This is a genomic window from Stieleria mannarensis (genome assembly GCF_014154935.1).
Lineage (GTDB): Bacteria > Planctomycetota > Planctomycetia > Pirellulales > Pirellulaceae > Stieleria > Stieleria mannarensis.
Window position 1 is genome coordinate 1 of record NZ_JACEHH010000011.1, and the last position, 115343, is coordinate 115343.

Annotated in this window: 51 protein-coding genes (1 of these 51 running past the window's edge); 34 read left to right on the forward strand and 17 right to left on the reverse strand. The window is 59.9% G+C overall.

The genetic code is table 11. The features are described from left to right. The first annotated feature begins 614 nt into the window (after positions 1 to 614). The 5 genes from H1B37_RS09500 to H1B37_RS09530 all read left to right on the forward strand — a co-directional run bounded on the left by H1B37_RS09500 (position 615) and on the right by H1B37_RS09530 (position 10463). On the forward strand, positions 615 to 3032 hold the full coding sequence (locus tag H1B37_RS09500) for a serine/threonine-protein kinase (RefSeq protein WP_182866413.1): 2418 nt from the start codon (positions 615 to 617) through the stop codon (positions 3030 to 3032). Position 3033: 1 nt separating this feature from the next. Beyond that, positions 3034 to 3768 (forward strand): hypothetical protein, encoded by a 735-nt coding sequence (locus H1B37_RS09505; protein WP_182866414.1) that lies wholly within the window; start codon positions 3034 to 3036, stop codon positions 3766 to 3768. 10 nt (positions 3769 to 3778) lie between these two features. Further along, positions 3779 to 4339, forward strand: coding sequence for an ECF-type sigma factor (locus tag H1B37_RS09510; RefSeq protein WP_182866499.1), 561 nt, complete (start codon positions 3779 to 3781; stop codon positions 4337 to 4339). Between the two features lie 1307 nt (positions 4340 to 5646). After that, entirely contained in the window at positions 5647 to 9039 is a 3393-nt protein-coding gene (locus H1B37_RS33720) for a sulfatase-like hydrolase/transferase (protein WP_286177571.1), read from the forward strand. Continuing rightward, positions 9036 to 10463 (forward strand): sulfatase family protein, encoded by a 1428-nt coding sequence (locus tag H1B37_RS09530; protein ID WP_182866416.1) that lies wholly within the window; start codon positions 9036 to 9038, stop codon positions 10461 to 10463. Before H1B37_RS33720 ends, H1B37_RS09530 begins: the two co-directional genes overlap by 4 nt. Before the next feature lie 516 nt (positions 10464 to 10979). Here the strand turns inward: H1B37_RS09530 and H1B37_RS09535 are convergent. Beyond that, positions 10980 to 40265 carry a right-handed parallel beta-helix repeat-containing protein gene (locus H1B37_RS09535; protein WP_182866417.1) on the reverse strand — a complete coding sequence of 9762 codons (29286 nt, stop codon included), beginning with the start codon at positions 40263 to 40265 and terminating at the stop codon, positions 10980 to 10982. A 435-nt stretch (positions 40266 to 40700) separates the two neighbouring features. Between H1B37_RS09535 and H1B37_RS09540 the strand changes: the two genes are divergently transcribed. The 9 genes from H1B37_RS09540 to pstB all read left to right on the forward strand — a co-directional run bounded on the left by H1B37_RS09540 (position 40701) and on the right by pstB (position 53431). Beyond that, complete coding sequence (locus H1B37_RS09540) at positions 40701 to 42947, forward strand: DUF1549 domain-containing protein (RefSeq protein ID WP_182866418.1); 2247 nt, start codon at positions 40701 to 40703, stop codon at positions 42945 to 42947. Between the two features lie 105 nt (positions 42948 to 43052). Continuing rightward, positions 43053 to 45125 (forward strand): PPC domain-containing protein, encoded by a 2073-nt coding sequence (locus H1B37_RS09545; protein WP_182866419.1) that lies wholly within the window; start codon positions 43053 to 43055, stop codon positions 45123 to 45125. Between the two features lie 41 nt (positions 45126 to 45166). Continuing rightward, the gene (locus H1B37_RS09550) at positions 45167 to 46573 is read left to right on the forward strand and encodes a DUF1501 domain-containing protein (RefSeq protein WP_286177572.1); all 1407 of its coding nucleotides are present in this window, start codon (positions 45167 to 45169) and stop codon (positions 46571 to 46573) included. A 136-nt stretch (positions 46574 to 46709) separates the two neighbouring features. Continuing rightward, positions 46710 to 48020: a Gfo/Idh/MocA family protein gene (locus H1B37_RS09555; RefSeq protein WP_286177573.1), complete on the forward strand. Its 1311-nt coding sequence runs from the start codon at positions 46710 to 46712 to the stop codon at positions 48018 to 48020. 44 nt (positions 48021 to 48064) lie between these two features. After that, positions 48065 to 49144 carry a Gfo/Idh/MocA family protein gene (locus tag H1B37_RS09560; protein WP_182866420.1) on the forward strand — a complete coding sequence of 360 codons (1080 nt, stop codon included), beginning with the start codon at positions 48065 to 48067 and terminating at the stop codon, positions 49142 to 49144. A gap of 395 nt (positions 49145 to 49539) precedes the next feature. Next, entirely contained in the window at positions 49540 to 50592 is a 1053-nt protein-coding gene (gene pstS, locus H1B37_RS09565) for a phosphate ABC transporter substrate-binding protein PstS (RefSeq protein ID WP_182866421.1), read from the forward strand. A gap of 48 nt (positions 50593 to 50640) precedes the next feature. Next, positions 50641 to 51672, forward strand: a complete 1032-nt coding sequence (gene pstC / locus H1B37_RS09570; protein WP_182866422.1) for a phosphate ABC transporter permease subunit PstC — start codon at positions 50641 to 50643, stop codon at positions 51670 to 51672. Further along, positions 51672 to 52613: a phosphate ABC transporter permease PstA gene (pstA, locus tag H1B37_RS09575; protein ID WP_182866423.1), complete on the forward strand. Its 942-nt coding sequence runs from the start codon at positions 51672 to 51674 to the stop codon at positions 52611 to 52613. Before pstC ends, pstA begins: the two co-directional genes overlap by 1 nt. An 11-nt stretch (positions 52614 to 52624) precedes the next feature. Next, positions 52625 to 53431: a phosphate ABC transporter ATP-binding protein PstB gene (pstB, locus tag H1B37_RS09580; protein WP_182866424.1), complete on the forward strand. Its 807-nt coding sequence runs from the start codon at positions 52625 to 52627 to the stop codon at positions 53429 to 53431. 52 nt (positions 53432 to 53483) lie between these two features. On the opposite strand, the gene H1B37_RS09585 is transcribed toward pstB, so the two are convergent. After that, positions 53484 to 54620 (reverse strand): pyruvate kinase, encoded by a 1137-nt coding sequence (locus tag H1B37_RS09585; protein ID WP_182866425.1) that lies wholly within the window; start codon positions 54618 to 54620, stop codon positions 53484 to 53486. A gap of 346 nt (positions 54621 to 54966) precedes the next feature. Here H1B37_RS09585 and H1B37_RS09590 point away from each other — a divergent pair, with 346 nt between their 5' ends. From H1B37_RS09590 to H1B37_RS09605, 4 genes are all read left to right on the forward strand, one after another. Further along, positions 54967 to 57213 carry a hypothetical protein gene (locus H1B37_RS09590; protein ID WP_182866426.1) on the forward strand — a complete coding sequence of 749 codons (2247 nt, stop codon included), beginning with the start codon at positions 54967 to 54969 and terminating at the stop codon, positions 57211 to 57213. Positions 57214 to 57892: 679 nt separating this feature from the next. Then, entirely contained in the window at positions 57893 to 58261 is a 369-nt protein-coding gene (locus tag H1B37_RS09595) for an FAD-dependent oxidoreductase (RefSeq protein WP_182866427.1), read from the forward strand. A gap of 1 nt (position 58262) precedes the next feature. Then, positions 58263 to 59054, forward strand: a complete 792-nt coding sequence (locus H1B37_RS09600; protein ID WP_182866428.1) for a YwiC-like family protein — start codon at positions 58263 to 58265, stop codon at positions 59052 to 59054. Between the two features lie 292 nt (positions 59055 to 59346). Further along, positions 59347 to 60765, forward strand: coding sequence for a BNR-4 repeat-containing protein (locus tag H1B37_RS09605; RefSeq protein WP_182866429.1), 1419 nt, complete (start codon positions 59347 to 59349; stop codon positions 60763 to 60765). On the opposite strand, the gene H1B37_RS09610 is transcribed toward H1B37_RS09605, so the two are convergent. From H1B37_RS09610 to H1B37_RS09625, 4 genes are all read right to left on the reverse strand, one after another. Next, positions 60726 to 61190: a hypothetical protein gene (locus tag H1B37_RS09610; RefSeq protein ID WP_220498131.1), complete on the reverse strand. Its 465-nt coding sequence runs from the start codon at positions 61188 to 61190 to the stop codon at positions 60726 to 60728. The genes H1B37_RS09605 and H1B37_RS09610 overlap by 40 nt on opposite strands. A 392-nt stretch (positions 61191 to 61582) precedes the next feature. After that, positions 61583 to 61903 (reverse strand): cupin domain-containing protein, encoded by a 321-nt coding sequence (locus H1B37_RS09615; protein ID WP_182866431.1) that lies wholly within the window; start codon positions 61901 to 61903, stop codon positions 61583 to 61585. Continuing rightward, on the reverse strand, positions 61900 to 62379 hold the full coding sequence (locus tag H1B37_RS09620; protein ID WP_286177575.1) for a hypothetical protein: 480 nt from the start codon (positions 62377 to 62379) through the stop codon (positions 61900 to 61902). The genes H1B37_RS09615 and H1B37_RS09620 overlap by 4 nt, the downstream gene beginning before the upstream one ends. Before the next feature lie 253 nt (positions 62380 to 62632). Further along, positions 62633 to 62902: a DUF2024 family protein gene (locus H1B37_RS09625; RefSeq protein ID WP_182866432.1), complete on the reverse strand. Its 270-nt coding sequence runs from the start codon at positions 62900 to 62902 to the stop codon at positions 62633 to 62635. A 230-nt stretch (positions 62903 to 63132) separates the two neighbouring features. On the opposite strand from H1B37_RS09625, the gene H1B37_RS09630 reads away from it, so the two are divergent. The 4 genes from H1B37_RS09630 (at position 63133) to H1B37_RS09645 (ending at position 69606) form a co-directional block, all read left to right on the forward strand. Next, entirely contained in the window at positions 63133 to 64077 is a 945-nt protein-coding gene (locus H1B37_RS09630; protein WP_182866433.1) for a TFIIB-type zinc ribbon-containing protein, read from the forward strand. After that, positions 64074 to 65051 carry a hypothetical protein gene (locus tag H1B37_RS09635; RefSeq protein ID WP_182866434.1) on the forward strand — a complete coding sequence of 326 codons (978 nt, stop codon included), beginning with the start codon at positions 64074 to 64076 and terminating at the stop codon, positions 65049 to 65051. The genes H1B37_RS09630 and H1B37_RS09635 overlap by 4 nt, the downstream gene beginning before the upstream one ends. 256 nt (positions 65052 to 65307) lie before the next feature. Beyond that, positions 65308 to 68253 (forward strand): DUF1553 domain-containing protein, encoded by a 2946-nt coding sequence (locus H1B37_RS09640; protein ID WP_220498132.1) that lies wholly within the window; start codon positions 65308 to 65310, stop codon positions 68251 to 68253. Positions 68254 to 68265: 12 nt separating this feature from the next. Beyond that, positions 68266 to 69606, forward strand: coding sequence for a DUF1501 domain-containing protein (locus tag H1B37_RS09645; RefSeq protein ID WP_182866436.1), 1341 nt, complete (start codon positions 68266 to 68268; stop codon positions 69604 to 69606). A gap of 96 nt (positions 69607 to 69702) precedes the next feature. On the opposite strand, the gene H1B37_RS09650 is transcribed toward H1B37_RS09645, so the two are convergent. Then, positions 69703 to 70851, reverse strand: a complete 1149-nt coding sequence (locus tag H1B37_RS09650) for a 3-keto-disaccharide hydrolase (RefSeq protein WP_182866437.1) — start codon at positions 70849 to 70851, stop codon at positions 69703 to 69705. Positions 70852 to 71178: 327 nt separating this feature from the next. Here H1B37_RS09650 and H1B37_RS09655 point away from each other — a divergent pair, with 327 nt between their 5' ends. Next, complete coding sequence (locus tag H1B37_RS09655) at positions 71179 to 74460, forward strand: DUF7133 domain-containing protein (RefSeq protein ID WP_182866438.1); 3282 nt, start codon at positions 71179 to 71181, stop codon at positions 74458 to 74460. 231 nt (positions 74461 to 74691) lie between these two features. Here H1B37_RS09655 and H1B37_RS09660 read toward each other — a convergent pair whose 3' ends face one another. Both H1B37_RS09660 and H1B37_RS09665 read right to left on the reverse strand, forming a co-directional pair. After that, on the reverse strand, positions 74692 to 75078 hold the full coding sequence (locus tag H1B37_RS09660) for a hypothetical protein (protein ID WP_182866439.1): 387 nt from the start codon (positions 75076 to 75078) through the stop codon (positions 74692 to 74694). A 247-nt stretch (positions 75079 to 75325) separates the two neighbouring features. After that, a complete protein-coding gene (locus H1B37_RS09665; protein WP_182866440.1) occupies positions 75326 to 76249 on the reverse strand; it encodes a hypothetical protein in 924 nt (307 codons plus the stop codon). Between the two features lie 383 nt (positions 76250 to 76632). On the opposite strand from H1B37_RS09665, the gene H1B37_RS09670 reads away from it, so the two are divergent. The 3 genes from H1B37_RS09670 (at position 76633) to H1B37_RS09680 (ending at position 80340) form a co-directional block, all read left to right on the forward strand. Continuing rightward, entirely contained in the window at positions 76633 to 77502 is an 870-nt protein-coding gene (locus H1B37_RS09670) for a calcium-binding protein (protein ID WP_286177576.1), read from the forward strand. 155 nt (positions 77503 to 77657) lie between these two features. Then, the gene (locus tag H1B37_RS09675) at positions 77658 to 78230 is read left to right on the forward strand and encodes an RNA polymerase sigma factor (protein WP_182866442.1); all 573 of its coding nucleotides are present in this window, start codon (positions 77658 to 77660) and stop codon (positions 78228 to 78230) included. Then, positions 78217 to 80340: a hypothetical protein gene (locus H1B37_RS09680; RefSeq protein ID WP_182866443.1), complete on the forward strand. Its 2124-nt coding sequence runs from the start codon at positions 78217 to 78219 to the stop codon at positions 80338 to 80340. Before H1B37_RS09675 ends, H1B37_RS09680 begins: the two co-directional genes overlap by 14 nt. A 151-nt stretch (positions 80341 to 80491) precedes the next feature. On the opposite strand, the gene H1B37_RS09685 is transcribed toward H1B37_RS09680, so the two are convergent. Both H1B37_RS09685 and H1B37_RS09690 read right to left on the reverse strand, forming a co-directional pair. Then, on the reverse strand, positions 80492 to 81799 hold the full coding sequence (locus H1B37_RS09685; RefSeq protein ID WP_353620813.1) for a S1C family serine protease: 1308 nt from the start codon (positions 81797 to 81799) through the stop codon (positions 80492 to 80494). A 266-nt stretch (positions 81800 to 82065) separates the two neighbouring features. Further along, positions 82066 to 82473 carry a TraR/DksA family transcriptional regulator gene (locus tag H1B37_RS09690; RefSeq protein WP_182866445.1) on the reverse strand — a complete coding sequence of 136 codons (408 nt, stop codon included), beginning with the start codon at positions 82471 to 82473 and terminating at the stop codon, positions 82066 to 82068. A 436-nt stretch (positions 82474 to 82909) separates the two neighbouring features. Here H1B37_RS09690 and H1B37_RS09695 point away from each other — a divergent pair, with 436 nt between their 5' ends. Together H1B37_RS09695 and hydA are read left to right on the forward strand one after the other, a co-directional pair. Then, entirely contained in the window at positions 82910 to 87007 is a 4098-nt protein-coding gene (locus H1B37_RS09695) for an FHA domain-containing protein (RefSeq protein ID WP_182866446.1), read from the forward strand. 241 nt (positions 87008 to 87248) lie between these two features. After that, positions 87249 to 88730, forward strand: coding sequence for a dihydropyrimidinase (gene hydA / locus H1B37_RS09700; RefSeq protein ID WP_182866447.1), 1482 nt, complete (start codon positions 87249 to 87251; stop codon positions 88728 to 88730). Between the two features lie 125 nt (positions 88731 to 88855). Here hydA and H1B37_RS09705 read toward each other — a convergent pair whose 3' ends face one another. The 5 genes from H1B37_RS09705 to H1B37_RS09725 form a co-directional block, all read right to left on the reverse strand. Then, on the reverse strand, positions 88856 to 90718 hold the full coding sequence (locus H1B37_RS09705; RefSeq protein WP_182866448.1) for a hypothetical protein: 1863 nt from the start codon (positions 90716 to 90718) through the stop codon (positions 88856 to 88858). After that, positions 90711 to 94493 (reverse strand): DUF5682 family protein, encoded by a 3783-nt coding sequence (locus tag H1B37_RS09710; protein WP_182866449.1) that lies wholly within the window; start codon positions 94491 to 94493, stop codon positions 90711 to 90713. Before H1B37_RS09710 ends, H1B37_RS09705 begins: the two co-directional genes overlap by 8 nt. Positions 94494 to 94505: 12 nt before the next feature. Beyond that, on the reverse strand, positions 94506 to 95672 hold the full coding sequence (locus tag H1B37_RS09715; protein ID WP_182866450.1) for an ATP-binding protein: 1167 nt from the start codon (positions 95670 to 95672) through the stop codon (positions 94506 to 94508). Between the two features lie 344 nt (positions 95673 to 96016). Beyond that, complete coding sequence (locus H1B37_RS09720; protein ID WP_182866451.1) at positions 96017 to 101146, reverse strand: DNA-binding protein; 5130 nt, start codon at positions 101144 to 101146, stop codon at positions 96017 to 96019. Next, the gene (locus H1B37_RS09725; RefSeq protein ID WP_286177577.1) at positions 101143 to 102303 is read right to left on the reverse strand and encodes a DUF4132 domain-containing protein; all 1161 of its coding nucleotides are present in this window, start codon (positions 102301 to 102303) and stop codon (positions 101143 to 101145) included. Before H1B37_RS09725 ends, H1B37_RS09720 begins: the two co-directional genes overlap by 4 nt. Before the next feature lie 435 nt (positions 102304 to 102738). Here H1B37_RS09725 and H1B37_RS09730 point away from each other — a divergent pair, with 435 nt between their 5' ends. The 6 genes from H1B37_RS09730 to H1B37_RS09755 all read left to right on the forward strand — a co-directional run bounded on the left by H1B37_RS09730 (position 102739) and on the right by H1B37_RS09755 (position 114748). Beyond that, positions 102739 to 103509 (forward strand): response regulator, encoded by a 771-nt coding sequence (locus H1B37_RS09730; protein ID WP_182866452.1) that lies wholly within the window; start codon positions 102739 to 102741, stop codon positions 103507 to 103509. A 676-nt stretch (positions 103510 to 104185) separates the two neighbouring features. Continuing rightward, complete coding sequence (locus tag H1B37_RS09735) at positions 104186 to 105769, forward strand: sensor histidine kinase (RefSeq protein WP_182866453.1); 1584 nt, start codon at positions 104186 to 104188, stop codon at positions 105767 to 105769. Then, positions 105766 to 106218: a response regulator gene (locus tag H1B37_RS09740; protein WP_182866454.1), complete on the forward strand. Its 453-nt coding sequence runs from the start codon at positions 105766 to 105768 to the stop codon at positions 106216 to 106218. The genes H1B37_RS09735 and H1B37_RS09740 overlap by 4 nt, the downstream gene beginning before the upstream one ends. 45 nt (positions 106219 to 106263) lie before the next feature. Beyond that, entirely contained in the window at positions 106264 to 109557 is a 3294-nt protein-coding gene (locus tag H1B37_RS34350; RefSeq protein WP_182866455.1) for a chemotaxis protein CheB, read from the forward strand. 98 nt (positions 109558 to 109655) lie between these two features. Then, a complete protein-coding gene (locus H1B37_RS09750) occupies positions 109656 to 113684 on the forward strand; it encodes a chemotaxis protein CheB (RefSeq protein ID WP_182866456.1) in 4029 nt (1342 codons plus the stop codon). Positions 113685 to 113899: 215 nt separating this feature from the next. Next, positions 113900 to 114748, forward strand: coding sequence for a response regulator (locus tag H1B37_RS09755; RefSeq protein WP_182866457.1), 849 nt, complete (start codon positions 113900 to 113902; stop codon positions 114746 to 114748). 111 nt (positions 114749 to 114859) lie between these two features. Here the strand turns inward: H1B37_RS09755 and H1B37_RS09760 are convergent, their stop codons facing one another. After that, positions 114860 to 115343: the 3' portion of a sulfite exporter TauE/SafE family protein gene (locus H1B37_RS09760; protein WP_182866458.1), read on the reverse strand. The gene runs 284 nt beyond the window's last position; only the last 484 of its 768 coding nucleotides appear in the window; the start codon falls outside the window, past its right edge; it ends in the stop codon at positions 114860 to 114862.

The window sequence follows — 115343 nt, forward strand, 5'->3', positions numbered from 1 at the left end:
ACGACACACATCCAGCCATCGACCACCGCCAGTTCAATCGAGTCCGCCCCATCAATCGGCCGCAATTCACCAACCGTCCGGATGGTCGCCAGTTTTCTCATCATGCTTCGCTCAACGAATTCCGCATTAGTACTTCTCCCCCATCCGGATGCGAGACGCACAAAAGATCGGGCAGGTTCACTAGTGTCGACGAGTCGCAGGTCACGATCCACAGCGTACTCCGGCGTCGGCCGCCGGTGCATGACAGGGGCGAGCTCTCGAGTGCATAGCCCCAGATGGGATCAGGCGGCCGTAGCCGCGGTGGGGCACGAAGCGTACCCACGGAATTGGTGTGTCTATTCGAAACCGACTCCGGCGGGGACACTCAAAAATCCTCATGTTGGCGCGGCTACGCCCTTGGGTGCGTTGCGGAACTTAAGATCTGTAGCCGGAGGCCCAAACCGCTGCGGAAGATAACAGTCGACTGATGCTAGTTTCCGGCCCGCTGAGCGACAAAGGGATACGGATGCTGGTGTGGAGAAAAATTTTCGATTCTCTGAGGGGGACAGGGTTCGGACGACGCATTACCGGTATCGTCAATGCAACGGACTTTCATCACTCCGGGGAGCCTCGGTATGGTTCACGCTAAGCAAATGCGAAAGGGAGAGCAAATTTTCATTCGGGCACTCGATTTCGAGGACCCCGTCGAGCGAGATCGGTATCTCGACGAAATGTGTGCGGATCAGCCGTCACTGCATCGCGAAGTCAAAGAATTGTTGGCAGCCGACGAAAGAGAAGACTCAATATTGGACGGCTGCGCAGTGCTGGATGCGACGTCAACCGAGGAAGCTTTTGATCACCGACTGGAAGCGGAAATTGGCCGCTACAAAATCCTGCAGGAGATTGGTGAAGGCGGATTTGGCGTCGTCTACATGGCGGAACAGACCGAACCGGTTCGGCGAAAGGTTGCGTTGAAGGTCATCAAACCCGGCATGGACAGCCGATTGGTTGTCGCACGATTTGAAGCAGAACGTCAAGCTCTCGCGATGATGGACCATCCCAATATCGCTCGAGTTCTGGATGGTGGGACGACCGAAAGCGGCTACCCTTATTTTGTGATGGACCTGGTAAGAGGTTTGCCGATCACCGAATTCTGTGACGAAGAAACGCTCTCCACCAAAGAACGACTGAATCTTTTCAATGACCTTTGTAACGCGATTCAGCACGCTCATCAAAAGGGAGTTATCCACCGCGACATTAAACCGTCTAACGTCCTCGTATCACTGCACGACGGAAAGCCGGTGGTCAAAGTGATCGACTTCGGCATCGCCAAAGCACTCCACGGGCCGCTAACCGACACGACTTCGTTCACTAGCTTTGGTGCAATCGTCGGGACGCCGCAGTACATGAGCCCCGAACAGACATCGATCAGCGGACTGGACGTCGATACAAGGAGCGACCTCTATTCGATGGGCATCTTGCTCTACGAGCTGCTGACCGGACAAACGCCGCTGGCCAGGGAGAGGTTCCGCAGCGCGGGCGTGGACGAAATCCGCCACTTGATTCGCAGTATCGAACCTCGCAGACCGTCAGCGTTGGTGGATACGCTGGACGAAGCGACAGTCACCCGAGTTGCAAAACTCCGCCGAGTGCCGTCGCCTACCTTTCGACGCATCCTTCGCGGCGATCTGGACTGGATCGTGATGAAGGCGATTGAAAAGGACCGAAATCGCAGATATGCCAGTGCTACGGAATTGGCCGAAGATCTGCAAAACCATCTGGAAGGCAATGCGGTCTCCGCCTGTCCTCCCACTCTCGGCTACAAAGCACAAAAACTGATACGCAAACACAAAGGAAAGTGCGCGTTTGCCGCCAGCATCCTGGCGCTGCTCTTCGGTTACACCGTCAGTTTGTCTCGAGGATATGCGACGGAAAAGCGACTCAATCGTCAACTCATTCAGAGCAGAAATGATTTCCTGAGCAAAGTACTCGATTCAATTCTCACAGCCAAGGGGCGCGGGCTGGAACAAGCGATTGCTGATCTTCAACCTCTCCGCAATGCTGCCGTCCCTAGACTGAAAGACCGGATGACCGAACAGACACCCGGTTCCTATCAATGGGTCAACACCACGATTGCCTTGACCGCATTAAATCCTGCCGAGAAGTTGGGTGATCATCTGCTGGAAAACATCGATCGTCTTGAGAGCGACCTTTGCCCCAGCTTAGTAAGTATGCTGCGTACGACAAACTACAATGCGTCGCTCTTGGCCGGACACGCTCGCAAAGCGAAACTGAAACGTGACCTGGGGTCGAAGGTTCGCATCGCCGTTTTGGGCCTGTACATTGGAGACCACGAGATCGCCAAGGAAATGTTGCGTTTCGGTATCGACCCGATTCAGCGGACCGAGTTTCTATACCACTTTCCAAAGTGGCACGCCGATCTGAATGAGTTGGCGGAGCTTGCTGCCAAGAGTGACGAACCGGACTTCCGCTCCGGATTGATTCAGGCAATCGGACTAGTGGAAATGGAACGCGATGTCACAGCATTTCGAAAGAGATGGGCTCCCCAACTTCAGAAATGGTACGAGGACGCACCCGATTTGCTGACACGAAACTCGGCGGAATGGTTGCTACGCCGTTGGGGCGAAAAATTACCCAAACCCCAGTCCGCCAGCCCCCGGGAGACTCACGATTGGTTCGTCAATTCCGCCGGCATCGCCATGCGACGGATTACACCGGGAACGTTCACCATGGGGGACTGGGAAGGAAATACCAGGATCAAGGGAAACTCCGTTGAACATGAGGAGCCCATCCGTCGCGTACAAATTACTCAGCCATTTTTCGTTGCGGACCGGGAAGTGACGGCACAGCAGTACCTTCAGTGCGATCGGGAGGAAGGCTTGCTGCCTTGCCGATATCTCTCGGGCCAGACCCCGTATCCTAATTGGAACTGGATACGAGCTGCCGTGTTCTGCAATTGGCTGAGCAAGAAAGAAGGCTTGGAAGCTTGCTACCGGTTGGATGTGGACGAAACGTACCCAGTTTTTGGTTAGGTTGGCTGAATATCCGCACGTCTTTCGCCAACTCAAGAAACTGCTTCCTGACGATACACATTTGCAGCTTTGTGAGGCGAGAAATCATGCGTTTCACCAGCGTTGGCATGAGGCAGCCGAGTTGGTGCTCCCCATTTTCAAAAAGCGGCACCAACTCAATTCGCGATGGAAAGCCCCGATCGCAGACCAGGAATGGCATGAATTGGCAATCTACCTGCTATTGGCGAACCGCACCGAAGAGTTCGTTCAGCTGCGAAGATGGATGCTCAAGCAGCTTGATAATTCGAGGAATCACTACGACACTCGCAACTGGACCGTGCTGAAAGCGGCAACACTACCTGGATCCTTGGACAGTGACGAAAAGCAGCTCCTGAAGGAACTGATTGAATTTGAGCAGGAACTGTCCGGCGATAGCAGTGGGATTGCCCCCTATGGATTTGCCCTTTTTCGACAAGGGCAACACGGCGAATTGCTGGAGCTATGGAATCGCAAGAAAATGTATCGGCGTGGTGACAACCGCGTTTTTTTGCATCGTGTTATGGCTCTACACGCTCTCGACCGACACGAAGAAGCACGCGAAAGTCTAACGAGTTGGCTGGACGAGACGGATCGATATTACCGGCCGAGTTTGAGTGGTCCTTGGCCACAGCAGTTTGGATGGGCGCACGGCCTCTCCACCAACCTGTATCTCGACGAAGCCAAGCAAATGATTCTTGGCGATCAAGAGACAGATTGACAGAACACTAATGTCCGAAGTTACCAAAATCCTACAAGCGATTCAGTCGGATACGGGGCAGTATCGGTCGAGGGATCTGTTGCCGTTGGTCTATTCCGAACTGCATCGACTCGCTTCGGTGAAGCTGCATCGCGAAGCTCCCGGAAATTCCCTGCACACAACGGACTTGGTTCACGAAGCCTATCTACGATTGGTCGGTGACGAGCAACTATCGTTCGACGGTCGCGCCCATTTCTTTGCCGCTGCGGCGGAAGCCATGCGCCGGATCCTGATCGACCGCGCCCGCAAACGACACGCTCAGAAGCGGGGAGGGAATCTGATCCAGATTGAATTGCATCCGGACGGGGTTTCGTCGAATGGCCAGCCCGCTGTAGAAGATCTTATGGCTTTGAATGATTCTTTGTCCCGTTTGGAAAACCTCGAGAAAACCAAAGCCGAATTGGTCAAGTTACGATTCTTCGCTGGGCTGAACATGCCTGAAATTGCGGCGATGATGGACATTTCACTGGCAACCGCCGAAAGACGCTGGCGTTTCTGCCGCGCGTGGTTAAAACGAGACATGGAACGCTAGCTTTTGTCCGTGTTTCGTTCTAGCGTATGATGGACTTCCAGTCCGTTGTCTGAAGGAGTCAAAGGGCAGGAGGCAATCGCCAGATTGGCTCTACAGGTATTTTTAGCTAACGATTCGTTTTTGGACGTGGCGAATAAACCTAGCGAAATCGTGCATTTTCTGAAGATTGTGATCCATCGCTCGGATCAGGTCGGAGATTTTGGTTGCGGAGCGGGAGTCAGGAAAATGGTTGCCAGTGGTGCTCCGGTTTCATCGACCGGAGCAGCGAATTGGCAAGCACGCTCGGCCGGTCTTGGACGAGCAGCCAAGCCAGCAAGATTCTGGTTTGGAAGCGGGTTTGCTCCGGCGTGGCGTTGACAGGCACGGTTATCTGGAATTCGGGCGCTACGGTCGACGCCGAAGCGATAACGGTGGATGATTCGCCACTGGCATCCAACGTACTTCATTGCCCAGCTCGCTTCGGCCTGAATGGTCTCCGCGTGCAATCGGACCAGCTTCGGCGCGGCGGTCAGATTCACCGCTGCGCCGAATCGGATGACGGAAACTGCGTCGTCTGGTCCAACCGATGCCCTCATCGAAGTGCGCTCGATAGGACCAATGGGATCGATAGCCCTAGGTATCCTTTCGGCCCCATTGCATGGTCGATGCCCCACGTCCAGTGCTGGGATCTTCCGGAGGAAGAATCTCCACCGGACCGGACTGGTCCTTCCCCAGCGCCCACTGTGCGATGTCGTAATGATGGGCCCCCATGTCCGTGTGGCCTCCGCGCTATCGACCGGAGCATCCCTTCCCAGGTCCGCGTGCTCGCAGAGCCGGAGTCCGTTGTCCCCCGCACATTCAGTGGTGCGATTGGCAATACCCAACGCAAAAACGATTGGACGCTGGAGCCGATGCCTGAGAAAATCACAAACACTGAAATGGGCATGGTTAACACCTCCGTTTCTGGCGGGCTCCGATGTCCATTCGTGAAGACGCAACTCGATGTAGGTCTTGGTGCGCATTTCACATTGCACGCGTTAGCAGCTATTCTACGCTGAACGTCCTGCCTGCTTGAATTATCATCCCGAGCTCGACCGCCCGAAGCCAGATGAAGCGGAGGCGGGCGATTACGGAGCAGCTACACGCCAAAAAATTACTTGGTCTGCGATGCGTCAAAGATGCGTCGTGCCCTCCGCCGACCCCAATCGGCCGAGGGTCATCTAAACCGAACACTTGTCGCCCCCAATTCGGACATCACAGCAATGCCTCAAAAAACCTGGGTCCTGCGCGATCCACACGCCGAGGCAACCTCAGCATTCGAGTCATCCATGAATCAAACCCTACAATCAAGTTTTTTGAGACTCATCGTTTGTCTGTTGCTATTGCTGTCGATGAGGAACGGCGACGCGATGGCACAAGACTCCGAGCCGACGCCGAATGTCGTCTTCATCCTCGCCGATGACCTCGGCTGGAGCGATACGACGCTCTACGGAACGACCGACCTTTACCAAACGCCAAACATCCAGCGATTGGCCGAACGGGGCATGACGTTCACGCGGGCGTATTCGTCCAGCCCGTTGTGTTCGCCGACGCGAGCGAGCGTTCTGACGGGATTGAGCCCCGCGCGGCACGGCATCACGGCACCAACATGCCACCTTCCCAAGGTCATCCTCGAACCGGTCGTGCCGACCAGTGCGGCGCCGAATAAATTTTCGACGACACCCCAGTGCGTGTCCCGGCTGGACACTCGGTACTACACCATGGCCGAAATGTTTCGGGACAACGGTTACGCGACGGGGCACTTTGGCAAGTGGCACCTCGGCCCGGAACCCTACTCGCCACTGGAACATGGATTCGATGTCGACGTTCCCCACCATCCCGGACCAGGTCCAGCGGGCAGCTATGTCGCTCCGTGGAAGTTCAACGACTTCGATCATGATCCGGACATTCCGGACGAGCACCTCGAAGACCGCATGGCCAAAGAAGCCGTGGCCTTCATGGAAGAGCATCAGAACAAACCGTTCTTTTTGAACTACTGGATGTTCAGTGTGCATGCTCCGTTCGATGCCAAACAAGATTTGATCGACAAATATCGCAAAATCGTCGACCCGAAGGATCCGCAGCGTAGCCCGACTTACGCGGCAATGATCGAAAGTATGGACGACGCGGTCGGGACGCTGCTCGACACGCTCGACCGCCTGAAGATCGCCGACAACACGATCATCATTTTTGCGTCGGACAACGGCGGAAACATGTACAACCTGGTCGATGGTGGAACGGCGACCAGCAATGCACCGCTGCGAGGCGGCAAGGCGACGATGTACGAAGGCGGTGTGCGAGGGCCGGCGATCGTCGTTCAGCCCGGTTCGGTCGAAGCCGGCTCGCGTAGCGACGAGATCATTCAAAGCAGCGACTTCTATCCGACGTTGCTGGAAATGTTATCGATCGATGCAAAGCCCGATCAGGAATTCGATGGAATCAGCATTGTCCCCGCATTGGAGGGCGAATCGCTGGACCGTGAAGCCATCTTCACGTACTTCCCGCACGGGCCAGGTGTTCCGGATTGGTTACCACCCTCGATCAGCGTCCACGCCGGCGACTGGAAACTGATCCGCATCTTCCACGGCGGTGAAAACGGCGGTCACCGTTACAAGCTGTTCAACCTGAAAGACGACATCGGCGAACAAAGCGACCTCGCCGAACAGTTCCCCAAGCGTGTGAAGCAACTCGACACACTGATCGAACAACACCTGAACGAAACGCAGGCCGCGCGTCCGCTGGCAAATCCGAAGTTCGCCCCCTCGAAATACGACATCACCCAAGAAGGCAAAGCGGAACTGAAAGGCGGCGCAAGCAAGAAGCCGGCCGGCGGAAAATCAAAGCCTGCCGGCAAGCCCGTCGCGGGGTGGCAACCGGGAGGCACCTGCACCTTGTCCGTCGCAAACGGGGCGTTGCTCGTGAAGAGCACCGGAGGTGATCCCCACCTCAGTCACACGCTCGACGAACCGCTCCCCGCCGGCTCCTTCACGTTGCGGTTCACGATGATCTCCGATTCGAGCGGAAACGGCCAGGTGTTCTGGCAAGAGCAAGGGGCTGGACCTTTCAACGCCGATCGCAGTCACAAGTTTGACGTTCGGCACGACGGGAAAGCACATTCCTACGCGGTCGAATTTACCGCGACGGATCGGGTGATTGCAGTACGAATCGATCCCTCGCGCGGCGACGGCGAGGTGGAGATTTCGGACATCCGATTCGTTGGCGAGGATGGTTCGACACTGTATCAGTTGAAACTCCCCACGGCCTCGGATGCGCCACAACCGGTTTCGCAAAACGGTAGACGTCAACCAAACGTGATCGTCATCTACACCGACGACCATGGCTATTCGGACCTCAGCTGCCAAGGAGTCTTCGATGACGTGGCAACGCCCAACATCGACGCGCTCGCGCGGGGCGGCGTCCGCATGACCGACGGATACTGCACCGCACCGCAATGTGTTCCTTCCCGGGGCGGACTGATCAGTGGTCAGTACCAAACCAAGTGGGGATTGGAATCGAATCCGCAATTCCGAGATGCGGCGACCATGAAGCGTTTCGATGAACTCAAGACGATTCCGGAGCGTCTGCAGAGCGTTGGTTACGTGACCGGCATGGCTGGCAAATGGCATCTTGGACTGGGCCAAGCCGAGAGAATCGCGACTCACGGTTTCGACAAGGTCTTTCACAAAAATAGCAACGGCCCAGGCCACTGGAACATGAATCTCGACGGTGAAGACGTCGAGGCACAAGCACAAAGAGGTGGCGGCTATCACATCGATATGATTTCTGATTTCGCCTGCACGTTCATCGACCGATTTCACGACAAGCCATTCTTCTTCTATCTCGCCTGCCGAGCGCCGCACGTGCCGCTGGATGCACCAAAGGCATACCTCGATCGGTTCCCTGGAGAAATGCCAGAGCGTCGACGTCAGGCACTCGCGATGTTGTCCGCCGTCGACGATGGAGTCGGCCGGATCATGGCATCGCTGCGCAAGCACGAACTCGAAGAAGACACACTGATTTTCGTGATCAGCGACAACGGCGCTCCGCTGAAGATTCACAAACTCGATGCGCCCGGCGGCGGCCCCGGCTGGGACGGTTCACTGAACGATCCGATGAACGGCGAGAAAGGAATGTTGACCGAAGGAGGCATTCGGGTGCCGTTTGTCGTCCAGTGGAAAGGCACGATTCCCGGCGGACAGGTCTACTCCCATCCCGTCATCACGCTGGATGTCGGCGCGACGGCTTGCTCCTTGGCCGGACTCCCCAATGACCCGGTGCTGGATGGTGTCAACCTGGTCCCGTTCCTGACTGGAGAAAACAAAGCGGCCCCCCATGAAACCTTGTACTGGAGGTGGCTGGGCCAGTCGGCGATCCGCAAAGGGCGATGGAAGTACATCCGAGCCGATGAGCGCGAGTATCTGTTCGATCTGGAAAACGACTTCCGGGAGACCAACGACTTGCTTAGCGACTCACCTGAGATCGCAGCGTCCCTTCACAAGGATCTCAAGGCATGGGCCGACACTCAGTCGCCACCCGGCATCTGGGCTCAAAGATCGGAAGGGATGAGTCGTCAGGCGGCAAAGTACTTTGATTGGTACATCGACGGCAAACGCGACGCCGGTTCGGCGGCAATTCAGCAGGAGCAAACGACCAAAAGAAAGCAGAAGAAGATTGAACAATGAACTTCCGATCAATTGGTTTTGCCGCCGTCCTTGCATTCTACGGTGCGACCTCTGCGGGTGCCTCCGAACGCCCGAACGTTCTGTTCATTTTGACGGAAGACCAGGGCGCGCACCTGAGCTTATTGGAAACACCGGGACTGCAGACACCGCACATGGACGCTCTGGCGAAGTCCGGAACGTACTTCAGCAACGCATTCGTCGTTTATCCAGTGTGTTCCGCATCCAAGGCGGCGATTTACACCGGGCTGCACAACCACAGCAACGGCATCCTGAACAACACGCACAACTTCCACAAACCGGCCGGCCAAGTCACTGCAGCAGAGCGCGGACTCAAACTTGCGCAAGCGAATCGGATTCACGATGAGTTCAAAACGCTGACAGAGATTCTAAAGGCGAATGGCTACTATCAAGGCGTCACACACAAGCTGCACGTGTTGCCGAACGAGAAGTTTTCGTACGACGAGTTTCTGAAGGGCTCGCGAGCAGAAATGGTTGACTTCATCCGAAACGCCAAGTCCCGCAAGCAGCCTTGGTTTCTGATGTTCAACATCCCCAACTCTCACCGGCCTTACCCGAACAGCGACAAAACACCGATCCGTGTTGATCCGGACGAAGTCGAACTTCCTGCCTATCTGCCGGACTCGCCGGAGGTTCGCAAGGACTGGGCGGAATACTTGGCGGGGATCGAACAAGCGGACTCTCTGACCGGACAGGCGTTGAGCGTGCTTGAACAATCCGGTAGCAGCGACAACACGATCGTGATTTTCATGAGCGACCACGGCCCGACGTTTCAGCACGGCAAGATGACGTTGTACGACCTTGGTCTGCGTGTGCCGCTGATCGTTCGGGGCCCCGGAATCGCACCGGGATCCCACTGCAACGAACTGGTGAGTGAGCTCGATCTACTTCCAACCATTCTGGATCGATGCGACATCGAGCCAACCATCGACTATCCGCTTCACGGCAAATCGGTCACCGGACTGCTGCAGGGGGACAAGCACGCGATGGGGCATGATTACATTTTTGCCGAGATCTCCAATCGTGGGCCGCTGCCCAACAACGGCATGCAGGAACGCAGTGTCTTCGATGGTCGGTGGAAATTGATCTATCGTGAAAACGTCGAAACTGCGTGGCGGCAGGTCAATGCGGACAGCCGGCAATTCAAGGTATGGGGAAATCGCACCTACGCGGAGACGATTCGGCTGAAGGACAGATTTCCACAACAGTACCAAATCCTGGCAGAGATGGACCCGCAGAATCTTGGAGGCACAGTTCCGAAGCTTGAGCTTTACGACCTTCATTCAGATCCACACGAAATGCACAACCTGGCGTCGGAAGCTCAGCATCAGGAACAACTCGACAGGCTACTCAGCGCTCTCAGAAACTGGGTGAAATCAACCAAGGATCCAGCGGTGAACCCCTGACATGAACTTAACGCCCTTCTTTGCCGTGATTGGTGTTCTCTTGGTTTCATTGGCCAGTGTTTCCGCTGCTGAGCATCCTAACACTCTGCTTATCGTCACGGACGATGTCGGTTTCTCGGACCTTGGGTGCTACGGTGGAGAAATCGACACTCCAAATTGAAATCGGTTGGCAGCCGAAGGAATCTGCTTCAGCGAGTTCCAATTCAATCCGATGCGTCGGTGTCCGCCAGCGATGCGCGGCAGCGCATTCGATTCATGTGGGAGATCGGGGCAATCGTTGCACGTCCATGTGGCACGCCGGATGGGACGGATAGGACACAGGGGACCTAGAAGTCCTGGACGTGCGATTGGTCCCATTGCACGACCGTTGCCCCTTCGAGCAGCGTGCAAGGGCCAAAGCTTCCCGACAGGAATGGCTCTGGCATCAGTATTGGTGTGCAGACTTTCGCCGCACTGTCGCTGCGACGCACAACCGGGTATCGTCAGTTGCCACCACTTTTTAGGATAGCCAAAGCACTAGATGGTCTTCAGGAATCTCAGTCCGAACCGACCGTAGTCTTGACCGTCGACGTCTCCGTCTCCGTCGCTGTCGAAGTCTCCGTTGTACAGCGTATCACCTGCGTTGCGTAGAAAAGTGAGTCCGAACCGTCCGTAGTCTTGCCCGTCGACGTCGGCATCACCATCGGAATCACCGAAAAAGCGAAAGAAGCGGTCCACATTCGAACTGTTGAACACGGTGTCGGCCCCCATCGAGACGCCTCCGGAAGCGAATTGAATCGCGGCGCCGTGGACGCGCAACTGGTACCTCCCGTCGCTGAGCGAGTTCCCCATCGGGCCCGCCCCCGCGCGTGAAACCGTGGATGAGCCGGCAAACGTCAGCGTCGCCACCGACTCGCCGGCCGTGTCCACGGTTGACACATCAACAACACCGACGTCACTGCCCCGTGTGAGGTTGGTGAGTGTGAATGCCGATGCGAGTTGGGCGTGATCCACCAGGCCGTCGAATGTGAGCGTTAACGACGTGACTTGCGATCGGCTATTGTCACCTCCATTGATCTCCACCGACTTGACTTCGGGTAGATTCTGGACTTCAACTTCCAGTGTTTTTTCAAGCGTGTTGTCTGCCTGGTCCGTGACTCGCATCCGCAATTGAAGCTGAGATTTCGCTTCAAAGTCCACGACCTGGCCGACTCGCAGGAACAGCTGATTGTTCACGATTTCGAAGGTGTCGTTGTCGTCGTCGCCTGCGCCGGCGACCAGCGCGAGCGTGTGACTGTCTTCCCAGGTAGAATCATCGACGACAATGTCGGAAACAAAACTGCGGGTTGCCGTGTCCACGTTTTCCGGAATCCGGTTCGTGGGCAACGTCACATCGGCAGGCGGATGATTCGGCACGACGATGTAGGCGGGGAAATCCAGATTCAACGTCTGACCGGTGTAGGACTCACCCAGTAACTCGGCGACGTCTTGCTCGGTCGACTGATAGCCGGTGATGTTCACTCCATAACCGACGTGGAAGCCTTCCAAGAACAGATTCGCGATGATCGCGTTGAGCACCGAATTCGGATGGTAGCCATCGCTGACGTACGCGGCTTCCGGCGTCGTTCCGGCGGCGTTTGCAATCGATACGCCGCCGACGTCAAACGTCATCACGGGCGCGGCATGAGTCCCGAACAGATCGATGTTCAGACGTTGCAGGTCAGCGAACACGGTATCGGCGGCGACCGCGGCATGCCGGATTTGCGCATTGAAAGTGTCGACCACCGCACCGACGGCCTCGCGTCGAGCATCCAGCGGAAAGGCCTGACGAATGCCGGGCGTCAGGCCGAGATCGACGATGCCCGATACCACGACGGGGACGTCGGACGACGCCGAGCGGATCGCCGCGATCATGGTTTCGACGCGAATCACCGCCGCATCCACATAGTCGTCGATCTGCTGCGGTGTCCAGGTGCCGGCGTAAATGCCCTGGTAAGCCACACCGGCCGGCGAGAAATCGTTCTGCGCGACGGCAATCACGACGTGGTCGACGGCGCCAGATGTCACCTGTGCTGCCAAGGCGTTGTGGGCGTTGGCATCGATCAGGTCGGCCGTGGTCGCACCGGTTTGCGACCAATTGTACTCATATCCATCGCGGCGAATCCCCCCCCAAGCACCGTCGGTTCCGAAATGAATACCTCGGTACTGCGAAGCAATCTCGATCCAGTTGTGGGCGAAGTCATAGGTCTCGTGTTCGTATTCGTCGGAAAGATCGTCGCCCAAAACTCCGAGTCCCCCGATCGCGCCCAGCAGTCCGACATCTACCGTGAGATCGTCGGAAATCGCGTCGAAGGAGAATGGATTGGTCCGTCGCGTCAGCGGACTGACGTCGCTATCAGAATCGGCCGCGCCGGCATTGGGAACGGTCGGAGTCATTCCGTGCGCATCGACGACCGAAACGTAGTAAACACCGGCCGTTGTTTCGGAGAACTCGTAGCGGCCGTTGACGTCCGTCAGGGCGGAATCGATTTCGACGTCATCGGCGGTGCCAAAGGTATCGTCGGGTCCGAATCCGAACAGTTTGAGTGTGACGTTAGGAACCCCAGGCTCGCCGACATCCTGGACACCGTTGCCGTCAAGGTCCTGCCAGACGAAATTCCCGATCGAGGCCGTCGGCGGCAATTGAACGTCGACCTGAAAGTTGACCGATACGCTGGAGGTCGCGTCGCTGACCGTGACCGTGATCAACGACACACCGGCATCGCCGCCTGCCGTGATTTGCAATTCCGCAGCTTCGGCGGTTCCACCGATCACCAGCCCCGAATCGGGAACCGCGGTTTGGTTACTGGATGTCGCCGTCACGGTCAGCCCGCTTGCCGCGGTATCGATGTCGGCGATCTGCAAGGGGATCGGCACACCGGTCGCACCGGTGATCAGGACCTGATCGGGCACTCCCTGAATCGAGGGCGGGTCGTCGACCGCGGTCACAGTCACATCGATCTCAATCGTCGATGACGCCTCACCGTCGCTAACGGTGATCGTGACCACGCCATTTCCGTTCGCGTCATCGATCGGAGTGATCGTGACGGTCCGGCTGATTCCGCTGCCGGCCAAGACGATTCCCGCGGAATCGATCAGACTCGGGTTGTTCGAGGTTGCCGAAATCTGCAGGCCCTCCGCGCCGGATTCCTCGTCGTCAATTTCGAACAGCAACGGGGGCGTCGAACCGTCTTCGTCGATCGTTTGCGCAACGACCGGCGTGATCGTCGGCTTGTCGTTGACCGCCTGGAGTTCGATTTCGAACGTGGTGGACGTGGTCACCGACGGCAAAGCATCGTCCTTGACCCATGCCGTCACCGTGAGCGTCTCATCCACCGTTGCCACATTCGGAATCCAGCGAATGACACCGGTCGCGCTGTCGATCGTCATGCCGGCCGGTACCGATTCTGTTAGTCCATATTCCAGCAAATGATTTTCCGGATCCGACGCCGACAGGGCAATGACCAACTCATTGCCTTCGATCACCGACTGCGACGGCACGTCGACCAGGACCGGTCCCTGGTTCTCTCGGACAAAATCCAAGCCGGCGACCCCCGTTGCGGTGCCGTCGAGTTTGATACCGGCGGTGTCATGGATCGAGGCCGTGCCATCGATTGTCAACTTCACGCGGCGATCCGGCAGAAAACCGTCGACATCGATTCCCACTCGTACGATGGTTTCGCCCAACTTGTATCCGGGGGTCAATTCATAGATCACGTCGTCGCCGGTTCCGAAGGCGGCGTCCGCGCCCCAATCCCTCAGTTCGTAATTGCGGATGGCGGTCGCATCGATCGGGTTGACCGGCTCACTGAACTCGATCTCCAGCTCATACGTGGTTCCACCGACGACAATCCCCGGAACGATGTCGGCACGCAGAACGACCGGAGGCGTGACATCCAAACTCGACCCCAGGAATTCGATCGCGCCGATGTCTCCGAAGCCACTGACCGGCGTGAATTGCTCGCTCAAGTTGTCGACAATCTGCTGCACGTCATTGAGTCGGCCGACTTCCCATCGAACTTCATCGCCATTGGAGAGACCTGTCGTGGGTGAAATCTCGTCGACGCCGCCGAGATAATCGAACGAGACGCGACCGTCGGCGAACAGTGTCACCGCAAAATCGAGATCGTCGACCGATCCGTCGTCACGAACCAGACTTGCATCCCAACGGAACGTCACGCGATCGGGTCGTGAATCGTCGATGAAAATGTCGTCGTCGGGACCGCTGGTTCGCAGTGAGTCCCAGAAGGGGGTGATCCACGAATATTGCTTGAGCTTTGCTTCACTATTAGCCGCATCACCCAGCCATCCGGAGCTGCCAAAGCTTAGCATTCCGCGGGCTCCCACCTGCACCGTGGTGTGCTGGGTGTCATAAAGCGAGAACGGAAACGGAAGGGTATAGTCCCATGAAGCGGACCACGAGTTCCAACCCTGAGCAACGCCGTTGGCAAGGTAAAATGCGTCCGTGTCGCTCGATTCAACCTCGTAGTTCACCGCGGTCGTCGGCGACAGCACGATCGAATCGGCGGCATCAAGATTTGCCGCTTGGTTGTACCCATCGATCAGCAGGTAATCCGTTCCATCACCCGCCGAAATGCCTACGGTCGGCGTCAAGTTTTGATTGCCCGTGCCGTAGTCAAAGCGGATCCGGCCGTCTTCGAAAAGCGTCGCAGAAAAGTTGATCGGGGAGGTGGTAGCGTAGGGTGACGCTTTCCAGCGAATCGTCCATTGACCAGAGACAGAGGAATCGACGAACACATCCGCGTCGGCTCCAACGGTCGTCAGGTCATCCCAGAACGGAGCGATCCGCACATCATCGATCAGGGATGCGTCGCTATTGATGTAGTCTGGACCGACCGAGGTGTTGAAGTCGAGGAATCCATTGGTGGAAGCGGAGACTTCGGTGTAGGTCTGACCAAAAAACGGAAATGCGAATGGGAGTGTTAAGACCCGCGTTTCTTCATCGGACTTCAGGTCCAATCCGACCCTCGTCTCGGGAAACGCCCCCGCCGCCTCGACGGTGGCTGAATAGGTCGCGGGCGAGACCGTCCACAACAGCGAATCAACGTTGGTGAGCGAGTCTTGTGTGTCGTGCGACGGAGCCATGTGAACCCGTCCAGTTCCGTCGGAGATCCCGACGGTCGGCGTCAGGGCGATGTTTCCGCCTCCGTAGTCGAAACGGAATGATCCGGCGTCCGTCAGTGTCACGGTGAAATGGACGGGCGAGCCGGAGACGACGTGCGTCGCGTCCCAGCGGATCGCGACTTCGCCGCTGACCGTGGTATCGACGTAGATGTCGTCGCCGGAACCGGTGGTCGTCAGGTCGTCCCACAGCGGCGCAATCCTGGCCGCCGCCCCCAATGCAGCCGCCGAGTTATTCGCACCTGCGGCATCGGCGTTTCCGCCGAATTGCAAGAATCCGTTCGAAGAAACCGTAACGGTAGAATAGGGCGTGCCGTAAAATTCGAACGCGAACGGCAACGCCAGATCCCACGACGCGTCATCCGCCTTCCACCCTTGAGCCACGCCGGCGGCGCGGGGGACATACACTTCCGACAACACCGAATCGGAAAGATAAATCGTTGCGCCGGCATCGTCGGCGACCGGATCGTTGACGTCCGGCGCATCGAACAGATCGATCCGACGGCCCAATCCCGAACCGGCGTCGATGGCGGGAGAGTTCTTACTGATGTAAAAATTGTCATCGCTCCCGTAGTCGACGAGTCCGTTGACGTCATATCCGAGTACGTCGTCGGCACCATCGGGATCGACAAACAACGGATCTCCGAGTCGAGAATTCGAATCGTGATTTGCGATCGGCTGCCAAGTTGCAAGCGTGTCATAGACCGTGCCGCCCCAGTCGATGACGGATGCCTGGGCGCCGTTGAGATGGTAAAGGTTGAAATCGCTTTCGAACTGTGATTGCGACACCGCATCGACACTGATCGCACTGCCTTGCTTAACTTCGATCAAATTGTTCTGAAGTCGTTTGCCGCGATTGGTGATCACCACCGCATCGCCGATCGGTTGAATGATCGTGTTGTTGATCAAATCGCTATCGGCGGACGAACTGTCGTAGCGAACGGCGACGTCTCGGTTGTCATAAATCAGATTGTGCGATACCTCTCCGGCGAAGCTGCTTTGCGTGTCGATCCCGATATCGTTGGAATAGATGCGATTTTGCCGGACCAGGCTTTCCCACTGCGGCCTGACCCCCGTACCGTTTGCATAAACCCGATTGCCCAGCGCCGATCCGTATTCGAGATCGATGCCGATCTCGTTTCCGTAGGAGATGTTATCGGTCACCGTGGTGTTGTATCCGCCGGCAATTCCGATTCCGCTGAGATGTCCGAAGACCATGTTGCCTTCGACGATCACGGTGCCGTTGGCGTCAATCCCGTCGGCGTTTGAATAGATAAGATTATCGGCGATGTAGATGTCAGCGTCCTGCTCGCCCTGCACCGAAAGACCGAAGCCGGCGTGACCAAAGAACTCGCTGCCGGTGATGTCGGCCGACGATCGATCGACACGTAGTCCGTTCTGGTTGTCGCGAACAACGCTGGCGGATACCAACAACCTACCATTGAAGCGATTCCATTGGCCGGCGTTGGTATTGCCGAAGACCTCGACTCGCTCGAGCAGAACATTTTCGCTGTCGGCGTATTCCGCCGCATGGATTCCGAAATGTCCCCCCGTCAATTCGACGTCGCGAATCGTGACATCGTCCGCACCCTCGAAGTTCATGACATTGTTCAGCACTCCGCTGCTCGGATTTCCGCGATCCAGGATGGTTCGCGATCCGCCGGTCGCCCCCTGAATCGTCACGCCGGAATCGTCGGCGAAGAACTGCACCGAATCCAATAACGCGTACGTGCCGGTATCGACGTACACGGTGTCGCCGGGGCCCAGTTCGTAGATTCCTAGCAACGCCGTCAGATCCGCCATCGGTGTCATCGGCGTTTTGCCGTCGTGGGCATTATCCCCGGGGGCCGATGTGTACTGATTGTCCCCCAGGTCTACGTCGTCCGCAAGATTCACGTAGTAGCTGGTACCGGCCGGCGCGATCGTCAATGCGGTGTCCGAAATGTCTGCGAGGTCGCCGGATGTTCGGGCGCGGACCAGGGCTGTCGCACCGAGCGTTTGCATCGATTCCGGGATCACCCACTCATAGCGTGCCGCCCCACGATGATCGACCGGGACGTCCGTCGCCACCGTGGTCCACGTCGCGCCGGAATCGATCGAGACATCCAGGTCAATCATGGGATCGTTGACGCCGAGCTGATCGACGGCTGTGATTTCCACACCGGAAAGGATCGAGGAGCGAGCCACGGTGCTGAGTTCCAACTGGATGCCCGCCCCGCCGTTCGCTGTCACCGGGATCGTCTGGGCGTAAGCCTTGTCCCGGTCCCCCGCGGCGACGAAGATGTCGAAGTCGTCCATCACCAGTTGGCCTTGAAGCAAAACATCCATGATCCGCGCAGTCGCGTAGTTGTAGGTCGGCTCGACGAAGTGAAGCGTGACTTCGTAGTCCCCGTCGGGCACCGGGAATTCGTACGACAACCCGACGCCGTGCTGGGCGTTGTGTTGATAGACCGCCTCGGGGGCCGGATGGGTGACGCCGGACAGGTCGATCGGATCACTGTTCAATCCCGTCGCGCCCGCCGAGGCTTGAAAGTGATCCTCGGACCAGCCGTTGATCCCTTCGCCGCCGGCATTCATCGCCATCAACCAGCGCGTCGTCGTCAACCCCGATGAACTGACGATGATCGTTTCGGTGTCGCCCACACGCAGTTTTTCCAGCCCATCGGGATAGTCGACGTAAAGCTGACGCGTCGGGCTGGTGGCCGCCTCCATCGTCCCGCCGTACCCGCCCACGTTCGTCCGACCGCCATTGGGGTACGGCTCGGCGACGAAGTGGCTGAGCGGATGGCCAGCGTCGACGGCAGGGGACGTCGGCAGAAGATGCAAATCATCATCGCCGGCACCATCGCCGCCCAACCGTTGCAAACGAACCGCGTCGGCCGAAACCGCGCGGTTGTTGCCGGGCGTCAAATCGCTCAAGTTCACGCGAAGTTCGTTGCCGGTCGTCGTTAAGAATCCGACGGGGAACCAATGCACGCCGTCGGCGGCAAAGGTGCCTGCCGTTTCACTCGGCTTGCGATACTGTGAAACATCCCGAGCGAGCGTCGGCAACCCCAGCGTCGGGTCCAGCACCTGGTACCTTGCCTGCGTTTCGTAAACGTAGTCTCGCTCCGCCCACGTCACCGCGACGGCATACGTCGCGCCCGGTTCCAGGCCCGTGAACTGCCACGTCGCGGTATCGGTTTCCGTCCCATCGGCGACCAGATGTCCGGATTGATAGCTGGTTTCGCTGCCGGCAGTCCACCCTCCCGTCGTCGAAAATCCCAGGTCCGCGTTGTCGACGATGATCGCCGTGCCGATCGCGGTCGAGTCGAACCCGCGGCGATCATCTCCGCCGTCAATGTCGACGAACTGCGGATCGCCGACGTGCGAGTGGGTGTCAAACAGCAAGGTCGCTGCCCAAGTCGACAGATCGTTGAACGGCACACCGCCCCAGTCCGAGATTGCGCTGCCTGGCCCGAGATCGAAAAGGTTGTAATCGCTATGGAACCGTTCCTGGGACGAGGCCTCGACCGCATACGCGATGCCCGATCCAATCACAAAGATGTTGTTGAAGAACAGGATTTCGTTTGACGTGGAAATCGTGACGGCAGCGCCGCTCGTTTGAATGAACGTGTTATTGACGACGTCGATTTCCTGGCCGCTACTGCCGCCGCTCAAATTCACCGCCAGCGTGTTGCCGTCGAAACGATTGTTTGTAATCGATCCATAAAACTGAGAATGGGAATCAAGCCCCGTGACATTGTCGTTGACGCGGTTTCCGGCCACGACCACCTCCCACCTCGGTCGAATCCCGACCGTGTTCTTATACACATGATTGCCACGCACCAACGCATTCGATTCGGCATCGATGCCGACCGCGTTTTGGAACACCGTGTTCCCAATGACTTCGGCCGTCGTGACATCGATCCCCATCCCGTCGAAGTGGCCGTAGACCGTATTCGCCTCCAGCCGCACTGCTTGTGGATCCGAGTAATAACCCGACCCCGCGATCCCATGTCGGTTGGCATAAACCAAATTCTCGCTGACCGTGATCGCTTCGCCGTTGCTATCGACATTGATCCCGTTACTTGAATGGCCGAAGACTCGGTTGCCTCGAACGGTCGCCTCGGAACGATAGACGTAAACGCCGTGCGACTGATCAAACACCGTGCTGTCGATTAATTCCAGTCCGTGGTTGGCGTTGTACCAATAGACCCCATAATCTTTGTTGCCAAAGATTTGCAGGTTCTGCAGTCGGACGTTTTCGCTGATCATGTTGGCCGCGGCCGACACTCCGGCGTCCCCGCCGGTGATCACCAGGTCGGAGATCGTGACGTCGTCACCGCCGACAAACTCGAACACATTCTGTGTCTCTGTTCCGCGGTTGATGATCGCTTGACCGCCGCCTGTCGGGCCCTGGACAAAAACGCCGCTGTCATCGGGAGTGATGCGGACGGTGCTGGGCATGGCATAATTGCCGACATCGACGAACACCGTGTCGCCGGGTCCCAAATCGTAGGTTCGCAGCAACGACGCGAGATCGGACATCGGCGTGGCTGGCGTCTTGCCGTCATTGGCGTTATTGCCCGCCGCCGTCGTGTACTGATTGTCACCGAAGTCTTGGTCGTCGGCGATGTTGACGAAGTACTGGTTGCCGGCCGGAGCAATCGTAAAGGGAGAGTCGGAAACATCGTCGACGTTCCCGGATGTCGTCGCGCGGATCAAGGCCGTCGCACCGACCGTTTGCAGCGACGCATCAATCGTCCAATCGAAGCGGGCCGTGCCACGTCGATCCAGGCTGACGTCGGTCGCCAACGTGCTCCATGTCGCGCCCGCATCGGTCGACACTTGCAGATCGATCAGCGGGTCGTTCACTCCCTGCGGATCTGCCGTCGTGATCTCGACTCCCGAAAGAATCGCCGCATTGGTCACGCTTGCGATGTCGAGCCGAATGCCTGAGCCTCCGGTCGCCGTGACGGAAACGGTTTGCGTGTAAGCCTTGTACCGGGCACCGGTCAACGCAAACAGATCCAAGTCGTCGATCGCCAGTTCGCCTTGGAAAGACACGTCCATCACGCGGCCGCCCGGGTAGGCGTACTGCGGCTCGGCAAAGTGCAGCGTGACCTCGTAGTTGCCGTCCGGCACGGGAAACGCGTACGATAGGCCGGCATTGCTTTGGATCGACTGTTGGTACACCGCTTCGGGTGCCGGATGCGTCACCGACGACAGGTCGACCGGATCCGTTCGATTGACATGCCCACCGTTGCTTGTCTCGAATCGATCTTCCGTCCACCGACCGACGCTGTCGCCGCCCGTGTTCATCGTCAACAACCAACGCGTGCTCGTCAGTCCCGACGATCCGACGACGATGGTTTCGGTGTCGCCGGCGCGGAGCTTTTCCAAGCCGTTGGGATAATCGACGTGCAGCACCCGCGTCGGACTGGTCGTCGCTTCGGCCGTTCCACCGTAACCACCGACGTTGATACGGTCGCCGTTGGGATAACGCTCCAGAATCGTATGACTGGTCGGATCGCCCGCATCGATCGCGGGTGACGACGCCAGCAGGTGGAAGTCGTCGTCCACCGCTCCGTCACCGACGATCCGCTGCAAACGAACCGCATCGGCCGACACCGGTCGGAACCCCGTGTTGAAGTCGTCCAGCAGGACCTGCAATTCGCTGCCGCCCGCCGTGACGAAGCCCAATGGCAACCAATGAACGCCGTCGGCCGCAAACGTCCCTGCCGTTTCACTCGGCTTGACGTATTGCGAGACGATCCGCCCGTGAATCGGCAGTCCGATCGTCGGATCGACGACGCGGTAGCGGGCTTGGGTCTCGAATTGATAGTTGATTTCGCCCCATGTCACCGACACAGCGTACGTCGCGTTCGGTTCCAGTCCCGTGAATTGCCAACTCGCGACATCCTCTGGCGAGTTACTCCCCACGACGTGTCCGGAATCGTAGCTCGGATGCGACTCCGGTGACCACGTCCCCGTCGTCGAAAAACCCGCCTCGCCGTTGTCGACGATGATCGCCGCGCCGATCGGTGAAGGGTCAAAGCCGAAAACGTTATCCGCCCCATCGACGTCTGTGAACTGCGGATCACCAAGTTGCGAATGGGTGTCAAAGCCCAGTGTGCCCGCCCAGACCGCTAGGTCGTCATAAGCCACTCCGGCCCAGTCGGCGACGCCGGCGGTCGGCCCAAGATCGAACAGGTTGTAGTCGCTGTGGAACTGCTCTTGGGCGATGCTTTCGACCGCGTAGGCTTTCCCGGCGTCGACCACGAAAAGGTTGTTGATGAAACGCGTCTGCGCGGCACCTTCGGCGGCGACCGCGTCCCCGGTCGCTTGCACGAACGTGTTATTTTGGATTTCCACGACGTCGCTGCCGCTGCCGTTCTGGTCAAGTCGGATCGCAAGGCCATTGTTGTCAAAGACGTTGTTAGAAATGGAACCGTAGAACTGATTGTACGAATCTAATCCGGTCACGTTGCCGTTGATTCGGTTGCCACTGACAACGCTATCCCATCGTGGTTCGATGCCGGTCGTGTTTTCGTAAACATGATTGTCGCGCACGACGGTGCGGGAATCAGCCTGGATCCCGGCCCGGTTTTGGAAAACCGTGTTTCCAACGGCTTCGGCATTGATCAGGTAGATCCCGTATGTATCGAAATGGCCGTGAACTGTGTTGCCCTCGATCAACAGCAGATCGGAATCCGAGAAGTTGCCGATCCCATGGATCCCGAGCGAGTTGGCGTACACGGTGTTCTCGGCGATCACGATCGGATCCAACAGGGTCTCGACCCAGATGCCCCTGCCGGTATGATCGAACAAGCGATTGCCGCGAATCGTGGCCGCCGTTCGGTACACGTAAATGCCGTGCTGCTGTTCAAACACCTCGCTGTTGATCAGTTTCAGGTTGTCATTGTGTTGATGCCAATAGACGCCGTAGCGATCATTTTCGTAGACCTGCAGGTTCTGCAGTCGAACGTTTTCGCTGTTCGAACCGCTGGAAGCGAACAGCCCATTCTCCCCGCCGGTGATCGCAAGATCGGCGATGACGATGTCGTCGACACCGGCAAACTCGATCACGTTTTCCGACGTGTTGCCGCGGTCCAAGATCGCGCGACCTCCGCCGGTCGGCCCCTGAATCTGAACACCGGAATCATTGTCGGTGATCGAAAGGGTTGTCGACAGCAAGTACTCACCGGTATCGACGTAGATGATGTCTCCTGGGCCAAGGTCATAAGTATCGAGCACACTTTGAACGGTCGCCTTGGGTGCATCGGGCGACAGTCCGCTGTTGGCGTTGTCACCCGGGGCGGTCGTGTACTGGTCGCCCGCCAGAATCGCATCGTTGACATAGTACGCCGAAACCACGCCGCTTAATTCGAACGACTGATTGGAAACGTCAAATCCGCCATCGCCCCGCGTGACGCGGATCAGGTAGTCGCCCGGCGGTATCGATTCCGGGACCAGCCACCCAAACTCGCCGTCGTTGGCAGTATCATCGGCAATCACCACATCGGACACGAACGAACCGGCCTGCTCGTGTCCGAGTTCGATATCGACGGTCGAATCAAATGCGTGCGACCGCCAGCGAATCTCAAAGGTCTGGTTCGCGGGCCACGCTTCCCCTCCATCGGGACTGATCACAAGCACGTAGGTCACCGGACTTCGCGATGCCTGGGCGGTGTTTCCGTAGGCCCCCAAATTGATAAAGTTCCCGTTCGGCGCCGGTTCGGCCGCAAAGGGAGAGGCATCGTCACCACGGTCGATGCCGGGCGACGTCTCGGCATCCGTGACCAGCGACGACGTGAGCCGAACGGGCATTCCCGTCTGAACGTCCTCAACAGGAACGTTGTCGCCGCCGTGCAGACTGCCGTATTCGCTCTTCAGGTGGAAATCGTCATCGCCGCCGTCGGACACCGCAAGGACGTAACCCAGGACTCCGTCGCCCCCATCGACATCGACGAACAGTGGGTCTTGCGACAGACTTCCACCGTCGGTGGACGTGGCGAACTGCCACGCATTCAGGCTCGGCCGTGAGATATTCTGCCAAAGACCAATGTTTCCCTGCCCCGTGGCGTGAAGAAGATTGAAGTCGCTGGAAAACCCTGATTGGCTGTTCGAATCGACGGAAATCGCGTCGCCGCCGTCGACCCAGATGATGTTGTTCCGCAACGAAATGTCGCTGCTGTTGACCAGACGCACGCCGTCGCCCGTCGGCTGGTAGATCGTGTTGTTGGTCAGGCTCGCCCCACGACCGTAGTCCAGCAGCACACTCTGTTGGGTGTTCGCGTAGATCACATTATTGGCGATCGAACCGCTGAACCATGTCCCGTCAGCGATCCCGACATCATTGCTGTAGATCCGGTTGCCCACTACTTCAGCGTCCCATTCCGGCGAGACGCCGAATTCGTTCCCGTAGACTCTGTTTTCAACCGCACGCCCGCCACTGTCCACGCGGATGCCGGTCCGGTTTCGAGAGACCACATTGTGAATGATCTCGTCTTCAGACCGGATGCCATCACCATTGCCGTGTCCGGAAACCACGTTGCCGACCACATCGGCGCCATCGGAGAGAATGCCGCTGCGTTGGTTGTCACGGACGATGTTGGCCCGGCCCAACGACAGATCGGCGTGTCCGATCATCGATGCCATCGTGCTATTGGTGGACAACCAGATTCCATGACCGTCGTTCTGTTCAACGCGGTTCGCTTCGACGACGATCGGTCCTGATCGCGAGATGTAAATGCCGTCGGAACCATTTCCGATCGCGACGCTATCGCTCAAACGCTCGAGCGTTCCGTTTGAATCGACGGCACGGCCCGAGTTGTTATTCGCGTGAAGAAACTCCAGGAAACGAACACTGGAGGAGGAATCGATTTGGATGCCGTCTTCGTCGTGCCCGGAGACCGACAGGTGAGACGCCGCAAAATTCTGGCTGTCGTTTCCGACCAAAACGCCGTATTGGGCATCGTCCAGAACGAGATGCGCGAGCGTCACACCGTCAGAATCATTCAGCTCGATCAGGGGTGCCGTTGTCTGTGGATCGGCATGGCGAATTTGAGCGTTCCGGTTGGCATCGGTCGGCCCGGTGAACACGAATCCGGCATCATCGGATCGTCCGCCGGAATCCGACAGGTACAACGGATCGAACGACAGGTAGTCTCCGGTGTCAACGAACAACGTGTCGCCGGCACCGAGTTCATACGTTCGCAGTAAGTTGGCCGGTAACGGCTTGGGCGTTTCCGGCGTCCGACCGGTAAAGCGGTTTGATCCCGGGGCGGTCGTGTATTCGTCGTTGTCGCCGACGGTTGGATCATTGACGTAAAAGACCTCTCCCTGCTCGGGAATCGAACTCGTCTCCGCACTGCGATCGAACACGATCGGATCGTCCGCGAGCGAAACGTGGATCCGCAGGTTGTGCAACCCGTACCCGATGCCCGGCGTATCGGCGGGCGTCCAGTCGAAACGACCGTCGTCGTTGGTTACTTCGACGATGTTGGCAAGAAACTCCGGCCCCGCCGCACCGTCTTGATAAAGATCAATCCGAACCGGCGAGTTGGCGGCATTGTTGTAGGTGTCCCAACGGATCAGATGCGGAGCGTCGCGGAGCAGATCGACGTACAAGTCGGGTGATCGAAGCGAGAGACGTGGTTTTGCAGGCACATCGTCAAACGGCGTGTTGCCGACCGCACCCCGGTCCGGTGATTCGCTCTCCGGGACGAGATACAGGAACGCATGGTCCAGATGGGCACCGTTGGTCGTCCCCGAGACTCGCGTGGCGGTGTATTCAAATTCGATCTGACGCGTCCCGACCGGAAGGTTGACATCGTCGCCGACAAGGGCCCAGCGGGTCGCCGTGGCACTCGGAAAGGTTTCGACGGTCGAAAGCAGTGTGCCTCCGTTTCCGAAGAACCGAACAGTCAACTGGCCCCGATCGGGATCGGCCACTTCCGAACGCATTCGGCCTCCGAACGCGACACGCAAGTCGCTTGAATCGAGACTCGCCGCGTCGTATCCGGCGGCAAGCAAGTCGACGGTCTGCTTGACAAAACCGACCGGTACCGCCCCGGCACTAAAGACATTGACTCCCGAGAACGCTCCCGCCGCGAAATTTGGATCCGCGTTCGCTTGCGTGTTACCCTGCCAGCCGCTCAGCCCGTTTTCGAAGTCGCCGTTTTGAAGTCGGTTCACGTAGCCGTTGAACCTTGACTCGTCGGCGATCGGGTCGGCCGCATCGACCGTCGGACTCGTCAGTCGCTGACCTGCCAAGGGCGCATTGACGTCGAACGCGTCCCAGTGGCGATTTTCGAAACGAGGCTCTGACCAATCGGGATCGATCGCGGACCGTCCACCCGAATTCAGATCGAATTCCCCAACGTCGACTTGCCAGTCCAGAATGTCATTGAAGTCGACCAGCCAATGAACCAGTTGACCTCCGGCGGAGGAGTACAACGTGTTGTAATCGCTGAAGAAACCGGTTCGGGAATCGTTTGCAACATTTACATTGAAGTTGCCGCCTTCGACCCACATCACGTTGCTGCGGACTTCCGTTTCGGTCGCACCGCCGGTGACCAACACGTTGTCACCCGACACGGTGTACAGCGTATTGTGCAGAACGCGGGCCCGACTGACGCCGGACAGCCTGACGCCCGCAACCGCATTGTTATAGATCTCGTTGTGTGCGATCACCTGATTGTCACGCGCGTCGACGCCGACATCATTGTTTCCGATCCGCGTGTAGCGGACGGTCCCGTCAAACCGCACGCCGGTGGTGTTGGAATGGATCAAGCTGGCGGACGCGAAATCATCGCCGCCCAGAATGCCGGTGCCGGTGACACCAAGATCGTTTTCGAAAATCTGTTGCCCCTGCATCCGTCCGGTCAATTGAACGCCGATCGCATTGCCATGGATCAGGTTGGGCGCCGAGCCGGGCATGAAACCGAAGCCGTCGATAGTGCTGTCGACCGTCGCGAGTACGCCGGTCGAGTTGCCGAAGATTTCGTTGCCGGCCAGTACGGCAGGCGCTGCATAATGCAACCCGACCGAAGCCGAGTGCAATCGGTTCGCTTCGATCAATCCGCTGAACGCCGCGTCGATACTCAGGCCACGGATATCGTTGTCCAACAATGCGCCACCGGACGCGGAAATGATCGCGACCGAACCGGTATCATTGCCGGAAAACTGCAGGTTGGTGGTTCCATCGAACGTCACATTCGAAAGCGTATTTGCCTGAACTCGTATCGCGTCGGTTGCCGACAGGCTGAGCGTACCGCCACGGTTTTCCGCGATGACATTTCCGCTGCCACCGTTGATCGTAACGGCCGCCAATTGGTTTTCACGCAGTGTGGCATCGACCGCCCCATCCAGGGTGACCTCGGCATCCAACGTTAATCGTTGCAGGGTGACCTCGGAAGCTGCGTTGATCTGTACCGGCCCACTGATCCGAACGCCGGGTTGGCCAAGGATCGTGACTCCCGAATCCGCAGTTCCAATGACAAACCCCGGTTGTGACGTTTCGACAATGATCCGGTCCCCCGGTCCCAAGTCCTGTGTGTCCAAGATCGATTGGATCGAGTGGGTCGCATCGGCCACGTGCGTGTTACCCTGGGCGGGGGCGTCGCCGCGGAAACGTAAACGACGCGCACCGCCGTCGCTCTGCTGGACGATCAAGAAGCGTTCGCCGCCCGGACCGATCGATAGTTGAATCCCTCGAGCCCCATCGCTGGTCGGCGCGATCCCGGGAAAGGTCGAGAACACATCGTCGCTGGCCAATTCGGCGACGAAGTCGGCACCGTCCCACGTGCGTGCAAACACTGCCGTGACGCTTGTCGCCTGGCTGCCGGTCTGGTCGATCCAGGCGATCCACAACTCGTTCCCGCCCGCAACCAATTGTGGATGCGAGGCGATCGCTGCACTTTGTGACAATCCTTCGCCGCTGTCATTCCCCGACCCCGAGGTCACCCAAACACCACCGGTGTACCGACGACTGCGAATCTGGCTTGTCCCCGACGTCACATCCTCCCAGGCGACAAAAAGTTCACCGGAATGGTATGCCAGGCTCGGACGACGGCTCGCGCCGGCGCTCTGACTGACACCACCAGCACTCGCCGAGCCGCCGACTTCGGTCCAGGACAACCCGTTGAACTGCTTGAGGTAGATTTCGGTACGGTTTTCAACCTGTTCGGACCAGCCGATCGAAACGAGTGCCCCGTCGGTGGCAATCGCCAACTCCGCGATATCGCTGGCCGCCCCGGTGATACCGGTACCGCTGTCCGCGCCCGTTCCGGCCGCGATCCAATTGGCACCGTCGAACGTTTTGGCGTAGGCCTGTGCCGTTCCAGTACTCGAATCGATCCACGCGATCAGCGGTCCGTTGGCGGTGGCCACGACGACCGGTGAGTGAGCGTTTCCGGTCGACGTCAAACCGCCGGCCGACAGTGAAGTACCCAGTGCGGTCCAGCCGCCCGCTCCACCGGCCAACGTCGCATCATACCGAGCGGCATAGATGTCGGACGTTGCTCCCGATGATTCCGTCCAGGCGACGATGAGCCGGCCTTGTGTGTCGAGTACGAGCCTTGGCGTTTGCGCCGAGCCGAACCCGTTGCTGACACCGCTGCCGCTGCCACTGCCGGCAAGTTCGGACCATCCCGACGCGTCACGTTTGAGAACATAGACTTCGTTGTGTCCCGTCCGGTCATCGACCCATGCGACGTATTGCTCGCCGGCGCCGGCCAGAACAGTCGGTTGGATCGACTGGCCGGATGCTCGATTCAGTCCGGCACCGTTGGCCGAGCCACCAAACTCACCCCAGCGTCCCGCGTCGTCGACACCGCTCGGCAAAATCGCATCAAAGGTCGGCAGCGATGTTCCGACCACCGTCGGATCGGCCGTGGGCGTTGGCGGTACAAAGTCGGCCGGAACCGCCGACTCGCCGGAGCCGAAGTGAACGATGTCGCCGGTGGTCGCCGAAATTGCATCGTCACCGCCTTCACCGAACAAAATGTCGTTGCCGAGTCCGCCGTTGAGTTGATCCTGCCCGGATCCCGGTTCATCGCCATTGGTCCCGAAGTCGCCGTAAAGATAGTCGACAGTGCCGTCATCACCCGTCGCCGTCGATTGAAACCCGAACAGCGTGTCGTGGTCGGCGCCGCCGACCAGCACATCAACGCCGTGTTGTCCGGAAATCAGGTCGTCGCCGGGGCCGCCTTGGACGTGGTCATCACCTAGGCCCGCATCGATCACATCGTTGCCGCCACGACCGCGGATCCGGTCACGCCCCGGTCCGCCATCGATCAGATCGCCGCCGTCGTCGGATCCGATGATCAGGTCATTGCCATCACCACCGACCAGCGAGTCCATCGCGCCGCCGCCGCCGCGCAGTTCGTCATCCCCGGACGATCCCAGCAGGGTGTCGGTCCCGTGACCGCCGTCGATGAGGTCGTGGTCGGCTTGCCCGTCCAGGAAATCATTTCCGGCAAGGCCGCGCAAGTGATCGTTCCCGCCGCCGCCGAACAGGGAGTCAGATCCGAACTCGCTGCCGACCAGGAGATCGTTCCCGTCATCCATGACCGCCGGTGCGGACAGAATACCGGCCGGCAAATCATCGCCGTAAAGCACGTTATCGATTCCCGTTCCGGCGCGCACCGTGTCATCGTCGGGACCACCGCCGAGCAAGTCGCCGTGCCCGCCCCCGTCGATCAGGTCGTTGCCGCTGCCGCCGTCAACGATATCGGCCCCGCCCAGTCCTAGGATCGTGTCGTTGCCTCCGCCGCCTTCGATCAAGTCGCCGAAGTAGACGTTGTCGGTGAGATCCGGGTCCTGATCACCCTCGTCCGACCCGATCAAGACATCGTTACCGGCTTGGCCTCGCAGGCGGTCGCCCACGCCCGTTCCGGCCCGGATGACATCGTCGTCATCGCCGCCTTCGAGCATATCGACGCCGGCACCACCATCGATTTCATCATCGCCGCCACCGCCGCCGATGCTGTCCGCGCCGGTTCCGCCGAGCATCACGTCCGGCCCCGAGCCGCCGGTCATCGTGTCATCGCCAATCCCGCCGAACATCGTGTCCGATCCGTCACCACCTTCGATAACGTCGTCTCCGACGCCGCCCTCCAGGACGTCGCGTCCGTCCAAGCCGTCGAGCGTGTCGTTGCCACGTTGTCCGAAAATCTTGTCCGGCCCCGCACCGCCGTACACGGTGTCTTGATGCAAGGATTCGCTGCCCGGGACCGGCGCGGAGATCCGCACATCGCCGAACAACTGGTTCTGATCGGCGGGGCTGCCGCCGAGCGTCGCCGAGTCGCCTCCAAAAATCAGATCGGCGCCCCAACCGCCGACCACCGTGTCACTGCCGTGTCCGGCATACACCGTGTCGTCGCCGGTCGATGCATTGATCGAATCGTTGCCGGTCAGCCCTCGGATTTCGTCCGGCCCCTGTTGGCCCAGGATGACGTCGTCGCCCGAGCCGCCGAAAACGGTGTCACCGTGATCCGACTCGGCGCCCGGCATCGGAGAGCCGTCGTCGACGTCGCCGAAGACGACATTGCGGTCCTGCAAACTGCCGCCGTCGTTGGCTGCGTTGCCGGCATAGATCAGGTCGGCGCCCCAGCCGCCGATGCCGGTATCGCTGCCCGCCCCGGCCACCATCGAGTCGTCACCCGAACCGCCGAGCAGTAGATCGTTGCCGGTGAAGCCAATGATCTGGTCGTTCCCCAATTGGCCTCGCAACGTATCGTCGCCGGCGCTGCCGAACAGCGTATCGTTGTGATCGGTCGCCGGACCGGGTGGATCGATACCGTTTTCGTGGTCACCGTAAAGCAGATCGCGGTCGGACGCCAAACCGATGCGCGTCGAACTGATGCCGGCGACCATCCAGTCACGGCCGTCCGATCCGACCAGGGTATCGCTGCCGATTCCTCCGTACAACGAATCGTTACCGATCCCACCGACCAGATCATCGTTGTTTTCTTCGCCGTGAAGTTCATCATCACCCGATTCACCTTTCAGCGTGTCGTTGCCACGACCGCCGAACAATTCGTCGTCGGCATCACCGCCTAGCAACAAATCATCGTCGTCACCGCCGGTCAAAACGTCTCGGTCGCCGGAACCCTTGAGCGTGTCATCGCCGCCGCCACCGCGGAGCGTATCGTCGCCGCCTTGTCCGTCCAAATCGTCGTTGCCGGAAAAGCCTTCCAACAGGTCGTTGCCGGTGCCGCCAAGAACGGTGTCGTTTCCGGTACCGCCGTACAGCGAATCGGCACCGCCTTGGCCGTCGATCAGGTCCTGGCCGCCTTGCCCGAGCAGCACATCATCCTCGGTTCCGCCGAACAGCCGATCGTTGTCGTCGCCGCCGAACAACGTGTCGAAGCCGGCGTTCCCGTCGATGAAATCATCGCCGTCGTTGCCACTCAATTGATCGTTGCCGTCGCCTCCCAGGATCGTGTCATCGGCGGCGTCACCCTGAATGGTGTCGTCACCCCCATCTCCGAGAATCGAATCATTCCCGTCACCGCCGGAGATCTCGTCGTTATGATCGCCGCCGCGAATCGTGTCTCGACCATCGCCGCCGAACAGGTCATCCGCCTGATCTCCGCCGGACAGGAAATCATTGCCGGTGCCGCCTTCGAGCCGATCGCGACCGGTGTCGCCGTCCAAGTGGTCATTGCCCGCATTGCCGTAGATCGTGTCGTCGCCGCTGCCGCCGAGCAGTGAATCATGGTTTTCGCCGCCGCCGAGTTTGTCGTTGCCGATGGAGCCGAGCAGCGTATCGTTGCCTTCGTTGCCGCGAAGGTCATCGTCGTCGTCGCCGCCATCGATGTAGTCGTTGTGCGTCCCACCGCGAATCGTGTCGTTCCCGTCTTCGCCGAACAATCTGTCCTGTCCCGAACCGCCGTCGATGCGGTCGCCACTGGATCCGCCATAGATCGTGTCATTTCCCGCACCGCCGCGCAATTCATCGCGGTTGCCCTGACCGTCGATCGAGTCATCCCCGCTGCCGCCGGTCAGCGTGTCGTCGCCCGAACCGCCGATCAACGTCGCGTTGCCGGCACCGGTGTACGTCAACGCGTCATTTCCCGATCCGCCCACGATCGACACATCGACCGAGTTGCCGATCGTTTCGTAAACCGGTTCTGCCGATCCGTCGGAACCGTAATTGACCCCCACGACGCGCGTCCGTTCGGTGATGTCGACCTGGTCATCCCCGGCACCGGTGTAGGCGATGATTTTTTGGACCCCCGTAAAGGTCTGCTCGCGGCCGAAGGCGAACACGACGTACTCGCCGCTGCTTTCGCCCGCTCGCACCTTAAATCGCTCGTCGCCATCGTCGCTGTTGAGCGGTTCGCGCTGCGATGCACCGTAGGCGACCCCGCTGGGCGTGAAACGGTCCGGTCCCATGTGCAAGTACAACGTCCCGTTGTCCAACACGGCCAGATCCGGAGGCGGGGCGGCCTGACAATTCGGACTCACCGACATGAACTCGATGTTCGCGATTTGCCAATCGTCTTCAAAGACGGTCACCTTTCGCGACTTCCACTCCTTCTTCAATCGGCCATTTTTCCATTTAAAGGTCGGGTACCGCAGCTCATAGCCGGCCCAAATGTCGGCGTTCAGGTTGGCATGCCCGACACCGCCCGAGGTATCGAACGCACAGGCAAATCCGTTGGCCTGTAGTTCATCCCAACGCACCGCCCCGTCGTTGTCGTTGTCGCGAATGTCGAACTCCAGCGGTCCCTGATAGCGGTCGGCCGCCTTTCCCGACGTCCCGCTTTGACGACCGATCAAGACATCGCCGGTCACACTGCCTTCGGCGATCTTGACCAATGACCCGCCAATGCGGCCCGTGCCCGTGGCCGAAACGTAACCGCCCAGCGACAGCTCGGGGACGTCGCTCCCGTCACGCGCTTTTTTGTCTTCGATGAAGAAACCGTCAAACAGATCAGCGGGATCGTTCGAAGCGATGAAACGCCGAATTCCCTCGGTGTCGTACCCCAGGTCGACGTCAAACAGAAACTCGTATCCCCCCTCGAACTTGCCCACCAGGTATTCGCCCAGGACCGGGACCTCCACCTCGGGCACGAACAATTTTTCGTCCAGACGTGGTAGATCCAGGTGCGCCAGGTTCACGTTCTGGCCGAGCAACAGCTGAAACGCCAGCGTCGGATCGTCGAACAAGGGAAACGTCAATCCACGGCCGAACGGACTGGGAGAAAAATTCGAACCCGCCTGCTCAAGAAAATCCTTTGCCGGGCCGTCAGGAACCTGATCAAGCACTTGGCTGCCGACGACGTTCCAGTCGATGTCGTCGGGATCGAATTCCGAGCTGCCGAGATCTTCGTTGGTCAGATCCAATGTCCCGATCGTGATCACCGTGTTGTCGCTGGCAAGATCCAACTGCCGCGAGTAGTGCTCGACTTGCACGATCGTGTCGAACAACAATCCCCACTGCGGCGCAAGATAATCCAGGGCCACCGCCGCCACATCGGACAGCCGAACGCCCGACGGCGGCAACACGTCCAACTGACTCTTGAGCGCGCTGATATCGTTGAAGATCGGCAACTCGGTGTGCAAGACGTCAAACACGGGCCGCAGCGGCGCCAGCACCACGTCAAGCTGCTCCAAAAACGGCTTGACGAACTTCGACGTAAACTTGCCGAGTTCCAACTGTGTGTTTTCGAATCGCACCGCCGGCGTGCCACCAGAATTCGAACTCCAAGTCGCGACAAAGTCGGTCAACAGTCCCGGCCACTGTTGGTCGCTTCCCAACCGCGCGGCGAGGTCCAAGCGAATGTTTGCGTCGGCCACCAGATCGTATTCAAAAACCTTGCCCGACCACTCCGACGGAACAATCTTGCCGTCCCCGTTGGGGTCGGAAATGTCGACGCTGAAGGTGCCCCGGGCGAACGATCCTTGATCGGCCACCTCCAGGTTCAAAAAATTCAACACGCCGGCCGACGCCGAGGTTCCCGGGATCGTCGCGTTCAAATCCAGCGTCAGCTCGTCGCCCGACGGATTTCCTTTGAAATAGAATCCATCGGCCAGACTGACGCCGAACCCGAAGCCCCATTGGTAATCCAACGCGATGCGGATGTTTCCATCCAACTCCATTCCGAGTGCGGGAATCTGTAAATCGATCGGCCGAAGGTATTCCGCCAACGTGCCGTCGAGTCCCATGTCGAATTCGATGAAGTCGCTGCCGGACGTGACGGTGATTTCATTTTCATTCTGCAGCACGCTCAATCCGTTCGGGCCGAACGCTTCAAAGAGTGCCGTTTTGATCTTTGCTTCGGTGAGCGGCCCCGCCGCGTTTAGCCTTGCAAGCACGTTGCTGCGAATCGATCCGATAAAGTTTTCGGCCGACGACAGACCATCTCCGATCAGCGGAAGATCTGTCTGGAAGATCTGTGACCCCAGCACGTTTTCACCGATCGCCAACAAGGAATCCAAGCCGTTGATGATCAAGTTCAACTGGTCGAGCAAGTCCAACTGTGAAAACGCATCCTCCAGCGGAGGCGTCTGATGAACGACAAGCGGAATGTCGGTCGAGCTTCCCGGACCGGATGAGAGCGACGAGAGATCGAAGGTCGCCGCATACGCGTTGTCCGGATAGCCGTTCATGTCGGCGTCGGCATCGGATCCGCCGATCGGTTCACTCTGGATCGGGAAGTAAATCGGGAACACGACCTCTCCGACTCCGTCGACCTGCCAATCGAATCCCGGCAGTGGCGTCTCGCCAAAGTAGTGGCGGCCATCGCTGGTGTCGCCATCCGCATCGACCGCCGTCAACGACCAACTCGCCGGCGTCGACGTCCCCGGCTTTCCGTCGGCGTCAATCGTCCCGGTGCCGTTTTGGATCCAGGCCCCGAGCGTCCCGCCCGTCCCCGCCAATGTAATCTGGCTGTTCATCGTGCCGTTGGCGCGGAACGTCCCCGACACCTTCGACTCACCCGACTGCGTCGTCAAAAAACTTTTCGGATCGGCCGGGGTCGTCAAATCCAACCCGAGTTGAAACTGGACCGATTGCTGCGCATTGAGATTGATATTCCCCGCGGCGCCGACATTGGCGATCACCAGACTCGAGTCGGCGATCGAGTAAGGAATGTTGCGATTGTAGGACGGCAGCGGGATGTCAAGATCGATCAACACGTCGTCGCACGTAAACGTCAATTCGACGCTGCCCGACGGCAGATTGAACGTGGACTCCAACGCCGTCTCCCACGAATTGACGACATCGGTCGTGGACGAAGGCAGCGCGGCAACCGCGGATGAGAAGGTCGATGTGAAATTGACAAATTCCGAGAGTTTGATGCCCAACAGCGGCATCACCGACGACGCCGCCGACTGCGTCGACGAACTGGTCAGAAACGAACTCGCGTCCTGAAGAACGCCGACCAGTTGGTCGTAGCCGACCGTTTGGTGCGCGTAAAAACAAAACCAATCGTCGGTGTCGATGAACGCGACATCGCGAGTCGAGGGGTTGGAGATGTCCGACCAGGTGATGTTCGCACGTGGATCATCGGGAGGATCAACGGGAAAAAGACTGTCTTGCGGCCGAAAATTGTTCAGCCAAAGATCCGCGGTGCCAGCAGTCGTCGCGCCCAACGACAGCGATTGTGGGTCAAGCCCGATCTCACCTGCCAAACCGGTCGCCGAGAGAAACACGTCCTGGGTGCCGGTTCCCCCGGTCGACGTGATCTCCAGGGCACCGAACCGGCCGTCGTAAACGTTGATGTTAGACGTGTCCCAATCGATCCGTGTCTGGATCGTCGTGTTACGAACCGTGACGTGCTCGTCAGCGAACGAATCCGCGGCCTCCAACAAATCGACCACCAGTGTGAACTCGATGATGTCGGTGCCCCGGACCACGGCCGTCGAATTCGTCTCCAGGGCGTTGAGCCATTCCAGGACCAGCGGAAAGTCGATCGACGGGAACGTCGCCGGCCCGAACGTCTCGACCGCGAAGGCGAGTGTCAATTCATTGCTGACCGGATCGTAGTCTTCGCTGATCGTTTTCAGCGGGTTGCTCGCACCGTGGGTGTTTTTGAAATTCTGCACCAAACTCTGGACCACGGGAAAGGTCCCCACGGCGTCCAACACCGACTCGGTGAAGGTGTCGGTCAGATCGATGTACGGCCCGCTTTCAGCCCCGTCGGTGAAGGGAATCTCAAAATCGCTCGGCAACTCGGCCTCGGAAGCCGCCACGATGTCGCGCACCGCATCGAGTGCCACAATCAAGTCGGTCGACTTGATGTTCGTGAACAGTCGCAGTTCTTCCGCATCGGCGTTGAAGAAAACTTGCGGCGAGTTGTCGCCGATGACCGTTGACGAAAACAGCGTGATCTCGGGCGACGTCCCGTCGGTCGTAAACGTGCCCAGCGTGGCCTCGACCGGCAGCGCCACCGTCAACGAAGACGCCTCGGTCTGGTACCCGAGCAGTGTTTCGATTGCGGTTCCCAAGAGTTCCGCTTTTGTGATCGTCTCGCGCGGGTCGCCGTCCGGGTCAACCAGACCGATCGCGACACTTGCGTCCATGCCCCAGTTCCCGCCGCGGACATCGGCATCGAGCACGCCGAGATGCAAGTCGAAGCTGGCGTCCGTCCGCGACGATTCAAACTCCGCATTCCATTCGGCGACGCGGACGAAGAACGAGTCCGCGACCGGCTGTGAGAGGTCGAGTCCGAATTCGAAGTCCAGCACCATCGATTCGCTGGACGTCTGATTCAATTCGGTCGGCAATGACAACCCCAGGCCGTCAAACGCGTCTCCGAAATCGATCGGTGTCTGCACGTTTCGACTCACGGTCAATCGTGTCTGAAACCGCAACTCGTCTCCATCTACGGTGCGATACAAGCCTCCTTGCGTTGCGGAATCATCGATCGAAATCGAGTAGCCGGACAGCGATGGGTTGAAGGCGACCAGGGAGTCACGGAACTCTTCCGCCGTGGGCGTTGGATCCGAACCGACGTAGAATTCCAACCGATCGGTCAGCGCCGCCGCCAAGACCGCTTCGACGTCAAAACCCGCCAGCAGCGGTTGACCGATCAGAGCCATCGTTTGATCGAACGGCCCAAATTCGGTCGCTTCCTGCGCGAGCGATGCAAAAAGGTTCAGCCCTTCGATCAGCGCGTCCTTCTGCTGCGCAGCAATCGCGGTGTCGCGGACCGGCGGAATCAGATCGACATGAACGATCCCGTTCAATCCCGGCGTCGTGCCGACGTTGTCGCTGAACTTGACGACGCTGGTCAGTCCGTCACCATTCCAATTGATCGAACCGTCGGCGTTAAAGCCGTCGAACCAGGTTCTCGGATCGTTGTAGAAAATGCCTGCGATCGACGGTCCCGCCGCGGCCTGCGTCAGGGCCAGCGCGAGGATTTGCGAGCGGACCGAATCCAGGTCGTAAGCAATCAGCGGATTGCTGACGATGAAGGGCCGGATGCCGAGCAACGTTTCACGGTTGTCCCAGGCGCTGAGCGGACTGTCCGGACTCGCTTCGATCTGCAGCCGAACCGCACTCGCTCGATTGGCCGCCGTGTCCGCGGCAAGACTGTACGATCCGCCGCTGTAGACGATCAACTGATTGCCGGCACCGCGAACGTATCTCTCGCCATCATGTTGGACGGTCGCAAGAAACGGTTGTGCCGTGGAGTTGGTCGAATCGGTTTCGAAATCCAAATCCAGCCCGGCATGGTGCGAACCGATCGCCTCATTCTGATGGAAACCGTGGTCGCCGCCTTCGGGTTCGCTGGCGGCGCGAAGTTTCAATTCGACGCCCGGCGGCAGCGTCGCCCCGGCCTTGGTTACGATCGCTTGCGCCCAATCGATCGCCCAGTCTTCCGTCTGCTCCTGACCGCCGAGCGTGTCCAGGACGGTGAAGCCCGGGACTTCGAACAATTCACGCCAACGCGGTGCGTCGAGCGAGTTGAGCAAGTCGTGACGGACGATGTTGCCGAAGGCCTGCAGCGGCGTGTCGGTGTTGGCCGCGTTGAATAGACCAAGGGCCCACTGCGTTGGGGCATCGATCACTCCGGTCAGCGCCGGCAGGTTTCCGTCCTGATCAACAAACCCAAGCGATCGGAGTCGTTGTTGAATCCGCAACGCCCCCAGTTCGGTTGTCGAATCCGGGACGATCCGGTCCACCCCCAAGTGCGAATGGCCCTCGTCCACGGCGACGAAAAATGGCTGTGGGTTGCCATTGATCACCGCCTCGCCGCTGATCACTCCGCTGAAACCTGGATCGGGGATCAGGTACAGCACTCCGCTTTCGGTAAACGGCACGCCATCGATCGTGGTCCGCAACTGTGCCTTGTCGGCGTTGACACCGGTCAGCGACGCGGATTGGAAAAAACTGTCGAATCCCGCGTCATGCAGATCCACCGTGATGACGTCGCCGGCATGGCCCTGGAAATCCGACGGATTGGAGAAGGCGAAGTTCACCCCCGGATGCGTCGAATCCGCCGAGGTGACGAAGCGATGCCACGGCAATTGAGGCTGCTGCCCAGGCTCCGTGCCGAACAGGGTCAGGTTCCAAGAATCGAACGTTCCGACGTCATCGATCGCGGGATCGTCATTCAGGTCACGTACTTCCAAACGCCACGTCCCGAGCGACGATTCATCCCAGTGTCGCGCGGAGGTGAAACGCCAGTTTTGGTACTCGCCGAAATCCGTTCTCAGTTCCGCCAGAACCGATCGAGTGACGTGGCCGCTTGGATCTTCGTGAACCAGAACGACGGATAGGTCACCTCGCGAGACATCGATGTCACCGCTGTAGTTGAATTCGACTTCGACCCATTCGACCGAAAGCGGTTGATCGACCGAGACGGATGACACCACGGCCGTGCCGCCTTCGGCAACGAGTTCACCGACCTCGATCGTTCCCGTGGTGATGCTTGATTCGGAATCCGGGCCGAGCGGCGTCCAACGGCGGGCCGCTTCGACCGCAGCGGTCGCATCAACGAGACCGAATCCGAAATCGTGACTGACCAGGTGTCCCGCGCCGTTGCGGGCCCATCCCGCATTGGTGACGTCGGTCGGCCGCGCGGTATTGACAAGGATGTGCTGGATGTCGCGGGTGGTCAGTTCCGGCCGCGCCTCGAGCATCAGCGCGACCACACCCGACACCATCGGCGTCGCCGCGGAGGTGCCACTGAACGTACTGGTATAGTCGGTATCGGGAAACGAATCTCCGTCGGAGTTGTCGGCCACCCGGTTGTAACCGGATTCGCCGACCCGATCGGAGGTAAAAACGTCGCCGTCAGAGCCTGCCAGGCCGCTGACCAGCACCGCCGCGCCCGGTGTGCTGTAATCGGCGATCTCGCCGCTTTGGTCCACCGCGGCAACACTGATGACTTCGCGGAGGTTGGCAAGTCCGTCGTAGTTGATATTGATGGCACTTTGGCGTTCGTTTCCCGCCGCGAAAACATAGACGTTTCCGTTGTCGACCCCGGTTCTGATCGCCGCCTCAACATCCGCATCGACCGGCGATAGACTCTCGAGCAGGAAACTCGGCCCGCGGCTGTTGTTGTAGACGCGGATGGTGTCAGCCTGGTGCGACAGGGCAGTGACCTCATCGGCATTTTCGTTTGCGCCCAACAAGCGAATGTCGACCAAGCCGGCGCGCGGAGCGACACCGAAACTTCCGAACAACCCGTCCGCCCCGGCAAGCCCGGCGACCGCCGTGCCGTGACCGTCGAATTCTGTTTCGAAAATCAGCGACCACGAATCGAGCGTTCCGCTCTCGCCGCTGACGGTGTCGGTCAGTTGCAGTGACCAAAAGAGAGGATTCGGGTTCTCGCCGTCAAAGTGATCTGACAATTGCGGACTCGTAAACGTGCCGCCACTGTAAGCCAGAGGAAGCGACTTGCCCAAACTGTGCAATTCGATCGACAAATCCTCGGGCCGTGCATGAGTGATTTGGATTTCGACATCGACGTCGGCAACCGTCAGCCCCGCAATCTCTTCCAGCCCTTCAAGGTGTGCGTCCGACCGGACCTGCGTCCCGGTGTCCGGAATGCCAAGACTATCGACCGTGGTGATGGTGACCGTTCCCGGCGAAGCCCCCACGAGGTCCAGTCCAAGTTCGTCCTGCAACGGATGCACAAGGTCCGGATGGCTGGGATCGACTCCGGAATCAACAATCCCGATCGTTACACCGTCGCCGCTGTAACCGGTCTGCCAGATCGGGAGCACGTTCAAGTCGACGCCCGACGGATTGCTCAAATGCCACTGCTGAGAAAAGTAGACCGCGTCATTGGTGTCGACCGGTTCGCCAGGCGATTCCCCCACTCCGTTGCTCGGAAAACTCTGGTTCCAAAACGAGGGTTCGATCGCACCCACCCAGTACTCCTGGCTTTCCATCAGCCCGGTGAAAGCGTATCCGCCCGACGCATTGGTCGACGCCAGCGGCTCGCCGACGTTGTAGCGCCCGTTCTGGTCACTGTCGACAAACACCTGCCATCCCGAAAGGGCCGGCTCGCCGACGTCCTGGGTCTGGTTCTGGTTGACGTCGTGCCAGAGCGTGCCCGAGACCTGCGCCGCGAGCAGATCGCGGCGTTCCAGCTTCTCATGCGAAAGCCGTCGGCGCTGTGGTTTCGATAACCTCCTCTTGCGGACCGTTCCGCGTGGCGCCCTCGACTTGGATACCGTTTTCCGCATCAAACCGCCTTCCTAAAACCCCTGGAACACCCACCGCAATTACGGCCGGCAAAACCCCCGAAACAGATAGTGAACGAGTATAGACGAACTAGCGGAACGATTGGGGGGGGATTTCGGTGACCAATCGACGGATCTCATCGATAGCTACGACAGCCACGTCGCAGACCGCTTTCGCTGGACAGCGCCACTTTGCTCAAGAAACAGCGTGAATCGCCGGTCGAACGTAGCTACCTTCGCCAGAAGGTGGACTCCCGGGGTGTTCCACGCTCTGGCGAGCGTAGCTACGCCAAAGTGGTGCTGTCCAGTTAGAGAATCTCTCGAAGCGATGATTTCGTCCGCAGCTCAAAATTGGACGCGGTGACCCGAACACGGTAGACTGATGTCCCCTCCCACTTCAACAACGCGATGTTGTCCCCCCCTGCCGCCGCTCGGCCCATGACCACTGTGTCTGACCACAATCGAATCCAACGATGGCTGCTGCCAGCCATCCTGGCGCTGGGCCTGCTGCTCATCCAACGCCCTGCCCCCTGTGTCGCACAGACGCCAGGGGACCCGGTCAGCTTCGTCAACGATGTCGTGCCCGTGCTGACCAAAGCCGGTTGCAATGCGGGTGTCTGTCACGCCAAGGCCGGCGGCGGGCAGAACGGATTTCAATTGTCGCTTTTGGGCTTTGAACCCCTGGAAGATTACCAACACCTGGTTCGGGAAGGTCGCGGTCGACGCCTGTTTCCGCTCGATCCCCCGCGCAGTTTGCTGCTTGCCAAAGCGGCCGGCGACGTCCCTCACGGCGGGGGCGTGCGGATCGAAAAGGACTCGAAAAACTACAACACGCTGCTGCGTTGGATCCAAGCGGGTTCACCGTACCGACCGGCCGCGGATCCGGATTTGGTCGCGATCGCCATCGAACCGGCCACCGGAACCCTCCTTCCCGGCGAAAGTTTGAACCTTCGTTCGATCGCCACGTTTTCCGACGGATCGACCCGCGACGTGACAAAGACCAGCCTGTTTGAATCCAATGATTCGGCGATGGCCACCGTCACCGAATCGGGACAGGTGACCGCGCTGGACCTGCCGGGAAAGGTCTCCGTGATGGTGCGATACCAAGACCGCGTCGCCGTCTACAACGCCTCCATCCCCCTCGGCCAACCGGTCACACCTCCGCCGCCGAACAACTTTATCGACGAACTGGTTTTTGCGAATCTAAAACAACTCGGCATTCCACCGTCGCAGGTTTGTGACGACGCCACCTTTCTGCGGCGCGTCAGCTTGGACATCGCCGGACGCGTGCCGACCGAAGTAGAGGCCAGGGCGTTCGCAGCCGACGACGCGGCTGACAAACGCGCCACGGCCATTGATCGCTTGCTGCGAAGCCCCGACTACGCCGATTACTTTGCCAACAAGTGGACGGCGCTGCTGAAGAATCGCCGTGACGATGCGAGTGACATCACGTCCAATTTTGCCTTCCACGCCTGGGTCCGCGACAACCTGCTGGCCGGAACAGCGTACGACCAACTGGTTCGCCAGTTGCTGGCCGCCACGGGAACGGTGATCGCCAATCCTCCGGTCGCCTGGTACAAGCGGGTCAAAGAACCGAAACAACAAATCGAAGACGTCGCGCAACTGTTCCTCGGCGTGCGTCTGCAATGTGCCCAGTGCCATCATCACCCGTTCGAACGCTGGAGCCAAGAAGACTACTATTCGCTGGCGGCGTTCTTCAGCCGCATCGGGCGAAAACCCACCGACACCGCCGGCGAGGACTTGATCTTTCACCAGCGGGGCATGGCCCAAGCGGTCAACATGAAGAACGGCCAACCGGTGCCCCCGGCGGCACTCGGTGATTCGGTCGGCGAGATTCCGCCGGACGAAGACCCCCGGCTTCGACTGGCCGATTGGATGGCCAACCCGGACAACCCGTTCTTCGCCAAGTCCCTGGTCAATCGTTACTGGAAACACTTCTTCCGCCGCGGGCTGATCGAACCGGAAGACGACATCCGCGACACCAACCCGCCGACCAACCCCGAATTGCTGGGTGCGTTGGAACGACATTTCGTCGACAGCGGATTCGACCTGCGGGCACTGATTCGCGCGATCACAAATTCCAAAGCGTATCAATTGAGTGCGATTCCCAACGAGCACAATCTGGTCGACTCCCAAAACTACTCGCGGTTCTACCCCAAACGGTTGCAAGCCGAAGTCATGCTCGATGCGATCGACCAAGTCACCGGGGCGCAAACTTCATTTGCCAACCTGCCGATCGGAACGCGGGCGGTCGCGTTGCCGGACAACAGCTACAACAAAGCGTCTCCGTTCTTGCGTGTGTTCGGTCGCCCCGAAGCGACCAGCGTGTGCGAGTGCGAACGCGTGCAATCGGGCAGCCTGGCGCAAAGCTTGCACTTGATGAACGCCGGCGACATCAAATCAAAACTGGCCGCGGGCGGCGGACGCATCAATCGATTGATCGGCGAAAAGACGTCCGCGGCTGAGAAAATCAACGAGCTGTATCTCGCGGCCTTTGCCCGTGCCCCCAGCGAATCCGAACTCGCGACCGCATTGCAATACATCAACGAACCACGAACCGGCGCCGACGGCAAACCACTCGATGAAACCCGAACGCTCCGCGAGAACCTGCAAGACCTGACCTGGGCGCTGCTGAACACCAAAGAGTTTTTGTTTAACCATTAATCTGGGATTGGCTTCCAGGCTTGTCATCCCTACCCAAAACCTTCCAGCGCATGACAGGCTGGAAGCCTATCCCACCCTTCGCCGACCACCGATTGGATGATTCCGATGACCGATCCCCTGCCCTTGCGTCGCATTTCACCGCGTGGTGGTCGCTGCATATTGCCGGGTGCTTGGCTGGGCGCTACCGCGTTGCTTTGCCTGCCCACGTTGCTGCACGCACAGTCGGTGTGTCTGCCGGCGCCGAGGTTGTTGACCACGATGCCGATGGGTGGCCAAGCAGGGACGGAAATCGAGGTCAAGGTCACCGGTCAATCGCTCGACGGCAGCGAGCAGTTGATCTTTTCCGATCCATCAATCATCGCGACACCCAAACTCAGTGACGACGGCACGGTCGTGGCCGACACGTTCCTGGTTCGCATCGCCAAGGATTGCGCGGCGGGCGTTTACGACGCGCGGATCATGGCCGGGCTGGGCATCTCCTCGGCCCGCGCATTTTCGGTCAGCGACGTCCCCGAAGTCACTCAGACCGGCCCCAGCACTTCGCTGGAGACCGCGTTGGAGGTCCCCATCGGTTCGATCGTCAATGCCACGTTGGTCGACCGCTCGGTGAATTTTTATGCGTTTGATGCCAAGCAAAACCAACGGATCATTGTCGATTGTGTCGCCAAGGGAATCGATTCGAAAATGAACCCGGTGCTGGTCGTCGCCGATGCCGGCGGCAGTGATCTGATCGTGGAGCGACGCGGAGGCATCATCGATTTCACCGCGCCCCAGGACGGTCGCTATTACGTCAAGGTTCATGACCTGACGTTCAAGGGCGGACCTCACTACTTCTTTCGCCTGGCACTGACCGAAGCGACCGCCGATGCCGTCGTGACACGTTTACCCGCGACCAAAAGCGTAAACTCATTTTCCTGGCCCCCGCCCGGTGTCGATGACGTTCCCGCCGCGGATGAGTCCGAACTGGCAGCGGTCGACGATGGGGCGATGGGGATCACGTTGCCCTGCGATGTCGGCGGCAGTTTCTTTCCCGCCGCGGATGTGGATACGTATCAGTTCACCGCCAAGAAAGGGGAAACGTGGTGGGTCGAAGTCGCATCGGAACGACTCGGTCGCCCGACCGATCCCTCCGTCGTCGTGCAACGTGTGATCAACGGCGGCAAGGTCGTCGATGTCGCAGAACTGGCCGACATCCCCAGCCCCGTGAAACGGTCCTCCAACGGTTACTCCTATGACGGTCCGCCCTACAACGCCGGTTCCTCGGACGCGCTGGGGAAATTCGAAATCAATGAAGACGGCACGTACCGGATTCGCGTCACCGACTTGTTCGGCGGCACGCGAAACGATCCGGCCAATCGCTATCGGATGATCGTCCGCAAGGCGGCGCCCGATTTTGCCCTCGTCGGCTGGGCCCTGCACATGGGACTTCGCAACGGGGATCGCAACGCGCTTAGCAAACCGATCGCGCTGCGTGGCGGCGCGGTCATGCCGCTTGAAATTGTGGTCGTCCGCCGCGACGGTTTTGATGGCGAGATCGAACTGTTTTTCGACAACCTTCCCGAAGGCGTCACGGCGACCGGACTAAAAATCGCCGCCGGGAAAACTCGCGGCATCATGCTGGTCAGTGCGGCCGCCAACGCACCGCGCGGGTTGCAGATGGCCGACCTGTTCGGCCGTGCGACCATCGACGGCCAGGATGTGGTGCGACACTGCCATTGGGCGTCGATGAAATGGCCGGTGACGAATGCCAAGAGCGAAATCCCGGATCCGCGGCTGGTCGATCAGATTCCGGTTTCCGTCGGCGGGATCGAACAAGCCGGGCTGTCGATCGAAGCCGCCGAAGACAAGGTGTGGCAGGTCGAGGCCGGCGGGAAGCTGACGATCCCGTTGCGATTGATCCGACGCGGCGATTTCTCGGGGAAATCGATGGCGCTGCAAACCTTCGGCGCGGCATTCGAACGCAACGCGCGTTTTGATTTGTCGCTGACCGAAGACCAATCCCAGGTGACCTTGGACCTCGCAAGACTGAAGACACCGCAGGGTGATCACACCATCGCGTTCTACGGCGGCGCGGTTGCCAAGTACGCGCGCGGTGATGCCAAGCCCAAAGACATCGTTGACATCTACGTTTCCAAACCGATTTCGATTCACGTGGTCCCCGCCGAGGCGACGAAATGATCCATCACGAGTGTGACGATTGCGGTAGCCAGACTCCCGGAATGCCAACTCACGGCTTGCCACAGCGGCGACGCAGTTTTATGAAACTGGGACTGGCCGGGATGGCAAGCGTCTCGCTGCCGGGCATCCTGCGACTGCGCGCCGCCAGTGCGGCGGAGTCGAACCAAACAGATCCCCAAAAGCGGACCGCGGTGATCATGGTGTGGAAACCCGGCGGTTGTTCCCATATCGACACCTACGACCCCAAACCGTTGGCGACCAGCGAGTATCGCGGCCCGTTCGGAACGATTCCCACCAAAGTGCCCGGCATGCACTTCACCGAATTGTTGCCCCGCCAGGCCGCGATCGCCGACAAGTTCACGGTGCTGCGGAGCATGTACCAAGGCGCCGGCGGGCACCCTGCCGGTTCGATGCAGTTGCTGTCCGGTGACAGCGACACCCGCGACAAACCCAAGCCGCGACTGCCCGACTGGATGTCGGTGGCCAATTACCTGCGATCGATGGACGGGCCGCGAACCAACCCGCTGCCCGCGTATGTCGGAATTAATCCGCCGACGACGTACAACGGCCCGGCCTATCTGGGAGACGCGTATTCGCCGTTTTCGGTCACCGGCGATCCGAACGCGCCCAACTTTGTCGTTCCCAATATCGGACTGAGCGACAAAGGTGAAGTCGAGCGATTGAAACGCCGGACCACGTTGCGGCAAGAACTGGACACGCTGCACCGCGCCTTTGACACCTACGGCGAACTCGGCGCGCTCGATCAGTTCGAAGCCCAAGCGTTGACGTTGTTGACGAACCCCAAAACCAAAGAAGCGTTTGACCTGACGCGTGAAGACGATCAGACGCGTGACCGGTACGGCCGCAACACCTGGGGACAACAACTGCTGTTGGCACGGCGACTGGTCGAAGCCGGCGTGGACGTGTTGACGACCAGCTTGCGAGGTCCGCTTTGTGGCCGAGTCAATAACTGGGACGACCACGCGGTCAACCACCACGTCTTTGACGCGCTGCGATTTCGTGCCGAGGCGTATGACCAGGCCGTTTCGGCGTTGATCGAAGACCTGCACCAGCGTGGATTGGACCAACGCGTGTTGGTCGTGGTGACCGGTGAATTCGGCCGCACACCGAAGATCAACTATCAACCCAGCACCGGCGCCGGCAATGCCAGCGCCCCGTCGGGAACCAAACAACCCGGACGCGATCACTGGCCGCGGGCGTTTTCCAACCTGTGGGCGGGCGGAGGGATCGAAACCGGTCGCTTCATCGGCGCGACCGACAAACGCGGCGAAGACGCCATCGATCGACGCTGTGGTCCGGGCGACTTTTTATCCACCATCTACCACCACCTGGGCATCGATGCATCGAAAGTGTTCATCAAAGACTTCAACGGACGCCCGACGCCGATCGTCGACCACGGCAAACCCATCCCCGAACTGACCGCATGAAGCACGCGACAAACCATATGATTGTCATCCCCCGCGGGATAGGCTTCCAGCCTGTCATTCCAGTTTGAAACGATCCAGCACGTGACAGGCTAGAAGCCTATCCCACCTTTTTCCCACCTGTACCGGATTGATTTGAATGAACGATTTTGAAACCTTGCAACGTGACCGCCGGCTGTTTTTGAAAACCGGCGCCGCTTCGATGACCGCGCTGGGCCTGTCCAGCCGCCTGGATGCCCAAGAACAACCAGCCGCCGCGGCACCTTCGGAAAAACTTTCCATCGGCGTGATGGGCGTCAACGGTCGTGGCGGTGCGATCGTCAAGGGCATGCTGGCCAGCGGACAAGTCGACGTCGCGTACATCTGTGACGTCGATGAGCGGGCGGCCGAGCGGGCGGCAAAGATCGTCAACGAGAAACAATCGACGAAGACCGAAACGGTCAAGGACTTTCGCCGCATCCTGGATGACAAATCCGTCGACGCGTTGATCTGCGCCGCACCGAACCACTGGCATGCCCCGGCGACCATCATGGCCTGCGGCGCGGGCAAGCACGTGTACGTCGAAAAACCCTGCAGCTACACGCCGGCCGAAGGCGAGATGGCGATCGCGGCGGCACGCAAAAACGATCGAGTCGTGCAGATGGGGACGCAGCGCCGCAGCTGGCCCGGGATCGCCGAAGCCGTCCAGAAGATTCACAGCGGAGCGATCGGCAAGGCGTTGTACTGCCGCACCTGGTACAACAACCGCCGCGGTCCGATCGGCGTCGGCAAACCCGCCCCCGTGCCGTCGTGGTTGGACTGGCGATTGTGGCAAGGCCCCGCGCCGGATCGTCCCTTCAAAGACAACATCGTGCATTACAACTGGCACTGGCATTGGCACTGGGGCAACGGCGAACTGGGCAACAACGGCGTCCACGGTCTGGATGTCGCCCGCTGGGGAATGCAGGTCGAATTCCCCACGCGCGTCACCGCCGGCGGCGGAAAGTACCGTCACGAAGACGACCAGGAAACGCCCGACACGATGATGGTCACGTTTGATTTCCCCGAAAACAAAACGATCACCTGGGAAGGCCTCAGTTGGTCTCCTTTGGGGCCGCACGACTCGGGATTCGGCATCAGTTTCCACGGAACCGAAGGGACGATCGTGATCCGTAATGCGGGATACACCCAATACGACATGCAACGCAAAGAAGTCGCCAGCGGCAACGGCGCCGGCGGAGACAAGGATCACTTCGACGACTTCATCACCGCCGTTCGCGACGGCCATCGCACCAACGCCGACATCGAAATCGCCCACCGCAGCACCCTGCTGTGTCACCTGGGCAACATCGCCTATCGCACGTCCAGCGTACTGCACACCGACGCCAGCGACGGCCGGCCGCAGAACAACGAGGCCGCGAACCAACTCTGGTCACGAGAATACGCCAAGGGATGGGAGCCGGTGGTCTGATGAAAACCCTATTCAAATCCCTCCATCGCGACGCAAACCAAGACATGTCCCACCATCGTAGCTACGCTCGCCAGAGCGTGGTTCCCCCACCTCTCTACCTTCGACGAAGCGTCGCGACCCTGCTGGCGATCACACTGGCCGTGACGTCCGTCGCCAACGGCCAAGATGCCCCGCCGGCCGAAACCACGCTCCGCATCGGCGTGATCGGACTGGACACGTCACACGTCCCGGCATTCACCAAGTCCTTCAATGCGGAACCGGCGAATCCCGAAATGCAGAACTGTCGCGTCGTCGCGGCCTATCCCTACGGCAGTCGCACGATCGAATCCAGTTACAGCCGCATTCCGAAGTACACCGAGCAGATGAAGGAGATGGGAATCGAGATCGTCGATTCGCTCGACGATCTGCTGGACCGAGTGGATTGTGTGCTATTGGAAACCAACGACGGAAAACCACACTTGGATCAGGCGCTCGCCGTGTTCAAAGCCGGAAAGCCGGTGTTCATCGACAAACCGGTGGCATCGAATCTGGCCGAGGTCGTCGCGATCTATCGTGCGGCGGAACACTTTGGCGTGCCGATGTTTTCCAGTTCTTCACTGCGTTATAGCGAAGGCGCCCAAGCGATTCGCGCTGGCAAGGTGGGCCGCGTGTTGGGCTGCAACGCCTACAGCCCCGCGTCGACCGAACCCTCACACACCGATCTGTTCTGGTACGGCATCCACGGCGTCGAATCGCTGTACACGTGCATGGGCGCCGGTTGCCAGAGCGTCAGCCAAACGCTGACCCCAGGCCGCGAAGTGGTCGTGGGTGTCTGGTCGGGCGGTCGGATCGGAACCTATCACGGCATCCGCGAAGGGAAAACCGGTTACGGCGGAACCGCAATGGGAGAAAAAGGCATCGCACCGATCGGAGACTACGGCGGCTACAAACCGTTGGTCGTCCAGATCGCCAAGTTCTTCCGCACCCGCGAGCTTCCGATCGATCCGAACGAGACGATCGAACTGTACGCGTTCATGGAAGCCGCCGCGGAAAGCCGAAAACGCGACGGCGGGCGTGTGACGATCGCCGAGGTGATGCAAGCCGCCGAGAAGGCCGCCGACAAGCTGCTGGCCGGGCGGCTGTGACGGCAGGGTCCCGAGCGTTTTATTTTGACCCTGACAAAAGGGTTGAGCGAAGCGAGGGGTATGGGCACCAAGTTAAGACAAACCCCTCCCGGGCAGGAAGCCTTCGTTGAGGCGGTGTGTTCGGTGTGGGTGATGGCCCAAACGGCCCGATGTGAGACAACTCGTCACTTCACGCAATCTTCACATTTCGATTGCACATCGGCCACTGTGAAGATTCCATGTTGTTCGATCCGCGATCATTGTCGGATTGGTTGAGTCGACCTAGAACGATGCTCGGTCAGTGGCCGTCGCAGACGAGGTGATCGTTTGTGATTGGGGCCCACGAACCTTGATCCGTTCGTCCTCTCGATGTGTCGCCCCAAAACGTTGCGGCTCAGAATCACGCAGGAACCAGCATGAGCATCCATCGCTTTATCTCCTCCGCAAGTCTTGTCACGGCGTTGTTGCTGACACAGGGATGCGGGTCCGGCGGCAGCGAGAACTTTGTCAAGCTTCAGGGCGCCGGCGCCAGCTTCCCTGCTCCGCTGTACAACAAATGGTTCAAGGCCTACAGCAACTCCCATGACGACGTCCAAATCGATTACCAATCGGTCGGAAGCGGACAAGGCGTCAAATCGGTGATCGACCGCACCGTGGACTTTGGTGCCAGCGACGCGGCGATGAAACCCGATGAGATGGCAAGCGTCGATGGCGGTGTTCAATTGCTGCCGATGACGGCGGGCAGCGTCGTGTTGGCGTACAACCTGGAAGGTGTCGACGAACTCAAGCTCTCGCGCGAAGCCTACGTCAATATTTTCTTGGGCAAGATCACCAAGTGGAACGATCCGGCGATCGTGGCGACCAACGAAGGCGTCGAGTTGCCGGATCAACCGATCAATGTGGTCGTCCGATCCGACAGTAGCGGTACGACGTACGTGTTCACGAAACATCTGGCGGAAATCAACTCGGAGTTTTCCGAGTCGGTCGGTGTCGAAAAAGCGCCGAACTGGCCGGTCGGCACCAAGTCCAAAGGCAACGAGGGCGTGACCGCCAGCATCAACACCACACCGGGATCGATCGGATATATCGAGTTCGGTTACGCCGTCGGAGCAAAGCTGGCGATGGCTTCGCTGGAAAACAAAGCGGGATCGTTCATCAAGCCTTCGATCGAGTCGGCCCAGGCGGCGATGGCGTCGGTCGCGATGCCGGAAGACTTGATTGCCTGGATGCCGGACCCCGAAGGCGACGATGCCTACCCGATCGTCACGTACACCTGGATCATCTGTTACAAGACCTATCCGAATGCGGAAACGGTCCAAGCGCTCAAGGACGTTTTGACGTACTGTTTGACCGAAGGTCAGAAATCGAGCGAGCAGTTGGGCTATATCCCGTTGCCGGAAACGGTAGTGGAACAAGTCCAAGCGGCGTTGGACAGCATCACCGTTTCTGCGCCGGCTTCGGCGACTTAGACATCCATCTCGCTATCGCAGTCAGATTCTACCGACGACATCAATGAGATGGACACCAACGCCCCACAAGAAATCGCACGCCCGCCGTCGCCGTTCCAACGGTTTTCCGACCGGACGTTTCGCACCGTCAGTTTTCTGTTTGCTTGGCTGACGATCGTCGTCGTTTTTTACATCGTCTGGGAAATCGGCAGCAATTCGGCCCCCGCGATGCAACGTCAGGGGCTCGGCTTTTTGAGCGGGACGACTTGGGACCCGAACACCGGCGAGTACGGGATTCTGCCAGAGATCTGGGGGACGCTTTACAGCTCCCTTCTTGCGTTGTTGATCGGCACGGTGTTCGGCGTATCGGTGGCGATCTTTCTGAATGAAAGCTACCTCGGCGGTGTGGTTTACAACGGATTAAAGCTGGTCGGTTTGCATCTTCATCCAGTGCTGGGCAAATTGCCGGCGGCCTGTGAGACGTTGCTGAAGAACCTGGTCGAATTGCTGGCCGCGATCCCCAGCGTCGTCTACGGTTTGTGGGGGATCTTCGTCGTCATCCCGATGATTCGCGGCGGCTGCAACTGGCTACACGAACACATGGGCTGGTTCCCACCGTTCTCAACACCGCTCAGCGGTCCCGGGATGTTGCCTGCTTCGCTGGTCCTGGCGGTGATGATCCTGCCGACGATTGCGGCGATCAGCCGCGATGCCCTGGCGACGGTTCCTCCGAAGCTTCGCGAAGCATCGTATGGACTCGGCGCGACACGCTGGGAAACCCTTCTCGCCGTGATCTTGCCCACCGCGGCGGGCGGGATTTTTGGCGCCGTCGTGTTGGCGTTCGGGCGTGCCCTGGGCGAAACGATGGCCCTGGCGATGCTGATCGGCAACGCCAATCGTATCAGCGTCTCGTTGTTTTCCCCGGGCAACACACTCGCATCGTTGCTGGCGAACAACTTTGCCGAAGCGGGCGGCGACGAGAACAAGGTTGCCGTGCTGATGTATGCCGGATTGGTGCTGATGGCCATCACGCTGATCGTCAACATGTTCGGGGCTTTGATCCTGCAGCGTGCCACGTCAGGCTTGAAGGGGCTGAATTGATGAACGAAGTGCTCCAGGGACCTGAGACCCGCCAAGACATCGAAGCATTGCTACCTGGCGAAACATCGATCCTCCAATTGCAACGATCGTTGCGGAAACCAAGAGTCCTGCTGAGCATCTTCCTCAGCCTGCTGGTCACCGTCCTGACCGTGTTTGCGTTGGTGCCGCTGTTCTCGGTGATTTTCATGCTGTTTTACCGCGGCGGATCCAACCTTTCGGCGTCCAATTTCTGGTCTCTTCCGCCGGCACCGTTCGAGGAAGGTGGCGGGTTCGGAAACGCGTTGGTCGGGACACTGGTGATGGTCGGCGTCGCGGGATTGATCAGCGTTCCCTTTGGAATCCTGGCCGCGGTCTTTCTGGCCGAATTGGGGCCGAATAGCCGAACGGCGACCGTCGTCCGCTTTTGCGCGAAAGTGTTGAGCGGATTCCCGTCGATCCTGGCCGGAGTGTTTGCCTACGGCGCGGTGGTGATGTTGATGGGCGGGTTCTCGGCGTGGGCTGGTGGCGTCGCATTGTCGATCTTGATGCTTCCGATCGTCATGCTAACCGCCGAAGAAGCAATCCGGATGGTGCCCAGCAAGATGCGCGAAGCATCGATCGGGATGGGGGCGACACACACGCAAACCGTGATACGGATTTTGCTTCCCACGGCGATGCCCAGCATTTTGACCGGCGTGATGCTGGCGATCGCGCGTGCGGCCGGCGAAACCGCACCGCTGTTGTTCACCGCACTGTTCAGCAATTACTGGGTCGTGACCAACAACCAACTCGACCTCCATCAACCGACCGCCTCGATGGCGGTTCTGATCTACAACTTTTCCGGCGTCCCCTTTGAAAACCAAGTGCAACTGTGCTGGTCCGCATCGCTGGTGTTGGTCCTGATGGTGCTGGTCGTCAATCTCGCCGGAAAATCATTCTCCGTCCGCACACCACAACGCTGAAGCCTGCCCTGATGATCCAAGCCCCAAAACCCGACGCGACGACCGGCGAAGCCGTCATCGATTGCGATCTGAAAGAACTGTACTACGGGAGCTTTAAAGCGGTGCGCGACACCAGAATCCCGATCCGCAAAGGCGAGGTCACGGCATTCATCGGCCCCTCAGGCTGTGGAAAAAGCACCGTCCTGCGATGCCTGAACCGAATGAACGACCTGATCCGCGGTTTCCGATTCGAAGGTCACGTCCAGTTCCGCGGCAATGACATCTATCACCCGGGCGTTGATCCGGTCGCCGTACGCCGCCACATCGGCATGGTGTTCCAACAACCCAACCCGTTCGCGATGAGTATCTATAAGAACATCACCTACGGGTTGCGGATCAACGGCTATCGCGGAAACTACGACGAGATCGTTGAAAAAGCCTTACGAGGCGCGGCGCTGTGGGATGAAGTCAAGGACAAACTGCGTCAAAGCGGACTGTCGCTGTCCGGTGGCCAACAGCAACGCCTGTGCATCGCGCGGGCGATCGCGGTGGAACCCCAAGTGTTGTTGATGGACGAACCGTGTTCGGCGCTGGACCCGATCGCGACCCGCAAGGTCGAAGAATTGATGACGGAGTTGAAGAAAAAGTACACGATCGCGATCGTCACCCACAACATGCAGCAAGCCCAACGCGTTGCCGATCAAACCGCATTCCTGTACGTCGACACCTCACAGGGCGAGCGGACGGGGCACCTGGTTGAAATGGGAAAGACTGAACAGATCTTTGAAGATCCCCAAGCGGAACAGACACGCCAATACATCAGCGGCGAGTTCAGTTAAAGAAGTGGGATAGGCTTCCAGCCTGTCGATGTTGGATTGACAGGATGGAAGCCTATCCCACCGTTTCGACGACAAACCCGTTGGCTTGCTCCTGCGTCTGATGGGGATGGCCCGAAACGACGATGATGCGATCGCCGGGAACCGCGATGCCCCACCGTTTTGCAAGCTCCCCGGCGGTCTTCAACACCTCTCCGGTGTCCAGCGGTCTGTCCAGATGGTGCGACGCGACACCGTGATACAGACTCATCCGACGGGCCGTCGCCAGGTTCGGTGAAATCCCCAGGATCGGTGCATCAAGCCAGTTCTTGGAGATAACGCGGGCGGTCGTTCCGCTCATCGAGTACACCGCGACCGCGGCGATCTCCTGCATCTTCAGAATGTGACGAATCGCATAGGCCAGCGCGGCCGTGTTGGGCGGTTGCCCGAATCCGACGCGGACCGGACGATCGGTCACTTCCAAGTAGGCTTCCGCCGATACCAGAATGCCGCGCACCGTACGCATGGACTGCACAACCGACGAGCGGTCGATCTGATCGGCACTCAGCAAAACACCGTCGGCGTGGTCGAAGACAATGTTGGCGAGATCAAAGACGTCGGGTTGTTGCTGGTGCGGCGACGTTGCCAGACGACACAGCGAGTCACGTTGGACCAGGCAAGGCTTTGCGGCAATCTGACAATGCCGTGAAATCTGCTTCTGTACGACCGGCGACTGGCTGGGAGCGACGCTTTGCAATCCTTCCAATGTGATCGTGACCGCGTCGGCGGCGTCCACAATCGACTCGATGTCCTGGAACGCGCCTGCCGCGTCAAACCGGGCAACGACCTGCGGGACTGACGCATTGCTTTTCAATGCATTTCGCAACTTGTGAATCGACGCGCCTCCTCCGACCGCCGACACCGCAATCAGATCGACCTCGTTGGTTGCCCCTTCGCGAAACAGTCCCTCCGCAAACTCCGCGTTCGGAAGATCTAAGATCACCGGAATGGGTCGACCAACCGAGCGTTCCAACGCCCGCACCCATTCGGTCGCCTCCCGCCATCGATCGCCAGTCTGGCGGTCACAACGAATCATCAGCGCGTCGGCCCCCGATTCGACCCATGACTTGATGAAATCGAATTCGGTTTCACAGCGATCCAGGTCGATGCATATCTTCGTTTGCTGCAGCACACCGGCGCTCCTGATGGACACAGACAATCTTCACGCACCGATTCTTGGTATCGGCTTTGCGTGACCGACAGACTACCGCCCACGACGCTTTCTCGACAGCCGGTCTCCGCCGGGACACAAACCCAATTTCGCCACTCTTTACGTCGCCTTCCGCCAAATCTTCATCAAAGATTGTTTATCATTCACCGGCCCCCCATCGTTTTGCCCCCATCATTCTGCCCACTCCCCACTCCATCACGCCATGCCCCACCTCGGCCCCTCCCCACCGTCTTCCCGCATTCAAACCGGCTCCATCCTTCCCCTTTGTCTTGCCCTCTTCGCCATCACCGCGCGCGCCGACGATCTCTCGTTTACCCTCGAGCGGACGGTGGCCCACAGCGGTTTCGACGGCCAGACCTGTTGGGTCCATGCACGCGCCGGGGCAATTCCGCCCGGCGTCCAAGGAAACGACTCCGATCATCCATTGGTCGTGATGACGACGCAGAAGTTGCTGCTGACCGGTTCGGATGTCTTTTACCGACTGCACGCATCGACGACCGACGATTTGGCAACCAGTTGGACCGACCTGGCGCCGATCGACTCGTTTGCTCGCGAGACCGTCGGCGGCCCGTCGGACGCCCTTCCCACCGGCGCATCGATCGCGCCGCACTTGCTTGAGCCGGGCGACGAAACGACGGTCTGTGATTTCCAGCCCAAGTGGCATGCCGCTAGCCAACGATTGCTGGGCATCGGCCAATCGGTTTGGTACCGCAATAACCGAGTGATGCATGTTCGCCCACGAGGTATCGCCTACGCCGTCTACGACGCGCCGGCCGAGCGTTGGTCCAAATGGAAGACCGTCAACCTGCCCGACGAGCCGCGTTTTCAAGACGCCGGATCAGGTAGCGTGCAGCGTGTCGATCTGCCCGGCGGCGATGTCTTGATCCCGTTCTACTTCAAAGCGCCGGACACGAAACAATATTCCACGGCGGTCTGTCGCTGCCGCTTCGATGGCGAAACGCTGCACTTCGTTGAAGTCGGCAACGCGCTGACGGTTCCGATCAAACGGGGCCTGTACGAACCCTCGCTGACGCGATGGGGCGGCAAATTCTATCTGACCATGCGGAACGACGAGCGAGGCTACGTCAGCATCAGCGACGACGGATTGCACTTCGAACCCCAGCGGACTTGGACGTTCGACGATGGCAGCGACCTGGGCAACTACAACACGCAACAGCACTGGGTCACCCATCGCGACGGACTATTCCTGGTCTACACCCGACGCGGTGCCGACAACGACCATGTCTTTCGCCATCGCGCGCCCCTGTTCATCGGCCGTGTCGACCCGGAATCGCTGCATGTGATCCGCGACAGCGAACAGGTGTTGGTGCCCGAGCGTGGCGCGCGGCTGGGCAACTTTGGCGTCGTCGATGTTTCACCCGATGAAACCTGGGTGACGGTGACCGAGTGGATGCAGCCGCGGGGCGTCGAAAAGCACGGCAGCGACAACAGCATCTTCGTCGCCAAGCTGAAATGGAACCGCCCCAATCGTCACGCCACTTTCGCCGGCACGGGCGCTCCCGAGGCATCGCACGCGAGCGAACTGCTATCCTACACACGGCCGCCGAAAGCGTACACCGACGACCTGGGCAATGACAAATCACCGCTGGACTTCGCCGACGGATCACGCGCGCAGACTCCTGCAGATTGGCGTCGCCGACGATCCGAGATCTTGTCGACCTGGCAGGACCTGCTCGGCAAGTGGCCACCGTTGATCACCGATCCCGACGTGGAAGTACTGGACTCCCGGCGACGCGATGGATTCACCCAACAGAAAATCCGTTTCCGCTGGACACCGACCGAGACGACGACCGGCTATCTGTTGCGACCCGACGGCGCGGGACCGTTCCCGGCAGTCGTGACGGTTTACTACGAACCGGAAACGGCGATCGGTGACGGCAACCCGCATCGTGACTTTGCACTGCAACTTGCCCGTCGCGGCTTTGTCACGTTGTCGATCGGCACGACCGAAGCGAGTGAAGCAAAGACGTACGCGCTTTATCACCCGTCGATCGACGATGCGGAGGTGCAACCGCTTTCGATGCTTGGCTACGCGGCGGCCAATTCCTGGCACGTGCTGGCCGATCGCCCCGATGTGGATTCGAAACGGATCGGCATCGTCGGTCATTCGTTCGGCGGCAAGTGGGCGATGTTCGCGTCGTGTCTGTTCGACAAGTTCGCCTGTGCTGCATGGTCCGATGCGGGAATTGTCTTCGATGAATCACGACCGAGCGTGAATTACTGGGAACCGTGGTACCTGGGTTTTCATCCCAAACCCTGGCGCAAACGCGGTGTCATCACGGACGACAACCCGGCGCGCGGTTTGTATCCGCGTCTAGTCGCCGAAGGACATGACCTGCATGAACTACACGCTTTGATGGCGCCACGCCCCTTTTTGGTTTCCGGCGGATCGGAAGACCCGGTCAGCCGCTGGCAAGCCCTCAATCACTCCGTCGCCGTCAACCGCGTTCTCGGTCACAGCGATCGCGTGATGATGACCAACCGCCCCGACCATTCCCCCAACGCCGATTCCAACGAGATGATCTACGCGTTCTTTGAACACTGGCTCAAGTAGTCGCAGCGGGGTCCGTCGAACCAGATTAGAGACGCTGTCGATGCCTGAGAGTCCCAACCCGGGACCGAATTCGCGAAGCGTCGAACCCGATCCGAACAATCCACCGGGCAATTGCGAACTCGATGAGGAGTACGCCTGGTAGTCCGGACGGTCACAGCCGCGCGGCATCTTCGCCTTCGTTGACGCACGCTTCCACGGCAATCGATTGATGGCCGCCGCTGTTGTCAGCGGGAACGTGATCGGCAACAAAGCCGTGCGTCTCACCTGATTAGAAAAAGCGCCAGGAGGCGTTTTGGCCGACGGGGCAATGACGGGGTGGTCGCTTTGGCGACCTTGCAGGAAATCCCAGAGGGGTCCAGACACGCCACGACCACCGCGGGCTTCCTGCCCCAGGACGAGACACGCGACAATACGTCGCGTGTTTTTGCCGCCCTATTCCTACACCAAAAGATACACATTGCATTAGACTCAAGACACAACGATGCCCCGACCGCCCACCGGTTTGACGACCATGATTGCTGCCAGACCTGCTGCGACGCGACCGTCTCATCTGCGGTCCCGCACGTCGCTTGACCAGAGCCCGATGCTGGTGTTCTATGAATTTCGTCATGTCTGTGGCGGAAGCCGCGCACGTGCCTACACTCCTGACGCAATGGCTACGATTTAAGAGGATCCGATCATGAATCGCCGTGTGACCGTCATCGGCGGTGCCTGCCAGAGCGGATTGCTGCGTTTGCCCGACATCCAGCTGGTGGAACTTGCGCACTGGGAAGTTGCGAAGTTGCTGGACATCAGTGGTGAACCACTGATGCGCCACGTCACCCGACAGCGGCATGCGATGCCGCAGTATCACGTCGGCCACCAGAATCGAATCGCCAAGATCAACGAGCGACTTCTACCATTTGAGACGCTCGCGTTGGCTGGCAACTCACTCAACGGTGTCGATGTCCCGGGCTGTATCGAAAGCGGACAAAAAGCGGCCGAGCGAATCGCCAACGCCTTGCGGACAGGCTCACGGACGATCGTGCAGAAACCAGTGATGAGCTAGCATGGCTACCGCGACGTTACCGAACCCCAAGGCCGACGCCGTCACTCCGGCGGCAACGCTGAAACCGAAGGAGCACGGCGCGTACGCGATCCTGGGCATTCCGATCGCGACATCGCTGCTGATCGCCGGCCCGTCAGTCGCGGGCGTTTGCGTTGCGATCGCCGGAGTGACCGGGTTCTTGGCCCACGAACCGCTGTTGGTCGCTTGGGGGCATCGGGGTTCGCGGGCGCAACGTTCCACGCCCGCGGCAGCACGTCGTTTGTTCGTCCTACTCGCGCTGACGCTGCTTTGCGGAAGCGCCGCAATGTTCATGGGTTCCGCGGCGGTCCGAATCGCGCTGCTGGGATGCCTCGCCCTGGCAACGACCAGTTTTGCACTGGCCGTCGCGGGGACCCATCGCTCGTTGCCCGGCCAATTGTGGGGAGTTGTTGGACTGTCGGTCCCCTGTGTGCCGATCCTGTTGGCCGGAGCGATTCCCACCAACCAGGCCTTCGAAATCTGGACGACGTGGCTGATCGGTTTTGCCGCCACCACGATGGCCGTTCGCGGCGTGATCGCGGCCCAGAAACGGAATTCGCGTACGGTCCATTGGTCGGCCATCGCGTCGCTCAGCACGCTCGCGACCGGACTTGTCGTCCTCACCGATTCGCTTGCGTTGGTCACGCTCCCGATGCTGGCAATCAGTTTATACTTGATGCTTTGGCCACCGCCCGCCAAACACCTCAAGCGTGTCGGATGGACCTTGGTCGCCGGCACCGTGGCCAGTGCGATCTGGATGACCGTTGCGGTTTGACGAAACTTTTTTGACACTTCTCGCTGAACGCCACCACATTTGATTCAACACGCCCGCTGGACGACGTGGAAAGGGCCCAAAAAGGAAGAGTTTCGCCGGAGGAAGACAGATGTACTCGTGTGCTGTTTCTCTTTTCTCATTTTTTGACCAACCCATTTTTTGACCAACCCATTTTTTGACCAACCTTCTCGCCCATCTCGACGCGACCAACGACGCCGATCGGTTGCAGGGACGTCACTGAACCTGCCGAGCGAAACTGAATCTCCGCAATCGGTGTCAGTGGCGATTAGCGATGACGTGTCCTTTTTTAGATGATTTCATGTGCAATCAATGGACTTCGCGTCTGAAAACGACGGGTTTCTTGGCCGCCCTCTTCACGTTGCTTTCGGTCGGCTGCCTGCATGCAGCAGAGCCGATCATGGTGAAAGAGAACGGCGGATGGTGTTGGTTTCAGGGAAAACGTGCGGTCGGATGGGACGGCAAAGTCTTTTTCACTTCCATTTCCGGCGATGACCATGGGGATTGGAATGCCGGAGATCTGGTCGTGACAAAACTGAATCCGTCGAGCGGTGAAACCTCGCATTTCTGTCTGCATGCGACGCTTCAACGTGACGACCATGCCGTCGCGGGACTCTGCCTGCTCGCTGATGGGCGATTGCTGGCCGTTTACGGTAAACATGGCAACGATCATTTCCAGCGATCACGGGTCACGCTTCGTCCGGGCGATCTCAGCGAGTGGACTCAGGAGCAACAGTTTGATGTCGGGGCGGGCTACACGTACTCCAATGTTTACCGCTTGCCCGGCGAAGATGATCGCATTTTTAATTTCCATCGCGGACGCGGCTTCAACCCCAACTGCAACATTTCCGACGACGGCGGGTCGACGTGGAGCTACGGCTGGCGACTGATGCAGCGAACTTCCGCCGACCTAAGAAGCGACCCAAGGTACACGGGCATGGACGGCCGGCGACCTTATGTTTGCTATGCGAGCCATGGCCACGACGAGATCCACTTCATCGCCACCGATGACCACCCGAGGGCTTACGACAACAGCCTGTATCACGGTTATTACAAGGCGGGCAAGTTATTGGCGTCCGACGGCACCGTCTTGGCGACCCCGTCGGCGACCAGCCAACCGCTGAAACCGCGCGCCTTCACCGAAGTGTTTGCGGGACGGGCCGACCGAGTCGCCTGGGCCAGCGACATCAAGATCGACGCGAACGGCCATCCGCGGGTCGCGTTTTCCGTCCAGGTCGACGGCGCCGCCACACGCAATCGCCGCGGTGCCGGCGGATTGGATCACCGCTATTACGATGGGCGCTGGGATGGAACGCGTTGGCACGTGCACGAAATGGCCTATGCGGGAACCAAATTGTATTCCGGCGAAGACGACTACACGGGCTTGGTTGCGCTCGATCCACGCGACCCCGACTACGCCGTCATTTCCACCAACGCGGACCCCAATTCCGGAACGCCGCTGATCAGTCGCGCCGACGGACAACGACACTGGGAACTGTTCGCCGGCACAACCAGTGACTCGGGCGCGACCTGGACGTGGACCGCGTTGACGAAAGATTCCAGCGTAGACAACCTGCGGCCGGTCATTGCAAACACGGAATCCGACACCCGAGTGGTCTTATGGACTCGCGGGACGCTAAGATCCTATACCGATTACCACCTCGACATCATCGCGCTGACGGTACCGCGATAGTACACTCGCCGCACGCAGGTCACCGACGCTCGCGTGTCCGGCAAACAGGATGACGCCGCAACGTTGCTGAGAACGTCTTGCTGTGCCCCGGTCGCATCTTCCACACTTCCATTTACCCTGATTTGATGCAGGCCTGGAGCCCCGCATTGATACGGATCGCCAGGGTCAGTGATCGGCGTGAGATGATTCTCGGGCAACCGATCCGACGGCCATTGGTGCAAATCCGACGGCGTATGCCAAAACACAAATCGCCATTGCGAGACCGCGCTGAAATACTCCAGGTGGGTCGCTTTACACCTCTGCCAAAAGGCTGCCGGTAACCAATCGTGCATGTGGTCACGGGCGTACTGCGAAAGCGCTTTCATCACGACGTCGCGAGATTCATCGCCGGACGCTTGCGATGCCATGGCCAACAGCATCGCCATGAATTCTTGCTCATCGCGGTAAGTGCGGGCTGTGTACATACCGAGGGGGAAGACGAGACTCCAGTACGGAGGATCATAATGCGACTTGCTATCGCTTGATAACGTGCCGCCAAACTCCCAGTGTGATCAGCATTGGGAGACAATTCCCGTGGCCATCACCAATGCCGACAACAGAATCGCGACCAAAACCGACGTGTCTTCGATCGCTTCCACCGCGTGCGGTGCTGCTGTCCTTCAATACAGCAACTCTCCGGCGACACGTTCTTGCGGGTGACCGCCGGAATAGCGACCAACCTTGCGAGTCACTCAGCGCGACCGGACACCTCCTTCGCATCTTGTCGTAGGCGGCGACTTGGTCTCGCCCGTCATCGTCACAAAACTTGGCCGCTGGCTTAGGCATTCGGTTTCGCTCCCTTGAGCAGCAGCAACAACATCTTGGTCGGCTGATTCGCCATGATGCTGTGGGGGACGCCCGCGTCCATTCGATAGAAACTGTTCGGGCCGGCTTTGGACGCATCCTTGCCGACAGTCACGTCGGCTTCGCCGTCGATGAAGTGCATGATGGCCGGAACCGATGCCGTGTGTTCGGACAGTTCCTGACCTGCATCGAAGCCGAACAGAACGATCTTCAGTGAGTCATCCTGATGCAGTGTCTTGCTGACCGTGCTGCCGTCTTGGATCTCAATTTCGGTGGCGAGGTTGGAGATGTTCATGGAGAGATTCGGGGTAGAGTTGCAGGGATGGTGAGACAGAATGACGGAGAGCGTCGATCGCGGGGTTCGCTGCGTCCCGTGGACGCGTCATAATTGTTTTCATGCAATTGTCCGGCCAGTCGACCGGTAAGTTGACCTTGTTGTTCGGCACTCAATTCGTCGTGCGGCTTACCGAATTCTGCCGTTCCCCATTTGTCGAGGATGAAGACGGCTTCGCGATGCAACCAGTCCGCCGTCCAATCGAGTGCGACATAGCTGCCGTGGCCCCAGACGCTGCCGACCTGCATGCCACCCATCGGCTGCCAGACATTTTGGCCTTCGCCGATCTCCCCGCTGTCGATCAGCGTGACGCCCTCGGTGGTGACGAATTTGTCCGGAATCGGTGGCATATCCTGAAAGATGCGTGTCCCCACCCAGCCCAACACCGGAAAGGACAGGACCATCACCGCTGCGAAGGCAAGCCAAAGTTTTTTCATGGGTGGTGCTCTCGTGGGGTTGGATTTCACGACCGGGGAGCGACCACCCCCATCTCGCCGATGCGCGAGGGACCTCCTCTGCTGGAACGGCGGCCCGGCGGCCCGCACACGAATCGCCGAACCAGGCGACGCCCTTTCTTGCACCAAAAGGCATAGATTTAATTCGGCGAGTCAAGAGGGATTCCGGGGTGCCCAATTTCTCCGTCGCGGCGGCACCGTGGGGATGTTCACGGACGTCGGATTCCAGCCCGGTTCAGGCAACGTTTCGGATCGCATTTGATAACGGCACGGCGGCGAAACCGTGTTGCCGCAGCGCGGCGATGGCGGCAGCGTCGACCCGCCCCCGTCCGGACGATTTCCAGTCGTTCCGCCGGATTTCGATTTCAGGGTCCTTGCCGCCGACGTAATCGTGAATCAATCGCCGCAGGTCGTGTTCGCTGGTCCCCTTAGGAACGATCGCATCAAAATGCATCACCGCTCCGCGAGGACCGGTCGCATAGGTATCGAAGAATTCGTACTTCACTTGCGTTTCTCCTCCAGTCACAAGTCAGCGAGATGCCAAACCTTGGCGTCTGCCTCTGTCAGGGCAACAGCATGCGGCGCGGCCAAACATGCACTACAGAGACATCTTTTCGGTTTCTGCACGCCGGTCTGTCAATTCATTTGCAAAAAATTTCGGCTCTTCCGCCCCACAACCGCGTCGGCCGAGCCTGCTACACTAACGCTTTTCCGTCAGGGGTTTGCAGGAGATTCATGGCAACCGACCTTGCCAATTCGACGTCCGATCAGCTGGAGATTTCGTGTCAGTCCTGTGGCGCGAAATTGGTCTTGCAATCGCACATGCGTTCGACGCTTTGTCCGTATTGTGCGTCGCCGTCGATCGTCAGCCGTCCGCCGTCGCCGGGTCGCCCTTCGCCCACGTTTTTGGTCGGATTCGTCATCGATCACGAGCATGCGACCAACGCGGTCAAAAGCTGGATCGCCGGCAGCCACCTGTTTGCAAGATCGGATTTCAAGGCCGCCGTTCCGGAACTGACACGTGGCGTTTATCTTCCGGCTTACCTGTACGCCGCGGTGGCCAACACGCAGTACTCGGCCAGCATCGGAGAAAACTACACCGAGACGGAAACCTACACGACGACCGATTCCAAGGGCAAAACGGTCACGCGGACCCGCACGGTGACCAAAACCGAGTGGCGTCCGTTGAGCGGGAACCACTGTTGTTACGTCGTCGACGTGGTCGTCAGCGCCTCACAGGGTGTCACCAACGCGGCTTTGGAAGCCGTCGAACCGTTCGACTTGCGCGCCCTGCGACGGTATTCGGATTCCTTCATTTCCGGCTGGCTTGCCGAGGAACCCTCGCGCAGCCAAGACGATTGTTTCCGTTTGGCACACGACGAAACCATCGCCAAAGTGGGTGACATGCTCAAGGGTTTCATGCCCGGCGATTCCCACAGCAACCTGCAATACCAAACCGACCTTTCGCACGAGGTGATCGATCTGGTGTTGCTGCCGATCTGGACCTATGCGGTGCGATATGCCGAAGACCGGCCGCCGATTCAAATCCTGGTCAACGGCCAAACCGGACGCGTGGGAGGCAAGGTGCCGGTCTCGGCAGCCAAGGTCACCTTTGCCGTGATCGGCGTCCTGTTGCTGATCGGAATCATCTTCCTCGCGATCATGGCGGCCCAGGGATGAGCGAAACCGGTCTTGCCGAGCAAACCTGCTCGCGTTGCGAATCCCCGCTGGAAACCGGCGATCTGCGCTGCGCGATCTGCGGCCAAGCGGCCTTGGATGCGGAAGCGGATGCCCCCCAAAAAATGGCCGTACAGATCCTGCGCTGCACCGGTTGCGGGGCGGCGATCGCCTACGATCCGAAACACTTGGCACCGAGCTGTTCCTTCTGTGGCGACGTGGTCAAAGTCGAATCGATCGACGACCCGATGGAACAGACCGAACATTACTTGCCGTTCACGGTCACCGCCGACGAAGCCCGCGCGGCGCTGCGGGGCTGGCTGGATTCACGTGGCTGGTTCCGCCCCTCGGACCTCTCCGCCTCGGCCCAATTGACGCAATTAAAACCGCTCTGGTGGGTCGCTTGGGTTTTCGATGCCGATGCCTTTGTCAGTTGGGCGGCCGATAGCAACGAAGGCAGCGGGCGATCGGATTGGGCGCCGCATTCGGGGCAGAACGAAATTCATTTCGACGACATCCTTGTCTCGGCTTCGCGAGGATTGAGTGTCAGCGAAGCGGCGGCGATCAGCCCGGGGATGGATTTGGCGACCCAACGCGATACCCCCGAAGGGGCCGATCGCGAGGCGACGCTGGAGCAGTTTGACGTCCAACGCTCGCAAGCCCGACAAGAAGTTTCTGCGGCGATCCATCGGATGGCCGCCGAACGGGCGCAGAACCATTTCATCCCCGGCACCCGGTTTCGCAACGTCCGCGTCGCGATCGTTTTGCGTCGACTTGTCACCCGTCGATTGTCGTTGCCCGCCTACGTGTTGGCGTATCGTTACAAGGACCGGCTGTACCGCGTGGTGATCTGCGGCCAGGACAAGCGTCTGATGGTCGGAACCTCGCCCAAATCGCTGATCAAAATGATCGCCGTAGGGCTGTTGGTCGCCGTTCTGGCGATCGTGATCCTGGGGATCATCGCTGGGGGAAGTTAGTCGACAGCGATCTTTTGAAGTAGCTACGCTCGCCAGAGCGTGGCCCCCCGGGGAATCAACGTCCGGCGAAGCGAGCGACGTTTGCACGGCGATCCATGATGTTGGGCCACAAAGGTGGCGGCCTCGAAAAATTTGCATCTCGGTGGCCGATCGTCCACAATAACGATCGCCCCCATTCCCCCCGCCTCGATCCCCGCCCTGCGCCGCTGTGACACCGCACAGACTTCTTGCCGCTGCCGTTTGGACTTCGTTCGCGTTGTTGGTCTGCGACCGGAGTGTTGCGGAAAACCGAGTCGACTTCTTTGAAAAGAAGATCCGTCCCGTGCTGGTCGAGCATTGTTACGAGTGCCACTCGGCGGACTCGGATGATCTGGGCGGAAACCTCCGTGTCGATGATCGCCCGTCGATGTTGGTCGGCGGCCAGTCCGGTCCGGTGCTGGTGGCCGGAAGCCCCGACGAAAGCCTGATCATCCAAGCACTGCGTTACGACGGTGTGGAGATGCCGCCCGAGGCTCCGTTGCCGCAGCACGTCATCAAGGATTTTGAAACCTGGGTCTCGCTCGGTGCGCTCGATCCTCGAGAACCGGCGTCGGAGAGTTCACCGGCATCACGCCGCGTCCCGGTGACCGACGATGGAGCGTTGTGGTCGTTTGTTCCACGATCGACACCGTCGATTCCAGCGGTCAACGATTCCGGTTGGCCGGCCAATCGAATCGACCGATTTGTTCTGTCGTCGATGGAGCAGGCCGGGCTCGGGCCGACCCGGGACGCCGATCCGCGTGTGCTGGTCCGGCGGTTGTACCACGACTTGATCGGGTTGCGGCCGACGCAACGTCAAATCGAAGCGTTTGTCGCCGATTTCGAAGGCCGTGGCAGTGACGCGACCACACGTCTGGTGGACCGATTGCTCGACAGTCCGCAATTCGGTGTGCGTTGGGGCCGTCATTGGTTGGACGTGGCGCGGTACGGTGAATCCAACGGTGACGACGGACTGGGACGCAACGCGACCTTTCCCAACGCATGGCGGTATCGCGACTATGTCATCGACGCGTTCAACCGCGACGTCCCCTATGACCGGTTTGTGACCGAACAGGTCGCCGGCGACTTGTTGCCGGCCGACACCGCCCAGCAACGAAATCGGCAATTGATTGCGACCGGGTTCCTGGCGATCGGTTCCAAACCGGCCTCCGCGATGAACAAGGACTTTGCGATGGATGTCGTGGACGACCAAATCAACGTCGTCTGCACCGCCGTGCTGGGACTGAGCGTCGCCTGCGCCCGATGCCACGATCACAAACACGACCCGATCCCGACCCGTGACTACTACGCACTGGCGGGGATCTTTCGCAGCACCGAAACACTCTACGGCGCCGCGGGAAACGAAAAACTGACCGCACCGCCGACACCGCTTCATCAGTTACACACGAAGCTGACTTCGGCCGGCAAACGTCCCGACCGAACGACGCCGCCCAAGTTGCCGGCGGCCTACTTCCAAGCCGTCGATGCCTTGAAACCGCAGCTCCACGAACGACTGGATTCCGCCCCCCGGCAGCTCACGCCCGAACGCGAACTCGATTATTCGGCCGAATCGTTTGCCGATGTAAAGGACACGCGTCTGAGGGGTCAATTTACCGGCCCGGCCGATTCCTACACCGTCGCCTTCTGGTTCCGAAACAACGTCAACAACGACGCACGGCCGATCACGGCGTATCTATTTTCCCGCGCCGCATCGGACAATAAAACGCTGCCCGGTGACCATCTGGGGGTCGGCGGAAATCATGACAAATCGCGTACCGGCAAACTGTTCGTGTTCAACGGCAACGCGAAAAAGACTTCGATCCCCGGATCGACCGTGATTCCGCCGAACAGTTGGAATCATGTTGCGTTGGTCCGCGACAAGAATCATGTGAAAGTGTTTCTCAACGGTCGACTGGAAATCACCGGCGAACTCGAAGCCACCTTTGGCAGGTCCCTCGACTTCTCAGTGGCCGCACGCAGCGACAACTTTGCGCCCCTCTCCGGAAACCTGGGTGACGTCGTGGTGCTCGATCGGGCGTTGACCGACGACCAGGCTGCTGGAATGCACAAATCGTCGGGCCAGCCCATCGGCCAACGACCGGCGGTGCCGCTGGGGTTCGCGATGGGGGTTCGTGACAAGGCCAAACCGACAGACTGCAAAATCCATATCAACGGCACCGGTTCCAAGCTCGGGCCGGCGGTCGCCCGCGGCGTGTTGTCGGCCTATCGCGACCTTGCGAAACAAGACCTTTCGAACGCGGGATTGGACGTTGCGTCGATCAAGATTGATCCCCGCCACAGCGGCCGCTTGGAATTGGCCCGCTGGCTGACGCACCCCGACCACCCCCAGACCGCCCGCGTGATGGTCAACCGGATTTGGACGCACCTGTTCGGCCGCGGCATCGTCACCACGCCGGATGATTTTGGGGTCTACGGTGCCCGCCCCTCGCACCCCGAATTGCTGGACCATCTGGCCGGTCGATTCGTCGTTGAGGGTTGGTCGATCAAGCGAATGATTCGGGCGATCGTGTTGTCGCGGACCTATCAACTCAGCAGCCACGCCCACCCCGACATGCTGGAAAAGGACCCGGGAAACATCTGGTTGTCGCGCCACGTCCGTAAACGGCTGGACGCGGAATCGCTCCGCGATGCGATGTTGCAAGCCTGCGGCCAGATCGATTACGCCCCGGCGAAAGGATCGGCGATCGTCGGCGTTGACATGTTGATCAATTGGCCGCCGGGCGAGTCCACGGATTTGCATCGCCCGTCCCGCCATCGCAGCGTCTACCTGTGCATGCTGCGACACGCCCCACCCAAAGAACTCGCCGCGTTCGACCTGCCCGACGGGGTCAGTGTGCGGGGCCAGCGTGATGTCACCACGCTGCCGACACAATCGCTGTTCTTGATCAACAGCGAGTTTGTGGTGCAGCAGTCGCGTGAACTGGCCCGACGGGTCATCGATGAGGATTCCAACGAAGATTCGGACCGCGTGAATGCGATCTTCGCCGCGGTGCTGGGACGAGATCCCGAACCGACAGAACGAGATCAATCGCTCGCCTACCTTCGCGTGACCGAGACGGCACTTGCCGCCGGCGTCGTCGATCGACAACAGCGACGCTTGCACGCCTGGGCCAGCCTGGTCCAAGCGTTGATGACGACCAACGAATTCCGTTACGTGGATTGATCGAGAGTTTTCATGATTTCACGTCGTACCATGTTGCAAACCGCGTCCTGTGGTTTTGGCTTTCTGTCTTTGAAAGCGTTGCTGCAACAATCCGCCGTCGCGTCACCGGCAGCCTCACCGGCAGCGGCAACACCGATCCCCGCCCGCGCCAAACGGATCATCTTTCTGTGCATGAGCGGCGGTCCGGCCCAACTGGACACGTTCGATTACAAACCGCAAACGGGAAACAAGAAACATCCCGGGTCGGTGTTCGAGTTCAAGCAGCGTGGGGAGAGCGGATTGTGGGTCTCCGAACTGATGCCCGAAACCGCCAAACATGCCGACCGGCTGTGCGTCATCAATGGAATGTACTGTGACACGGGAAACCACGCTCAATCATTTCTTCAACTCCACACCGGCGAAAAGCTTCGCAAACGTCCCAGCATGGGATCCTGGATCGCGTACGGTCTGGGCAGCGAGAATGCCGATCTGCCCAGTTTTGTCAGCCTGAACGCCGCCAAGCCGTCGGTCTACTCCAGCGAGTTCCTTCCCACGCGATTCGCGGGCACGCCGATCGGCACCAACGGCGAAGACATGTCGCTGGCGACCATCCGAGACATCTCGGGCAACCATCTGCCGCCAGCGGTCAAACGCCGGCAATTGGATTTTGTGCAATCGATGAACCGAGAACACTTGTCCGATCGACACGGCGACGCGACGCTGGAAGGCGTGATCGAGTCGATGGAGTTGGCCTTCCGCATGCAAGTCACGGCGCCGCAGTTGTTGGATTTGAGCAACGAAACCGACGCGACCCTGCGTCGCTATCGAGTCGGCAAAAAGCTCTCAATCGGTACTTGCCGGCCGACCGACTTTGGCCGCCAGTGTCTGTTGGCCCGCCGATTGGCCGAAGCCGGAGTGCGATTTATCGAAGTCAACCACGGCGGCTGGGACCAACACAAGAATCACCGCCGGGATTTGAAAGCCAACTGTGAAACCGTCGATGCTCCGATCGCCGCCTTGTTGGAGGACCTCGCCGCGCGCGGTTTACTCGAGGACACGTTGTTGGTTTGGGGCGGCGAGTTCGGTCGACCGGGATTGGTTCCCGAAGACGGCAAAGACGAAACCGGTCACAACCACCGGGGATTCACGTTCTGGCTGGCCGGCGGCGGGGTCAAACAAGGACACGTCCACGGCCGCACCAGCGAAACGGGCGACCGGGCGGTCGAAGGCAAGGTTCACTTTCGCGACCTGCATGCCACCCTGTTGCACCTGATGGGATTGCAACACGACCGCCTGAGCTATGTTCACGGTGGACGAACCCACCGGCTGACCGGCCCTGAGGAAGCCAAGGTCGTGAGCGAAATCTTTGCTTGATCGTTGAAAATCAGCGACCGGGAATCGCCTCAAGGCGAGACACCAACGGTTGTCGATCGAGCAAGGACAGGCTGGAAGCCTATCCCACGGTTTCTGTTACTCGGCGGCGTACAGATTGGCAAAGTCGATCGGTCCGGATGCGGTCAACACCAGCTTACCGTTCGCCGAACCGCCATCGGTTTCAAGGGTGACGGGGTTTCCGTTGACCTTCGCAATGCGTCGGCCGTCCCGCGTGACCACCTCGATGCGATTCCAACGTCCCGGCTTTTCCAGGTGCGTTGCGATCACCGGATCGGACAAATCGATGCGGGTGTTTTGGCCGGCATCAATGACGACGTTGCTGTTGGATTGCTTCAATCGCACATCGACGACGAAGTCTGCATCGGTAAACGAACGCGTCGTCGAAAGTGTTCCTTCGCTGTCATCGCCGGCATCAAACGCGAGCACCCAATCCTGGACGTTCCATTGTGACGTATCGCCGGCGTCCCACCCGTCCAGGTTCAATCCACTGTACAGCGAGTGGTAGCCGCGGTTGGCGATGGCGACCTGGTCGGCCGGCACCTGGCCGCCGGGTAGCTCTTTGATTCGGACATTGCGATATTCGACGACTCCACCCTCGGATTCCAAACAAATGTATCCCTTTCTGGGAACACAGTCCTTTCCGCGCGTGACGATGGTCCCGTTGACGGCCAACGAGATTTCGCCGTCGCGGCATTCGATGCGATAGTGATTCCACTGGGGGCTGGGCTTGGACAGGTTTTGCGTGGGGAACGCGCGGCTTCCGCCCCGGCCGTTGATCGGCGTCATCGTCGCTCCGTGGATCGGAAAGATGTCGCCGTGGGTGGTGTGACTTCGCGTGTTGCCATAGGCATTCTCCAGCACCTGGACCTCGATCCCTCGATGAAACGGCACCCCGCGTGCGGTGATGTCGTCGGCCCAGACGAAGATGCCGGCGTTGCCCCGCGGCACCAGATGACGCCACTCCAGTTCCATCACGAAATTCTGGTACATCTTTTCGGTGCGAATCTCGCCGATCGGCTTGCCGGTGCAGTACAACACGCCGTCTTCAAACCGCCATGTATCCGGCGGAGTGTTGGTCCGCACCCAACCGCTTAAATTCGCATCGGTCAACAGGGGGACGAATCCGTCTTCGGCAACACTGCGGCATTGAGAGGTCAACGTGAACGAAAGCAGACCGAGCAGGATCGCAGCGAGGCGGGTGAGCGAACGAAGGGCGTGAGTCATGTTGTTGGGCTGGAGATTGGAGTGGGATTGTCGGAGTGCGCTGCTTGCAAACCGGGAAGGGAGGTACATTCTAGCTGGACGCTATCGCTTGGAGGGAGCTACGCTCGCCAGTGCGTGGAAAACCCGCCGGATCCACCTTCTGGCGAAGGTAGCCACGTTCGGTCGATTTCCGCGTGAGCGCAGGTATGATGGAGGGGTGGAACGTCGCACACTTCTCCGCAGCGTCCCGCCCCCTCGCGCCGAAACTGCCCCCTTACCGCCCGCCACTTAATGCTGTTTCACCACACCACGCGTCCACTCCTTTGGCTATCCATCGCGTTTCTGGGAATGTCCGTCGTTGATGCGGCTGAACCCGAGTCACCCGACGCCCCCCCCGAGTTGCAATATCGGCGCTGGAGCGGAACGCTGAACGTGCCCGATCCGGTCGCGATCAGCGTGGCAGACAACGGCGACGTGTATGTCACGCAAACCCAGCGGCGCAAGATCCAAGACCTGGACATTCGCGCCAACAGTCAATGGATTCCCGACGATGTCGGTTTGACCAGCGTGGATGAAAAGCGGGCGTTCTATCACCGCGCCCTGGCCATCGGCGGCGATCAAGTCGAAGCGGCCAGGCACGTCGAAGACCACAACGCCGACGGGCAACGTGATTGGCGCGACTTGGCCGTGATCAGCGAAAAGATCCACCGACTGGTCGACAGCGACGGCGACGGGACGGCGGACAAGATCAATCTGTTCGCCGACGATTTCAAAACCGAGGTGACCGGCATCGCCGCCGGGGTGATGCACTGGGACGATTCGGTTTGGGCGACGATCGCGCCGGACGTCTGGAAACTGACCGACACCACCGGTGACGGACACGCCGACCGCCGCGAAGTCATGGCGACCGGCTTTGGACTGCACATCGCCTACGCCGGTCATGACATGCACGGGCTGACCATCGGGCCGGACGGCAAAGTTTACTGGTCGATCGGCGACAAGGGGATCGCCGTGACCACCGAGGACGGCACGCGATTCCACTATCCCAACCGGGGCGGCGTGATGCGCTGCAACCTGGACGGCAGCGATTTCGAGGTGTTCGCCCACGGGCTGAGAAACGTCCAGGAATTCGCCTTTGACCAATACGGCAATCTGTTCGGTGTGGACAACGACGCCGACATGCCCGGCGAAAAAGAACGCTTCGTCTGGATCGTCGATCAGATGGATGCCGGCTGGCGATACAATTACCAATACCGAGGCGACCGGTACAACCCCTGGACCGACGAGAATCTGTGGCAAGTCGCCGGCAAGGACCATGCGGCGTACTTGGTGCCGCCGATTTCAAACTACGTCGACGGTCCGGCCGGTTTTAAATTCAATCCCGGCGCCGCGCTTTCATCGGCCTACAAAGATTTCTTCTTCCTGACCAGCGCTCCCAACGGGTTCCAATACGCGTTCCGCACCGAACGTTCCGGCGACTCGTTCCGAATGGTCGACGCGCACTCCATCGGCAGCGGTGATCCGATCGTCGGACTCGCATTCGGACCCGACGGCGGACTTTACGGCGCCGATTGGGGCGGCGGTTACCCGCTGACACAATCCGGCAGCGTGATACGTATCGATGTTTCCGAAGAAGCGTTGAGCCCGCAAGATCGTGAAAACCGTAAGTCCGTCGTGCACTGGTTGTCGCAGCGTTGGAACGAACAAAGTGACGACGTGCTGTCCGAATTGCTGTCGCATGTCGATCAACGCGTCCGGCTGCGGGCCCAATTTGCGTTGGCCGGCAAACGGCGATCGGACACGCTCCTGGCGGTGTTGTCGAATCAACAATCCGATCAGCTGGCCCGCGTGCACGGCGTTTGGGGGTTGGGGCAAATCGCTCGCAGCGGTGCAGTCGCCGCTGATGGTCTGGTCCCCTTTTTGAAAGACGACGATCCGATCATTCGTGCGGTGACGGCCAAGACGTTGGGAGAGATCGACGGTGCCGATTCCAGCGTGTTCGTTCCGCTGTTGGCCGATCCGGATCCGCATGTCCGCATCCATGCGTCGCTGGCACTCGGCCGCCTACCGACAAATGCGGCCACCGAGCCCCTGCTAAAACTCGCCGAAGCGTTGCCACGCGATCAGTATTACCTCCGTCATGCCGCCGTCACCGCTTTGGCCGCATGCGCCACACCGCAGCAGTTGGCCGGGCGCGTCGATTCGCCATCGGATCAGGCTCGGATCTGTGCCGTGCTGGCGCTCCGCCGCCAAGCCGATCGGTCGGTCGCCACCTTTTTAAGCGATCGCTCCGATTGGGTCGCGACCGAAGCCGCCCGTGCGATCCACGACGACCTCTCCTTGCCCGATGCCATGGACGACTTGGCGGCGGTCTTGGACCAAAATCGATCGCGTCCGACCGCGATGATGCTGCGTGCGATCAACGCCAACTTTCGCCTGGGCACCGAAGCGAGTTCACAGCGAGTGTTGCGGTTCATCGCCAATTCTTCGCAGCCACTCGCCATGCGACTGGCCGCCTGTGAAGCTCTTGGCGATTGGATGGATCCGCCGGTGTTGGATCGTGTCGACGGCCGTCGCCGAGACCTTTCCGAAGACCGGGGACTGGATCGAGACGGCGCGAGCGCGTTGTTGACGCGACTGGTCCGCCAAAGCGAAACGTCGCTGCGGGTCGCGGCCGTCAAAGCGTCACGCCAACTGAAAATCCCGCTTTCAATGGATGCCCTGATCGCGCTGGTCCGCGACGCACAGTCTCCCGAGCGCCTGCGCATCGAAGCGCTCGGCACGCTCGCGTCGGCCGAGGGTGACATCGCCCGTGATGCCCGTGACCAACTGTTCGTCGAATTTTCCGCTGCATCCACGCCTTCGATCGCCGCCAGCGCCATCCGGTCACTGGCCGGTTGGAACGCCGACAAAGCGATCCAGGTCATCCAACACCAACTGGACAACGACGCCGCAACGGTTCGCCAAACCTGTGTTGAATCGCTTGCCAAATTCGGCACGGCGAAAACCGATGCGATGCTGGTTCGCTTGGGCGACCGGTTCGCCGACGGATCGTTGTCCGAGTCGATTCAGTTGGACGTCTATCAAGCACTGCAGACGCGGAGTGATCACTCCGCCACGATTCGTGAGACGCTGGCGAGGATTGAAGCAACTCCGCAACTGGTGGCGATCACCGCGGCAAAGTTCCGCGAGTTTGCGATGTGTCGCGACGGAGGCGATCCCGTGCGTGGCGAGGTCATCTTCCGCACGGATCTACGCGTTCAGTGCAGTCGTTGCCACCGCATCGGAAAACGCGGCAGCGACATCGGGCCGGAATTGACAACGATCGCCAAGCAGCGCGATGTCGATCATCTGCTCCGCGCGATCGTCTCTCCCAGTGCCGATATCGAACCGAAGTACAACGCCCAAACCTTGCTGTTGGCAGACGGCAACGTCATTCAGGGCGTGATCAAAAGTGAAAACGATACGACGACGGTGTTGATCAATTCCGAAGGCAAGGAGATCAAGATCCCGACCGATGAAATCGACGACATCGCTAAAACCAAGGTCTCACTGATGCCCGACATGACCGCCGTCCTCAGCCCATCCGAAGTCCGCGATCTGGTCGCGTTTCTACTGACGCTGCGCTAGCAGACGCGGCGAATCGTCCCTGCCGAACGCCGAGATGGGCGGCCGAACTCGTGCGGATTTTGACCTCTTATCGATCAGGTGCTTACGCCTTCACCCTGCCATTGGGAGGGTCGCGGAGAAGTATACGACGACGCGGGGAGGGTTGCCTGTCGCTCGGAGGAACTCGAACACCGCCGATCGACCCTCCCCTCGCTGCCAGGGCGGATGAATTCTTCTTGGCGCCGACAGGGCTTAGTGGTGCTTGTGGTGCCCGTGTTTTCCATGATGTCCATGTCGCCCGTGGCCGCGGTAGTGGAAATCGTAGTGGCCCGGAACGTAATCAAAGTGATTTCCGTGCGGGACCAAGGACGGCGGGTGATAGTCGTAATGTGGCCGTGACGGATGGTATCCGCGGTACGAACGATGATAGTTGTACGTGGGACGAAACGACCGCCCGTAGTAGATCGACGGACCATACGAAGGCCGGAGACTTCGGTACGCTCCGTAGTTGCCGTATCCATAGCCATAATTGCCGATCCGGATACTGAATCCCCCAGCCTCGGCTTCGTTTCCGCCGGGCATCAACAGCAAACCAAATGCAAGCGCTGGAACGCTTGCCCATCTCATGAAACGTGACATACGTCGTATCTCCATCAAGGAGCGAAAAAGGGTCTGTTTTCGAACGGAACGTGCCCGTGCCGTTCGGGTTTGACCCCATAACAGATGCATCCGACGTACCAAGGCGGGGTTTGGCGGCCACGAATTGCAGCAAACACCGTGAAACACGCTGCGAAACCCGCGGGGACGCCCGGCCGGTGCGATTCCCTGCGGTAATGACGGTGACGTCATTTCGATAACACACAGCATCAAACTGAGCCGATGCCGATCACCGAGAGGCTTTGGCGGCCGCAACCTCTTGCTCGGACGAAACGAGCGCGACGGTCACTTCCGAATCGGAGTCCGCGGAATTTGCGGCGAGTTGCTGGTCGTCGAGTCGGTTGAGCATACGTCCGTTGACGTGCCCCAGAGCCACGCTGCCCAGGTAAATCGGCAGGGCCGCGCCGGGGGCGAAATTGCCGACCGTGTCGCCGATGTAGGTGCCATAGGCCGGGTACAAGATCCGATTGGCTTCGGCGATCTGCTGTGAGTCACCAACGGTTTGCAAGTACGAAAACGTATCTTCGGTGGCCAAAGTTTCGTGCCAGATGGGGACAAAGGCGTAGGCGATCGAGTACAGCCCTTGGTACTCACGACGCGTGAAATCCTTGGCGTGCCCCGCTTCGTGCAATGCGATCGCCGGGACGTCACTGTAAAGGTGGATCGTTTGGGTATAGGGATTGAAATGGTCGCCGCCAAAGAGGCGTCCCGGCAACAGCGTCTCCCCGGCGACGGCCAGCGTCCCCAGCGTGTAGCGTATCGGCGCGGCGATCGACGTGTTCTTGCGCAAACGTCGCCATTCGTCCAGCGGATCATATTGATTGGCGCGGACTTTGACGTGCGCCAAGTTGTTGTATTCCAAGTATTGGGTCAGTGTTAACAACGTGTCTTCAGAGATCTTGTGGCGATCGACCCGGCGGTCCCAGAGCAATAGTTTGCTGGGGATTCCGATCACGTTACCGGCACCGTCGAGAAGTTTGTTCGGACGCCCAATTTCGACTTGCGGGCCGGTGTCGCTTAACAACGCCGGGGCGACGTATTGTTTGTCGACTTTGATCGGCGTCGGCGACAGGACGCGGCATCCGGCACAGCAGACCAGGACGGTCGCCCAGACGACGAGGTTGATTTTGTCGAAACGTTGCCGAAGGTGCATTGGGGATCCGCGTCGCTGGTTGGTTGATTCGGGCAATGGCGTGGTTCTTCTAGGAAATCCCTTCGCTGCGATGCAAGCCGATTGCAGGGGCGGCCCGTTTCCCCGCCTGCGATGGCCCTTCCGGGCCGTCGCCCGTGGGGCTTTGCCCGAGGACCTGGAAAGGATGTCGTGCAACGGCGGATTCCGTGATACTTTTTCAAAAATCGCTGTAAGCGCCGCCCGTCACGATGTCACTAACGAAGCACTTGAGGCCGAACGTGTCGGCTTTCATCTTTTGTTTCCGGTTCGAATGGGACGCTGCTGTGACATCTCGAAAAACTTCTGCTCGTCGTTCTCACACCCCGCGTCGACTGCGGGCCGAGACCCTGGAAACCCGTCGCGTGATGGCCGCTGCGGTTGATCTGGCCCCCGACGGATTGTTGGTCATCGAAGGCACCGCGGAAAACAACCGCATCTGGGTGTCGCAAAGCCGCAGCGGTGAACGGCTGCGGGTCTCGATCGACGGCCGCACTACGGATTTCCCCGCAGCGAACATCAGCTTGATGAAAATCTTTGCCGGCCCCGGCAATGACGCCGTTCGGGTGTCTCGCCGGGTTGAAATCCCGACCCAGATTTTTGGCGGCGATGGCAACGACCACTTGGCCGCCGGCAGCGGACCGACCTTGATCGAAGGTGGCGACGGCCGCGACCGGATCCGTGGCGGTAAGGGAGTCAATGTGTTGTTCGGCGGTGCCGGCAACGACCGAATCTTCGGTGGCGCCTCGGTCGACTACATCATCGGCGGAGCGGGGAACGACATCCTGCGTGGCGGCGGCGGTGACGATTGGATCTTTGGTGACGCGACCAACTCCTTGCCCGACGGCGAGACCGATCCGCTGGAATACGCCCGCGCCAACTCGGACGTCAACCGCGGCAATGACATCATCCACGGCGGGCGTGGCAACGACATGGTGTTCGCCGGCCACGGAAACGATCGGATCCGCGGCGGCGTCGGCAGCGACTTCCTGCACGGCGGGGGCGGCAACGATCGCATCCGCGGCGATCGCGGCGCGGACGAATTGGTCGGGGGTGCGGGAACCGACGATCTGCGCGGCGGCTTGGGGGCGGACGTGATCCGTGCCCGTGACGGCGAGGTGGATGTCATCTTTGCCGATCGATTGGATGAATTGTTCGTCGATGACATCGACCGCATCCTACGTCGCGATCGCGGCGATTCCACCGAATCGGGAGATTTAAGCACCGCGAGCATCTAAACTAGCTGGACAGCGCCGCGATTCACACGAATACCGTGAATCGCGGTGCAGACGTAGCTACATCAAATGGGACACCCGAAACGATCGAGCCACAACGCCTCCCAACACGGCCCCGCAATGGCTCCGGCGACGCCGCGTCGTCGGAGCTTTCGGTCGTGGATGCCAGGTTGATCGACGACCTGTTGGGCGGCTGCCCGGATGCGTGGGCACAATTGATCGATCGATACGGGGCACTTGTGCGCAGCCGAGTGGCGGACGTCGCCGCCGCGTTCGATTCTCAGAGCGATTGGTCAACGATCGACGACGTCACCGCCGAAGTGTTTGCGTCGCTTTTGGCCCGCGATGCCGCCGCACTCCGCTGCTTTCGCAACCAGAGCAGCCTGGCGACCTACCTGGCCGTGATCGCCACCCGCGTCGCCAGACGCATGATGGCAAAATTGGTGCGGCAGGCGCATCAACAAAGTGATTCGTTGGACGATCTCAATCGATGCCCCTCGGCCGTCGATCCAGAATCGATGCTGATCGGCAAAGAGGAACGCGATCGGCTGCTGACCTTGGTCGATCGTTTGTCGCCAAGACAAAAACAACTGGTGGTCGCATTTTACCGGGAGGAACAAACGTACGCAGAAATCAGCCACCGATTCGACATTCCGATCGGGTCGATCGGCACGACGCTCCGACGCGCCGAAGAGAAACTCCGGAAATGGATCGACGATGAAACCCAATAAACCCCACGACCGCGAATCGCTGTTGCGGCTCGTCCGGCATCGACTGGATCGGATCGCCTCCTCGTCCGGTCCTGCCTCCGGGATGGCCCATGATCCCGATCAAACAACCGTCGCCGAGGACACTCCGCAACAACACCGGGACATCACCGGCCGCGTCGTCCGAGAACTCATGCGTGAACTGTCGCGCCAAACGCCCGAACCGAAGAGCGACGCCATGAACGCGGTCACGATCCCGCTCAACGACGTCGCCGCGTACGTCGATGGCACCCTGGACGACCCGCAAAAACAACACGCGATCACCGAAGCCGCCGCGACCGATCCGGGGCTGATGATGGAAATCGTTGCGGCACTGCGAAGTCAGCGCGAGCTGCGGAGCCGGCAAGCACTGCGAAGTCAGCGCGAGCTGCGGAGCCGGCCGACCTCCGCGCCCGGGGAACTCCCGTCGGAGTTGCGTTCCCGTCTGATCGCATTACAACACCCCCAAGGTTCGCCCCAACCGCGGCCGCAACCCGAGCCCGCCGCGGCGACACCGTTGGTGCAAACAAGTACGCCGCCGCCCGCGACGCCACGCAAAGGAATCACGGTCGCCTTGATCGCGACGGCCGCCGCACTGTTGATTACGGTCGGTTGGTGGGCGCGTTCGGAGCGGGTTCCCGATGATGACCCGGTCGCCGAAGAACGTCACGGCACCGAAACCCTGAAGGAGGATCGCCTGATCGAGAGCCACCCTCTGGCGACCGATCCAGTCAGCGAACCGGATTCCTTGCTGGCAGAAATCCCGGACGTTGATTCGAGTGAGTCGCCGGAAACGCCCGCCACCCCCCCGATTGCTGTGCCAACTGAAATCGACACGCCGCCATCGAAGGTTGCCGCGCTGCCGCCAGACGATGATCGCGACGCCCCGATGATCGCCATCGAATCCACCTCCGAGGGCGCCGCCGATCCGCCGGAACCACTCCGCGACCGATCACCGCCGACTGCTCCCCGCCGGACTGCGAAACTGGTCGCCCGCTGGAACCAGATCGACGGCTTGTTGCTTCGCAGCGATGTCGCGCCGCGCGGCGAGCGTTCGTCGGCCAGCCAATCCGGCCCGGCAAGCGTCGCCGTCGGCAGCGAATTCGAATTGGCCGGTGACGGTTCCGGTCGGGCGATGACCTTGCAGACACTTCCGCTGTGTCGAGCGACGGCCACGCTGCAAGGGGGCGGCGAGTTGGTGATCGCCGCCGATACCCAACTGGAACTGACCCCCGCCGGCACGATCCACCTGTTGCACGGTTCGATCGCGTTGTTGGGGATCGACCAGCATCACATCATTCGACTCGGCCGCAGCCTTGCCAACAGCGTCGCGTTGGAAGGGATCGCCCAACCACAGGCGTCTGGGCAACTGACGCCGCGTGGCGGTGAAATCGTTGTCCAGAAAACACTTGGCGGCATGCAAGTCGATGTGACGGGCGGGCCCGTCAACGTCAACGCGCAATCGTTTGCCGATTCGCGTCTGAAACTTCAGGGCCCCTTGCTGGCGGTGGAGCGGATCGATGATGCGCCCGAGCGGTTGCCGCGATGGACGCGAGAACGCGTGGACCGAATCGAAGTCGGGCGAAACGTTTTGGCCCAATTGAGTGAAAGCCCGAATGTGCCGGCGACACTGATGCAGACACTCGCCTCGGGATCGGTGCGGGGTGATGCCGCGGCGACCTTGCGGGCCTGGCTGGTCGCGTCCAGCGGCGATCATTTGTTGCGGCTGATCGGGTCGCCCGATCCGTTGATCCGCGAAGCGGCGCTGCAACACCTGCGGACCGTCGGACCGACCGACCCACGGCATCGCCAGATCTGGCGTCGTTTGCAAGTCGGTGGAAACAACGCCCGAACGTTCGCGACGGTCCGATTGCTGTTCGTCAACCTGTGGTCCGGTCGTCGTCTCAATGCGACCCAGCGCGACCAGTTGCTGCGTTTGTTGCAAGCCCCCGAGCCGGCGGCCCGCGCGACCGCGAACTACTTGTTGCGGTCGTTCTACGGTCCCGGACCAAGGTTCGACTTGAACGCATCGGCGGCGGCGAGGACGCGCGCGGCCAATGCATGGCGGGTCGTGATCAGCCGCGTGGCGGACTAGCTGGACAGTCGCCACGGCCCTCCGGCTGCTTCGCACAATCGACCCCCGTCCCCTTTTCATGCCGCCTGGACGAGGGTCCTTCCAGGCCGTCGAAGTGCCTCGCGCGGCAGCCCGGAAGGGCGGTCGTACTGGAGAGGGTGGCGCGACGGCCTCAATTGACGTCGGTCAGCTCGACTTCCGTTCGATAACGTTTGCCGTCGCGATAGATGATCATCGGGACGACCGAACCGATCGGGGTCAACCCGACTTGGGCGACCAAGTGATCGTCGTTGTCGACCTGGCTGCCGTTGAATTCGACGATGATATCGCCACGCTGCAGATTCGCTTTTGCCGCCGGCGAACCACGGCGGACACCTTTGACCTTCGCACCGCCGTTGGCGACCGCTTGCAGGGGGCCGAGATCGGAAACGGTGAAATCCGGTTCCAGCGTCACCCCCAGATAACCGCGACGCAGTCGTCCGTGACGGATCAGTTCGTCGGCCACTTGGACGGCCATGTTGATCGGGATGGCAAACCCGATCCCTTCGCTGCCGCCGCTGCTGCTGGCGATCGCGGTGTTGAGCCCGATCACTTCCCCACGCAGATTCAGCAGCGGGCCGCCGCTGTTGCCGGGGTTGATCGCGGCGTCGGTTTGAAAGAAGTCCTGCAAGTCGATCTTCTGATCCCCGAGCGAAAGATCACGTCGCCCCTTGGCACTGAGAATCCCGAAGGTGACCGAATGGCTTAAACCGAAGGGGCTGCCGATGGCGATCGTGAAGTCGCCGATGTTGACCTGGTTGCTGTCGCCGGTTCGCGCCGGGGGCAGTCGCAGGTCGGGAACCTTCATCACGGCCACGTCGGTGCTTTCGTCCGAAAGAATTCGCGAGGGGTGGTACTGACGACCGTCGGCGCTGCGGAGCAAAATCTCCGACGGTTGCGATCCCAGAATCACGTGTCGATTGGTCAACACCCACAACCCGTCGGCCGTGTTGATCACCACGCCGCTGCCGGCTTCGTCATACGATTCATATTGCCCGCCCTTGGTTTCCGATTTGTGGGCTTCGATATGGATGACACTCGGTTTGACAAGCTGAGAAACCTTGCGAACCAGATTCCCTAGCCGATCGAACGCGTTGAATTCATCGGCCAGTTCGCGAAACAACGCTTCACGCCGTGCCTGGATCGATTGAGCGGTGGGGAGCGACCCGACGCTGGCCGACGGTACGCCGGCCGACGAAACACTGGACGGCGAAGGATCCAGTGAAGGACGCAACGAACGAATCGGGGCGGGCGCGGTCAACGAGGGCTTGGCATTGCTTTCGACCGACGCGGTCGCCGACGCCCCTTGCGGCGACGCGTAACGGCTCGGTCCGGAATAACTCTGCTGAGCCGCGGCTCGGGGCAGGATCGAATGCGTCGAACACAACCAAGCCAGTGCGGCGCCGGTCAGTGAGATCGCAAGTCGTCGAGAGTTGCGCACACGACATCGTGTGCGTCCGCTGGGTTGGGAGAGGTCGACCATCGGAAAAGCTTCAACAGGGAGAGGGAGGTTCGACGGGGAGGCGTCGCATTGTACGCATCGTCGTTTTGCGGCAAGGAACTTTTCGTCTGTCGCCCTCGCTAGCCCTCGTCCGGCGAGAAGTCAGAATCGTCATCGCCGGCGCATCAAAAAACGGCCGAATGATTCGACGTCACTCGAACCGTCTCGGCCGCAAATGCGACTGACAATAGGCACAACCGCTACGGTCAAGCCGTGTCAGCTTGGTAGGAATTAAACACTCGACTCATCATCGCCGCCGGGTGCGATTTGCGTTTTTCGGTAAGACGGTGACAACTGATACACTCTCGCGCGTACGGTACTGCTCGCAGACGCGTCAGCGGGATCGGTTTTTGGCAACTCTCACAATCTCCGTACTTGCCTTCGTCTAATCGCTCGATCGCTGCATCGATCGCCGCCAGCTCCCGGCTCTCGACCTCCAACAACTGGCTATTGAGTTCCGCTTGGACCGTATCGGCCACCGCGTCCAGCACGTCACCGGTTTTGGACGGTTTGCCCTGCAGCAGATTGAGGTCGCCGATGGCTGACCGGATCAATGCGTCGCGTCGTTTCAGCAGGGTCGCTCGCAATTTCTCAATTGAGTCTTTTCTTGCCATCAGATCACCTCATTCCCTATGTATGCCTGTCAGTCGTACGGGCCCCGCCGGAGTTGAGTTCTGCAATTCGCTTACCAATCAAACCCGAGGCGGCAACCGCAACGCTGAAATAGTAGGGACAAAGTCCACAAAGTCACCCTTGAAAGCTACCGAATTTTCCCTTGCGGCACCCCAAGGGCGTGCGATCCTCCGTTTTTGCGGGTTTCGTTCGATTTCCCCTGCTCCAAATCCGACCCGGTGACAAGACAGTTTGAACCGGGGCTACCGCACCCCCCTTTAGAACCACTGAACAGACCATTGGTAGCCGAAACCGTGCCGATCGCGCCATTTTGCTTCACCCGGGCGATGGGTCTGTCCGAAACTCAGAAAACGGTCTTGTCTGTCGGCAACGACCCCATCCAGGCAATTTTGCAAGCAAAGACGCAAGGAACGTGTTGTGACGAACGACCACAACGACGGCCAATCGAGCCCCAACGATCTGTCCCCCCCGCACCCCGAGGTCCAAACCGTGGCGTCGGCGGGACACCTACGTGACGGCGAGTCCTCTCCGATCGCGATCATTCCGCAAACGCTCAGCGAGAGTGTGCCGCTGCAAGCCAGTGCCTCACTCGGCAATCGAGCGGTTGGGGGACGGCCCGGCGAGGCAGCGGCCGACGGTGCGGCTTTGGAATTCCGCGTGATTCGGCCCGGCGCCCCGGTCCGCCGACTGCGGCTGACCGGCAACCGTTACACGTTCGGCAGCGGCGAAGGGTGTTCGATCCGACTGGATGACGAATCGCTTCGCCCGATGCACGCGGTTCTGCTCCGCGACGCACACCGCATTTTGATGCGTGCCTATTCGGTGCCGCTGGAATGCAACGGCAATCGCGTCACCGAATCGGAACTACGGCTGGGCGATATCATTCGCATGGGGCATTATCGATTCGAGTTGCTGGCGGTACCGGAGACCGCTGCATCGTTTTCCCAAGCCTCATCACGTTTGACGTCGTCGTCGCGACACCCGGTCACCGAAGCGCGAGAGTCGTTCCTCCGCAAGCGGTTGACCGAATTGAGCCAACAATGGCATGCGCGACACGCCGAGTGTGAAGTCCGCGAGAGCCGTTGTGATCAACGCGAATCGGAATTGCATGGCCGCGAGACGGAATTGTGGACTCGCGCCGAATCGTTGCAGCATCGCGAAAACCATCTGCTCGCCCAAGAAGCGGCGGTCCGTGAAATCCAAGCGACCTATGCGGCGACACAAGACGAATTGAAATCGCTTCGCGAGCGGGAAAGCGAGACCAGCGAGGCGCTCAAGGAAAAAGAGGCCGAGCTGCAGCAAAAGAGCGAGCTGTTGCGTGAACGTCAGGCCGAACTGGAACGTCGCCAAGCGGAATGGCAGCAACGAGAAGAGCAATATGCAGAACACGCCGCCGAAGCCCAGCGAAAGCTGGAACAGACTCAGCAGCAGGCACAATCGGCCAGCGACGCCGTCGGCCGGATGCGTGAAGAGTTCTCCACCCTCAGCGAGCAGTTGACCGAACTCCGCGAGCGGCACAGTGAGTTGCAAGCCCGCGAAAAACGCGAACAAGAAGAACACGAACGGCTGCGCGAGCAATTGGAGTCGGCACGTGATCAGGCGATCGATGCCGCCGCCGAGAATGAGGTCAAACGCGAAGCGGCCGAGAGTGAACTCCAACGCGTCTCGGCGGATCTGCAATCGACACGCGACGAACTGGCTCGCATCCGCCAAGAAAGTCAGCAGTGCCAACAGGCGCTGAGCGAAAAGCTACAGTCGACCAGCCAACAACTTCAAGCGACGCGCGAAGAAGCCCGGCAGTCGCGTCGGGAAGCCGAGGAAGATCAGGCCTATCAGGAAAAACAGATCGCGGAACTGGAAGAGCGACTGGCCAAGATCCAAGAGAATCGCGAAGACAGCGAGCGGGCAACGGACGAGGAAATCGCCGAGCTGCATCGCAAGCATGCCTCGGCCGACGGGGCCCGCGTGGAAGCCGAACAGGCCCGCGATCAGGCCGAAGCGGCTCGTCAAACCGCCGAAGCCGCCCGCATCGATGCCGAAGCGGTTGCCGATGACCTGCGCCGTCAAATCACCCAACTGCAGGAGAGCGTCACCGAGGCGACCCAAGAAGCGTCGCAGTTGCGGATCGACCAAGAAGGGGCCAACGCGTCGATCCGGCAACTGGAATTGCTGGTCGATCAGACGCAAAACAACCAACACGCCCAACAAGAATCCTGGACCCAAGAATCCGATCAGCTGCGTCAGACGATCGAAGATCTATCGATCCAGCTGGCCGCCGCCAACGTCGAACTGGGCCAGTTGCAATCCGCCAACGAAGCCCTCTCGCACGAATTGGCTCAGGTCTCCGAGGGCGACATCGAGACGAGCCAAACGTCGGCGATCGATTCCGAGCAGTTCCGGATCCTGGAACAAGAACTCGAATCGGCTCGCCAGGAAATCGAGCAGCTGCGGGAAACGCACGCCGAAACCGTTTCCCGAATGGAATCCGAACGCCAGGAAAGCGAGTCGGTCCTGCGTCAAGAAATCGAACAGCTGCGTGACGAAATCGCCTCGGCACAACAAGCCGCCCAGGCCCGCGTCGAAGAAATCGTCCAAGACGCCGGCCTGGAACCGACCGGCGAGCATCAAACGGTCTCCGCCGCGCAACCCGCCAGCGACGCTGTCTCCCAAGATGCCGGCGAAGCCGCCGATTATCAAACCGCGGACTGCCAAACCGCGGACAACCCCAGCACGACCACGGAACAATTCGTCCAATCGGGTGACAACCGCTGGCGACTGGAATCCGAGCAATCGGTCGAACAGGGCATCCATCTGGACGACGCCATGACGTCGGCAGATTCCTCTCCGGAACCATCCGCCGAGGACGCGCAAACCGACCAGGGCGTGTCCTGGCACGAGGAGCCGCCGGAGCAGGCCGTCGGCGACGCCATCGACGATATTGAACACAACGTCGAGCAAGCCATCTCCGATTACCAATCGCCGCAATCAGAATCGCTGTGGCCCGCCCCCGAAGACGACTCGGTCGCAGATCCGGACCCGTCCGCCGAGTCCGATCCGGAAACCGAACTCGAACTCGCAACCGAGCCCGATTCGGAAACTCCGTTGGACTGGTCCGCCTACATGCCCGGTGGCGAAGTCAACACGCCCGATGAGGAAGTCAGCGCGAGCACCGAAACCGAGCCCGAAAACGTGTCCGATGAAGTGGACGCGTACGCCCCGGCCGCACTGCAAGCGGACGATCCCGAGCCGCAAGGCTGGGCGACCGAAGCGGAAGCCGCCGGGGACGATCAAGACGGCGAGGCGGAAGAGTACGAATCGACGATGCAGTGGGACGGCCCGTCCGAGCAAGCGGCCGATCAACCACTGGAGTCCAACGAGCCATTGAGTTTGGACGAGGAAGCGACAAACAATTGGCAAGCATACCAGCAACCGGTCTCCGAAGACCTTTCCGGCGGAGCATCTGATGTGGATGCCGAGGCGTCTGATCCGCCCGCCGGCAGTTTGGCAGCCATGCTGATCCGCGACCTGGCCGGCGACGACGAAGACGATCAAACACCGCAACTCGATCCGCAGACATCGGCCGAACAGTGGGGCGATGAACAAACCGACGCCGAATCATCGCCGGCCGAGCAGAGCGATGACGAGCAGCGCGACGACGAGCCGGTCGAGGCATCAGCCGACGGGGCGGGTGATGACGGCGCCGGCGATGACGGCCATCAAGCGACCTTCGTCATGGACAGTGAAATCGAATTCTCCGGCGACGATTCCGGGCAGGAATCCGAAGCCTGGAATTTCGAGTCGCCCGAGCAATGCGAAACGCCCGAGCACACCGAAGCGATTGCGAGCGACACCGCCGATCATCCGCAAGACCAGATCTCGCAAACCGCGATGGTCGGCGAAAACGACACCGTGATCGCGGCCGACGCCGCGCCCGAAGATGATTCGATCGAAGCCTACATGAGCCGCTTGTTGCAACGTGTCCAGGGCGACGGCCCGCCCAAACCAGACTCGGCTCCGACCACGCCAAGCGTCCCGGTCGACGAGACGAATCAAAACGATTCCGTCGCCGTCGACACGGACAGCGTCGAAATGGAAACGGACGAACTGTCACCGCCAGAGCCGACGATCGCCGACTCGGTCCCGCTGGTGCCGCGTTCTCAAGCCCCCGAATTGTCACGCAACCTGTCGGCGATGCGTGAACTGGCCAACCAGTCGGCACGCAACGCGGTCGCACGCAGCATCCGCCTCCAGGCCCGCGACACCCAAATGAAAGCTGCTTTCAAATTGGGACTGGCCCTCGGCTTCGCCACCATGGGGATCGCCGCGTTCATTTTTGTCACCTGGTCAGCGACCATCAAATTCGGTTTGGTCGGCGCGTTCCTGGTCCTCGCCGGCGTGTTCGGACAAGAAGGCTACGTGCTGCTTCGAGACGCCCGACGTCGGATGGCGCTGGCCGAAGAGCAAGCCGCCGAAGAGGAGGACGAGGATTCGAGCGTCGAAGACGTCGCAAGTTAGCGCCTTCGAAACGGGATGGCCCTTCCAGGGCTGTCGCACGCCGTTGGCTGCCCAATGGATTCAGCAACCGTTGGTGTCTAGCCTTTAGGCGATTCCCGGTCGCTGCAATCGCAGCAACAGCGGGCGGCTAAAGCCTGAACACCAACGCTTCTGCTGGTCGCTCGGGCGGGTACACTGATCGAAGCGAATCGACGGATTCGTTTTCGCCCGGTGTTCCCCCCAATGACCAACCTTTGCGACGATGGCACTTCTGATCCAAAACGGCACGATCATCACTCCCGATCAGCGTTACGTCGCTGACATCTTGGTCACGGGCGAAACGATTGACCGCATCGCTCCGCGGATCGATCCGGCCGACGTCGGGGACGTCCAGCTGATTGACGCCAAGGGCAAGTATGTGTTTCCGGGGTTCATCGACCCCCACGTGCATATCTATTTGCCCTTCATGGGAACCTATGCCAAGGACACGTATGACTCCGGCAGCCGCGCCGCCTTGGTCGGCGGCACGACGACGCTGATCGAAATGTGCTGTCCGGCACGCGAGGATGACCCTTGGCAGGCGTATCAGTTGTGGAAGAGCAAGGCCGAGGGGATTTCCGCGTGCGATTTTTCGTTCCACATGGGTGTCACTCGATTTGACGAAACCACGGCGCCGCTGCTGCGCCGGATCGTTGACGATGGCATCACGTCGTTCAAAGTGTTCCTGGCCTACAAGGGCGCGTTTGGCGTCAGTGACGAAGAGCTTTTCGAAACCTGTCGTCTGGCAAAGGAGTTGGGCGCCGTGGTCACGGCCCATTGCGAAAACGCCGACTTGGTCGCCCAGCTCCAGGCCGCCCTGGTCGCCGCGGGCAAGGTCGGGCCGGAATTCCACGAACCGTCGCGACCGGTGACGGTCGAAGCCGAAGGCGTGCATCACTTCTGTTCGTTTCTGAAAATGACCGGTGCGTCCGGCTACATCGTCCACACCTCCTGTCGCGACGCCGTCGAAGCCGCGCTGAAATTTCAAACGCAAGGTGTCGACGTCGCCATCGAAACCGTGATCCCGTACCTGGTGCTGGACAAGACCTATGCCGAGCGTCCGGACTTCGAAGGCGCAAAGTATGTCATGAGCCCGCCGATTCGCGATTCCCGCCACCAGGCCTACCTTTGGAATGCGATCCAGGCTGGATTCATTTCCACCGTGGCCACCGACCACGCGCCCTTCGACTTTGCCCGCCAAAAAGAGATGGGCAAGCCGCCCGAATCCGACTTCACCAAAATCCCCAATGGTATCCCTTCGGTCGAACATCGCCCCACGCTGCTGTACACCCACGGCGTCGCAACCGGCCGCATCGACCTGCATCGCTTTGTCGAACTGCTGTCCACCGCCGCGGCAAAGCAGTTCGGGATGTTCCCTCGCAAAGGCAGCATCCAACCGGGGTGTGACGCCGACTTGGTGATTTGGGATCCCCAGTATCGCGGCACCATCTCCGCGGCGACTCACACGATGGACACCGACTACGACGGATTCGAAGGCTTTGAAATCAGCGGCCGCCCCGAAGTCGTCACCTGCCGCGGCCAGGTCTCGGTCAGCGGCGGCCGCTTCGTCGGCTCCCTCGGCCACGGACGGCAGGTCCCGCGACTGTCGCCAAAAAGGGGACGGGCGTTTCGATCACAAACTGAGCCGCAGGCGCTAGCCGCGGGCCTTACAGGTCGCGAAGGGCAATCCAAGGCCCGCGGCTAGCGCCGTCGGCTCACTAAGCCCGTGTCATTCAACCCCCGTCCCCTTTAGGCTCGTCCCCTTTAGGCTCTCAACATGCTCATCGAGATCGTTTTGCCTCCATCATTCTGCCGTTCCCCCACCCACCCTCACGACAACCAATCCCGCCAAGCCTGCCGGTGGTACTCCCCGCGAAACACCGCTTGATAACGATCAGTCGCCGCTAACAACTCGCACAAACCGGGGCGAGCGTCAATCGGTCCAGAAACGGCCCCTGCCCCTTTCGGCGCAACCGCCACGGTCGCCAATGCATCGGCCAGCCGTACCGCGGTCGGCAACAATTGCTGCTTCAACGTTCGGATCATCCGGCGGTGTCCGCCGGAGCCGGGCGACGCCACGCTGCCGCGACCACCCAGGACCAGCGCCAGTTGCTGTCGTGCAAGCCCCGGAACGCCCTCGACGCGAGATTCCGTACGATTGCCCGGACGGTCACCGGCAAGTCGCTCACTCGTCTCCTCGTCCGGATCGGTATCCGAAAAAAAGTGACGCTCCAATCGATCCAGTCCCAGTTGGCATACGTTCTGCCAGGATTCCGGCAACTCCAGACGCGGGCCTTCGCTTGCATCATCGACACGCCCCGAGGTCCGAACCGCCAACGCGTCGATCGAACCGGCGTGATGCCGACGGACGCGTCCGGTGACCAGCAACTCCAGCCCGGGGCTGCGGGCAAGCAAGGTCAAATTCTCCCGAAACGGAACCTGGTCGGTGTCCAACGCGATCCGCAGCATCAACGGTCGCTCGATGTCATCGGCCCGCACCAAAACCGCGTCACCGTGCGGCCCGAGCACTTGGCAGCGAAACACGACCAAGGCGTTGTCCGCCGCGGGGACCGTCCCTGACGATTCTTGCACCGCGAAAGCCCGGTCCACCTGATCGGCAAGTGGCTGACCGAAACGCAATTTCCAGAGCGGCGAATCCTGCGGCGAATCGCCGGTTTGCTTTCGTATCGCCCAGCGCGTTTTCGATCCACGACCGAGCCGTTGATCCGGCGACGCGGTCATGTTTTGAACGTCCACGCCGGACCGGCACAGCTCGAACGCGGAAACCGTCGTGCCGCCCAATTCCAAACCACCGCGATAGGCCTGCAACGCCAACTCGGCTTCGCCCGGGCGCACGTCACTGACCTGATAGATCCGGTCGTCGTCAGCCAACAGCGACACGCAAACCCCCGCGTAACCCGACCGCGTCACGATCGGTTCGGCCAACAGACTGACCAACCGCGAGATCGCGACCGGCTGGAATGATCGCCGCACTTGGCCGATCGTTTCGATCTCAACCGAGGGCCGGTCAAGCACACGTTGTGCAATGACGATCGCGCGTGCCAAGTCGCTTTGCAACTGCGCGGCGTCCGCGTTGCCGGATTGTGCCCGCAATCGAATGACACCTTCAACGACACTCAATAAGGCGGCAGACAAATCAATCAATCCGGCGGCGCGGCATTGATGAGCGGCACGCAGCAGCGACGACTGCAACACGACACCGCAGCGCCGGGCGCCACTGCCGAGCATCCCTTCGATCGCAGCGAGACCGCGACCGGCGGCATCACGCATCGCATCGGTGACGTCGACCAATGTTCCGCCGGTCTCTTCCGCATCCGGTGCGTCCGCAACGTCGATCGGCGTTCCCGCCCCAGCCGGCTCGGTCTGGATCGTCAGGCAACTGGCACACGCCAGCAAGTGAAAACACTTGGGCGACAGCAGACAGGAACACGTGAGCTGTTCCATCTGGCCGACAAGTTTCGAATCGGCGTCGAAGTCCAGCCGTACCGTTTCTTCACCGGCCCGGATCGCGATGCCGGTCGACTGGGCGGACCAAGTCCACCCATGCGCGATCGCCGGATCCTTGTCCAATCGTTTGCGAACACGCGCAGGCGCCTGGTCGATCAATTGCGCGATCAACTCGGCGCAAATCCGCACTTGCCGGCAAATCTCTGGTCGATCGGGGTTATCCATCGATCGACCCTCCGCCGGCGTTGCCACGAATCTGATCCCCGACCCACTGAGCCAATTTTTCGGGACTGACCGCGGCGACCGACATTCCCGCCGACGCCATCAACTGTGCCAATCCGTGGTGGAACCGCGCCTGGCCGGAATCATCCAGCGACGCCAACCCGATGCAACGCACGCCCGAATCGACCAGCGCCCGCACTTCGGCCAGCATTGCGGGAATCGAGACGCCTTCTTCAAAATCGGTGACCAAGACGACGATCGAACGCGATGGCACTTTAATGCCCGCGCGGGCTCCACGCAGCCCGAGCCCGATATCGGTCCCGCCGCCGACATCGACCTCCAACAACAGCGCCAGCGGGTCATCGACCTGGTCGCTTAAATCGATCAGCTCGGTGCTGAAGGCAAGAAACCGCACCGACAACGCGGGCAACGCATCGAAGATCGCGGCGACCAGGGCGCTATAGACGACCGAAGCGGACATTGACCCCGAAACGTCGACGACAAACGTCACGTGCCAATCCAATTCTCGACGGGCAGGCGCATTGAAGATCAATTGATCGGCGACGATCGTCGGGCGGCCGTCGGGTCGGCGGCGTCCGTTGGCCAAGTTGGCTCGGATGGTCCGCGATAGGTTCAACCGTCGCGACCGTCGTCGCGTCGGTCGCGGCGTCGAAAGACCGCTGAGTGCGGTTTGCAGCCGCACGGCCAACTCCCGTGCCAAGTCGTCGGTGATCTTTTTGGCCAGCCGACGCAGCTTGGCCAGCCGCGATTCCGGCATCGCACCGGCCAGCGAAAGGACTTGCTGCAACAGATCCACCGACGGCGTGACCAATTCGACATCCAGGTGTCCGACGACGTTGGCATCGCCTGCGGCGGCGGCTTGCCCGAGCACTTCCTGGCAGACGTCACCGCCGAACAATGCCTCCAGGTCCTCGGCCCACTGGGCGGTCGTCGGCTGAGGCGCCTCCTGGCCGCCGCTGCCACGTCGCGATTGCAGATCACCGCGAGCCCCCTCGCCGCGTCCCTTGCCGAACAACTGGTCCAACGACTTGGCGGCGACCATCGCACTTCGTGATCGGCTTTCCGGCGGCAGCCCAAAAATCATTCGCCAACGATCGGCCGTGGTGATCTCATTGGTCACCACGTCGTCGCGCACCTTTCCGCCCGGCGGATCGTCGGAAGGGGCCACGTCGGCACCGGGTTGCTGCGTCACCTCCGTGGCGGTGTGATGCAGGAAACGATCGACGCCGGGAAACGCATCCGCGATCGCAGCGGCCGCGGTCAGATCGGCGTGTCGCAGCCGAGCGACGTGCAGGGTCACCGCGTCACCATCGCCGCCCTCTTCCCAAGAAGCTTGATCGATGGATGATCCACGTTGATCCAGTCCTTGTAACCGCAGCTCCAGCAGACGCTGACGATCGGCCGGCGAAAATGGCTCAACGGCGCCGCGTAAGGCCGGTAAACGCGACAAGAATTCCGCGTCCGACAGACTGACCAAACCGGACTGAAAGCCATCCAGCCACAGCGGGTCGTTCTGCATCGGCGAGAGCAACAGTTGCACGGCCCCCGACAGCCCGTCGCGCAATCGCGCCCGTCCGTCGCGATCGACCGCGGCGTCCAGCCATCCGATCAATAGCTGTCCCAACCTCGCCGCATCCATCTGATCGAGCATGCACAGCGCACCGGCGGCGGCACCGCGCATGCGATCGCTGCCCCGGCGCAGCGTTCGTTTGCACCACGTTATCAAAGTTGTCGCGTGATCGTCCGCATCGCCCTGCCGCGAATCATCCTTTCGAACCAGCGCGTGCAGATCTCCGCTGAACCACTGAATCAAATCCGCCAGGGACACGACGTCAGCGATCGCCGAACTGCCACGCAAGCCTTCCAGACGATCCAAGCAGGCACGCAACAATTGATCCGGCGAAGTCATCGAGTCGGGCAACCGATACACCGGAACGATCGGCGGCGCGGCGTCGTCTGGATCCAGCGGCAGACCCGGTAGATGCGCCGCCGCAATCCGCACCATCAACGTGACCGCGTCGATCAGTTCGGAAATCCCGGCGGTCTGACAGAAGGTCTGGTCCAACTTGCACAGTGCCTGCGTCGTCAACGTTTGCAACCCACACTCACTGGCCATCTGCAACTGGTGCAAGATTCTCGCGGGCGACGCTTCGTTGTCTCCATCCGGGCTGGCATTTCCATCGGGACCGGCGCGGCGGCCGGCCCGGCGTATGACTTCCTCGGTCACCTGATCGAGCGTGACACCGAATCGGGAAACACTTTCGATCGTCGCGGCGGTCGTCTGTTGCCACTCGACCCGCCATCGTTCGGTCAAATTCTCGCGGTTTCCCTGCGCCACCGTGTCGACTCGCTCGGCATAGGGGATTCCCGCGGCAACCATCCGCCGCAGCACGACCGCACGGGCGCGATCTTTGGGGCTGCGGAGGACGTCCAGCCGAAGCTCTTTTTCGTTGTCCGAACGCGACGTTTGAGAACGCCCCCGGGTGGGGCGGGGCTTTGATTTGACCGCCGAGTCGCGTCCCGGCAATCCGAGCTGTTGCAGCAGTTGATCGATCGAAACCGCCAGGCCGCAACGCGGCGCGGCCGGTGTGACGACGCCCCGTCGGTCTCCGATCAAAACGTCACCGGCGGCCGCCGAGACGGCGCGACCACGCCCCGTCACGTCGCCTTGGACCAAACAGGTTTGCAATGCTTCGACGAACTCACCGCGTCCGGCAACGGCCAATCCCCGTAACCGCGCCAAATCACGCATCAACCGTAACGCTTCGGCGGCATCGGGCGTCCCGGCGACGTGTCCAAATTCACGCAGCCGTCGGCACACTCCGGTGGCAAGCTGAACGGCCGCGTCTTCCATCTGGGCATTGGATCTCGCTTGCACCATCTGTTGGTGCCAGACGGGATCCAAGATCCCGGCCGGATAGCCGCTGCGTTCATCCAGTTGTTCGAAGGAATAGGGGATCAGCGAAACACCGACCGACGACGGATCGGACTGGATCGTGGCGAGGGCCGTTTGATCTGGTTCGTCGCACTCGTCGACGACACGCGGTAATAACGCCGGCGCATGAAAGGCACCGACGATCGCCACCGTTTTCCCGTCGCTTTGCCGGATCGCGTGGCGCATGGCCGCTTCGCGAAGCAGATCGCGCGGCGACGGATCTCGCTCATCCGCGCGAACCGCCCAGCCGAACGTCAACGCCGCGCGGCGAATGATCTCCGCATCCGCATCGCAACCGGGCGATTCCACCAAACGTTGCCACAAGTCGCCGACATCCGCCGCGCCGACCCGGCGTTGCAATCGCGACAAGACACTCGTTGACTGCTCAACCGGATGAACCGCCCGTTGGATCGGTCGAACCGCGCCTTGCTCGCCCGACTTGGCTTTCGCAGAAACCGACAGGTCACAAGCGCGCACGGGAACACCGTTGGCATGTGCCCAGCGGATCGCCGTGAACTCGGGAGAGAAATCGGCCAGCGGATAAAACATCATGCCGCCATCGGGATCGACCGCAGAAATCGCGACCGGAGCTTGTGTTTGCGGATCAGCGATGTACGGCAGCCAGTCGGCAAGGTCCGACGGCAACTCGATCAAGATCACATCAGGCGCGAACCGGTCCAACAGGGTCGGCATCGCGCGGGCAAGCATCGCGCTGTGATGCCGCACACCGATCAGCAACGGATCGGTGCAGTCGTGCAATTCGCTGCACGCTGCAGTTGGGTCTAAGTTCGGTTCTGCGGTTGGAACGATACCAGAATTCATGACAGCGGTGGATCACAACGTGTCATCGAGAACACCGCGCATCGCGCTCAGTTTGTCCCACAACGGTTCCCCGTTCTTGGCGCGCCGCCGGACGGGACCGTCCCAGTATCCCAGCAGTCGTTCGCGGTCCTTTTCGTCGTCTTTCATCACCACACCCAGCAGGTGCCCCGGCATCCGCGAGACGGGATCGAATCCGGATGGGAAGAAGGCACTTTCACGCATGATGGCGGTCGCCACCGCGACCGCTTCGGCGGTGCTCATCACCGTGCTGGGCCGATTGACTTGCCAGCCTTCGTCGGTGCGACCGCTGCGAAGGTCGCGAAAGACGGTGACCAGCAACTCGACCAATGACGCGTCGATCGGTTTGTCGCTGCCCGATTCATGCAGCAGTGCCGCGGCGCGGGTCGACACCAATTGGCACTCGCGGTTCGCATCAGAAATCGGCGCGATGGTTTCGAAATTGAATCGACGTTTCAGGGCCGCCGACATTTCCGACACCCCGCGGTCTCTCAGGTTGGCCGTCGCGATCAGCGAGAACCCCGGCGCGGCGAACACGCTGGAATCTTCATCGCCCAGTTCGGGCACCATCATCCGGCGTTCGCTCAAGATCGAAATCAACGCGTCCTGGACTTCGGGCAAACAGCGTGTGACTTCTTCAAAGCGGACGATCTTGCCCTGCCGCATCGCCTGCATGACCGGCGAGGGGACGAGGGCTTCGGGTTGGGGGCCGCGATCGAGCAGCATCGCATAGTTCCATCCGTAGCGGATTTGGTCTTCGGTCGTCCCGGCGGTGCCTTGGACGGCCAACGCGCCGCTGCCGCTGATCGCGACGGCCAACAATTCACCCAACATCGATTTTGCGGTCCCGGGTTCGCCGACCAACATCAGCCCGCGTTCACCGGCCAGCGTCACGACACAACGTTGGATGATGTCTCGGGGGCCGACGAATTTTTCGCTGATCGCCAGCGCCGTCGATTTCTTGGTGCCGACCTTTTCGCCGTCGGTGCCACAGATGAAATCGACGACCGAAGCCGGAGAGAGCAGCCAGCCGTCCGGCCGAGGATTGGTATCCACCTCACGCATCACCGCCAACTCCGCCGCATAGCGAATCTCCGCCGGCGGGGCTTGGATTTTTTTGGCCGGTGTTGAAGCGGAGGCGGATGCTTTCTTTTTCGCCATGGCTTGTTCTAAGGTTTGATTTCCCTTCGCGTCATCGGTGTCGAATCGGCGGAAGCAACGCTCCCTGCCGAGGTCGTGTGGTTTTTGAAATTACCCTCCCTTCCAGGGAGGGTCGCGGAGGAGTTTCCGACGACGCGGGGAGGGTTCGCTGTGGCTCGGAAGCACTCAACCAACGCCAATCGACCCTCCCCTCGCTACGCTCGACCCTCCCTGGCAGGGAGGGTGAAGTTGTTAACTCCTGTTAAGTCAGCGGTTAAAAACCGCACGGCCTCTGCCAGGGAGGGTTTTGTCCGTTGGGACGTCCTACTGACATGCACGATATTCCCTAAATCCGACTGTATGAATCACGAGGTGGTTTGCAATGTCTCTTCATAACGTGGTGCGTCGCCGGAGGTGACGCGGTCATAGGCGAAGCGGAACTGCGATGCGACCGGACGCGTGCAAACCAACAACGCCGCGGTGCCGCCTCGCAATCGACCCGTGCCATCATGACCGTACATGGACAGCTTCCACGTTTCGACCGGCAGATTGGGCAACTTCAACGGTTCCCACCCACCGGGCAAAAAGATGTCTCGGCCGGCGCGACCGCGTTTGGCGCTGACCACCAACTTTTTCTCGACCAGTTCCGCGGCGATCTTTTTGTACTCCGCCGGCTTCCAGCCGTTCCACGCTTGAACGTTCTTTGCCGTCGGGTCGGGCAAGGCCAAGATTTGCAGGTACAAACAGGCCGCGGCATCGCTGATCCCTTGGTCCTTGGCCACTCGAGCCACCAAGTCGGGCACCGAGACCAGTGGGGCCTGTTCCCAGGTTCCATCGGGCAGCGCGTCACCCTGGTTCCAAGCGATCAATTCATCGGCGATGTCGGACCGCATCTCAAGCACGAACCTGGCGAACTCCAGGATCTCCGACCCATCCCCTTCGTAGTGAAAGGTCATCTTACCTGCCGCGGCCAGCATCGCCAGATCATCGCTGCCGAGCAATTTGGAGGTGCGAAAGTGCAGCCGACAGACCGGCGGGTAGATCGCGCCGACGATCAGACCACTGTCAAACTCGTAGTGTCCTTGCTTCTTTCGCTCACACGGCGCGATCACCTTTGAAAACTGGTCGACCGTCGCTTCGACGTCGATCTTGTTCTCGCCGTACCAATCCCGTGTGGTTTGGGTCGCTCCGAACGGCAGCGTCGTTTCCGGGGCGTCCAGCCACTCGCGCGCGGCCTGGATCAACGCCGGAATCTTGCGTCGCGCCGGATCACCGAACGGGGTTGCGTAATTGACCCACCCGACCGCGTCAAACAGTTGTGGCAACACCTTTTTCAAATCCAACGGCGGTTCGGGAGTGTAAACCGCGTCCAGGATGTGTTGCTGATACCGATTCGATTGCGTCGCGTATTGGAACGTCGTTTTACGTTTCGCCCAGATGCCTGAATCTTTGGGATCCGACAGCAATTGCAAAAATGCTTTGCGGTCCAACGGCGGGTAGCCGAACCCGACGTGCTCCAGCGGTGCGGCGGCTTGCGGCGGCAGCGTCACGGTGGATTCGCGTCGCTTTTTCCAAGCTTGGACCATTCGGGTAAAGGCTTCGTTTTTGCCGCTGCCGATCGCGCCAGCCGGATCGTCCAGCAATCCCGCGGACAACAACGACATCGGCAACCCTTCGCCGTCCAGTCCGGCGATCGCCTGTTTGATCTCGTTCAGTTTCCAACCGTAATGCGATCGCAGTTCTTTGGTCAGCTTTTCCTGGCCGTAAGGACTGGTCCGTAAGTCGGCCATCCACGCCAAGCCGACTTGGACGGGCGATGCACCGAGTTGTTCAGCGGCAGCGGCCAGCAATTCGGGTTCGATCAACGGCAGCGTTTCGAGCCCGGCGACCGCATCGACGAACGCTTGGACTTGCTTGCTTCCCCAGCCGCGCCGCAGCGGGATCGCTTCCAGAATCGCATACGGTTTGGGCGGCTTGGGATTGCCGGATTCGATGTATTCCAGCACGTGGATTTCTTCGGCCCCATAACCTCCCAGCGCGTAGGCAACGTAACGATGCTTGCCGTTAGTGAACGCGATCGCCTTGCCGCGCTGGGGTGCGTAGGGCTTATTCTCGGCGCGTTTGGCGTCGGCTTCGGAAAAGCCCTTGGCGATGTAATAAACAAACTTGCCCTTCCAGTCCAAGATACCGCGCTGGGCCAGGTAGGCGAGTCCCCGGAGTCCCAAGCTGGTCAGAAAACGTGCCTTTGCCGGTGCATTCTGTGTGGCTTCGTTATCGGCCCCGATGGTCGATTGCATCCAAAACCACTTCCAAGCCGCCGCGCAAGGGTCGTCGATCACGGAGATCCAATCGGGGTTGCCGGGGGGGATCTTTTGTTGATTGCCGGTTTCGAAGAAGTTGGTGACGACCTCGATGTGGGCTTTAGACGCACCGGTGTTGCCGTAACGATGGATGTCCGGGCGGTTGCTGCCGGGCCAGCGGATGGTCAGATCCGACAGGCCGTCCGCGGTGGGACTCGAGTCCTGCGTTTCTTTTGACTCCGCCGGCTTGGCTTCGTCTTTCGGCGGTGCCGTGATCCGTTCCAGAAAGGATGCCAGTGATGCCTGTTCGGCGGCCATGATGCTGACGATTTTGCCCAGGCCTTTTTGCAGCCGTGGCGGCGCGTCGGGCAACCATTTTTCGACCGCTTGGACAACGGCCTCACGGTTCGGATCCGATTCGGCTTCTTCCTTCTTCTTGCGGTGGGCTTGATGCTGTGCCCTGCCGGCTTCCAACAACACCTTGGCTTGCTTGGTCGAGATCTTTCGCAGCTTGGCCGATGCCTGCTTGCAGCGGACGGTGTAGTGGTGAAAGAAACGATGGGACAGATTCATCGGCTGGCCGATCCGGTAACGGTTGGCTTTTTCCTGCAACAGTGCGATGCCGATTCCCGTTTCGGCATCGATAACGGTTCCTCCGGCGGTGATGACCCAGTGGCTGTCCGACCCAGGCTTGTCCATCATCGCGATCGGGACTGGGGCGTTTTCGAACCCGTGCGGGCCCGGCTGCAGCGTGCACGTGCGTCCGTCGATCCCACGACCGATTGTGCTTCCGTCACGCATCGTCCGGACGCTCCAGCCGAGCAATCCGTCGGCACTCCCCAGTGGCGATGCTTCCAATCCCTCCGGTGTCGGCATCAGAAAACACAGCGGCCAACGAACCGTAGCGTTTGCCGAAAGGTCCGGTTCAAACCAGCCGGGAACACTCTCGCGAAGCTTCTTTCCCGTGACCGGATCGATTTCTTGCAGGGTCGTTGTGTGGGTCACCTCGCCCGAATCACCGTCAACCTGGTACTGCATCGGATCCACTTTCAAGATCCAACAACGCTGGCCGTCGCTCAACCAGTCGTTGCGTGTCGGCAGCTTGGTATCACCGGGTTTCAGTAAACGGCTCCCGAAGAAGACACCATCCTGCAGTGGCATCCAATACTCAGGGACCAAATGCCAATAGCTCCCTTCGAGCTTCTTGACGTCTTTGGGATCGCTCAGCCAACAGATCTTTGCTTCGTAGTTGGATGTGTCTTGATAGACCACGACGGTGTCATCTCCGACCGGCAGAATCGCGTAGGGTTCGGTGGATTTGGTGAAGGCGTATTCGGCACGCACCTTGTATCCGGCGGGGCCGAATTCTTCGATCTTTCCGTCTCGGACGAAAATCAGCGTGGGAAACGATTCGATGAAAAACTTGTCCCGACGACGACTTCGGATCATCGGCAACGTGCTCGCATCGTCGGCGTCATCGAGCGGCTTCCAACCATATTCGTCCAAGATGCCGCCGGCGATAGTGCGTTGGAGCGTGCCGACCAGGTCGAGTTTTTTTAACCGTTTCAGAACCTCGGGGAACTGTTCGATCGTGCTGCGTCCGATGGCCGAACGGATCTGGTTCAACGTGAGTTCGAAATCGGCCAGCCCGCCGGTTTCCAAAACCGACAGTTTGTAATCCAGGAATTGCCACCAGATGTCTTTCAATGCGTCGTGGCCCGCGGCGGCTTGATCAAATCGACGGCCGCCGTGCCCGTATTGATCCCCATGACGCCGCGACGACTGATCACGGCAGATCAGTTTCGGAATCAGGGTGCGAACACGCGACGAAAAACGTTCATCGTCCAAGACGTGCGTGAGCGACGAATTGCGCCGCGAGTGATCGACGTCGCCTTGCATCCAACCGGCGAACCCGATCCCGGCGCCCTGGTCGATGTCGGCCAGCGGAATGTTTAAATCCAAACACGCTTCGATCACATCCACATCGGCCGGCACCGACGCCCAGCCCTGGGATTTTCCTAATTGCAGTGGCACGCCCTCGTCACGCAGTGCGTCGGCCGCGGATTCCAGCAGTTCGAAAAAACGTTTCGGCGGCGGTGTGCTGGCCATCGCAAGACGGCTGAACCAACCGGCACGTCCACCGGGCAAATCCACGTCGTCGGGGAACTTTTCCGCCGGCAGTGCGAGCAACGGCAACACTTTCCATTGTTCCAGTTGGTCGATCCACTTCCATGCCGTCGACTCCGAATAGTAATTCGACTCGCAGTTGGTGTGGACCAGCAACCAACCCCCAAACGAATCGGATTGTTTGACCAGGTGGGCGATCCGCTTGCTGACGGATTTCCAAAACTGTTGCGGGGCGCGCGACATCGACGGGGCGGAGATGATCTCTTTAAGCAACCGATCGATTTCCGCATCGGGATCTTTACCGGCCAGCTTTGACAATCGAATCAGATCCTTTGCCGCATTGGCCATCGGGGGCATCCCGCCGAGTGTCCGCCGCACCAGCAGATCGCGAAAGGTCTCGAAGGCTTCGTCGGGTTCAAATTGTTGTTCCAGGTCCTTGGTGTATTCGCCGAGTGCCCTGCCGGACAAACAGCCACTGAGGGCGAACTCCAGCACCGCGTCGCGGCGGCGTTCCCGGTCCACATCGAGCGCATGGACCCGTTCGGCCTCGAGCGCTTTACCGAGTCCACGTCCGGCGTAGGTTTGATTGCCCAACTCTTTAAAGATCCGCGCGGCTTCCTCCCAGAACGGCGGCAGAAAATGGCGAACCGATCGATTCAACTCCTCCGCCATTTCCGTGAACGCATCCCAGGCATGACCGGGTTTGGATTTCGCTTTGCGTGCCGCCGCCTTGATCCGTTTGACCAGCACCAAGGCGTCTTTAGCGTTTTCCGGGTGCGTGATCAGTGCCCAACTGGCGAATCCGAGTGCCCTCCGAGCCTGGATCGCCAGCGGCTTGCTTTCACCGGCCGGCTCAAGCCCCAAAAACTCCATCGCCAAATCTTCGGCCGGCCCCAACCGCTCGGCCCCCAGGCGGACGATCTTGCGGTCGCCCAAGACGGCGCCGGTGTAGGTTCGCGCGACGACCTTTTCGGTGGTTTTCGGGTCAACCTTGGCCTTGATCGGCAACATGCCGCCGGCAACCAATTGAGCCTCGATGTCTCGCTTTGATTTCGTCGTCTTGCTCATGCGTCTTCCTCCGACGAGTCGACTTTGCGTTTGGCATAGATCTCCGAAGCCATCCGCACGCCTTCGCTGAACGTGACCGGTCCGATCGAGTTGATCCGCTGGGGTTTCTGGTTTTCGTCGACGAACACCAAACCGCCCGTCCACGTCGGCGACTCGGGATACTCATCCCCGACGAAATACCGGGCCTCGATCAACGCGTGGTTCTCCCAGACACGGCAGGTCGCATAGCCGCCGCGAACGGGATAGCCCAAGCGACGACAGTGGGACAATGCAAAGTTCAATTGTTCGAAGTGGCCGCCGGAAAAGTCGTTGATCGAATTGTGTTCCGATTGGTCCTCGGTCGGCTGATAGATCGGGCGATAGAGTTGGTCGATCGATTGTCGGATGCCCAGATCGCCGGCCAATTCACACAGCTCTTCCAGATCGCCGATCAAGATCGGGTGGGGCACGGCAAAGGCGTCGCTTTTGAACCACCGGGTTTCGCCATCCAGGTCGATCACCCCCAGGCCGCGTTTCGCATCGACCTGGCGAAGTAATCCGGCACGCTCGAGGTCGAACTTTCCGCCCGCCGCCACCGGCACGATCACCATGTTTTCGACGCCGGCACGCCACGCCGGATCGGCCCAGATTTCGTTTAGCACGGTGCGGGGGATCGACAAGGAACGCAGCATCCAGCGTTCGACCGCGTGCAAACATTCCAATTCATGTTCGGCCAACCAATCCGCGAGTGCCATCAACGACTCGGCCGTTTCGGTTTCCTTCAGCCACTTGGGAACCGACGCGAGCGATTTGCCTTTGGGGTTTTGACAGACGAGTTTTCCCGCGCGGAGCCCCAGCTTGTAATCCCGCTCGGTATCCACCCACGCGTCCTGCTGTTGGACCGTTGACGTCATCGATTTCCCCGCCTGTTTCAAACCGCCCTGTAAGACTGCCCCGAGCCGCCAGGTGGATATTGTGCCACAGTAGCGCACGGCGGTGGGGAAGGGGACGCGGGGGAAAAACGTCGGTAGGAAGATTAAGGCCAAGTGGATACCGCGATCGGTCAGCACATCGAGCGCTTCGTCCCAAGGACGTCCCATGCCGCCTTCGAAAGCGGCGACTGCATCGCGCAGCGGCCGCAATTGATCCGAGCCGGCAATCGCTTGCGCCGCAGGCATTGACCCGATCGCGTTGCGCAAGGGGTGAGCGCTGACCAGATCGATCAAAGTCTCCAGACGCGGCACTTCGGCGTAGCCGACCAAGCAATCTAGCCGAGGATTCGAGCGGCCGCGGAGAATCTTGAGCAACCGATTGTCTCACTCTCCCCTGTTGTCTTTTTCGCACATCGAAATGCCTTCAAATTGACCGCAGGATTGTTCTTTGAAACTGGTATTTGCGGATCGCCGCAACGGTGCTATGATCCCCCCCATGAAGATTGTGAGGTAGTGATACCTACCGGTTTGTTGACTGGTCGACTGGATGTCACGCGATCAAATTTCCGTGTTTGTTGTCGCGGAAAGGGGCAACGCTCCGCACCAAAGCGGGGACGCCGACATCCACATGGGAATCCCTCGGGGCAGCACGGAGGATTCTCGGTCGTAAGGAGACCAGTCATGTTAGTGATTTCACGTCGACTCAACGAATCGGTTCAGTTCCCGAATCTGGGAATCACAGTCACCCTTCTCAAAAACACCGGTTCGCGGATTCGGCTCGGCATCGACGCTCCCTCGGAGGTCGAGATCCTTCGCAGCGAGCTGGCTGGCGGTGAACTGGCTGGCGGTGACTCGCGGACGTGTTACGACAATTCGCATCGGAGTGCTTCATCGAATCGCCATCTCGATTCCGCATCGAAGATTCTGAGAAAGCTGCGGACGACGGTCGAATCGATGCAGTGGGACGACTCGCGGGCGCTGCTGACTGCGGCGTTTTGCGAATTGAGGTCACTTGATGAACAGGTCGAAGCCCGGCGAAACGGAATGTCGTTGGCCGGCGCCGCGCCGCGCCGCGCTTTGCTGGTCGACGACAACCGCAACGAATCCCGGCTGCTTGCCAGCTACCTGCGGCTGAAGTCATTCGAGGTGGACGTCGCTTACGACGGGGCGGATGCTGTGGAACATCTGGACAACGGTGAAAAGCCCGATGTCGTGTTGTTGGACATGAACATGCCCAAGTACGACGGCCGCTGGACGGTCAACAAGCTGCGCAGCGATCCCCAGCATTGTGGCCTCAAGATCCTGGCCGTCAGCGGGATGGAGCCGGACGATTACGACGTCCCGATCGGCGCGTCGGGCGTGGACCGCTGGCTCCGCAAGCCGCTCAACCCCGAAGAATTGGTTCGCGAGATCGTCCAGAGTACCGCGCCGGACCCGTTGCTATCGGCCTGAACCAAGACCACTTCGGCAAACCATGATCGTCTTTGCCGGTTGCCGGCTGAACCAGCGATATCGGCGGGTTCAGTATGCGGAAGTCATGCGGATGGGGCAAATCCGCGTGACACCGCCGGCCACCGGCGAGAGCGGGGAGCAGGGGTCGGGGCAGAAGCGTTTGGCTTCCCCCGGCTCCCCGCAGTTTTTTCTTCTCCATCTGCATCAAGTCAAGCGATCGAAGCATTGGTCAAGTAAGCTCAGACTTTCTTTCCTGGGGTTGCGGTCACTCCGCTGCGCTCGTTCCCTGACGCCAGGCTATGGATGTGCATGCCCTTTGAGCAAGTGCCGCGGAATGAATTCCGCAGCATCGTGAAACAGCCTTCTGGGCGAACAAAGCCATTCGCGTGACGGCCTGTCGATTTCCGGGCCCGCTGTGTGAGCCAGGGGCTGATCCGGGGAACTCGACAGACGTCACCTGCGCGGCGACCGTCCGGATCGGTACACTGACGCGGGGGGTCGCCGAATCGAACGCTTGCGGCATTGATCGATTTTTCCGGCGGATTTGGCGGGCGGCCGAAGGCGGCGGGGGGGAATCGCGTCGGAGCCGATCGTGCCGGCGGCGATGCTGATCGAGGCATCGGCACGGTGTTCTGCCAGCAATTCAGTTTTTCTGCCAGCAATTCAGGGGCTTTGGATGGACAAGTTAGCGGGCATCATTGCGCTGGGCATCATTGCGCTGGGCATTGTCGGCACCGCTGTTTCGCTCGCGTTCTCAGGCGACGTGTCGTTGCTGTGGGACACCGCCGACTACCCGCCCCGCTGGCATTGCGGTCGCTGGACGCCGCTGATGGGATGGCTGCACATCGTCAGCGATTTCGCCACCTGGGTCGCTTACGTGGCGATCCCGATCATGCTGGTGTATTTCGCCCGCTCGCAACCGGAAATCCCGTTCCGGAATCTGTTTTGGCTGTTCAGCGTCTTCATCTTGTTTTGCGGATCGACCCACCTGATGGAGGCCATCATCTTTTGGTGGCCTGCGTACCGATTGCTGGGGGTGTTGAAACTGGGGACCGGGATCGTGTCGATCGCGACGGCGGTCGTGTTGAGCTGGACGATCCCCAAGATGCTTCAAATGCAAAGCCCCCAGCAGTTAGAAAACAAAGTCACTCAGCGGACCGCGGAATTGGAACTGGCCCGGTTGCAACTGCAGCGTGTGATCGACCAGAGCCGCAATTTCCTCGGGATCCTGGATCTCGACGGCACACTTTTGGAAACCAACCAGGCATCGCTGACGGCAACCGGACTCCGCAAGGAAGACGTTCTGAACCGGCCATTCTGGGAAACCGGCTGGTGGAAAGATTTCTCGTCGATGAAGCCGACCCTGGAAAACGCGATCGCCGATGCCCGTAACGGACAAGGCACCCGATTCGAACTCAAGCGCCAGTCGGCCGAGGGGTCCGTGATCATCGTTGATTGCTCGCTGCAGCCGATGCCGGGTGCCGACGGACAGGTCGCCTGGATCCTGTCCGAAGGCATCGACATCACCGATCAACGGATACGTGAAGACGAATTGAAGCATCTCAACTCGGAACTTTCCAAGAGCAATCGCGAATTAGAACAGTTCGCCTATGTGGCCTCGCATGACCTGAAGGAGCCGTTGCGGAAAATTTCCTCCTTCGCCCAGCTACTTCAGCAGGAGTACGGGAGCAAGCTTTCCGAAGAGGCCACCGAGTACATCGAATTTATCGTCAGCAGCGCCGACCGCTTGATGACGTTGATCAGCGACTTGTTGTCGATTTCTCGGATCAGCTCGCAAGGCAAACAGCTCGCCCCGGTCGACGCCAACGCGGCGCTGGCCGAAGCGATCAGCAATCTGCAGATGGCGATCGAAGAATCGGGCGCGGAAATCACCGTCGAATCGTTTCCGACGCTGATCGCCGATCCGAACCAATTGACCCAGCTGTTCCAGAACTTGATCGAAAATGCGATCAAGTATCACGGGCAGAATCCTCCGCAGATTCACGTCGGCGGCCGGCAAATCGGCCCCCAGTACGAATGTTTCGTCAAAGACAACGGGATCGGGATCGAAGAAAAATACGCCGAGCGGATTTTCGAGATCTTTAAACGGCTGCACAGTCGCGGCGAGTATCCTGGCACGGGCGTCGGGCTGGCGATCTGCAAAAAGATCGTGCAACGCATGGGCGGACGGATATGGCTGGAATCGACGCCCGGTGACGGCAGCACGTTTTACTTCACCATCAATAGGCAAACGACATGATCGACATCGGCCCTCCCCCGCGGTTGATCGATATTTTGCTGATCGACGATGACCCCGGCGACATCCTGCTGACCAAAAAAGCGCTCAAGGGCAGCAAATTCTACAACACGCTGAACGTCGCCGCCGACGGCGTGGATGCTTTGGAATACCTGCGTGGCGCCGACGCAAGTGAACGTAAACAGTTGCCCGATCTGATCCTGCTGGATTTGAACATGCCGCGGATGGACGGCCGCGAATTCCTTCGCGAGATCAAACAAGTCCCGGCCTGGAAACGCATCCCCGTCGTCGTGCTGACCACGTCGGATGCCGAGAAAGACATCCTCAAATCGTATGACCTGCATGCCAGTTGCTACATCACCAAACCGATCGGGCTGGACCAGTTTCAAGAGGTCGTCAATTCGATCAAGGGATTTTGGTTGGCGATCGTCAAGTATCCGCCCAAGTCGTAGCGGGCCAGGCAGCCCCTTGTTTTCGATCCCGATGAGAACGAATAGGTGACCGACGTGGACACGAGCGAGCCCGAACCGCCCGCCCCCTCCCCCGAATCTTCCGGCACACTCGACTTTTACGTGGTCGGGATCGGCGCTTCGGCCGGAGGATTGGAAGCGCTGGAGCATTTTTTCGACAACGTCCCGGCCGAATCGGGGATGGCGTACGTCGTTGTGCAGCACCTGTCGCCCGACTTCAAAAGTCTGATGGACGAACTGCTGGCAAGGCACACGTCCATCCCGATCTTTCGCGTGGAAGACGCAACGACGGTCAAGCCCAACGCGATTTACCTGATTCCGCCCAAGAAGAACATGACGCTGTCCGGCGGCCGCTTGCTGCTGACCGAACAGGATGCCTCCGGCGGGCTCAACTTACCGATCGATGTGTTCTTCCGCTCGCTGGCCCAGAATGCCGGCGAGCGTGCCATCGCCGTCGTTCTTTCGGGAACCGGCAGCGACGGGTCGCGGGGAATCCGTGACGTACACGATGCCGGCGGACTGGTGGTCGTTCAAGACATCGACACGGCCGGATTCGACGGCATGCCACGCAGTGCCATCGCCACCGGGATCGCCGATGTGGTCACCTCGCCCGGCGAGATGGGCGGATTGATCTGCTCCTACGCCAACGATCCACAACAATTCACCCGGCAGGTCAACGAACGCGAACGGATCGCGCTGCCGGGGACGGAACTGCAGGTCATCTTCCGACTCTTTCGCAAACGCTTCGGAATCGACTTCACGCTCTATCGCGCCAACACCATCAACCGGCGGATTGAACGTCGGATGAAGATGACGCGTTGCGTCAACTTGGCCGACTACGTGCAGATTCTCGAATCGGACGTCAACGAACTCGATGCGTTGTATCGCGACCTGCTCGTGGAGGTGACCCAATTCTTTCGTGACCCGCGTGCGTTTGAACGTCTCCGTGCCGACGTCATCCCGCCGATCGTCTCCGCCGCCAAAGAACCGCACGACGAAATCCGCGTCTGGGTTCCCGGATGTGCCACCGGCGAGGAGGCCTATTCGATCGCGATCCTGCTGGACGATTGTCTCTCCGATGCGAAGAAACGCTGCCCGGTCAAGGTGTTTGCAACCGACGTGCACAGCAACTCGCTCGAAATCGCCGCCGCGGGGATCTATTCCAGCGAGGCGCTCAGCAACGTGCCCAGCGAACTGCGGGCCCGGTACTTCACCCGACACGGCAACACCTACCAGGTCTCGCGCGAATTGCGCAAGACCGTGATCTTTGCCCCCCACGACATCACCAAAGACCCGCCGTTTACGAAGATCGACCTGCTGTCCTGCCGCAACGTGCTGATCTACCTGGAATCGGAGGTCCAGAAACGGGTCCTGGCGTTGTTTCACTTCGGCATGAAGGTCGGCGGCGTGATGGTCCTGGGCCCCAGCGAAACCGTGGCCGAACTGTCGCGAGAGTTCGACACACTCGACCAACACTGGCGGATCTTCCGCAAACTGCGCGACGTTCGACTGCCGGAATCCAAAACGATGCCGCTCTCGCCGGCACTGACCAGCATCATCCGCGAAAAACCTCGCTTCGGCGGGATCGCCCGGATCGAAGACGGGCTGGAATCCTCGGTCACCGACGACCTGCTGGAACGCTACGTCCCGCCCAGCCTGTTGGTCAACGAACATTACGAATTGATGCACTCCTTCGGCGACGCCCGCCGGCTGCTGACCCAGCCCAAAGGCGTCCCCACGCTGGAGGTGTTGAAAATGGTCGAAGGCGACTTGCGGATGGCACTCAGCGCCGCCCTGCACCGCGCGACGCGAGAAAAGGAACGCGTCGTCATCCAGGGGATTCGACAGAACGAGGAAGGGCAACGACGGACGATGCAAATCGTGGTCGAACCCTACAACAAACGCAATCAAAGTCTGTACCTGATCTGCATCGAAGAACTCAAAGAACCCGATACGCCTCCCGAACCGAACGCCGAACTGTTCGACGCCAGCGATCAAGCTGCCCAACGCATCGTCGATCTGGAACGCGAATTGGAATTCACCAAGGAATCGCTGCAGTCGGCCGTCGAAGAACTCGAAAGCAGCAACGAAGAATTGCAGTCGACCAACGAAGAACTGGTCGCCAGCAATGAAGAACTGCAAAGCACCAACGAAGAACTGCACAGCGTCAACGAGGAACTTTACACCGTCAATGCGGAGCACCAGCACAAGATCGAAGAGCTGATGCAGCTGACCTCCGACATGGACAACCTGTTGTTGAGCACGGAGATCGGGACCATTTTTCTGGACACCCAATTGCGGATCCGGAAATTCACACCCGCGATCACCGCCGCCTTCAACATCATGGAGCAGGACATCGGGCGGCCGATCGATCAATTCGCCTACAACCTGGACAACTCCGAACTGTTGCACGACGCCCATCGCGTGCTCGATTCGGATGCGGCGTTTGAACGCAAGGTCTCCGCCCGCGACGGCACCAGTTACCTGCAACGCATCCAGCCCTATCGCAGCAGCAACGGCGAAACCAGCGGGGTCGTCATCACGTTCACCGATATCTCCTCGGTCGTGCACGCCGAACTGGAACGCAAGCAGCGGACGCACTTCGAAAAAATCAGCGGCGACCTCCAGGATTTCGCCTACAGCGTCTCTCACGACCTGAAAGCTCCCATCCGCCAGGTGTATGAGTTTTCGAGAAGTCTGCATGATTCGTTGGCGCCCGAGATTCCTGAATCATCGGCCGAAGAATTGCAAATGCTGCACCGTGGTGCCGAGCGATTGAACGAATTGCTCAATTGCCTGCTGGAATACTCACGCGTCAACACCCGCGGCGCGAGCCCCAAGCCGACCGATCTGGGAGAACTGGTCGACGAATTGACCGACCGGCTTGCCGAGCAACTGCAACCCTCCGACGCGATCATCTCCCGCGGCATCCTGCCCCTGTTGGCGGTCGACCCGGCACAGTTCCGGGCGTTGTTTGAACACCTGATCGACAACGCAATCAAGTACAGCGAATCGCCGCCGCGGATCGAGATTAACGCCGAGGTCGACGGGGACGATGTGGTGATTTCGGTCAGCGACAACGGCATCGGGATCAAGCCGCACCATATCGATGAAATCTTTGTCGTGTTCCGCCGCTTCGTCACCCGCCGCGACATCCCCGGCAACGGCCTGGGGCTGGCACTTTGCAAACGAATCGTCGAACGCCATCGCGGCACCATCTGGGTCGAATCCGAACCGGGGCAAGGCGCCACGTTCTTCATTCGTTTGCCGGATGTCCAAGAGGCGATCAACAACGCGACCAACAGGCCCTCGTCGGGCTAGCAGACGACCACCAACCGGAGTTTTACATGCAGTACGATACAGCGAATCGCGCTTTGATCGCGGGGGCGGGTTAAGGCAATGTATTTGAGGGGCAAACCATGAGCAGCCGAACGAATCCGGCGGGCGACACCGTCGACGTGGCCGACGAGCATTTCTTCATCGCCGGCATCGGTGCATCGGCCGGCGGGCTCGAAGCGCTCGAACAGCTGTTTGAAAACACCGCGGTCGACAGCGGTTTGGCCTACGTCGTGGTCCAACACCTCTCGCCCGATTTCAAAAGCGTGATGGACCAATTGCTGACGCGGAAAACGAAGATTCCCGTGCGACTGATCGAAGACGGGACCAAGATCCTGCCCAATCACATCTATCTGTTGCCGCCAAAGAAGGAAGCGATCCTTTCCAACGGCAAATTGTTGCTCGCCGACCGCTCGGCGGGAGAACAGCTCAGCTTTCCGATCGACCATTTCTTTCGCTCGCTGGCCCAAGACGCCGGTCGCAACTCCATCGCCATCGTGCTTTCGGGCACCGGCACCGATGGCTCGCGTGGCATCTTGGACATCCATGCCGCCGGCGGTCTGGTGGTGGTTCAAAGTGAAGCGTCTGCGAAATTTGACGGCATGCCCCGCAGCGCTTGCGACACCGGCATCGTGGACATGGTGCTGCCGGCACGCGAGATGCCGGCGGCGTTGCTCCGCTATCTTCAAACCCCCTGGCACGCCGCCCCCAAGCCCGGTTCGGAGTCAAACGAAGTGCTCGACGCGCCTTTACGGTCGATCCTGACACAGCTGAAAGACAACTATGACTTGGATTTTTCCCACTACAAGAGCACGACCATCGGCCGCCGGATCGAACGCCGGTTGTTGTTGACCGGAACGGTGGAACTGGAAGAGTATGCCGAGCGGGTGAAGTCCGATGAAGACGAGTTGGATCGCCTGTACCGCGACCTGTTGATCGGCGTGACGGGATTCTTTCGTGACAAAGAGGTCTTCGATCGCTTGGAACTCGACGTGATTCCGGAGCTGTTTTCGCGGCTCGGCCCCGGCGAGGAGTTTCGGGCCTGGGTCGCCGCCTGCGCGACCGGCGAAGAGGCTTATTCGTTGGCGATCTTGCTGGCCGAACGATTGCAAATCGAAGAGTCTGATCGCCCGGTCCGCGTGTTCGCCTCGGATGTTCACCGACGTTCGTTGAAGCTGGCCAGCCGAGCGATCTACCAACCGGAAAGCCTGGCCGGGCTGACCGCCGAACGGCTCGAACGGCACTTCATCCAGCGCGAAGACGGGTACCACGTGTCGCCCGAAGTTCGCAAGATGGTCGTGTTCACGCCGCACAACGTGATTCGCGATGCACCCTTCACACGGTTGGACATGATCACGTGCCGCAACATGCTGATCTACTTCACCCAACCGGCGCAAAAGAAAGCGTTGTCGTTGTTCCATTTCGGCCTGAAACGCAACGGCGTGCTCTGTCTGGGGACTAGCGAAACGACGGGCGACCTTGCGGACGAATTCGAACCGATCGACGACCGGGCGCGGATCTACCGCAAACACCGCGAACTGAAACTGACCACCGAGATGCGAATGCCGATCGCGACCCCGGCACGCGTCCCCACGCCGCTTTCCGAAGGCCCCGGACTGCTGCGATCGGTGCCGGCGCAAAACCTGCTCCACACCTACGATCAGCTGTTGGAACACTTCATGCCGCCGGGGATCCTGATCTCGGCAGGCCGCGAGTTGATTCACACCTTCAAAGGCGCCGGAAAGTACTTTCGTGAACCCCAGGGCCGGCCGTCGTCGGACATCCTGGAATCCCTGTTGCCCGATCTCCGCTCCACGCTGTCGGCGGCGATCCGCCGCGGCATGCAAAACAAAGCACCGGTCAAATACGCCGGTGTCAAATGCCAGACCGCCGACGGCCCGGAACAACTGACGGTGACGGTCTTGCCGATCGAAGACCCCAACGGCAACACTCAACTGTTGCTGCAATTCCAAAGCGATTCCCCGACCGAAGAACCGGTCCAGCCGGCCAACGTCGACGCCAGCACGATGTCCAATGAAGAATTCGAGGCCATCGAACGGGAGCTTCAATTCACCAAAGACAGTTTGCAGTCGACCATCGAAGAACTGCAAACGACCAACGAAGAGCTGCAATCGGCCAACGAACAATTGACCTCTTCCAACGAGGAACTTCAAAGCACCAACGAGGAATTGCACAGCGTTAACGAAGAACTTTACACCGTCAACGCCGAACACCAGCGCAAGATCGATGAGCTGACCGAGCTGAATGATGACATGGACAACCTGTTGATCAGCACCAACGTCCACACGATCTTTCTCGATCGCGATCTCTGCATCCGACGATTCACACCGGGCATCGCCGAAACGTTCAGCCTGATCCCGCAAGACGTCGGGCGACGCTTCGATAGTTTTTCACATCAGATCCTGTACTCCGGACTGATCGACGAAATCCGATCCGTGCTGAAGAACGGCCAGCCGTTCGAAAAGGAGGTCGTCGATCAGTCGGGCACCTGGCATCTGCTGCGGATCCAGCCCTACATCGCCCGCAAGCGGATCGACGGCGTCGTCATCACGCTGATCGACATCACGACGCTCAAGAACGCCGAAGCGATGTTGCGGCAGATGTCGGAGATCGTCGAACACTCCGACGACGCCATCTATCGCGTCGACCTGGACGGCACGATCCGCACCTGGAACCTCGGCGCCAGCCGCCTTTACGGCTACGAAAGCCAACAAGTGATCGGCAAGCATGTCTCCATCCTCGCGCCGTCGGATCGGCCCTCCGAACCCGAATCCTATCTCGAGCGGATCCGCACCGGCATCGCGGTCGATCGTGTGGAAACCTCACGCATCCGCCGCAACGGAACCACGATCGATGTGTCGTTGACCGTTTCGCCGATCCACGACCACCATCGCAACATCGTCGGTGCGTCGGTGATCGCCCGTGACATCACCAAACAACGTCAAGCCGAATTCGAGATCCGCGAAGCGGTCCGGCACCGCGATCAATTCCTCGCCACGCTTTCGCATGAACTTCGCAACCCGCTTTCGGCGATCTTGAATGCGACGTCCTTGCTGAAGGAAGACGGCATCAATGCGGACACGATTCGCGAAGCACGCGAGGTCGTTGACCACCAGCTCCGGCACGTTGCCCGCCTGCTCGATGACCTGTTGGAAGTGGCGCGATTCACCCACGGCAAGATTGTGTTGCGCAACGAGGTATTCGACCTGACGGAACTGGTGATGGACGTCGTCGATTGCATCCAATTTCAAGTCGATGAAAAGAAGCAACAGTTGCGTGTAGACGTTTCCGACGAACCGTTGTACGTCGAAGGTGACTTGGGAAGATTGCAGCAAGCGCAGGTCAATTTGTTGGTCAATGCGTCGAAGTACAGCGCCGAATCGCGAAACATTTCCTACGGGGTCGGTCGCGACGGAAACGATGCGGTCATCACCGTCCGGGATGAAGGCCAAGGCATTCCCGCGTCGTTGTTGCCGTCGATCTTTGAACCCTTCACCCAGGCCGATCAAAGCATCGAACGCTCTCAAGGCGGCATGGGACTGGGGCTGCCGCTGGTCCGAATGATCGCCAAGGCGCACAACGGAACCGCGGTCGCTCACAGCGGCGGCCCGGGGCGCGGCAGCGAGTTCACGATCCGCATCCCGATCACCGACAAACGACCGACCGACCAGGTACCGGCCGACACGGCGGCGACGCCTGGGCGAAAGCTGTTGTTGATCGAAGACAACGACGGGATCCGGCGGATGCTTTCGCGTTCGATGCAGCTGAAAGGATTCGAGGTCGCCACGGCGGTCACCGGACGCGAAGGCATCGAGGCCATCAAAGGGTTTCGTCCCGACATCGCGGTCGTCGATATCGGCTTGCCCGACATCGACGGCTATGAGTTGGCCCGACGCGTCCGTGCCGATCCCGATCATGCAGACATCACCTTGTTTGCCGTGACCGGATATGGCCGCGAAGAGGATCGTAGCAAGGCCGACCAAGCCGGCTTCGATCGGCATTTGGTCAAACCCATCGATCCGGACGAACTGATGCAATCGATCGCCGCCTTCGACGCAATGCAGGACGCCGCCGATGGCCACCCAAATTGAACTTCAAATAATTTGCGTGTTTTGTAAGATACGAATTTGACAGTCCGTCGAGGATGCGTTCTAATCCGTGGACGGCTTTCCGAATGGCCGACATTCGGACTTTGGCAATGGAACGCACCCGCTGACTGGCGGGGCAATTGCAGCAACGATTGGTTTGACCGGTGAAAATTGTTCCCGGTAGTGATGCTGCTGTATTATTTCCAAAGGGGCAAGCCGTGTTAGTTCTTTCTCGCCGCACCAAAGACAAAGTGTCGTTTCCGCAAGTCGGAGTCACGGTTCACTTTATCCGCGTCCAATCTGGGCAGGTGAAAATCGGCATCGATGCACCGCGAAGCATCACCATCGTGCGCGACGAAGTCAGCGACGGAGACGCGATCGCTGAAATGGTGCGACGGCAGATCGCACAACTGCCCCAAGAAACCCGACACGGTATCCGTAACGAATTACACGAGATCACCGTCGGGCTGCACCTGTATCGCGAATTGGTCCGCGCCGGAATCAGCGATGAAGCGGACGAAACCTTTCTGGCACTCCAAGAATCGCTCAAGCGACTCGACGCCAACGAAGCCTTCCGACGGCCCGACGCGCCGCCGGTCACCGATCCCGATCGCGAAACCATCGCCCTGATCGAAGACTCGGCCAACGAACGACGCATGCTGGCCGAATTGCTGCAACTGAAAGGGTACCAGGTCCTCGAATTCAGCAACGGCGCCGGCGCGCTGAAATACTTCAACGACAACGATGCCCCAGGCTTGGTCCTGGTGGACATGAACATGCCCGAACTCGACGGCCGCCAAACCGTCACGATGATGCGCCAATCCGAACGCTTTCGCGACGTTCCCATCTTCGCCGTCAGCGGCACCTCACCGGAAGAAAATGATCTCGTCATGGGGCGACAAGGCGTCGATCGGTGGCTGCCCAAGCCGCTCAGCCTGGAAACGCTGATGAATTCCATCCGCCAAACCATCGGCGCCCCCGATACCGAACGCCCGCCCCGATCGCTCTCAAACAATTCTGCATTGCCGCTCAGTCGAGTCCCGTCCGTTGCCGCCGATCTGGCGTAATTCGGAACCTCAGGGAAGAGGAATTCGAGACGGGATTTGATTATGGCACGCCGCGTTAGGATATGCGGCGTGTCGTTTTTTTATTCCCCTCGCCTGGTCGACTCAGTCGCGTCAGTGGATCCAGCCGTAGACACTGGTGACGATCAGCTTCAGCCCCGTCGCGATCATCACCACAATCAGGAACCAAAAAATCAGTCGATTGCCCTTCTTGATCGCCAGTTTGGCACCGACAACACCGCCCAACAGATTTCCGCCCGCCATCACTAAACCGGGCAACCAATCGATCAGTCCATAGATTGCAAACATCACCGTCGCGGCCAGCGTGACCAAAAAACCGATCCAGTTCTTGACCGCATTGGATGCGACCAAATCGCCGCTGCGGGTCAGACTCATCGCCAACAGCACCAGGATCCCCATCCCGGCCTGGATGAACCCGACGTAGATGCCGATGGCGAAAAAGATCGGATTGACCCACCGGCGGCAGCGATCCGAAGCGACATTTGCCGCCGCAATTCGCTTGGGATTCAGCATCAACACCACCGCCATCACCAGAAAGATGGCACCGAACACCGGCTCAAACGCGTCCGGTGGCAGG

Coding starts and splice junctions, on each gene's coding strand:
- H1B37_RS09725 (WP_286177577.1), bottom strand. CDS start 102,303: ATGCCTGCGGCGCAAGCGATTGCCGGCTCGGATCAATTGCGGCCGCTG.
- H1B37_RS09710 (WP_182866449.1), bottom strand. CDS start 94,493: ATGAATTCTGGTATCGTTCCAACCGCAGAACCGAACTTAGACCCAACT.
- H1B37_RS09670 (WP_286177576.1), top strand. CDS start 76,633: ATGGCCGCTGCGGTTGATCTGGCCCCCGACGGATTGTTGGTCATCGAA.
- H1B37_RS09610 (WP_220498131.1), bottom strand. CDS start 61,190: ATGGCGATGCTGTTGGCCATGGCATCGCAAGCGTCCGGCGATGAATCT.
- H1B37_RS09605 (WP_182866429.1), top strand. CDS start 59,347: ATGACGTGTCCTTTTTTAGATGATTTCATGTGCAATCAATGGACTTCG.
- H1B37_RS09620 (WP_286177575.1), bottom strand. CDS start 62,379: ATGAAAAAACTTTGGCTTGCCTTCGCAGCGGTGATGGTCCTGTCCTTT.
- H1B37_RS09595 (WP_182866427.1), top strand. CDS start 57,893: ATGAATCGCCGTGTGACCGTCATCGGCGGTGCCTGCCAGAGCGGATTG.
- H1B37_RS09550 (WP_286177572.1), top strand. CDS start 45,167: ATGCCAACTCACGGCTTGCCACAGCGGCGACGCAGTTTTATGAAACTG.
- hydA (WP_182866447.1), top strand. CDS start 87,249: ATGGCACTTCTGATCCAAAACGGCACGATCATCACTCCCGATCAGCGT.
- H1B37_RS33720 (WP_286177571.1), top strand. CDS start 5,647: ATGAATCAAACCCTACAATCAAGTTTTTTGAGACTCATCGTTTGTCTG.
- pstB (WP_182866424.1), top strand. CDS start 52,625: ATGATCCAAGCCCCAAAACCCGACGCGACGACCGGCGAAGCCGTCATC.
- H1B37_RS09750 (WP_182866456.1), top strand. CDS start 109,656: ATGAGCAGCCGAACGAATCCGGCGGGCGACACCGTCGACGTGGCCGAC.
- H1B37_RS09540 (WP_182866418.1), top strand. CDS start 40,701: ATGACCACTGTGTCTGACCACAATCGAATCCAACGATGGCTGCTGCCA.
- H1B37_RS09615 (WP_182866431.1), bottom strand. CDS start 61,903: ATGAACATCTCCAACCTCGCCACCGAAATTGAGATCCAAGACGGCAGC.
- H1B37_RS09730 (WP_182866452.1), top strand. CDS start 102,739: ATGTTAGTGATTTCACGTCGACTCAACGAATCGGTTCAGTTCCCGAAT.
- H1B37_RS09690 (WP_182866445.1), bottom strand. CDS start 82,473: ATGGCAAGAAAAGACTCAATTGAGAAATTGCGAGCGACCCTGCTGAAA.
- H1B37_RS09535 (WP_182866417.1), bottom strand. CDS start 40,265: ATGCGGAAAACGGTATCCAAGTCGAGGGCGCCACGCGGAACGGTCCGC.
- H1B37_RS09650 (WP_182866437.1), bottom strand. CDS start 70,851: ATGACTCACGCCCTTCGTTCGCTCACCCGCCTCGCTGCGATCCTGCTC.
- pstC (WP_182866422.1), top strand. CDS start 50,641: ATGGACACCAACGCCCCACAAGAAATCGCACGCCCGCCGTCGCCGTTC.
- H1B37_RS09660 (WP_182866439.1), bottom strand. CDS start 75,078: ATGTCACGTTTCATGAGATGGGCAAGCGTTCCAGCGCTTGCATTTGGT.
- pstA (WP_182866423.1), top strand. CDS start 51,672: ATGAACGAAGTGCTCCAGGGACCTGAGACCCGCCAAGACATCGAAGCA.
- H1B37_RS09720 (WP_182866451.1), bottom strand. CDS start 101,146: ATGAGCAAGACGACGAAATCAAAGCGAGACATCGAGGCTCAATTGGTT.
- H1B37_RS09680 (WP_182866443.1), top strand. CDS start 78,217: ATGAAACCCAATAAACCCCACGACCGCGAATCGCTGTTGCGGCTCGTC.
- H1B37_RS09715 (WP_182866450.1), bottom strand. CDS start 95,672: ATGGCGAAAAAGAAAGCATCCGCCTCCGCTTCAACACCGGCCAAAAAA.
- H1B37_RS09740 (WP_182866454.1), top strand. CDS start 105,766: ATGATCGACATCGGCCCTCCCCCGCGGTTGATCGATATTTTGCTGATC.
- H1B37_RS09655 (WP_182866438.1), top strand. CDS start 71,179: ATGTCCGTCGTTGATGCGGCTGAACCCGAGTCACCCGACGCCCCCCCC.
- H1B37_RS09545 (WP_182866419.1), top strand. CDS start 43,053: ATGACCGATCCCCTGCCCTTGCGTCGCATTTCACCGCGTGGTGGTCGC.
- H1B37_RS09645 (WP_182866436.1), top strand. CDS start 68,266: ATGATTTCACGTCGTACCATGTTGCAAACCGCGTCCTGTGGTTTTGGC.
- H1B37_RS09510 (WP_182866499.1), top strand. CDS start 3,779: ATGTCCGAAGTTACCAAAATCCTACAAGCGATTCAGTCGGATACGGGG.
- pstS (WP_182866421.1), top strand. CDS start 49,540: ATGAGCATCCATCGCTTTATCTCCTCCGCAAGTCTTGTCACGGCGTTG.
- H1B37_RS09500 (WP_182866413.1), top strand. CDS start 615: ATGGTTCACGCTAAGCAAATGCGAAAGGGAGAGCAAATTTTCATTCGG.
- H1B37_RS09630 (WP_182866433.1), top strand. CDS start 63,133: ATGGCAACCGACCTTGCCAATTCGACGTCCGATCAGCTGGAGATTTCG.
- H1B37_RS09555 (WP_286177573.1), top strand. CDS start 46,710: ATGAACGATTTTGAAACCTTGCAACGTGACCGCCGGCTGTTTTTGAAA.
- H1B37_RS09705 (WP_182866448.1), bottom strand. CDS start 90,718: ATGGATAACCCCGATCGACCAGAGATTTGCCGGCAAGTGCGGATTTGC.
- H1B37_RS09735 (WP_182866453.1), top strand. CDS start 104,186: ATGGACAAGTTAGCGGGCATCATTGCGCTGGGCATCATTGCGCTGGGC.
- H1B37_RS09665 (WP_182866440.1), bottom strand. CDS start 76,249: ATGCACCTTCGGCAACGTTTCGACAAAATCAACCTCGTCGTCTGGGCG.
- H1B37_RS09635 (WP_182866434.1), top strand. CDS start 64,074: ATGAGCGAAACCGGTCTTGCCGAGCAAACCTGCTCGCGTTGCGAATCC.
- H1B37_RS09600 (WP_182866428.1), top strand. CDS start 58,263: ATGGCTACCGCGACGTTACCGAACCCCAAGGCCGACGCCGTCACTCCG.
- H1B37_RS09560 (WP_182866420.1), top strand. CDS start 48,065: ATGTCCCACCATCGTAGCTACGCTCGCCAGAGCGTGGTTCCCCCACCT.
- H1B37_RS09530 (WP_182866416.1), top strand. CDS start 9,036: ATGAACTTCCGATCAATTGGTTTTGCCGCCGTCCTTGCATTCTACGGT.